114 protein-coding genes and 1 riboswitch (2 of these 115 running past the window's edge) are annotated in these 109,737 nt (G+C 65.0%); of the genes, 61 read left to right on the forward strand and 53 right to left on the reverse strand.

The window, feature by feature from the left end; genetic code table 11:
* The 4 genes from dnaA to mutM form a co-directional block, all read right to left on the reverse strand.
* A protein-coding gene (gene dnaA, locus VGN93_RS05445; RefSeq protein WP_414714025.1) for a chromosomal replication initiator protein DnaA crosses the window boundary here: on the reverse strand, window positions 1-485 show its 5' end (the start). The gene continues 964 nt to the left of window position 1, outside the view; 485 of the gene's 1,449 nt are visible here — the first part of the coding sequence; it begins with the start codon at window positions 483-485; its stop codon lies off the left edge, out of view.
* Between the two features lie 975 nt (window positions 486-1,460).
* Complete coding sequence (rpsT, locus tag VGN93_RS05450; protein WP_319323769.1) at window positions 1,461-1,727, reverse strand: 30S ribosomal protein S20; 267 nt, start codon at window positions 1,725-1,727, stop codon at window positions 1,461-1,463.
* A 294-nt stretch (window positions 1,728-2,021) separates the two neighbouring features.
* Window positions 2,022-2,795 carry an enoyl-CoA hydratase gene (locus VGN93_RS05455; RefSeq protein ID WP_327506645.1) on the reverse strand — a complete coding sequence of 258 codons (774 nt, stop codon included), beginning with the start codon at window positions 2,793-2,795 and terminating at the stop codon, window positions 2,022-2,024.
* 32 nt (window positions 2,796-2,827) lie between these two features.
* A complete protein-coding gene (gene mutM, locus VGN93_RS05460; protein WP_327506646.1) occupies window positions 2,828-3,721 on the reverse strand; it encodes a bifunctional DNA-formamidopyrimidine glycosylase/DNA-(apurinic or apyrimidinic site) lyase in 894 nt (297 codons plus the stop codon).
* A 181-nt stretch (window positions 3,722-3,902) separates the two neighbouring features.
* Here mutM and ubiE point away from each other — a divergent pair, with 181 nt between their 5' ends.
* The 6 genes from ubiE (at window position 3,903) to coaBC (ending at window position 12,584) form a co-directional block, all read left to right on the forward strand.
* On the forward strand, window positions 3,903-4,679 hold the full coding sequence (gene ubiE, locus VGN93_RS05465; RefSeq protein ID WP_327506647.1) for a bifunctional demethylmenaquinone methyltransferase/2-methoxy-6-polyprenyl-1,4-benzoquinol methylase UbiE: 777 nt from the start codon (window positions 3,903-3,905) through the stop codon (window positions 4,677-4,679).
* A 37-nt stretch (window positions 4,680-4,716) separates the two neighbouring features.
* The gene (gene ubiB, locus VGN93_RS05470; protein WP_327506648.1) at window positions 4,717-6,291 is read left to right on the forward strand and encodes a 2-polyprenylphenol 6-hydroxylase; all 1,575 of its coding nucleotides are present in this window, start codon (window positions 4,717-4,719) and stop codon (window positions 6,289-6,291) included.
* Window positions 6,292-6,372: 81 nt separating this feature from the next.
* Complete coding sequence (locus VGN93_RS05475; protein ID WP_327506649.1) at window positions 6,373-9,978, forward strand: TonB-dependent receptor domain-containing protein; 3,606 nt, start codon at window positions 6,373-6,375, stop codon at window positions 9,976-9,978.
* Between the two features lie 45 nt (window positions 9,979-10,023).
* Window positions 10,024-10,827: an ion channel gene (locus VGN93_RS05480; protein WP_327506650.1), complete on the forward strand. Its 804-nt coding sequence runs from the start codon at window positions 10,024-10,026 to the stop codon at window positions 10,825-10,827.
* Between the two features lie 137 nt (window positions 10,828-10,964).
* Window positions 10,965-11,192, forward strand: a complete 228-nt coding sequence (locus VGN93_RS05485; RefSeq protein WP_319323762.1) for a hypothetical protein — start codon at window positions 10,965-10,967, stop codon at window positions 11,190-11,192.
* A 186-nt stretch (window positions 11,193-11,378) separates the two neighbouring features.
* Window positions 11,379-12,584, forward strand: a complete 1,206-nt coding sequence (gene coaBC, locus VGN93_RS05490) for a bifunctional phosphopantothenoylcysteine decarboxylase/phosphopantothenate--cysteine ligase CoaBC (protein ID WP_327506651.1) — start codon at window positions 11,379-11,381, stop codon at window positions 12,582-12,584.
* Here the strand turns inward: coaBC and VGN93_RS05495 are convergent.
* Window positions 12,577-13,398: a class II glutamine amidotransferase gene (locus tag VGN93_RS05495; RefSeq protein ID WP_319323760.1), complete on the reverse strand. Its 822-nt coding sequence runs from the start codon at window positions 13,396-13,398 to the stop codon at window positions 12,577-12,579. The genes coaBC and VGN93_RS05495 overlap by 8 nt on opposite strands.
* A 245-nt stretch (window positions 13,399-13,643) precedes the next feature.
* Here VGN93_RS05495 and VGN93_RS05500 point away from each other — a divergent pair, with 245 nt between their 5' ends.
* The 3 genes from VGN93_RS05500 to VGN93_RS05510 all read left to right on the forward strand — a co-directional run bounded on the left by VGN93_RS05500 (window position 13,644) and on the right by VGN93_RS05510 (window position 15,546).
* Window positions 13,644-14,048 (forward strand): GFA family protein, encoded by a 405-nt coding sequence (locus VGN93_RS05500; RefSeq protein ID WP_319323759.1) that lies wholly within the window; start codon window positions 13,644-13,646, stop codon window positions 14,046-14,048.
* 2 nt (window positions 14,049-14,050) lie between these two features.
* Entirely contained in the window at window positions 14,051-14,857 is an 807-nt protein-coding gene (locus tag VGN93_RS05505) for an AraC family transcriptional regulator (protein ID WP_327506652.1), read from the forward strand.
* Between the two features lie 74 nt (window positions 14,858-14,931).
* Window positions 14,932-15,546 carry a LysE family translocator gene (locus VGN93_RS05510; protein ID WP_327506653.1) on the forward strand — a complete coding sequence of 205 codons (615 nt, stop codon included), beginning with the start codon at window positions 14,932-14,934 and terminating at the stop codon, window positions 15,544-15,546.
* On the opposite strand, the gene thiD is transcribed toward VGN93_RS05510, so the two are convergent.
* Together thiD and VGN93_RS05520 are read right to left on the reverse strand one after the other, a co-directional pair.
* Window positions 15,543-16,352 carry a bifunctional hydroxymethylpyrimidine kinase/phosphomethylpyrimidine kinase gene (thiD, locus tag VGN93_RS05515; protein WP_327506654.1) on the reverse strand — a complete coding sequence of 270 codons (810 nt, stop codon included), beginning with the start codon at window positions 16,350-16,352 and terminating at the stop codon, window positions 15,543-15,545. The two genes, VGN93_RS05510 and thiD, sit on opposite strands and share 4 nt — an antisense overlap.
* A 40-nt stretch (window positions 16,353-16,392) precedes the next feature.
* A riboswitch (TPP riboswitch) is annotated at window positions 16,393-16,487 on the reverse strand.
* A gap of 58 nt (window positions 16,488-16,545) precedes the next feature.
* Window positions 16,546-18,126, reverse strand: coding sequence for a peptide chain release factor 3 (locus VGN93_RS05520; RefSeq protein ID WP_327506655.1), 1,581 nt, complete (start codon window positions 18,124-18,126; stop codon window positions 16,546-16,548).
* 93 nt (window positions 18,127-18,219) lie between these two features.
* Between VGN93_RS05520 and dut the strand changes: the two genes are divergently transcribed.
* The 4 genes from dut to cysK all read left to right on the forward strand — a co-directional run bounded on the left by dut (window position 18,220) and on the right by cysK (window position 21,468).
* Window positions 18,220-18,693 (forward strand): dUTP diphosphatase, encoded by a 474-nt coding sequence (dut, locus tag VGN93_RS05525; protein ID WP_327506656.1) that lies wholly within the window; start codon window positions 18,220-18,222, stop codon window positions 18,691-18,693.
* 4 nt (window positions 18,694-18,697) lie between these two features.
* Entirely contained in the window at window positions 18,698-19,588 is an 891-nt protein-coding gene (locus VGN93_RS05530) for a GNAT family N-acetyltransferase (protein WP_327506658.1), read from the forward strand.
* 140 nt (window positions 19,589-19,728) lie between these two features.
* A complete protein-coding gene (locus VGN93_RS05535; RefSeq protein ID WP_327506659.1) occupies window positions 19,729-20,346 on the forward strand; it encodes a LysE family translocator in 618 nt (205 codons plus the stop codon).
* Between the two features lie 153 nt (window positions 20,347-20,499).
* On the forward strand, window positions 20,500-21,468 hold the full coding sequence (cysK, locus tag VGN93_RS05540; protein WP_327506660.1) for a cysteine synthase A: 969 nt from the start codon (window positions 20,500-20,502) through the stop codon (window positions 21,466-21,468).
* Between the two features lie 81 nt (window positions 21,469-21,549).
* On the opposite strand, the gene VGN93_RS05545 is transcribed toward cysK, so the two are convergent.
* The 8 genes from VGN93_RS05545 to rsmI form a co-directional block, all read right to left on the reverse strand.
* A complete protein-coding gene (locus VGN93_RS05545; RefSeq protein WP_327506661.1) occupies window positions 21,550-23,082 on the reverse strand; it encodes a YifB family Mg chelatase-like AAA ATPase in 1,533 nt (510 codons plus the stop codon).
* Window positions 23,083-23,292: 210 nt separating this feature from the next.
* On the reverse strand, window positions 23,293-24,237 hold the full coding sequence (gshB, locus tag VGN93_RS05550) for a glutathione synthase (protein WP_327506662.1): 945 nt from the start codon (window positions 24,235-24,237) through the stop codon (window positions 23,293-23,295).
* Between the two features lie 190 nt (window positions 24,238-24,427).
* Window positions 24,428-25,537, reverse strand: a complete 1,110-nt coding sequence (locus VGN93_RS05555; RefSeq protein ID WP_327506663.1) for a sn-glycerol-3-phosphate import ATP-binding protein UgpC — start codon at window positions 25,535-25,537, stop codon at window positions 24,428-24,430.
* 12 nt (window positions 25,538-25,549) lie between these two features.
* Window positions 25,550-26,392 (reverse strand): sn-glycerol-3-phosphate ABC transporter permease UgpE, encoded by an 843-nt coding sequence (gene ugpE, locus VGN93_RS05560; protein WP_319322433.1) that lies wholly within the window; start codon window positions 26,390-26,392, stop codon window positions 25,550-25,552.
* A 13-nt stretch (window positions 26,393-26,405) separates the two neighbouring features.
* A complete protein-coding gene (locus VGN93_RS05565; protein WP_327506664.1) occupies window positions 26,406-27,287 on the reverse strand; it encodes an ABC transporter permease subunit in 882 nt (293 codons plus the stop codon).
* 244 nt (window positions 27,288-27,531) lie between these two features.
* Window positions 27,532-28,830 (reverse strand): extracellular solute-binding protein, encoded by a 1,299-nt coding sequence (locus VGN93_RS05570; protein ID WP_327506665.1) that lies wholly within the window; start codon window positions 28,828-28,830, stop codon window positions 27,532-27,534.
* A gap of 102 nt (window positions 28,831-28,932) precedes the next feature.
* Window positions 28,933-29,301: a YraN family protein gene (locus VGN93_RS05575; protein ID WP_327506666.1), complete on the reverse strand. Its 369-nt coding sequence runs from the start codon at window positions 29,299-29,301 to the stop codon at window positions 28,933-28,935.
* A complete protein-coding gene (gene rsmI, locus VGN93_RS05580) occupies window positions 29,291-30,229 on the reverse strand; it encodes a 16S rRNA (cytidine(1402)-2'-O)-methyltransferase (RefSeq protein WP_327506667.1) in 939 nt (312 codons plus the stop codon). Before rsmI ends, VGN93_RS05575 begins: the two co-directional genes overlap by 11 nt.
* 233 nt (window positions 30,230-30,462) lie before the next feature.
* On the opposite strand from rsmI, the gene dnaN reads away from it, so the two are divergent.
* From dnaN to VGN93_RS05615, 7 genes are all read left to right on the forward strand, one after another.
* Complete coding sequence (dnaN, locus tag VGN93_RS05585) at window positions 30,463-31,581, forward strand: DNA polymerase III subunit beta (protein ID WP_256118143.1); 1,119 nt, start codon at window positions 30,463-30,465, stop codon at window positions 31,579-31,581.
* A gap of 274 nt (window positions 31,582-31,855) precedes the next feature.
* Window positions 31,856-32,458, forward strand: a complete 603-nt coding sequence (pmtA, locus tag VGN93_RS05590; RefSeq protein ID WP_256118144.1) for a phospholipid N-methyltransferase PmtA — start codon at window positions 31,856-31,858, stop codon at window positions 32,456-32,458.
* Between the two features lie 9 nt (window positions 32,459-32,467).
* Window positions 32,468-33,049, forward strand: a complete 582-nt coding sequence (locus VGN93_RS05595; protein WP_327506668.1) for a histidine phosphatase family protein — start codon at window positions 32,468-32,470, stop codon at window positions 33,047-33,049.
* A gap of 2 nt (window positions 33,050-33,051) precedes the next feature.
* Window positions 33,052-33,750, forward strand: a complete 699-nt coding sequence (gene pyrF, locus VGN93_RS05600; protein WP_327506669.1) for an orotidine-5'-phosphate decarboxylase — start codon at window positions 33,052-33,054, stop codon at window positions 33,748-33,750.
* 17 nt (window positions 33,751-33,767) lie between these two features.
* A complete protein-coding gene (locus VGN93_RS05605; protein WP_256118149.1) occupies window positions 33,768-34,055 on the forward strand; it encodes a DUF1330 domain-containing protein in 288 nt (95 codons plus the stop codon).
* A 109-nt stretch (window positions 34,056-34,164) separates the two neighbouring features.
* Window positions 34,165-35,145, forward strand: coding sequence for a complex I NDUFA9 subunit family protein (locus VGN93_RS05610; protein WP_327506670.1), 981 nt, complete (start codon window positions 34,165-34,167; stop codon window positions 35,143-35,145).
* A gap of 252 nt (window positions 35,146-35,397) precedes the next feature.
* Window positions 35,398-35,550: a hypothetical protein gene (locus VGN93_RS05615; protein WP_319322400.1), complete on the forward strand. Its 153-nt coding sequence runs from the start codon at window positions 35,398-35,400 to the stop codon at window positions 35,548-35,550.
* Window positions 35,551-35,588: 38 nt separating this feature from the next.
* Here VGN93_RS05615 and VGN93_RS05620 read toward each other — a convergent pair whose 3' ends face one another.
* A complete protein-coding gene (locus VGN93_RS05620) occupies window positions 35,589-36,395 on the reverse strand; it encodes an undecaprenyl-diphosphate phosphatase (protein WP_327506671.1) in 807 nt (268 codons plus the stop codon).
* A gap of 347 nt (window positions 36,396-36,742) precedes the next feature.
* On the opposite strand from VGN93_RS05620, the gene VGN93_RS05625 reads away from it, so the two are divergent.
* The 13 genes from VGN93_RS05625 to guaA all read left to right on the forward strand — a co-directional run bounded on the left by VGN93_RS05625 (window position 36,743) and on the right by guaA (window position 50,430).
* On the forward strand, window positions 36,743-37,435 hold the full coding sequence (locus tag VGN93_RS05625) for a glutathione S-transferase family protein (protein WP_319322394.1): 693 nt from the start codon (window positions 36,743-36,745) through the stop codon (window positions 37,433-37,435).
* 10 nt (window positions 37,436-37,445) lie between these two features.
* A complete protein-coding gene (queG, locus tag VGN93_RS05630; RefSeq protein ID WP_327506672.1) occupies window positions 37,446-38,591 on the forward strand; it encodes a tRNA epoxyqueuosine(34) reductase QueG in 1,146 nt (381 codons plus the stop codon).
* Window positions 38,588-39,463, forward strand: a complete 876-nt coding sequence (locus VGN93_RS05635) for an SDR family NAD(P)-dependent oxidoreductase (protein WP_327506673.1) — start codon at window positions 38,588-38,590, stop codon at window positions 39,461-39,463. Before queG ends, VGN93_RS05635 begins: the two co-directional genes overlap by 4 nt.
* A 360-nt stretch (window positions 39,464-39,823) precedes the next feature.
* Window positions 39,824-40,186: a septal ring lytic transglycosylase RlpA family protein gene (locus VGN93_RS05640; RefSeq protein ID WP_319322384.1), complete on the forward strand. Its 363-nt coding sequence runs from the start codon at window positions 39,824-39,826 to the stop codon at window positions 40,184-40,186.
* Window positions 40,187-40,326: 140 nt separating this feature from the next.
* Window positions 40,327-41,616, forward strand: coding sequence for an RsmB/NOP family class I SAM-dependent RNA methyltransferase (locus VGN93_RS05645; RefSeq protein ID WP_327506674.1), 1,290 nt, complete (start codon window positions 40,327-40,329; stop codon window positions 41,614-41,616).
* A 225-nt stretch (window positions 41,617-41,841) separates the two neighbouring features.
* Entirely contained in the window at window positions 41,842-43,119 is a 1,278-nt protein-coding gene (locus tag VGN93_RS05650) for an imelysin family protein (RefSeq protein ID WP_327506675.1), read from the forward strand.
* A gap of 42 nt (window positions 43,120-43,161) precedes the next feature.
* On the forward strand, window positions 43,162-44,697 hold the full coding sequence (locus VGN93_RS05655; RefSeq protein WP_327506676.1) for a di-heme oxidoredictase family protein: 1,536 nt from the start codon (window positions 43,162-43,164) through the stop codon (window positions 44,695-44,697).
* Between the two features lie 267 nt (window positions 44,698-44,964).
* Window positions 44,965-46,038, forward strand: a complete 1,074-nt coding sequence (locus tag VGN93_RS05660; protein WP_327506677.1) for an imelysin family protein — start codon at window positions 44,965-44,967, stop codon at window positions 46,036-46,038.
* Entirely contained in the window at window positions 46,038-47,135 is a 1,098-nt protein-coding gene (locus VGN93_RS05665; RefSeq protein ID WP_327506678.1) for a DUF1513 domain-containing protein, read from the forward strand. Before VGN93_RS05660 ends, VGN93_RS05665 begins: the two co-directional genes overlap by 1 nt.
* Before the next feature lie 45 nt (window positions 47,136-47,180).
* Window positions 47,181-47,639 carry a TspO/MBR family protein gene (locus tag VGN93_RS05670; RefSeq protein ID WP_327506679.1) on the forward strand — a complete coding sequence of 153 codons (459 nt, stop codon included), beginning with the start codon at window positions 47,181-47,183 and terminating at the stop codon, window positions 47,637-47,639.
* Window positions 47,640-47,722: 83 nt separating this feature from the next.
* The gene (locus VGN93_RS05675) at window positions 47,723-48,172 is read left to right on the forward strand and encodes a PaaI family thioesterase (protein WP_327506680.1); all 450 of its coding nucleotides are present in this window, start codon (window positions 47,723-47,725) and stop codon (window positions 48,170-48,172) included.
* Window positions 48,169-48,813, forward strand: a complete 645-nt coding sequence (locus tag VGN93_RS05680; RefSeq protein WP_327506681.1) for a 5'-methylthioadenosine/S-adenosylhomocysteine nucleosidase — start codon at window positions 48,169-48,171, stop codon at window positions 48,811-48,813. The genes VGN93_RS05675 and VGN93_RS05680 overlap by 4 nt, the downstream gene beginning before the upstream one ends.
* A 54-nt stretch (window positions 48,814-48,867) precedes the next feature.
* Window positions 48,868-50,430, forward strand: coding sequence for a glutamine-hydrolyzing GMP synthase (guaA, locus tag VGN93_RS05685; protein ID WP_319322353.1), 1,563 nt, complete (start codon window positions 48,868-48,870; stop codon window positions 50,428-50,430).
* A gap of 20 nt (window positions 50,431-50,450) precedes the next feature.
* Here the strand turns inward: guaA and VGN93_RS05690 are convergent, their stop codons facing one another.
* The 3 genes from VGN93_RS05690 to VGN93_RS05700 form a co-directional block, all read right to left on the reverse strand.
* The gene (locus VGN93_RS05690) at window positions 50,451-50,945 is read right to left on the reverse strand and encodes a hypothetical protein (RefSeq protein WP_327506847.1); all 495 of its coding nucleotides are present in this window, start codon (window positions 50,943-50,945) and stop codon (window positions 50,451-50,453) included.
* Window positions 50,946-51,055: 110 nt separating this feature from the next.
* Window positions 51,056-51,634, reverse strand: coding sequence for a TetR/AcrR family transcriptional regulator (locus VGN93_RS05695; RefSeq protein WP_327506682.1), 579 nt, complete (start codon window positions 51,632-51,634; stop codon window positions 51,056-51,058).
* Window positions 51,635-51,694: 60 nt separating this feature from the next.
* Window positions 51,695-52,255, reverse strand: a complete 561-nt coding sequence (locus VGN93_RS05700) for a methylated-DNA--[protein]-cysteine S-methyltransferase (protein ID WP_327506683.1) — start codon at window positions 52,253-52,255, stop codon at window positions 51,695-51,697.
* Between the two features lie 137 nt (window positions 52,256-52,392).
* Here VGN93_RS05700 and VGN93_RS05705 point away from each other — a divergent pair, with 137 nt between their 5' ends.
* Together VGN93_RS05705 and VGN93_RS05710 are read left to right on the forward strand one after the other, a co-directional pair.
* Window positions 52,393-53,451 (forward strand): succinylglutamate desuccinylase/aspartoacylase domain-containing protein, encoded by a 1,059-nt coding sequence (locus tag VGN93_RS05705; protein ID WP_327506684.1) that lies wholly within the window; start codon window positions 52,393-52,395, stop codon window positions 53,449-53,451.
* Window positions 53,452-53,558: 107 nt separating this feature from the next.
* Complete coding sequence (locus tag VGN93_RS05710) at window positions 53,559-55,019, forward strand: phosphatidylserine/phosphatidylglycerophosphate/cardiolipin synthase family protein (RefSeq protein ID WP_327506685.1); 1,461 nt, start codon at window positions 53,559-53,561, stop codon at window positions 55,017-55,019.
* On the opposite strand, the gene VGN93_RS05715 is transcribed toward VGN93_RS05710, so the two are convergent.
* Window positions 54,991-55,812: an endonuclease/exonuclease/phosphatase family protein gene (locus VGN93_RS05715; RefSeq protein ID WP_327506848.1), complete on the reverse strand. Its 822-nt coding sequence runs from the start codon at window positions 55,810-55,812 to the stop codon at window positions 54,991-54,993. The genes VGN93_RS05710 and VGN93_RS05715 overlap by 29 nt on opposite strands.
* Window positions 55,813-56,032: 220 nt before the next feature.
* Here VGN93_RS05715 and VGN93_RS05720 point away from each other — a divergent pair, with 220 nt between their 5' ends.
* Window positions 56,033-57,202, forward strand: a complete 1,170-nt coding sequence (locus tag VGN93_RS05720) for an amino acid aminotransferase (RefSeq protein ID WP_327506686.1) — start codon at window positions 56,033-56,035, stop codon at window positions 57,200-57,202.
* Between the two features lie 33 nt (window positions 57,203-57,235).
* On the forward strand, window positions 57,236-57,580 hold the full coding sequence (locus tag VGN93_RS05725; RefSeq protein WP_327506687.1) for an ArsC family reductase: 345 nt from the start codon (window positions 57,236-57,238) through the stop codon (window positions 57,578-57,580).
* A gap of 19 nt (window positions 57,581-57,599) precedes the next feature.
* On the opposite strand, the gene VGN93_RS05730 is transcribed toward VGN93_RS05725, so the two are convergent.
* Window positions 57,600-58,586 (reverse strand): Gfo/Idh/MocA family oxidoreductase, encoded by a 987-nt coding sequence (locus VGN93_RS05730; protein WP_327506688.1) that lies wholly within the window; start codon window positions 58,584-58,586, stop codon window positions 57,600-57,602.
* Between the two features lie 158 nt (window positions 58,587-58,744).
* Between VGN93_RS05730 and VGN93_RS05735 the strand changes: the two genes are divergently transcribed.
* Both VGN93_RS05735 and VGN93_RS05740 read left to right on the forward strand, forming a co-directional pair.
* The gene (locus VGN93_RS05735) at window positions 58,745-59,701 is read left to right on the forward strand and encodes an aldo/keto reductase (protein ID WP_327506689.1); all 957 of its coding nucleotides are present in this window, start codon (window positions 58,745-58,747) and stop codon (window positions 59,699-59,701) included.
* Window positions 59,698-60,141: a GNAT family N-acetyltransferase gene (locus VGN93_RS05740; protein WP_327506690.1), complete on the forward strand. Its 444-nt coding sequence runs from the start codon at window positions 59,698-59,700 to the stop codon at window positions 60,139-60,141. The genes VGN93_RS05735 and VGN93_RS05740 overlap by 4 nt, the downstream gene beginning before the upstream one ends.
* 60 nt (window positions 60,142-60,201) lie before the next feature.
* On the opposite strand, the gene VGN93_RS05745 is transcribed toward VGN93_RS05740, so the two are convergent.
* Window positions 60,202-61,092 carry a LysR family transcriptional regulator gene (locus VGN93_RS05745; protein ID WP_256118186.1) on the reverse strand — a complete coding sequence of 297 codons (891 nt, stop codon included), beginning with the start codon at window positions 61,090-61,092 and terminating at the stop codon, window positions 60,202-60,204.
* A gap of 125 nt (window positions 61,093-61,217) precedes the next feature.
* On the opposite strand from VGN93_RS05745, the gene VGN93_RS05750 reads away from it, so the two are divergent.
* A complete protein-coding gene (locus VGN93_RS05750) occupies window positions 61,218-62,216 on the forward strand; it encodes an aldo/keto reductase (RefSeq protein WP_327506691.1) in 999 nt (332 codons plus the stop codon).
* A 55-nt stretch (window positions 62,217-62,271) separates the two neighbouring features.
* Here the strand turns inward: VGN93_RS05750 and VGN93_RS05755 are convergent, their stop codons facing one another.
* Both VGN93_RS05755 and VGN93_RS05760 read right to left on the reverse strand, forming a co-directional pair.
* On the reverse strand, window positions 62,272-62,880 hold the full coding sequence (locus VGN93_RS05755) for a transglutaminase-like cysteine peptidase (RefSeq protein WP_414714049.1): 609 nt from the start codon (window positions 62,878-62,880) through the stop codon (window positions 62,272-62,274).
* Between the two features lie 125 nt (window positions 62,881-63,005).
* The gene (locus tag VGN93_RS05760) at window positions 63,006-63,824 is read right to left on the reverse strand and encodes an alpha/beta hydrolase (protein ID WP_327506693.1); all 819 of its coding nucleotides are present in this window, start codon (window positions 63,822-63,824) and stop codon (window positions 63,006-63,008) included.
* Window positions 63,825-64,062: 238 nt separating this feature from the next.
* Between VGN93_RS05760 and infC the strand changes: the two genes are divergently transcribed.
* The 5 genes from infC (at window position 64,063) to pheT (ending at window position 69,254) form a co-directional block, all read left to right on the forward strand.
* Window positions 64,063-64,599: a translation initiation factor IF-3 gene (infC, locus tag VGN93_RS05765; RefSeq protein WP_319322494.1), complete on the forward strand. Its 537-nt coding sequence runs from the start codon at window positions 64,063-64,065 to the stop codon at window positions 64,597-64,599.
* A 231-nt stretch (window positions 64,600-64,830) separates the two neighbouring features.
* The gene (gene rpmI / locus VGN93_RS05770; RefSeq protein ID WP_069060326.1) at window positions 64,831-65,034 is read left to right on the forward strand and encodes a 50S ribosomal protein L35; all 204 of its coding nucleotides are present in this window, start codon (window positions 64,831-64,833) and stop codon (window positions 65,032-65,034) included.
* A gap of 41 nt (window positions 65,035-65,075) precedes the next feature.
* Window positions 65,076-65,480, forward strand: coding sequence for a 50S ribosomal protein L20 (gene rplT, locus VGN93_RS05775; protein WP_069060325.1), 405 nt, complete (start codon window positions 65,076-65,078; stop codon window positions 65,478-65,480).
* Window positions 65,481-65,719: 239 nt separating this feature from the next.
* A complete protein-coding gene (gene pheS / locus VGN93_RS05780; protein ID WP_327506694.1) occupies window positions 65,720-66,805 on the forward strand; it encodes a phenylalanine--tRNA ligase subunit alpha in 1,086 nt (361 codons plus the stop codon).
* Window positions 66,806-66,827: 22 nt separating this feature from the next.
* Entirely contained in the window at window positions 66,828-69,254 is a 2,427-nt protein-coding gene (gene pheT / locus VGN93_RS05785; protein WP_327506695.1) for a phenylalanine--tRNA ligase subunit beta, read from the forward strand.
* Window positions 69,255-69,429: 175 nt separating this feature from the next.
* Here pheT and mbfA read toward each other — a convergent pair whose 3' ends face one another.
* The gene (gene mbfA / locus VGN93_RS05790) at window positions 69,430-70,413 is read right to left on the reverse strand and encodes an iron exporter MbfA (protein WP_327506696.1); all 984 of its coding nucleotides are present in this window, start codon (window positions 70,411-70,413) and stop codon (window positions 69,430-69,432) included.
* A 119-nt stretch (window positions 70,414-70,532) separates the two neighbouring features.
* Here mbfA and VGN93_RS05795 point away from each other — a divergent pair, with 119 nt between their 5' ends.
* Together VGN93_RS05795 and VGN93_RS05800 are read left to right on the forward strand one after the other, a co-directional pair.
* Window positions 70,533-71,357, forward strand: a complete 825-nt coding sequence (locus tag VGN93_RS05795) for a lipo-like protein (RefSeq protein ID WP_327506697.1) — start codon at window positions 70,533-70,535, stop codon at window positions 71,355-71,357.
* Between the two features lie 58 nt (window positions 71,358-71,415).
* Window positions 71,416-71,883: a truncated hemoglobin gene (locus VGN93_RS05800; protein ID WP_327506698.1), complete on the forward strand. Its 468-nt coding sequence runs from the start codon at window positions 71,416-71,418 to the stop codon at window positions 71,881-71,883.
* Here VGN93_RS05800 and VGN93_RS05805 read toward each other — a convergent pair.
* From VGN93_RS05805 to VGN93_RS05820, 4 genes are all read right to left on the reverse strand, one after another.
* On the reverse strand, window positions 71,880-72,542 hold the full coding sequence (locus tag VGN93_RS05805; RefSeq protein WP_327506699.1) for an OmpA family protein: 663 nt from the start codon (window positions 72,540-72,542) through the stop codon (window positions 71,880-71,882). The two genes, VGN93_RS05800 and VGN93_RS05805, sit on opposite strands and share 4 nt — an antisense overlap.
* A 78-nt stretch (window positions 72,543-72,620) precedes the next feature.
* Complete coding sequence (locus tag VGN93_RS05810) at window positions 72,621-73,508, reverse strand: EamA family transporter (RefSeq protein ID WP_327506700.1); 888 nt, start codon at window positions 73,506-73,508, stop codon at window positions 72,621-72,623.
* Window positions 73,509-73,605: 97 nt separating this feature from the next.
* Window positions 73,606-74,631: a histone deacetylase family protein gene (locus VGN93_RS05815; protein ID WP_327506701.1), complete on the reverse strand. Its 1,026-nt coding sequence runs from the start codon at window positions 74,629-74,631 to the stop codon at window positions 73,606-73,608.
* 129 nt (window positions 74,632-74,760) lie between these two features.
* On the reverse strand, window positions 74,761-75,171 hold the full coding sequence (locus tag VGN93_RS05820) for a hypothetical protein (protein WP_327506702.1): 411 nt from the start codon (window positions 75,169-75,171) through the stop codon (window positions 74,761-74,763).
* 129 nt (window positions 75,172-75,300) lie between these two features.
* Here VGN93_RS05820 and VGN93_RS05825 point away from each other — a divergent pair, with 129 nt between their 5' ends.
* Window positions 75,301-76,074 carry a helix-turn-helix transcriptional regulator gene (locus tag VGN93_RS05825; RefSeq protein ID WP_327506703.1) on the forward strand — a complete coding sequence of 258 codons (774 nt, stop codon included), beginning with the start codon at window positions 75,301-75,303 and terminating at the stop codon, window positions 76,072-76,074.
* Window positions 76,075-76,076: 2 nt separating this feature from the next.
* Here the strand turns inward: VGN93_RS05825 and VGN93_RS05830 are convergent, their stop codons facing one another.
* From VGN93_RS05830 to VGN93_RS05840, 3 genes are read right to left on the reverse strand one after another with little or no spacing between them, the layout of a single operon-like run.
* Window positions 76,077-76,442, reverse strand: coding sequence for a transporter (locus VGN93_RS05830; RefSeq protein ID WP_327506704.1), 366 nt, complete (start codon window positions 76,440-76,442; stop codon window positions 76,077-76,079).
* Entirely contained in the window at window positions 76,439-77,146 is a 708-nt protein-coding gene (locus tag VGN93_RS05835; RefSeq protein ID WP_327506705.1) for a class I SAM-dependent methyltransferase, read from the reverse strand. The genes VGN93_RS05830 and VGN93_RS05835 overlap by 4 nt, the downstream gene beginning before the upstream one ends.
* A 17-nt stretch (window positions 77,147-77,163) precedes the next feature.
* Complete coding sequence (locus VGN93_RS05840; protein WP_327506706.1) at window positions 77,164-78,153, reverse strand: glycosyltransferase; 990 nt, start codon at window positions 78,151-78,153, stop codon at window positions 77,164-77,166.
* A gap of 116 nt (window positions 78,154-78,269) precedes the next feature.
* Here VGN93_RS05840 and VGN93_RS05845 point away from each other — a divergent pair, with 116 nt between their 5' ends.
* The 3 genes from VGN93_RS05845 to VGN93_RS05855 all read left to right on the forward strand — a co-directional run bounded on the left by VGN93_RS05845 (window position 78,270) and on the right by VGN93_RS05855 (window position 82,351).
* Window positions 78,270-80,099: a hypothetical protein gene (locus VGN93_RS05845; RefSeq protein ID WP_327506707.1), complete on the forward strand. Its 1,830-nt coding sequence runs from the start codon at window positions 78,270-78,272 to the stop codon at window positions 80,097-80,099.
* An 81-nt stretch (window positions 80,100-80,180) separates the two neighbouring features.
* Window positions 80,181-81,761 (forward strand): exodeoxyribonuclease VII large subunit, encoded by a 1,581-nt coding sequence (xseA, locus tag VGN93_RS05850; protein WP_327506708.1) that lies wholly within the window; start codon window positions 80,181-80,183, stop codon window positions 81,759-81,761.
* Window positions 81,761-82,351: an NAD(P)H-dependent oxidoreductase gene (locus VGN93_RS05855; RefSeq protein ID WP_327506709.1), complete on the forward strand. Its 591-nt coding sequence runs from the start codon at window positions 81,761-81,763 to the stop codon at window positions 82,349-82,351. The genes xseA and VGN93_RS05855 overlap by 1 nt, the downstream gene beginning before the upstream one ends.
* A 179-nt stretch (window positions 82,352-82,530) precedes the next feature.
* Here the strand turns inward: VGN93_RS05855 and VGN93_RS05860 are convergent, their stop codons facing one another.
* The 6 genes from VGN93_RS05860 to VGN93_RS05885 form a co-directional block, all read right to left on the reverse strand.
* Window positions 82,531-83,319, reverse strand: coding sequence for a pyrroline-5-carboxylate reductase family protein (locus VGN93_RS05860; RefSeq protein WP_327506710.1), 789 nt, complete (start codon window positions 83,317-83,319; stop codon window positions 82,531-82,533).
* Window positions 83,316-84,569 (reverse strand): aminopeptidase, encoded by a 1,254-nt coding sequence (locus VGN93_RS05865; RefSeq protein ID WP_327506711.1) that lies wholly within the window; start codon window positions 84,567-84,569, stop codon window positions 83,316-83,318. The genes VGN93_RS05860 and VGN93_RS05865 overlap by 4 nt, the downstream gene beginning before the upstream one ends.
* A 70-nt stretch (window positions 84,570-84,639) precedes the next feature.
* Complete coding sequence (gene ybaK / locus VGN93_RS05870) at window positions 84,640-85,113, reverse strand: Cys-tRNA(Pro) deacylase (protein ID WP_327506712.1); 474 nt, start codon at window positions 85,111-85,113, stop codon at window positions 84,640-84,642.
* Between the two features lie 229 nt (window positions 85,114-85,342).
* A complete protein-coding gene (gene pcaF, locus VGN93_RS05875; RefSeq protein WP_327506713.1) occupies window positions 85,343-86,548 on the reverse strand; it encodes a 3-oxoadipyl-CoA thiolase in 1,206 nt (401 codons plus the stop codon).
* Between the two features lie 37 nt (window positions 86,549-86,585).
* The gene (locus tag VGN93_RS05880; protein ID WP_327506714.1) at window positions 86,586-87,275 is read right to left on the reverse strand and encodes a CoA transferase subunit B; all 690 of its coding nucleotides are present in this window, start codon (window positions 87,273-87,275) and stop codon (window positions 86,586-86,588) included.
* Window positions 87,272-87,979 carry a 3-oxoacid CoA-transferase subunit A gene (locus tag VGN93_RS05885; RefSeq protein ID WP_327506715.1) on the reverse strand — a complete coding sequence of 236 codons (708 nt, stop codon included), beginning with the start codon at window positions 87,977-87,979 and terminating at the stop codon, window positions 87,272-87,274. Before VGN93_RS05885 ends, VGN93_RS05880 begins: the two co-directional genes overlap by 4 nt.
* Before the next feature lie 117 nt (window positions 87,980-88,096).
* Here VGN93_RS05885 and VGN93_RS05890 point away from each other — a divergent pair, with 117 nt between their 5' ends.
* On the forward strand, window positions 88,097-88,852 hold the full coding sequence (locus tag VGN93_RS05890) for an IclR family transcriptional regulator (protein ID WP_327506716.1): 756 nt from the start codon (window positions 88,097-88,099) through the stop codon (window positions 88,850-88,852).
* Between the two features lie 60 nt (window positions 88,853-88,912).
* Window positions 88,913-89,566 (forward strand): sulfite oxidase-like oxidoreductase, encoded by a 654-nt coding sequence (locus VGN93_RS05895; protein WP_327506717.1) that lies wholly within the window; start codon window positions 88,913-88,915, stop codon window positions 89,564-89,566.
* Here VGN93_RS05895 and VGN93_RS05900 read toward each other — a convergent pair.
* Window positions 89,551-90,429, reverse strand: coding sequence for a helix-turn-helix domain-containing protein (locus tag VGN93_RS05900; RefSeq protein WP_327506718.1), 879 nt, complete (start codon window positions 90,427-90,429; stop codon window positions 89,551-89,553). The genes VGN93_RS05895 and VGN93_RS05900 overlap by 16 nt on opposite strands.
* Window positions 90,430-90,544: 115 nt before the next feature.
* Here VGN93_RS05900 and pobA point away from each other — a divergent pair, with 115 nt between their 5' ends.
* Complete coding sequence (pobA, locus tag VGN93_RS05905; protein WP_327506719.1) at window positions 90,545-91,717, forward strand: 4-hydroxybenzoate 3-monooxygenase; 1,173 nt, start codon at window positions 90,545-90,547, stop codon at window positions 91,715-91,717.
* On the opposite strand, the gene VGN93_RS05910 is transcribed toward pobA, so the two are convergent.
* Together VGN93_RS05910 and pcaQ are read right to left on the reverse strand one after the other, a co-directional pair.
* Complete coding sequence (locus VGN93_RS05910; RefSeq protein ID WP_327506720.1) at window positions 91,711-92,577, reverse strand: aminoglycoside phosphotransferase family protein; 867 nt, start codon at window positions 92,575-92,577, stop codon at window positions 91,711-91,713. The two genes, pobA and VGN93_RS05910, sit on opposite strands and share 7 nt — an antisense overlap.
* Before the next feature lie 31 nt (window positions 92,578-92,608).
* Complete coding sequence (pcaQ, locus tag VGN93_RS05915) at window positions 92,609-93,535, reverse strand: pca operon transcription factor PcaQ (RefSeq protein WP_327506721.1); 927 nt, start codon at window positions 93,533-93,535, stop codon at window positions 92,609-92,611.
* A gap of 95 nt (window positions 93,536-93,630) precedes the next feature.
* Between pcaQ and pcaD the strand changes: the two genes are divergently transcribed.
* The 4 genes from pcaD to pcaG are packed head-to-tail and all read left to right on the forward strand — an operon-like array spanning window position 93,631 to window position 96,213.
* A complete protein-coding gene (gene pcaD / locus VGN93_RS05920) occupies window positions 93,631-94,443 on the forward strand; it encodes a 3-oxoadipate enol-lactonase (RefSeq protein ID WP_327506722.1) in 813 nt (270 codons plus the stop codon).
* A complete protein-coding gene (gene pcaC, locus VGN93_RS05925) occupies window positions 94,436-94,840 on the forward strand; it encodes a 4-carboxymuconolactone decarboxylase (RefSeq protein ID WP_327506723.1) in 405 nt (134 codons plus the stop codon). Before pcaD ends, pcaC begins: the two co-directional genes overlap by 8 nt.
* A gap of 6 nt (window positions 94,841-94,846) precedes the next feature.
* Window positions 94,847-95,596, forward strand: a complete 750-nt coding sequence (pcaH, locus tag VGN93_RS05930) for a protocatechuate 3,4-dioxygenase subunit beta (protein WP_327506724.1) — start codon at window positions 94,847-94,849, stop codon at window positions 95,594-95,596.
* Window positions 95,596-96,213 (forward strand): protocatechuate 3,4-dioxygenase subunit alpha, encoded by a 618-nt coding sequence (gene pcaG / locus VGN93_RS05935; RefSeq protein ID WP_327506725.1) that lies wholly within the window; start codon window positions 95,596-95,598, stop codon window positions 96,211-96,213. The genes pcaH and pcaG overlap by 1 nt, the downstream gene beginning before the upstream one ends.
* 69 nt (window positions 96,214-96,282) lie before the next feature.
* Here pcaG and VGN93_RS05940 read toward each other — a convergent pair whose 3' ends face one another.
* From VGN93_RS05940 to VGN93_RS05980, 9 genes are all read right to left on the reverse strand, one after another.
* A complete protein-coding gene (locus VGN93_RS05940; RefSeq protein WP_319323869.1) occupies window positions 96,283-96,459 on the reverse strand; it encodes a hypothetical protein in 177 nt (58 codons plus the stop codon).
* Between the two features lie 121 nt (window positions 96,460-96,580).
* Window positions 96,581-97,297 carry an ABC transporter ATP-binding protein gene (locus VGN93_RS05945; RefSeq protein WP_327506726.1) on the reverse strand — a complete coding sequence of 239 codons (717 nt, stop codon included), beginning with the start codon at window positions 97,295-97,297 and terminating at the stop codon, window positions 96,581-96,583.
* A complete protein-coding gene (locus tag VGN93_RS05950) occupies window positions 97,278-98,042 on the reverse strand; it encodes an ABC transporter ATP-binding protein (RefSeq protein ID WP_327506727.1) in 765 nt (254 codons plus the stop codon). The genes VGN93_RS05945 and VGN93_RS05950 overlap by 20 nt, the downstream gene beginning before the upstream one ends.
* Window positions 98,039-99,040: a branched-chain amino acid ABC transporter permease gene (locus VGN93_RS05955; RefSeq protein ID WP_327506728.1), complete on the reverse strand. Its 1,002-nt coding sequence runs from the start codon at window positions 99,038-99,040 to the stop codon at window positions 98,039-98,041. The genes VGN93_RS05950 and VGN93_RS05955 overlap by 4 nt, the downstream gene beginning before the upstream one ends.
* Window positions 99,040-99,903, reverse strand: a complete 864-nt coding sequence (locus tag VGN93_RS05960; RefSeq protein ID WP_327506729.1) for a branched-chain amino acid ABC transporter permease — start codon at window positions 99,901-99,903, stop codon at window positions 99,040-99,042. Before VGN93_RS05960 ends, VGN93_RS05955 begins: the two co-directional genes overlap by 1 nt.
* Before the next feature lie 208 nt (window positions 99,904-100,111).
* A complete protein-coding gene (locus VGN93_RS05965; RefSeq protein WP_327506730.1) occupies window positions 100,112-101,284 on the reverse strand; it encodes an ABC transporter substrate-binding protein in 1,173 nt (390 codons plus the stop codon).
* A 139-nt stretch (window positions 101,285-101,423) separates the two neighbouring features.
* Window positions 101,424-102,479, reverse strand: a complete 1,056-nt coding sequence (locus tag VGN93_RS05970) for a 3-carboxy-cis,cis-muconate cycloisomerase (protein WP_327506731.1) — start codon at window positions 102,477-102,479, stop codon at window positions 101,424-101,426.
* A gap of 47 nt (window positions 102,480-102,526) precedes the next feature.
* Entirely contained in the window at window positions 102,527-103,054 is a 528-nt protein-coding gene (locus VGN93_RS05975; RefSeq protein ID WP_327506732.1) for a GNAT family N-acetyltransferase, read from the reverse strand.
* Window positions 103,055-103,071: 17 nt separating this feature from the next.
* Window positions 103,072-103,650 (reverse strand): XRE family transcriptional regulator, encoded by a 579-nt coding sequence (locus VGN93_RS05980; protein ID WP_327506733.1) that lies wholly within the window; start codon window positions 103,648-103,650, stop codon window positions 103,072-103,074.
* Between the two features lie 141 nt (window positions 103,651-103,791).
* Between VGN93_RS05980 and VGN93_RS05985 the strand changes: the two genes are divergently transcribed.
* Both VGN93_RS05985 and lepA read left to right on the forward strand, forming a co-directional pair.
* Entirely contained in the window at window positions 103,792-105,042 is a 1,251-nt protein-coding gene (locus tag VGN93_RS05985) for an MFS transporter (RefSeq protein ID WP_319322180.1), read from the forward strand.
* Between the two features lie 61 nt (window positions 105,043-105,103).
* Entirely contained in the window at window positions 105,104-106,936 is a 1,833-nt protein-coding gene (lepA, locus tag VGN93_RS05990; RefSeq protein ID WP_327506734.1) for a translation elongation factor 4, read from the forward strand.
* A gap of 34 nt (window positions 106,937-106,970) precedes the next feature.
* Here lepA and VGN93_RS05995 read toward each other — a convergent pair whose 3' ends face one another.
* The 3 genes from VGN93_RS05995 to VGN93_RS06005 form a co-directional block, all read right to left on the reverse strand.
* A complete protein-coding gene (locus tag VGN93_RS05995; protein ID WP_327506735.1) occupies window positions 106,971-107,189 on the reverse strand; it encodes a hypothetical protein in 219 nt (72 codons plus the stop codon).
* Window positions 107,190-107,293: 104 nt separating this feature from the next.
* Complete coding sequence (locus tag VGN93_RS06000) at window positions 107,294-108,040, reverse strand: F0F1 ATP synthase subunit A (RefSeq protein ID WP_327506736.1); 747 nt, start codon at window positions 108,038-108,040, stop codon at window positions 107,294-107,296.
* A 313-nt stretch (window positions 108,041-108,353) separates the two neighbouring features.
* Window positions 108,354-109,076 (reverse strand): pyridoxamine 5'-phosphate oxidase family protein, encoded by a 723-nt coding sequence (locus VGN93_RS06005; RefSeq protein ID WP_327506737.1) that lies wholly within the window; start codon window positions 109,074-109,076, stop codon window positions 108,354-108,356.
* Between the two features lie 118 nt (window positions 109,077-109,194).
* Here VGN93_RS06005 and VGN93_RS06010 point away from each other — a divergent pair, with 118 nt between their 5' ends.
* On the forward strand, window positions 109,195-109,737 hold the 5' end (the start) of the coding sequence (locus VGN93_RS06010) for a PLP-dependent aminotransferase family protein (protein ID WP_327506738.1). The gene runs 810 nt beyond the window's last position; the window shows 543 of its 1,353 coding nt (coding positions 1-543); the start codon lies at window positions 109,195-109,197; the stop codon falls past the right edge of the window.

Below are 109,737 nucleotides of genomic sequence, written 5' to 3' on the forward strand. Positions count from 1 at the left end.
GCGGCAAGGGCGACGCGGTTCGACGTGCCCTCGACGAAGGCATCGAATGTATAACGCTGGTCGAGCGGCGAGCCGAAAAGCGGGCCGGCGTGCTGGCGCGGCTGGGCCGCGGCGGCAACCGACGCGACAGCGCTTGCAACAGGCTGCGGGCCACCGGCCGGACGGCGCGACGATTGCACCTGCGGCGCAGGCTGAACGGCAATGGCCTCGTCAACGGAACCGGGGCGAACGCCGCGGGTCGCGGTGCGCACCAGGATCTCCACCTTGAGGATTTCGGCGTCCTCGTGCTGGAACAGGCTGGTGATGAGATCGAGATAACGATTGTTGATCCAGGACTTCAGGAACGTCGTCGGCACCGAAAGGCGCACCACGCTCTTGGAAACGGAATGGATCTTCAGCCGGCCGAACCAGCTCGCGAAGACGTCCGGACCAACCTGCGCCTTGAGGCGCGCACTGACCCGTTCGAAAATCGCGTCCTGCTTCATATCGGATGGTACCCCCGCCGCTTGCACTCCTTCTGGTGGGAGCGCCTTTAGTGCATTTTCCCCGTTTGCGAATGCACCAGCTGTCCTGGTGGCCGTATTCACCTGCATCTTGCCGCCTTTCATGCTCAATTCGCCACGTCGGCATTCCTGCCGGCGCCTTTCATGTTTGCCATTTCCCGGCCGTGCCGAGCCAATCGCCCGGTCCGGGATCTGGTGCCCCGATCGAACCGGCCCCCTGCTCCGGCACAATCCCGTTTCTCAAACACAATTCAGGTCGTCACGATCCGGTGTCATACCCGATCCCGCCTTCCCGTCTGTGGCCTCGCCGTGCGCCCCCTCGTAGAGCGTCCAGCGGGCATGCCCTCTCCATCGGCGGCCGTCCTCACAGCCACAACCGGCACAACCAAAAGTCACAAAAACTCACTGCCAGAGTGCCAGGGGCACCTGGGGCAAGCTTTGCCGGTTTGATGATTTTACGAAGCGGAGCCGCTCCGTCACAGGGAACAAACAACCACCGCTGCCCTGTCAGACAGTCTTGTCGGCGACCATTTTCAGGCTTGTTTCCGTGCCCCCTGTGGAAAGCATTTAGGCAGGATCAGGTAGCAAGATCAATCACGAATTTTACGCAAAATTAAGGGGCGGGCGTTGACTCGCAGAGGGCTTCCTGACTCGGAATCAGCTTTCCCATGGAGAATCTCTTAGGAATCAATGGCTTTGTTTTCGAGTGGTTTTCGGAAGGGCTCGAAAACGAAAAAAATAAAAATTCGCTTGACTCAAATTGCTGTCAAACTCCCGCAACGAAAGGGTGGCAAGACCGCCCAACCTCCCGCAAGTAACTGAATTTAAAGGAATTTTTTCGTCACTATTTTGACAAGATCGAGCCGTGCACATTAACCATAGCAGGGCCGAAAAAACAAAGAAAAGCCCGGTGCGAGCACCGGGCTTTTCCTAATATTGCATAGCTCGATGGGCTGATCAGGCCGTCATCGTCTTTACGCGGTTCGCCAGGCGCGACACCTTGCGGGATGCCGTGTTGGAATGGAGCACGCCGCGGGTGGCAGCGCGCATCAGTTCCGGCTGGGCTGCCTTGAGGGCGGCGGCGGCCTGAACCTGATCGCCGGAGGCGATTGCCTCCTCGACCTTGCGGATGAAGTTGCGGACGCGCGAGCGGCGCGACTTGTTGACTGCGGTGCGCGCGGCGATCTTGCGGGTCGCCTTCTTTGCCGAGGTTGTATTGGCCATGTATGTCTCTCTTCAGAAATCTGACACAAACCCCGCCCTCGCCGTGCCGGGTCACTGCGACCTGTCATCTAAGCAATTCGGGAGCAATATCGGAAAACCTCAGAATTCGGCTTTCCAAACTGTGGGCGGCGTATAGCTGGAAACCGCGAAGCCGTCAACGCGGATTCTACAAGAAACGCCGCCTGAAGCGTAACGCGATCCTCCGGATTCGCTTTCCACGTTTCAGCTCTTCGATTTTCGCATGTTGTTATCGCAAAACCGCTGCACACTTTTGCGCAACATGCTCCGGCCCGATCAGCGATGCTTGAACGCCGGCTTGCGCTTCTCGATGAAGGCCGCCATGCCCTCCTTCTGGTCCTCGGTAGCGAAGAGCGCATGGAAAAGCCGGCGCTCCGCGCGCATGCCTTCCGACAGCACCGTCTCATAGGCGCGGCTGACGGCCTCCTTGGCGATCATGACCGAGGGCAGCGAGAAGCTGGCGATCTTTTCCGCTGCGGCCCGCGCCTCCTCCAGAAGCTTCTCGGGCGCCACCACGCGCGCGACGAGGCCGGAACGTTCGGCTTCCGCGGCATCCATCAGGCGGCCCGTCAGGCAGAGGTCCATCGCCTTCGCCTTGCCGATCGCGCGGGTCAGCCGCTGCGTGCCGCCCATGCCGGGAATGACGGCGAGCGTGATTTCCGGCTGGCCGAACTTTGCCGTCTCCGAGGCGATGATGAAGTCGCACATCATGGCGAGCTCACAGCCGCCGCCGAGCGCGAAGCCGCTGACGGCCGCGATCATCGGCTTGCGGCAGCCGGCAACATCGTCCCAGCCGGCAGCGAGATCGGCGAGCACCGCTTCGGCAAAGCCGTAGGGCTGCATTTCCTTGATGTCCGCGCCGGCGGCAAAGGCCTTTTCCGAGCCGGTGATGACGATCGCGCCGATGCCTTCATCCGCCTCGAAGACGGCGAGCACGTCCTTCAGCTCGCCGAGCAATTGGCTGTTCAGCGCGTTCAGCGCCTGCGGCCGGTTCAGCGTGATGAGGCCGACGCGCCCGCGCGTCTCCACCAGCAGCGTTTCGTAAGCCATGTCTCTCTCCTCTTATTTTATAATCTTATGATCTATTTCTGGCAGGCGGCGCAGTGGAAGGTCGACCGGCCGCTCTGCACGATGCGGCCGATAGTGCCCGTGCAGCCGGGTGTGCGGCAAGGCTCCTTCTCGCGGTCGTAGACGGAGAAGGAATGCTGGAAATAGCCGAGCGAGCCATCGGCGCGGATATGGTCGCGCAGCGTCGAGCCGCCGGCCGCGATCGCGTCGGCTATCACCTCGCGGATCGCCTGCGTCAGCACGACGAGCTCCTTCTTCGGCTTGCCCGCCGCCGTTACCAGCGAGCCGGCGAGCCGCTCCGGCGAGAGATGCGCGCGCCACAGCGCCTCGCAGACATAGATATTGCCGAGGCCGGCAATGTTCTTCTGGTCGAGCAGCGCCGACTTCAGCGGCGTCTGGCGGCCGCGGAACTTGGCCGCGATGTAGTCGGCGTCGAGCGTATTGCCGGTCGGCTCCTCGCCGAGATCACGGAAGAAGGCGTGGGCGGTGAGGTTCTCCCGGCGGGCGAGGTCCATGAAGCCGAAGCGGCGCGGGTCGTTGTAGACGACGCGGCGCTCGCCCTCCGGCGTTTCCAGATGAAAGACGACATGATCGTGGCGCACGTCCTTGCTGCGCGGCATGTGGAAATCGCCGGGCGCTTCCGTCTCGAGCGCCGGCCCCTCCACCCGGAACGAGCCGGACATGCCGAGATGGGCGATCACCACGTCGCCGCCATCGAGGTCGATCAGCAGATATTTGGCGCGCCGGCCGAGCGAGACGACGCGGCGATCCTTCAGCGCCTCGGAAAAGGCCGGCGGGAAGGGAAAGCGCAGATCCGGACGGCGCAGTTCCGCCTGGCGGATCAGTGCCCCTTCCATGACGGGCGCAAGACCGCGCCTCACCGTTTCCACTTCCGGCAATTCCGGCATATCCGTCTCCTTCGACTTAACCTTGAGCGCATTTGCCGCGGCCCGGCATTTCCCTCTCGGCAATCTATGTCCTATATACCCGGCAAAGCGGCGGACGCGGTGTTCAGATAGCGCGGCCCTTGCCAATTCGCTATGGTCTTTGCGGCAATTCGGCTGCGACAGACGGCCCATGGAGACGACGATGACCGAACAGCGCACATCCGCCGACGGCGGCATGGAAACCTCCTACGGCTTCCGCCAGGTGGCCGAAGGCGAAAAGCAGGCGCTGGTCAACGACGTCTTCCACAAGGTCGCCAAGCGCTACGACATCATGAACGACGTCATGTCCGCCGGCCTGCACCGGGCCTGGAAGGACGCGATGATCGCAAGCCTCAACCCGCGCAAGGACGCCAGCTATAAAGTGCTCGACGTTGCCGGCGGCACGGGCGACATCGCCTTCCGCATCGTCGAGGCCTCCGATCGCCTGGCGCACGCCACCGTGCTCGACATCAACGGCTCGATGCTGTCCGTCGGCGCCGACCGCGCGGCGAAGAAGGGGCTTTCCGCCAATCTCGATTTCGTGGAAGCCAATGCCGAGGAACTGCCCTTCGAAAGCGGCAGTTTCGACGCCTATACGATCGCCTTCGGCATCCGCAACGTGCCGCGCATCGATGTGGCGCTGTCGGAAGCCTACCGCGTGCTGAAGCGCGGCGGCCGGCTGCTGGTGCTGGAATTCTCCGAGGTGGAGATGCCGTTGCTCGACAGGTTCTACGAGACCTGGTCGTTCAAGGCGATCCCGCAATTCGGCAAGATGATCACAGGCGAGGCGGAGCCCTACCAGTATCTCGTGGAATCGATCCGCAAGTTCCCGAACCAGCAGGACTTTGCGGCGATGATCCGCACGGCCGGCTTCTCCCGCGTCAATTTCACCAATTATACCGGCGGCATCGCCGCGCTGCATTCCGGCTGGAAGCTCTGAGCATGGTCCCGGTCTCTTCCAAGAATAGCCTTCCCGCATGAGCGTCGTCAGTGCCTATCTTCGCCTTGCCCGCGTGGGCTGGGTCCTCGTGCGCGAGGGTGTCGTCTCGGCGCTGCCGACGGAAGGCATGCCTCCGCTTGCCCGCACGGCGCACGCCTTTGCCGGCGTCCTCGCCCGCCGCAAGGCGACGAAGGAAGACCGTGGTGACCGCCTCGCCCGCGCCATCGAGCGCCTCGGCCCCTCCTATGTGAAGATGGGCCAGTTCCTGGCGACCCGCCCCGACGTCGTCGGCGCCGAGATCGCCGTGGACCTTTCGGCGTTGCAGGACCGCATGGCGACCTTTCCGCGCGCCGCCGCCGTGGCCACGGTCGAAGGCTCGCTCGGCCGCAAGCTCGATGACCTCTATGTCAGTTTCGACGACTCGATCGCCGCCGCCTCCATCGCCCAGGTCCATCCCGCGACGGTGCGCGATGCGAATGGCGAGCGCCGGGTCGCGGTAAAAGTCATCCGCCCCGGCGTACGCCAGCGTTTTGCCCATGATCTGGAAGCGATGTATGCGGCCGCGCACCTTCAGGAAACGATCCTGCCCAACACGCGCCGGCTGAAGCCGGTCGAGGTGACGCGCACGCTGGAACAGACGACGAAGATCGAGATGGACCTTCGGCTGGAAGCGGCGGCGCTCTCCGAACTCGGCGAGAACACCAAGGACGACCCCGGCTTCCGCGTGCCGACGGTCGACTGGGAGCGCACCGGCCGCGACGTCGTCACCATGGAGTGGATCGACGGCATCAAGATGTCGGATGTCGACGGCCTGCGCGCCGCCGGCCACGACCTGAACAAGCTGGCCGACACGCTCATCCAATCCTTCCTGCGCCACACGCTGCGCGACGGCTTCTTCCATGCCGACATGCACCAGGGCAATCTCTTCGTCGACCCGCAAGGCGTCATCGTCGCGGTCGACATGGGCATCGTCGGGCGGCTCGGCAAGAAGGAACGCCGTTTCCTCGCCGAAATCCTCTACGGCTTCATCACCCGCGACTACCAGCGCGTCGCCAACGTGCATTTCGAGGCCGGCTACGTGCCCTCGCACCACGACACAGCGAGCTTCGCCCAGGCGATCCGCGCCATCGGCGAGCCGATCCACGGCCAGCCGGCCGAGACCATTTCGATGGCGAAGCTCCTGACGCTGCTCTTCGAGGTGACGGAACTCTTCGACATGGAAACCCGCACCGAACTCGTCATGCTGCAGAAGACCATGGTGGTGGTGGAGGGCGTGTCGCGCACGCTGAACCCGCGCTTCAACATGTGGAAGGCCTCCGAGGGCGTGGTCGGCGACTGGATTCGGGACAATTTGGGGCCGAAACGCCTGCTGACCGACCTGCGCGACGGCGCACATGCCGCCCTTCGACTTGCCGAAGCCGCTCCGGAAATCGCCGCCAAGGCGGAGAAATTTTCGCAGGATCTCACGGCCATGACCGAAAAAGGCCTGCGTTTCGATGCGGAAACCGCCGAAGCGATCGGCCGCGCCGAAGCCCGCCACAGCCGATCCGGCCGGCTGGCGCTCTGGGTCATCGCCGCGACGCTCGTCTACATCGCCTGGCAGATCAGCTGATGCGGTTGCTCCGGCCTCGTTGACAGCACCAGGAAATTGCATCCATAACGTCGCCTCCGAGGGTGGACGAAACTAAAACACATGCGTGCGTTGAAGCTGGGCGTTAGCGCCCTGGCGATCGTTGGAAGCTTTTTGCCGGCGTCCGCCGAGGTATTTCCGCGCGGCTCCGTGGCCGATGGTGCCGTCGTCGACCGCAAATCCGGCGAGGAGGTCCGTTTCGTCGACATCGAGGCCTGGCGCGGTGTCGAAGTCGACCAGGACCTCATTGCCGGCGATACGCTGCGCACCAATGCCGTCGGCAACCTCGCCATCCGCTTTTCCGACAATACGCTGGTGCGCATGGCGCGCGAGACGGTGCTGCGCGTGCGCAAGATCGACGGCGCTTCCGACAGCCAACTCAACCTCGAAGGCGGCACGATCTGGGGCCGCGCGGAACGCGGCGGCAGCGGCCTGACCGTCGACACGCCGGCAGCCGCGGCCGCCATCCGAGGCACGGACTGGACGCTGCGCGCCGAAGGCGACCGCACGGTGCTGACGGTGCTCGAAGGCGTAGTCGAGCTTTCCAACGCGCAAGGCACGGTGACGGTCGGCCAGGGCGAAGGCGCCGTGGCGACGATCGGTCAGGCACCACGCAAATATATCCTCGTCAATCTGGAAGAGCGCGAGCAGGTCCTGCTCTATGGCGAGATCCGCGGCGTCTTCAACGGCCTGCCGATCAGCGGCGAAGGCACGCGTGACGCGCGCAGCGAGCGGCTTGGCATCCTTGCGAAGCCGGAAACCGGGCGCAGCCGCGAGGACTGGCTGAAGCTCGCGGAAACCGCGCTCGCCTATGACGGACGGGCAGCGGCGACGGCAGCCCTCGCGCACCTGCCCCGCCCGCTGCCGGCAGCGATGGAAGCGCGCGCGACGCTGGTCGAGGCGATGATCGCCGGCCAGACCACGCAGTATGACGCGGCGATCCGGCTGTTCCGCAAGGCCCTGCCGCAGCTTTCCGGCGAACGGCGCACCATGGCGCGCTATGGCGAGTGGATCGCGATCTCGCTGAAGGACCCCGACGCGCGGGTGAAGACCCCTTCGCTGAACCGCACGCCGGCAACCGTCGGCGAGGCGATCGCGCAGGCGACCGTCGTCGCGCATATGCAGGGCCAGGTCGAGGCGATCGAGATCCTCAAGAGAGCCGAACGGCGTTTTCCCGACGAGGCCAGCCTGCCGGCGATGCGCGCCAGCCTCGCCTACGAAGTCGACCGGCGCGACGAGGTGCGCGAGGCGCTGGCGCGCGCCCGGTCGCTCGATCCGAGCGACCCGTCCCATCTGCTGGTCAGCGCCCGCTTCCGCGCCACCGTTTCGAGCGATCTCGACGGCGCGCTGGCCGATCTCACGCGGGCCGTGGAGGCGGCACCGGGCGACGACGCGGTCTGGAACGAGATCGGCATCATCCAGAGCGACCGTAACGCCATCGTCGAGGCGGATGCGGCGCACCGGCGCGCGATCGGCCTCAACCCGGAAAACGCCGTGCTGCATGCCAACCATGCGCGCTTCCTGATGGATCACGACCAGATGGCCGCCGCAAAGCGGGCGATCGATGCCGGCGAGGCGCTCGACCCGACCTCGTACGCCGTGCTCGCCGCAAAGGGCCGCTACCTCCTGCGCATGGGCAAGACGGCCGAGGGCGAAAAGGTCCTGCAGGAGGCCGCCGCCGTCAACCCGACCGCCGGCGACGCGCTGATCGGCCTTGCCATTGCCAACTATCAGAGCGGCGCCAGCGCGGAGACCGCCCAGGCACTCGACAATGCCGACCGCTTCGACCGCGACAATCCGAGCATCTCGCTGATACGCGCAGGCGTCGCACTCGACCAATTCCGCGCCGACGACGCCATCGTCAACGCCCGCGAGGCGTTGCGCCGCCGGCAGGCTCGCGGCGCCTATTATACCGGCTACGATGCCAACCGGCAGGTTTCGTCCGTGCTCGGCGCGACGCTGGACAATCTCGGGCTCAACGAATGGAGCCAGTACTACAAGGACCGCGCCTTCGACCCATTCCTGGCGACGAGTTATGACGACGAGCAGAGGGCCGGCCAGCTCAGTCCCTTCATCAGCGTTCCGCCCCTGGGACTTTCCCGCTACCCGGCAGGCTCGGTCTACCTGTCGACGAACCTGCAAAGTCTGATGCTCGACCCGCTGGCTGTCGCTTCCGAGGAGCGCACCAGTCCCCTCGAACGCCGCAGCTTCATCGAGACGACGCTGACCGCCGGTCTTTCCTCCGAAGGAGCGGAACCGGGCTGGAACGGCGATATCAACGTCAAGGGCACCAGCTACGGCGCCATTCCGCTGAGTTACAACCTCCAGGGCCAGATCGCCCGACCGGAAGGCGAGCGCGACAACGACACGAACGATTTTGAGGGCGGGGTCTTCGAACTGGGCCTGCGGCCGACCCTCGTCGACAATATATACCTGTTCGGCAGCTCTTCCCGTTCCGTGACAGGCTATCCCGGCCCCCTATGGTCTCCCACGCCGGCAGACCAAAGCACCGGCAGAAGCACGATGTTGGGCGGGGCCTGGAGCCACACGATCTCGGACAAGAACGTCATACAGGCCTTCGGCATGTTCGAGCATTCCAACACGACGGACTATTTCGAAACGGCCGACGACATCGGTGCCTATAGTGTTGAAAGCCCTGCGCGCAGCGACACGAAGAGTTTTGGCCTCAGCCATCTCTTCGGCATCGGATCGCTCACCGTGCGTTATGGCGCGGAGGCGGTCGACTATAAGTCACGCAACGCCCAGATCTTTACCGACCTGACCAACGGCGAGATCTTCCGTCGGGACGACTATGCATCCGATGGCAAGGCGGCTCGCCTCTACGCCGATGCGACCTATGACTTCTCTCCCGACCTGCAAGTGCAGGGCGGCGCCTATTATTCGTGGTTCGATTCCGCCAGCGGCGTCTTCGAAACGGTGGATCCCCGCATCGGCATCGCCTGGGCGCCCGTCGAAAACCACTGGCTGCGCGCCTATTACCGGCGGGATACGCAATATCCGGTGACGCAGACCCTCTCTCCGGTCTCGACCGTGGGGCTCGTGCCGCTGCAACTGCCGTCCTTCTACCAGGGGCAGGCGCGCACCGCGGCCGTACGATGGGATGCGGAATGGAGCGAGCGATTCTTCACGTCGCTCGAATACCAGAACGTCCACTTCGACGGCGTTTCGATCGGCATTCCCGGCTTCTTCAACTGGTTCGAGACGAGCGAAGGCGAGATCAACAGGACAAGCCTCGGCGCGAACTACTGGTTCGGCAACGGCCTCGGTCTTTTCGGCTCCTTCACCTGGAACGACAACAAGGATACGACACCGGGCATTGGCGGCGACAACACGCTGCCGCTGGTGCCCGACTATGTCAGCCAGGTCGGGCTCACCTATGTCCACCCGTCGCGCTTCACGCTCAGCGTCGCGCAGACATTCGTCGGCGAACGGCTCGGCGGCCAGTTCAGGGACGATGCGGGAACCCTCTACTTGGCTAACCTCGACAGCTACTCGACGACGGACGCCGCCGTGACGTGGAAATCGGAGAGCGGCCATCTCGAAGTCGCCCTCCAACTGCTCAATGCCTTCGATACCGATATCGACATGGCCTACGATACGCCCGCTCCCGGCCGCACCTTCCTCGCCACGATGAAGGCGCGGTTCTGATCTGCGCCGCTTGACCGGGACCGGCGGGGCGCTAGTCTTTCAACCATGACCGATGAGCCGCTGAGCGTGACCGAGCCGCCGCCCTTTCTCGAACGGGTACGCCGGCAATTGCGGGGGCTTTATTTCGGGCGGGACCGGGAGGCGATCCGCTTCCAGGTCATGATGCTGCTGATCGATATCGCGGTGCTGTGTTTCTTCATCGCCGGCCCCTATCTGCGCAAGACACCGGCTTTTATCATCGTCGACTATGCCATTGCGCTGGTCATCGCCTTCGAACTCGGCGCGCGGGCGCTGATCGCGCCGAACCTGCGCTACTTCGCGACGCGGCCGATGACCTGGGTGGATATCATCGTGCTCGGCACGCTGCTCTTTCCCTACCAGCTGCACAATTTCGCCTTTCTGCGCGTGCTGCGCATCTGGGCGATCAGCCAGAGCAAGCTCGTGACGCTGCTGCTGCGCCGCTTCGGTTATGGCGACCTGGAGGACATCATCCAGGCCTGCGTCAATTTCCTGGTCTTCCTCTTCCTCGTCACCGGCTTCGTCTACAGCAATTTCTTCTATGGCGCGGACGGGTTCGAGGGCTTCGTCGATGCGCTCTATTTCTCGGTCGCGACCGTCACGACGACGGGCTTCGGCGATATCGTGCTGCCCGGCACGCTCGGCAAGCTCACCTCCATCGTCACGATGATCATCGGCATCTCGCTCTTCGTGCGGCTCGCGCAGGCGATCTTCCGGCCCTTCAAGGTGAACTTCCCCTGCCCGCAATGCGGCCTGTCGCGCCATGATGCGGATGCCGTGCACTGCAAGGCCTGCGGCCATGTGCTGAACATTCCCGACGAAGGCGCCTGAAAACCGGAAAACCACCCCGTCTTGGCCCATTGCAGGCAGTTCACCTCCTGCCGTTAAGATGGTAATTTAGAAAAGCCGGAATAAGCGGCGCAGTGCAGTGCAGACCGAATTCTCCAAGGGCCAGAGGGGAACGTCCCATGCGCAATATCATTCTATCCGCAGCCATCGCAGCCTTGTCCTTCGGCGCTTTCGCCGCACCGTCGCTCGCCGGCATCATGCCGGACGCGGCAGGCTTGCGGTCGACGAGCCTCGTCGAACCCGTGACGCACTATTACGGCCACAAGCCGAAGTGCTTCTGGAAGAAGATCAAGAAGTACGACTACTACGGCAATCTCGTCATCAAGAAGGTGAAAGTCTGCCATTAAGCCACGTCCCTTGACGTGGTAAGCCGCGTCTCTTGACGCGGTAAGCCACGTCCCTTGACGTGGCAAGGCGGTATCCGGGGGGATCCGCCGCCGGGGACAGACTTGGAAATGCCGCTGCAACGGGGTAGGACGGGATGACCGTTCTCGTCGGGGATGGTCGTGCGCTTTAAAAGCCCGGGACCCGCCATGCCGCTTGCAGGAAAACGCATCCTCCTCGTCATTTCCGGCGGCATCGCCGCCTATAAGAGCCTCGACCTGATCCGCCGGCTGCGCGAGCGCGGCGCGGAGGTGAGCCCGGTCATGACCGCGGGCGCGCGCGAATTCGTGACGCCGCTTGCCGTCGGCGCGCTTTCGGCCGGCCATGTCTATACGGACCTCTTTTCGCGCGAGGACGAACAGGATGTCGGGCATATAAGGCTGGCGCGCGACTGCGACCTCATCGTCATTGCCCCCGCCACGGCCGACCTGATGGCCAAGATGGCGAACGGCCTTGCCGACGACCTCGCCTCCACCGTGCTGCTCGCCACCGATCGCCCGGTGCTGCTGGCGCCCGCCATGAACCCGAAGATGTGGGCGCATCCGGCAACCCGGCGCAATGTCGAGACGCTGCGCAAGGACGGGCTATCCTTCATCGGCCCCAATGCCGGCGAGATGGCGGAGGGCGGCGAGGCCGGCTTCGGCCGTATGGCGGAGCCGCTGGAAATCGTTGCCGCGGTGGAAACCCTGCTCGACGATGGGAAGAAGCCGCTTGCCGGCCGCACCGCCATCGTCACCTCCGGCCCGACGCACGAGCCGATCGACCCGGTGCGCTACATCGCCAACCGCTCCTCCGGCCGGCAGGGCCATGCCATTGCCGCAGCACTCGCCCGCCTCGGCGCAAAGGTGACGCTCGTCTCCGGCCCCGTCACGCTGCCCGATCCGGCTGGTGTCACCGTCGTCAAGGTGGAGCGGGCGGACGATATGTTGCAGGCCGTGCTGGGCGCTCTCCCGGCGGATATCGCGGTGATGGTCGCGGCCGTCGCCGACTGGCGCGTCGCGACGCCGAATGCGGAGAAGATCAAGAAGCAGCCGGGCGAAGGCCCGCCGCCGCTGATGCTCACGGAAAACCCGGATATTCTGAAAACCGTCGGCCATCATGCCAAGCGGCCGAAAGTCGTCGTCGGCTTTGCCGCGGAGACGCAGGACGTCGAGGACAACGGCCGGGTGAAACTTCAGAAGAAGGGCGCCGACCTCATCGTCGCCAATGACGTTTCGCCGGAAACCGGCATCATGGGCGGCACTAGCAACAGCGTGAAGCTGATCACCGCCGCCGGCGTCGAGGAATGGCCGGAGCTTTCGAAGGAAGACGTCGCCGGCCGTCTGGCCGATTGGATCGCCGAAAAGCTCACTTGACGAGGGCGAGCTTCGTTTCCATGCCGCTCGCCGGGCGCCCGACGGGCGAAAAGATGCGCACGTCGACGCCGTTTTCGCCCAGCACGACGGCGCTGCCGTCCGGGATTTCCACCCAGGCTTCCGTGTCGTCGTTCAGCGGCTCGGAGACGAGGCAGTAGCCTCCGGTGGCGCCCATCGGTGCCGCATAGAGCGTTGGAGCCGCGTAGTCCGTCGCGTAGCGCACGGCATAAAGCTGGTCGCCATCGGTGAAGGCCGCCGTGAAGCGCACGAGCACGCGGCGCTCCAGATGCGCCGCCAGCCGTTCGACGAAGGCGATGGTCTCGGCCATGGCGCCGAGCGGATCGCGCGCCAGGCCGAATTGCAGGGCGAGCAGGAAGAGCAGCTCCGAATCCGTCGAGCCGGTGCGGGCATTGTAGAGATCGTTGTCGAGCATGGTTTCGAGCGGCCGGCGCAGGTGCTCGAAATCGGCGATCTGGCCATTGTGCATGAAGGACCAGATGCCATTGACGAAGGGATGGCAATTGTCGCGCCGCGTACCGCCGCCGGTGGCGGCCCGCACATGGGCGAGGAAGAGCGGCGAGCGCACCTGGCGGGCGATGCTGCGCAGATTGCAATCCGACCAGGCGGGCAGGATATCGCGGTAGCGGCCGGGCTCCGGGCGCTCGCCATACCAGGCGATGCCGAAACCGTCGCCATTGGTCGCCGTCTTGGCGCGGGTGGCGCAGTGGGATTGTTCGATCAGCGAGTGGGCGGGCGAGGACACCAGTTCCTCGAGGTAAAGCGGTTCTCCGCGATAGGCTGCCCAACGGCACATGACGCTATTCCCGCTTTCGAAGACCGGCGACGAACCGGTGTTTGATCAGACGCATTAACCATGGCACTGCCCTGATTTTCAACGCAAATGGGTAAAAATGCGTTAACGAATGTAAACGGGCCGAAACCATGCGTGTCATTCTGATGACAGGATGCGGGGTTGGCAGTTTCTTACGGAACAGGATGCCCCTGCCGTTGACGCCGCGGCATCGGGGCCTATCCTTTCCGGTAAGAGAAGGATGCAGCATGAAAATCGACGGGCAGTGCCATTGCGGCTTCGTGACCTATGAGGCGGAGATCGACCCGGACAATGTCGCGATCTGCCATTGTACGGATTGCCAGCGGCTGACGGGCTCGCCCTACCGCGTCACCGTACGCGTCCCGCAGGCCGCGCTTCGCCTCACCGGCAACCCGCCGAAGCTCTACAACAAGATCGCCGAAAGCGGCCGAAAGCGCCTGCTCTACTTCTGCCCCGAATGCGGTGCGCCGCTCTTTTCGACAGGAACCGGCGACGCTGCCGAGAACTGGGGCATCCGCTGGGGCAGCATCAACCAACGCGCCAGCCTGAAACCGACCAGCCAGATCTGGTGCTCCTCCGCCACCGACTGGTTCGGCGAGACGGCCGCCCTTCCCGGCACGCCGCGGGATTGATCATGGCAGCCGGGCGCTTCCAGATCTTCAGGACGGGCATCGACGGCATCGAGGCCGTCATTGCCGACAGTCGCCTGAGTTTCGCGCGCCACACCCATGAGACCTACGGCATCGGCGTGGTCGAACGCGGCGCGCAGAAATCGGCAAGCGGGCGCGGCATGGTCGAGGCCGAAGCCGAAGCCGGCAATACCATTACCGTCAATCCCGGCGAGGTGCATGACGGCGCGCCGCTGGGTGACGCCCCGCGTGCCTGGCGCATGCTCTACATGCAGCCGGCGATCGTCGCGGTCGCGGCGGAGGATATTTTCGAGGGCCGGCCGCGCGAAGAATTCCATGCGCCGGTGCTGGAGGATGGCCGCATTGCCGGGCTCGTCTCGGCGCTGCTCGCCGCCCTGCTCGACGATCACGCCGCCGCTCTCGCCCGGGACGAACGCCTCCTCCTGCTGCTCGCCGCCGCGTTGCAGGAGCGGGCGCCGCAGCGGGAAACCATCGCCTCCTCGGCCATTGCGCAAGCGCGCAACCGGCTCGACGACGACCCGGCCGCCGCCGTCACGCTCGACGCGCTTGCGGCCGATTGCGGGCTCGGCCGCTTCCGGCTGGTGCGCGATTTTGCCCGCAGCACCGGCCTGACGCCGCATGCCCATCTGCTCCAGCGCCGGACCGAGCTTGCCCGGCGGCTGATCGCTGCGGGCACCTCGCTTGCCGAAGCCGCCATCGCGGCGGGTTTTGCCGACCAGAGTCACATGACGCGCAATTTCACGCGCCGCTACGGCTATACGCCGGGTGCCTATCTCACTGCGCGCGCCTGAGTCTGCAATTTCGTTCAAGACCCGACCGTCCTTCCGGTGTTCCCTGCCGCCTCCCAACCGCATGGAAACTGGACATGACCACAGAATTCCTCATCACCTCGCTCGTCGTCATCCTTCTGCCGGGCACCGGCGTGATCTACACGCTGGCGCTCGGCATCAGCGGCGGCTTTCGCGCCGGCCTGCTCGCCGCCTTCGGCTGCACGCTCGGCATCATTCCGCATATCGTCGCCTCCGTCGTCGGCCTCGCCGCGGTGCTGCACGCGAGCGCGCTGGCCTTCGAGGTGCTGCGCTATGTCGGCGTCGCCTATCTGCTCTTCATCGCCTGGAGCATGCTGAAGGACAGCAATGCGCTGGATCTCGGGCCGGACCAGGCGCCTGGCGGCAATGCATTGCGCGTCGTGCGCAAGGGCATCCTCACCAATATCTTCAATCCGAAACTCTCGCTGTTCTTCCTGGCCTTCCTGCCGCAATTCGTGCCGGCTGAGGCGCCCGATGCGACGACGCAGATGCTCTTTCTCGGCGGCATCTTCATGCTGCTCACCTTCCTCGTCTTCGCCGTCTATGGTGCGCTCGCCGCGGGCCTGCGTCGGCAGGTGCTGAGCCGGCCAAGGATCATGGTGTGGACGCAGCGCAGTTTCGCCGCAGCGCTCGGCCTGATGGGCCTGCGGCTGGCGCTGGCCGACCGCTAGTTCCAGAGCGCGTGGAAGTGATGCAACGGCCCATGGCCGGAGCCCACGGTCAGCGCGTCGGAACTGCGCACGGCGCCCGCGATGAAACTCTTCGCCGCCGCCGTGGCATCAACAAGCGTGCGCCCCTTGCCGAGTTCCGCAGCGATCGCGCTCGACAGCGAGCAGCCGGTACCATGGGTGTTGCGGGTGAGGAGACGCACGCCTTCGAACCAGTGCAGCCGGTCCGCCGTCGCCAGCACATCCGGGCTCTGCGTCCCCGGCAGGTGCCCACCCTTGAGCAGCACCGCCTTCGGCCCGAGCGTAAGGAGCCGCTGCGCCTGGTCCTCCATGCCGGCCCGGTCGGGGGCCTCGGGCTCTCCCAGGAGGGCGGCCGCTTCCGGCAGGTTCGGCGTCAGCACGGTGGCGAGCGGCAGCAGCCGACGCGTCAGAGCCTCGACCGCCTCCTGCGCGAGCAAGGACGCGCCGCCCTTGGCGACCATCACCGGATCAAGCACGATCGGCAGGCTGCGGCGCGGCGACAGGCTGTTGGCCACAGCCTCGGCGATCTCACCGGAAGCGATCATGCCGATCTTCACCGCATCGACGCGAACGTCTTCAAAAATGGCTTCGATCTGCGCCGCGACGAAAGCCGGCGGCACGAGATGCACACCGGAGACGCCTCGCGTGTTCTGCGCCGTCAGCGCCGTCAGCACCGCCATGCCATAGGTCCGGCGGGCTGCAAAGGTCTTGAGATCGGCCTGGACGCCTGCCCCGCCCGAAGGGTCGGAACCGGCAATCGAAAGGATGTTTGCAATCGTGTCGGCCATCTCGCCTCCCTATGACAGAGGCGGCCAACGGGCGCAGCAGGGCCGCACCCGTTCGACTCCCTCCGCCGGCATGATCCGGTTCAGGTTCAAAGGGTGCTTCTCAGCCCGCCTGCGCGGACGCCCCCGTCTCGGGGGCGGTTTTCGCAAATGATGCGGCGCCTGTCACGCCGAAAGTGACAGGTGCGCGATCCGATCACGCCTTGGTGACGTGGTACTCCTTGATGGCGACCATCTTGATGGCCGGGTAACGCTCCGATTCGTAGCGCAACGAGAAGGAATCCTGCGCCAGGAACACCGGATCGCCATCGAGGTCGCGGGCGATATCGCCGCGGCGCTGGGTGACGAACTTTTCCAGTTCCGCCGGGCTATCGGACGAAATCCAGCGGCAGACGGAAAAGCGCGACATTTCGAAGGAGACCGGCAGGCCGTATTCCCCCTGGAGCCGCTCCTTCAAGACGTCGAGCTGCAGCGCGCCGACGACGCCGACGATGGCGGGCGAGCCGTCCTCCGGCGAGAAGAGCTGCACGACGCCCTCCTCCGCCATCTGCTGAAGCGCTTCCTTCAGCTTCTTGGCCTTCATCGCGTCTTCCAGCCGCACGCGGCGCAGAATTTCCGGCGCGAAGTTCGGCACGCCTTCGAAGACCAGCGCTTCGCCTTCCGTCAGCGTATCGCCGATACGCAACGTGCCGTGGTTCGGGATGCCCACCACGTCGCCGGCATAGGCCGTATCGGCGAGCTGGCGCTGCGAGGCAAAGAAGAACTGCGGCGCGGAAAGGCCGATCTGCTTGCCGGTGCGGGCGAGCCGCACCTTCATGCCGCGCTCCAGCATGCCGGAGCAGACGCGGGCAAAGGCGATGCGGTCGCGGTGGTTCGGGTCCATGTTCGCCTGGATCTTGAAGACGAAGGCCGTCATCTTGTCCTCGGACGCATGGACCTTGCGCACATCCGCCACCTGGTCGCGCGGCGGCGGCGCGACGGCGCCGAGCGCGTTGATGAGATCGCGCACGCCGAAATTGCGCAGCGCCGAGCCGAAGAAGACCGGCGTCAGGTGGCCCTCGAGGAAAGCCTCGCGATCGAACGGCCGGCAGGCCTCGCGGGCGAGCTCGAGCTCCTCGATGAAGGCGGTGCGTTCGTTTTCCGGCAGGTTTTTCGCCACCACCGCCGCATCGTCTATCTTGGTCGGCTGCACCTGCGTATCCGAGCCGCGGAAGGTGCGGTCGGCGAGATGATAGGAGCCGCAGAACGACTTGGAACGGCCGACGGGCCAGGTGATCGGCGCCGTATCGAGCGCCAGCTTCTCTTCCACCTCGTCCAAAATCTCGAACGGGTCGCGGCTCTCGCGGTCCATCTTGTTGACGAAGGTGATGATCGGGATATCGCGCAGGCGGCAGACTTCGAACAGTTTCAGCGTCCGCGGCTCGATGCCCTTGGCGGCGTCGATGACCATGACGGCCGCATCCACCGCCGTCAGCGTGCGGTAGGTGTCGTCGGCGAAGTCTTCGTGGCCGGGCGTGTCGAGAATGTTGAAGACGTTGCCGTCATATTCGAAGGTCATCACGGATGTGACGACCGAGATGCCGCGTTCGCGCTCGATCTTCATCCAGTCCGAACGGGTCTGGATGCGGTCCTTCTTCGCCTTCACCTCGCCGGCGAGCTGGATGGCGCCGCCGAACAGAAGCAGCTTTTCGGTGAGGGTGGTTTTACCGGCGTCCGGGTGCGCGATGATCGCGAAGGTGCGGCGGCGGGAGACCGCCTTGGCAAGGGTTTCGGCCATTTTCTGCAATATCCTGTGAGTTGCCGCGGTCTTTACAGGCTCCGCCCGGAAGATGCAATTGACGGCGCAAAGTGCTGGCGGGCTTATGGGCGCATGAACGCGCACGCCCCCACCCAGCCCACCCTTTCGCTCATCCGCCTGCCGCATGGCGAGGGCATCGAGCTTCCCGCCTATGAGACATCGGGCGCCGCCGGCATGGATCTGCGCGCCGGTGTAGAGGCGGATGCGCCGCTGACGCTGGCCCCGGGAAAACGCGCGCTCGTGCCGACCGGTTTCGTCTTCGAAATCCCGCACGGCTATGAGGGGCAGATCCGCCCCCGCTCGGGCCTCGCCTTCAAGCACGGCATCACGTGCCTCAACACGCCCGGCACCGTCGACAGCGATTACCGCGGCGAGGTGAAGGTGCTGCTCGCCAATCTCGGCGAAGAACCCTTCGTCATCGAACGCGGCATGCGCATCGCCCAGATGGTGATCGCGCCCGTCACGCAGGTCGGGGTTCGCGAAACGACCGAGGCCAGCGAAACCACCCGCGGTGCCGGCGGTTTCGGCTCCACGGGCGTGCGCTAGAACCATGCCTGCCGACCGGCCGGGGCTGGTCTTCCGCTCCGACTATCTTGGCGACACCAATGCCTGGCAAGCGCTCGCCGATCTGCTCGGCGACACGTTCGGCATCGATATCACCACGCTCGACCGGCTGGGCGGGCCGGACCCGACCAGCGTGGCCTTCGCCTGGTTCGATGCGAACGGCACCTGCATCGCCAATATCAGTGCCTTCTCGCTGCCGCTCGTCATCAACGGCACCTTCGTGCGCGCAGCCGGCCTGCAATCCGGCGCCGTGCGGCCGAGCCATCGCGGCCAGGGGCTTTTTCGCGACGTGATGGAGGCGGCGCTCGACCATTGCGATGCGGAAGGGTTCGAAGCCGTCGCACTGTTGACCGACAAGCCGGACCTCTACACGCGCCACGGTTTTCGCACGCTGGCGCAGCATCGCTTTTCCGGCGTGGCGCCGACGGGTGGGCGCGCGGAGGCGGTTCGGCGGCTCGCCATCGGGAACGAAGCCGACATGGCCTTGCTTAGCCGGCTACTGGATGGACGCCGCCCCGTGTCCGACCGTTTCGCACCGCTTCGGCAAAGGGAAATGTTCCTCTTCAACGCATCGCTGATGCCGGACCTGCGGCTCGACCTGATGGAAGAGCACGATGCCGTCATCGCCTGGCGGGCGGGCGAAGACGGCAGCCTGGACCTGCTGGATATCGTCGGCGCCCGTCTTCCTCGCCTTGCGGATATCGTGGCGAGCCTGCCGGTCTCGCCGTTCCGGGTCACCGTGCACTTTGCGCCCGATCATCTGGAGTGGGACGGCGAGGCCTTTCCGGATGGCGGCGATATGGCGCTCATGCTTCGCTCCACGCGCGATTTACGGCCCGAGCGGCCCTTCGCATTGTCGCCGATGGCGGAGTTCTGATCCGCAGCGGGCTTCCATCGCCATGCGCAGCGCGGGCCTGGCGAACACCGTGCCCATCAGTCAAGGCAAGGCGCTGACCGCAAAACCATTGCCGCGAGATATCGGCAGCGTTAAAAGGGCGTGAGCCCAAGGAGCCTGCCATGACCATTGCCGTGCTGATCGCCTATTGCGGTGCGCTGTTCATCGCCGCCGTCATTCCCGGCCCCGGCATCACGGCGATCGTCGCCCGCGCGCTCGGCTCCGGCTTCCGGCCGACCTTCTTCATGGGGCTCGGCCTCATCCTCGGCGACATGATTTATCTCACCGCGGTGATCCTCGGCCTCGCCTTCATCGCGCAGACCTTCACCACGACCTTCATGCTGATCAAGATCGCAGGCGCCCTCTATCTCGGCTATATCGCCTGGAAGCTCTGGACGAGCGGCCTGCTGCCGCAGAATATCGAGGCGCGGCGCTCGACCAGCGTGACCATGTCCTTCCTTTCCGGCCTGTTCGTGACGCTCGGCAATCCGAAGACCATGCTTTTCTATGTGGCGCTGGTGCCGACGCTGGTCGACCTCCAGGCGATCGGTCTCGAGGAATACGGCGTGCTGCTCGCCGCCACCTTCGTCGTACTACTCATCGTGCTCGTGCCCTATATCGCGCTCGCCTCGCGCGCCCGGCTTCTGCTGAAGCAGCCGAAGGCGCTGCAACGGATGAACCGGGTGGCCGCGGGCATTCTCGCCGGCACTGCTGCGTATATCGCAACCCGCGCGGCCTGAGGTGCCCGGGCCTTCCTGAAAATGAACGATCCGGCTTTTGCGGGATCGGTATCCGAATATTCCGCTTCTTGCGCGTTTGTCGCGAAATCCGGACTCGTCTCCGGCGGCATTCGCTCCTATCTTCTCCAGTAACGAGAACCGAGGGAGCACCAGATGACTGATACCCGCAAACCCGGCCGCGGCCGAATCTACGCCTCCATCACCGAGACGGTCGGCGACACGCCGATCGTGCGGCTCGACAAATTCGCCAAGGAGAAGGGCGTCGTCGCCAACCTTCTCGCGAAGCTCGAATTCTTCAACCCGATTGCCTCCGTCAAGGACCGCATCGGTGTCGCTATGATCGAGGCGCTGGAAGCGCAGGGCAAGATCACGCCCGGCCAGTCGACGCTGGTCGAGCCGACCTCGGGCAACACCGGCATCGCGCTCGCCTTCGCCGCCGCCGCCAAGGGCTATCGCCTCATCCTCACCATGCCGGAAACCATGTCGGTCGAGCGTCGCAAGATGCTGGCGCTGCTTGGCGCCGAACTGGTGCTGACCGAGGGGCCGAAGGGCATGAAGGGCGCGATCGCGAAAGCCGAGGAACTGGCCGCCACCATTCCGGGCGCCGTCATTCCCCAGCAGTTCGAAAACCCGGCCAACCCGGAAATCCACCGCAAGACGACCGCGGAAGAGATCTGGAACGACACCGAGGGCGCGGTCGACATCCTCGTTTCCGGCATCGGCACCGGCGGCACGATCACTGGCGCCGGCCAGGTCCTGAAGGCGAAGAAACCCGGCTTCAAGGTCATTGCGGTGGAACCGGCCGACAGCCCGGTCCTTTCCGGCGGCACTCCCGGCCCGCACAAGATCCAGGGCATCGGCGCCGGTTTTGCCCCGGCGATCCTGGATACCTCGGTCTATGACGAGGTCGTGCCGGTCACCAACGACGAGGCCTTCGAAAATGCCCGCCTCGTCGCGCGGCTCGAAGGCGTGCCGGTCGGCATCTCGTCGGGTGCGGCACTGGCGGCAGCCGTCAAAGTCGGTAGCCGTCCGGAAAATGCCGGCAAGACCATCGTCGTCATCATCCCCTCCTTCGCCGAGCGCTATCTTTCGACCGCGCTTTTCGAAGGCCTCGGTGGCTGAGACAAGGCGGCCCGCTGCGCCAGCGCGCGGCGGGTCGTTCACGACGGCGGCGTGATCGCTGCCTTTGCTGTCACAGCGCAGTCACGCCATTGCCGCCACTCGATCGCCGACGATGCGATAGGAAATCGCCTCCGCCAGATGAATGCGACCGACGATCGCGGCCTCGTCGAGATCGGCCAGCGTGCGAGCGACCTTGAGGATGCGGTGGTAGCCGCGGGCGGAAAAGCGCATCTTTTCCGCGGCGTCGCGCAGGAGCTGGAGGCCGCCGGGATCGGGTTCGGCGACCTTTTCGACGAGCGCCGTCGAGGCGCGCGCATTGCTCGTCACCCCGCCCATGCCGAGACGGGCGAAACGATCGATCTGCAGGGCGCGGGCGCGGGCGACGCGGCGGGCGACGGTTGCGCTCGCCTCGGCCGCCATCGGGCGGATGAGGTCCGTGGCGGAGACGGCAGGCACGTCGATGCGGATATCGATGCGGTCCATCAGCGGGCCGGAGATGCGGGCCTGGTAGTCGCTCATGCAGCGCGGGCCGCGGGCGCATTGGCGGCCGGGTTCGCCCGCCATGCCGCAGCGGCAGGGGTTCATGGCGGCGACGAGCTGGACGGCGGCGGGGTAGCTGACGCGATGATTGGCGCGCGCGATGATGCATGCACCGGTTTCAAGCGGCTGGCGCAGCGCATCGAGCGCCTGCGGCGAGAATTCCGGCAATTCGTCGAGGAAAAGCACACCATTGTGGGCGAGCGAGGCCTCGCCGGGTCTCGCCCGGGCGCCGCCGCCGACAAGGGCGGCCATGGTGGCGGAGTGGTGCGGCGTGCGGAAGGGCCGGCGGTCCGACAGGCGGCCGCCGGACAGTTGGCCGGCGATGGAATGGATCATCGAGACTTCGAGCAGCTCTGCCGGCGAGAGCGGCGGAAGAATGGCGGCGAGGCGGGCGGCGAGCATGGATTTTCCCGAACCGGGCGGGCCGACCATCAGAAGATTGTGGTTGCCGGCGGCCGCCACTTCCAGCGCCCGCTTGGCGCTTTCCTGGCCGCGGATATCGGCGAGATCCGGCAAATCGCCGGCCGGCGCCCGGATGGCCGGCGCGGGACGGGACAGCACCTGCGTGCCCTTGAAATGGTTGACCAGGGCGATCAGGCTGCGCGGCGCCAGGATATCGAGGCCGCCGCCGGCCCAGGCGGCTTCCGCGCCGTTTTCCGCCGGGCAGATCACGCCCTTGCCGAGTGCATTGGCCCCCATGGCGGCGGGCAGCGCGCCCGCAACCGCGGCAATCGTGCCGTCGAGATTGAGTTCGCCGATGACGACATAGTCGTCCAGCGCATCGCCCGGCAGAGCGCCGAGCGCCACCATCAAGCCGAGCGCGATGGCGAGATCGTAGTGGCTGCCTTCCTTCGGGAGATCCGCGGGCGCAAGATTGACCGTCACCCGCTTCGGCGGCAGCGACAGGCCGGAGGCGTGGAGTGCTGCCTGCACCCGTTCACGGCTTTCGGCGACCGCCTTGTCCGCCAGGCCGACGATCTGCATGCCGACCTTGCCGGGCGCCACCATGACCTGGACATCGACGGGCACGCCCTCGATGCCCTGAAACGCAATCGTACTGACCCGCGCCACCATGATGGACTCCGCCCGCCCCGGCCGAAAACGGCCCTCGCAACCGCCCCTGGGTTGCAGCTGGAAATCTGGCACGGAATTCGGAATGAAACAAGAACAATTATAGAACTTGCGCGAAGATTTTCCACGTGCTGGTTGTGCACGGTTGTATTTGCGGAACGAAGGCGGGACGTTCGTGAACGGAACGTCCCGCCAATACAATTCCAGGCACTGTCAGCGCTTCTTTTCGATGGCGTCCCAGAGCAGGGCGGCGATGTCGGCGCCACCGAATTTCTTCACCTCGCGGATGCCGGTGGGCGAGGTGACGTTGATCTCGGTCATGTAGTCGCCGATGACGTCGATGCCGACCAGCAGGAAGCCGCGCTCGCGCAGCGAAGGCCCGATGCGGGCGCAGATTTCCTTTTCGCGCGCCGTCAGCTCCGTCGGCTCGGGGCGGCCGCCGGCATGCATGTTCGAGCGGGCATCGTGTTCGGCGGGTACACGGTTGATCGCGCCGACGGGCTCGCCATCGACGAGGATGATGCGCTTGTCGCCCTTGCGCACGTCCGGCAGATATTGCTGGGCGATGAAGGGCTCGCGGAACATCTGGCCGAACATTTCGAGCAGCGACGAAAGGTTGCGGTCGTCCTTCGTCGAGTGGAAGACACCGGCGCCGCCATTGCCATAGAGCGGCTTCAGGATCATGTCGCCCATCTCGTCGCGGAAGCGGCGGATTTCAGCCGGGTCACGCGTGATCAGCGTTGCCGGCATGAGGTCTGCGAATTCGGTGACGAAAATCTTTTCCGGCGAGTTGCGCACCCAGGCCGGGTCGTTGACGACGAGCGTCCTGGGGTGGATGCGCTCCAGCAGGTGCGTCGAGGTGATGTAGGACATGTCGAAGGGCGGATCCTGGCGCAGCAGCACCACGTCCATGGTCGACAGGTCGACGCGCTCTGGGGTGCCGAGCGTGTAGTGGTCGCCCTTGGTGTCGCGCAGCTCCATCGGCTCGACGGTGGCGTAGACCGTGCCGTCGCGCAGGCTCAGGCGGTCCGGCGTGTAGTGGAAGAGCTTATAGCCGCGGCTTTGCGCCTCGATGCTCATGGCGAAGGTGGAATCGCCGGCGATATTGATGGTCGACACATGGTCCATCTGGACCGCGACGTTCTTGATCTTTGCCATGAAAAGTCCCCTCAGGAATGCCGGACACATTTAAGGTGCCCGAGGGGCGAGCGCAACGGGCGCGCGTCGCTCAGACGAAACCGTCGATGCGGCAGGTGATGAGGTCATGGTCGGAGAGCGGCCGGCGGGCGGGCAATGGCGGCGCGCTCCACCGTGGTGGGGGCGGGCAGCCGGCCGACGGTTTCGCCGATCATGATGCGGCGGCCTCCATGGCGGGGACGTTGGCAGCAATGGCGGCCTCGCCAACCCAGTCGATGCGGCGGCCGGTCGCGGTGTCGAAGAAGTGCAGTTTTGCGGGGGCGATCGAGAGCGATGCGGTCTCGGGCAACGGGATTTCGGAGGGGATTGCCGCGACGAGCGGCTGGTCGCCGACGACGCCGTGCACGAGGCGCTGCGCGCCGAGCTCCTCGACGTAATCGATGCGGAACGGCAGGACGCCTTGCGATCCGGCGTGCAGGCGCAGGTCTTCGGCGCGCAGACCCACGGTCACAGCACCCTGCGTCGGCACCGTTGCACCGAGATCGATGAGGGCAGGGCCGAGGGCGAGCTTGCTGCCGTGCAGCTCGCCGTCGACGAGGTTCATGGCGGGCGAGCCGATGAAGCTCGCGACGAAGGTGGTGGCGGGGCGGTGGTAGACGTCGAGCGGACGGCCGATCTGCTCGATCTTTCCGCCGGAGAGCACGACGAGGCGGTCGGCGAGCGTCATGGCTTCGAGCTGGTCGTGGGTGACGTAAATCGAGGTGGTGCCGACACGGCGTTGCAGGCGCTTGATCTCGCCGCGCATCGAGACGCGCAGCTTGGCGTCAAGATTTGAAAGCGGCTCGTCGAAGAGGAATGCGGAGGGCTTGCGCACGATGGCGCGGCCCATGGCGACGCGCTGGCGCTGGCCGCCGGAAAGCGCGCGGGGCTTGCGCTCCAGATAGGGCTGGAGTTCGAGCATGCGGGCGGCTTCCGCCACGCGCGCGTCGATCTCGGCCTTGGGCGTGCGGCGGTTTTTCAGGCCGTAGGCGAGGTTTTCGTAGACCGACATGTGCGGGTAGAGCGCGTAGTTCTGGAAGACCATGGCGATGTCGCGATCTGCCGGATCGATCTCGTTGACGACGCGGTCGCCAATCGTCACGCTGCCCTCGCTGATCGCCTCCAGCCCGGCGACCATGCGCAGCAGCGTCGACTTTCCGCAGCCCGACGGGCCGACGAGCACGATGAACTCGCCGTCGGCGATGTCGATCGAGACGGAGCTGACCGCGGTGACGCCGCCATTGTAGATCTTCGATACGTCCTTGATACCGATCGATGCCATGGGACAGGCTCCTTATTTGTCGCTTTCGGTGAGGCCCTTGATGAACCACCGCTGGAAGATCATCACGATCATCACCGGCGGCAGCATGGCGAGGATCGCCAGCGCAAAGGCCTCGTTATAGTCGGGAATGTTGGAGCCCACCCAGACGAGCAGGATCTGCTTGATGCCGCGCACCAGCGTGAAGAAGCGCTCGTCGGTGGTCATCAGCGTCGGCCAGAGATACTGATTCCAGCCATAGACGAACATGATGATGAAGATCGCCGCGATCATGGTGCGCGACAGCGGCACGAGAATATCGATGAAGAACTTGAACGGCCCGGCGCCGTCGATGCGCGCGGCCTCCAGCAGTTCCTCCGGCACGGACTTGAAGAACTGGCGGAAGTAGAAAGTGCCGGTGGCCGACGCCAGGAGCGGCACGATGAGGCCGGTATAGGTGTTCGTCAGCCCGAGCTTCGTCATCACCTCGTAGGACGGCAGGATGCGCACTTCGAGCGGCAGCAGCAGCGTGGTGAAAATCATCCAGAAGAACAGCGTGCCGAGCTTGAAGCGGAAATAGACGATGGCATAGGCGGCGAGCATCGACAGCACGATCTTGCCGGCGGCAAAGCCGATGCCGAGGATCAGCGAGTTCAGCATCATGCGCGCGCCGGTGATCTCGCCGGTAAAGCCGCCCTTGCGTGTCAGCACGGTGTTGTAGGTCTCGGTGAAATAGCCGCCCCAGGTGAGAGACAGGCCGTTGCGGTGGATGTCGACCGCCTCGTGGGTGGAGGTCATGAAAGCGACCACCACGGGGGCGACCATGATGAAGACGCCGATCAGGAGGACGACGTGGTCGAGGAAACGGGTGCGGTACATGACGGGCGCCCTCTCAATTGTAATGGACGCGCCGCTCGATGAAGCGGAACTGGAAGATAGTGAGCACGAAGACGACGATCATCAGGATGACCGACTGGGCCGAGGAGCCGCCGAGGTCGTTGCCGCGGAAGCCGTCCATATAGACCTTGTAGACGAGCGTGATCGGGTTGTTGGCCGCCTTGTCCTTCACCATCACGTCGATGACGCCGAACGTGTCGAACAGCGAATAGGTCATGTTGATGATGAGCAGGAAGAAGGCCGTCGGCGCGAGCAGCGGCAGCGTCATCGTCCAGAAGCGGCGCATGCCGGAGCGGCAATCGATGGTGGCCGCTTCACGGATGGAAACCGGGATGCCCTGGAGACCCGAGAGGATGAAGATGAAATTGTAGGGGATTTGCTTCCACACCGACACGATGATCATGGCGATTGCCGTGTCGTTATAGTTGAGGCCGACCTTCATGTCCCAGCCGAAGAAGGCCGCGAGTTTGACGAGCGGGCCGATATGCTGGTCGAAGAACATCATGCCCATGAGGCCCGCGACCGGCGGGGCGATGGCATAGACCCAGATCAGCAGCGTCTTGTAGGTCGAGCTACCCTTCAGCACCGCATCCGCCTTCACCGCAAGCAGCATGCCGATGCCGAGCGACAGGAAGGTGACGAGCACCGTAAAGAGCACGGTGAAGCGGGCGATCGACTGGTACTGCACGGAGCCCAGCGCATCGGAATAGTTGGAAAGGCCCACGAAGGTGGAGCCGAAGCCGAACGGGTCTTCGAGGTAGAAGGACGACTGGATCGCCTGCACGGACGGCCAGTAGAAGAACACGAAGATGATCGCCATCTGCGGCGCGAGGAAGAGATAGGGCAGATAGGGCGACGAGAACTGGACGCGCTTCATGTCATGGCCTTTTGAAAGAACGGAGAGGCTAAAGCCCCTCACCCCCAACCCTCTCCATGCAACGGCAGGGCATCACATTGGGCGTGAACGGTGCAACTCGCCCCTTCTCCCCACCGGGGAGAAGGTCGCGGCAGCGGGATGAGGGGTGGCGCAGACGGTAAACGTCGTGCGAGCCCCCTCATCCGACCCTTCGGGCCACCTTCTCCCCCGTGGGGAGAAGGGGAAATCGACGGCGAAAGCCCCGTCAGCCGGCGGTCTTGGCGAAGCGGGCGAGCAGGTCGTTCGCTTCGGTCTCGATCGTCTTCAGGGCGTCCTCGACCGTGGTTTCACCGGCGAAGATGCGGCCGTATTCACGCTCCATGATCTCGCGGATCTGCGGGTAGAAGCCGAGGCGGTAGCCCTTCGACCATTCGCCCGACGGCAGCATGAGCTGCTGGATGCCGACTTCGGCAGCCGGCTTTTCCTTGTAGTAGCCTTCGGACTTGGTGAGTTCGTAGGCAGCCGTGGTGATGGCGACGTAGCCGGTTGCCTCGTGGTAGAACTTCTGGATTTCCGGCGAGGTCAGGAACTGGAAGAAGTCGGCCGTGCACTTGTTTTCGGCTTCCGGCTTGCCGGACATCGCGAAGAGGGCAGCGCCGCCGATGAAGGTGTTGGTGCCGGCACCCTGGATGCTGTTCCAATAGGGCAGGAAGGTTGCCGAGAACGGCTTCTGCGCGGTCTTCTGGAGGCCGCCGAACGAACCCGAAGAGCCGATCCAGAAGGCGGCCTTGCCTTCTTCGAAGAGCTTCTGGTTGTCGTTCCAGCCGGCGCCGTAATAGCCGAAATAGCCTTCGTCAGCCCAGGCCTTGAGCTTGGTGAACATCATGACGAGGTTCGGGTCCGTCATGTTGATCCTGGTGTCGACGACCGTGTCGTAACCGTTGTTGTTCGTCGCGAACTGGATGTTGTGGCGCGAGAAGAAGTTTTCCGTGAACTGCCAGGTCAGCTGCGACTGGACGAGCGGCAGGTAGCCGGCTTCCTTGAGCTTCGGCGCGATCGCCTCGAACTCTTCCCAGGTCTTCGGGGCTTCGACGCCGACCTTTTCGAGCGCTTCGGTGTTGACATACATGATCGGCGCCGAGGAGTTGAACGGCATGCCGACGAACTTGCCATCTGGTGCTGCGTAGAAGTAGCGCACGCCCTCGATGAAGGCTTCGCGGTCGAACGTGTAGCCTGCCTGGGTGATCAGGTCTTCCGCCGGAATGACGGCGCCGGGCGCGTTGATGATCGTCGCCGCGCCGGCGTCGAAGACCTGGAGGATGTTGGGCTGTTCGCCCGAACGGAAGGCGGCGATGCCGGAAGCCAGCGCTTCTTCGTACGTCCCCTTGGAAACCGGCGTCAGCGCGCAGGCGGACTGCGCGGCGTTGAACTTCTGGGCGACTTCGTTGATGACTTCGCCATTGCGGCCGGCCATGCCGTGCCACCAGGTGATGTTGGTGGCGGCCATCGAGGCCGAGGCGGACACGGCGAGTGCGAAACCTGCGAGGGAAAGCGGCTTGAACATGGGTTGCTCCTCTTCACCGGATTGGTGTGAGGGGTGCACTAAGGAGCGACCGTGACGGGCGCGTTACGGTTTCGTGTCAGTTTCGTTACATTTTCCTTTTGCTCAGAACGCATCGACAAGGTGTTTGGGGAAACGCCAGGGCCGCACGGCGACGATGTCATAGCGCAAGGAGAGGCGATGGGCGTCCGGCTGGCGGGAACGCCAGACTTCGCTCGCCGCGCGGATGCGGTTCTGGGTGGTTGCGGTGACGGCGAAGACGGCGCTGTCGACATCGCGGCGGGCTTTCACTTCGACGCAGACGACGAGATCGCCGCGCCGCGCGATGATGTCGATCTCGCCGAGTTTCGTGCGGTAGCGGATGGCACGGATGCGATAGCCCTTGGCGATCAGGTAGAGCGCGGCGAAATATTCGGAGACATGTCCGCGGCGGAAGGCTTGTCGCCGGTTCGGATCCGTCGCCCTACCCCGCATCGCCGCCCTTCAGGTCGATGAGGCGCTGGTAGAGATCACGGCGCGGCAGGCCAGTCTGGCGGGCCGCTTCCGTCGCCGCCTTGCCGGCGGACATGTCCTTGACCAGCATCGAAAGCAGCCGGTCGACGTCGGCAGCCTCGGGTGCGGCCGCCTCGCCCGGCGGGGCGATGACGAAGACGATCTCGCCCTTGACGGTGTGGCCGTCGCCATAAAATGCGGCGAGGTCGCCGAGCGGGCCGCGGCGGAATTCCTCGAAGGTCTTGGTCAGTTCGCGGCACACGCAGGCCAGCCGCCCCTCGCCCAGCACGTCGGCCGCAGCGGTGACCGTTGCCGCGATGCGGTGCGGTGATTCAAAGAAGAGCAGCGTTGCAGGCACACTTGCCAGCTCGGCAAGACGGTCGCGCCGCGCCTTGTCCTTGGAGGGCAGGAATCCGGCGAAGAAGAAGGCATCGTTCGGCAGGCCGGAGCCGACGAGGGCGGCGAGCGGCGCGGAAGCGCCAGGGATCGGCACGACGCGGTGGCCGGCCTCGATGGCGAGCAGCGCGAGGCGATAACCGGGATCGGAGACCAGCGGCGTGCCGGCGTCGGAGACCAGAGCCACGGATTTGCCGGCTTCGAGCGCCGCGATCAGGCGCGGGCCTGCCTCGTCCGCATTGTGCTCGTGATAGGCATAGGGCCGGTTGACGATGCCGTAGCGATCCAGCAGCACGCGGGTGACGCGGGTGTCTTCGCAGGCGAGCACATCGGCGCCGGCAAGCGTTTCGAGCGCGCGAAGCGTGATGTCCGAGAGATTGCCGATGGGGGTGGCGACCAGATAGAGCGCCGGCTCCTGCGGCCGGGCCGGGATCACGGCATTGTGCAGGCGAAAGGTTTTCGCACTTGTACTTTCACCGGCACCCGCCCCGCTTGCTGCTCCCTCGTCCCGCATCGTCCGTCACCTTTCCAGCCGCTGGACGGCCGCATTTCCCCTCCTTATGGGCGAGCGCCGGTGCCGTCGCAAGGTCCGGCGGTTGACTATCCTGTGTCCGGCGCCGTTAGCACTTGCAATCGTCCGGCAGTTTCTGCCATTTTGCCCGTCCACATCCATCCGGCGCCTGCCGGAATTCCAAGGCAATGCCGCGCCGGTGCTCCGGCGTGCAAGCGGTCGAAAGCGATACATCCATGCGCATTACTCTCGAGCGGTCCAATCTCCTGAAGTCGCTGAACCACGTTCACCGCGTGGTCGAGCGCCGCAACACGATCCCGATCCTCTCGAACGTGCTTCTGCGCTCTGACGGCGCCAGCCTCGACATGAAGGCGACCGACCTCGACCTCGAGATCACCGAGGCGACGCCGGCACAGGTCGAGCAGGCGGGTGCCACGACCGTTCCCGCGCACCTGCTCTACGACATCGTGCGCAAACTTTCCGACGGTTCGGAAGTGGCGCTCGCCACCAACGCCGACGGCTCCTCGATGACGGTCACCTCCGGCCGCTCGAAATTCTCGCTGCAATGCCTGCCGCAATCCGACTTCCCGGACCTTACCGCCGGCAGCTTTTCCCATACGTTCCGCCTGAAGGCGACGGACCTGAAGATGTTGATCGATCGCACGCAGTTCGCGATCTCGACGGAAGAGACCCGCTATTACCTGAACGGCATCTTCATCCACACGATCGAGAGCAACGGCGCGCTGAAGCTGCGGGCCGTTGCCACCGACGGCCACCGCCTCGCCCGCGCCGATGTCGAAGCGCCGTCGGGCTCGGAAGGCATGCCGGGCATCATCATTCCGCGCAAGACGGTCGGCGAGTTGCAGAAGCTGGTCGACAATCCGGAACTCGTCGTCACGGTGGAAGTGTCCGACGCGAAGATCCGCTTCACCATCGGCTCGATCGTGCTGACCTCCAAGCTGATCGACGGCACCTTCCCGGATTACCAGCGCGTGATCCCGACCAACAACGACAAGGAACTGAAGATCGACTGCCAGTCCTTCGCGCAGGCCGTCGACCGCGTGTCCACCATTTCCTCCGAGCGCGGCCGCGCCGTGAAGCTGGCGCTTGGCGAAGGCCAGCTGACGCTCACCGTCAACAACCCGGATTCGGGTAGTGCGACGGAAGAACTGGCCGTCGGCTACGACAACGATCCGCTGGAAATCGGCTTCAACGCCAAATACCTGCTCGACATCACCTCGCAGCTTTCCGGCACGGAAGCCGTGTTCATGCTGGCCGATCCGGGCTCGCCGACGCTGGTGCGCGATCTCGCCGGCGACGACGCGCTCTATGTGCTCATGCCGATGCGCGTATAGGCCGCCGGCAGCATCCGGAAACCGTTCACGGAACCCGCCGGCATCCGGCGGGTTCTTTTTTTAAGGTAGCAACGCTGCCTTCTTTGTTTTTACGCAATTCCGGACGCAAAACCGCTTCGCACTTTTGCTGGAACTGCTCTAGAAACTTGCGGGCGACGGCGCAATCAGACTTGTTTTTGACGCAAACCGCGTCACATATTCGCCATGGTCGAATGCGCGGACGGGAATGACGCCCGCCGCCGGCCGGAAAAGCGATACCATGAAGGGGGACGGCATGACGCTGCGTGTGAAGGTCAAGGAACGGCTCGGCAAGAAATTCGACGACGAGATCCGCTTCTTCAAGGGCTGGATGAGCAATACGCGGGCGGTCGGCTCGATCATCCCAACCTCCTCCATCACCGCGCGCCGCATGGCGAGTGTCGTCAATCCCGCCTCCGGCCTTCCCGTGCTGGAACTCGGTCCCGGCACCGGCGTCATCACCAAGGCGATCCTCGGCACCGGCCTTGCGCCGGAAAAACTGACGTCGGTCGAATTTTCCACGGATTTCTACAATCACCTCGTCGAGCGTTTTCACGGCGTCAACTTCATCAACGGCGATGCCTTCGATCTCGACAAGACGCTCGGCGATCTGCGCGAGACGACCTTCGACAGCGTCGTTTCCGCCGTGCCGCTGCTGAATTTCCCGATGCACAAGCGCGTCTCGATGATCGAGGATCTGCTGACGCGCATTCCCGTCGGCCGCCCCGTCGTGCAGATTTCCTACGGTCCGCTCTCCCCCGTCATCGCCATGCCGGACCGCTACCAGATCAGCCATCTCGACTTCGTCGTGCGCAACATACCGCCGGCGCAGCTGTGGACCTACCGCCGCACGCACTGAGCGGCGGCGATGTTCGCGCTCTACATTACCCATCCGCAGGTGCTGATCGACCCGGCCGTGCCCGTGCCCGACTGGGGTCTTTCCGAGCGCGGCCGCGCGCGGGCCTTGCTTGCCGCTGGAGCCGGCTGGGCGCGGCAGATCGGCCGCTTCGTCGCGAGCACGGAGCGCAAGGCGATCGAGACGGCGGACATTCTTGCCGGCGGCCGGATCCCGGTCGAGACCGACCATGCCATGGGCGAGAACGACCGCTCCGCCACGGGTTTTCTGCCGCCTCCTGCTTTCGAGGCGGCAGCGGATGAATTCTTCGCCCATCCGGAGATAAGTTTTCGCGGCTGGGAGCGGGCGGTGGACGCGCAGGCGCGCATCGTTGCCGCCGTCGAGCGGGTGCTGGCCGGCCACGACCCGACCGTCCCCATCGCCTTCGTCGGCCATGGCGGCGTCGGTACGCTGCTGAAGTGCCATCTCAAGGGCACGCCGATCCGTCGCGACGGCGATCAGCCGGGCGGTGGCGGCAATCTTTTCGCTTTCCGGCTTGCAGACCGCGCTGTCACATGCGACTGGACGCCAATGGAGTTTTGGAAAGGGATTTGACCATGTCCTCGCGCGACCGCCTGATCGTTGGCCTCGATGTTCCCACCATCGCGGAGGCGGAAAAGGTGGTCCGGTCGCTTGGCAGCACGGCCCTCTTCTACAAGATCGGCTATCAGCTGGTCTTTGCCGGCGGCCTCGAATTCGCCCGCGACCTTGCCAAGGACGGCAAGAAGGTCTTTCTCGACATGAAGCTGCTCGACATCGACAACACGGTGGCAAAGGGCGTGGAAAACATCGTCAAGATGGGCATGTCCATGCTCACCCTGCATGCCTATCCGAAGACGATGGCCGCCGCGGTCTCCGCCGCCAGGGGGTCCGACCTCTGCCTGCTCGGCGTCACGGTCCTCACCTCCATGGATGCCAAGGACGTCATCGACGCCGGCTATGAATATGACCCCCACACGCTGGTGCTGCGCCGCGCCGAACAGGCGCGCATCGCCGGCATGGGCGGCGTCGTCTGCTCCGCCGAAGAGGCGAATGCCGTGCGCAAGATCGTCGGCGCCGACATGGCGATCGTCACGCCCGGCATCCGCCCCGCCGGTGCCGAGCTCGGCGACCAGAAGCGCGTGATGACGCCGGCCGATGCGCTGAAGGCCGGCTCCAGCCACCTCGTGGTCGCCCGGCCCATCGTCAACGCCGCCGACCCGCTTGCCGCCACCACGGCGATCCTCGCCGAGATGGACGGCGCGCTGAACGCCTGAAACCAAGGGAGAGAGACATGCCGAAGGGCTACTGGATTGCACGGGTCGATGTGCGCGATACCGAGCGCTACAAGGACTATGTCGCCGCCGCCAAGCCGGCCTTCGAGAAGTACGGCGCGAATTTCATCGCCCGCGGCGGTGCGTTCGAGCGTCTCGAAGGCGATGTTCGCGCCCGCAACGTGATCATCGAGTTCCCCTCGCTGCAAGCCGCCGTCGACTGTTACAACTCGCCGGAATACCAGATCGCCGCCGCCATCCGCCAGGAAGTGGCGGATGCGGAAATGGTGGTCGTCGAAGGCATCTGAGCCACCGCGAAAACCCCGGCAGGAGAGACGCTTCGCCGCGCTTCACCTTGCCGGCGCTTTGGGCTATGTAGGCCCTACCCACCTTTCCTACTCTTCAGGAGCTGCCCGCATGACCTTGTCCAACCTTCCGCCGCTCGTCACCGTCTTCGGCGGCTCGGGCTTCGTCGGGCGTCATGTGGTGCGCGCGCTGGCGCGCCGCGGCTACCGTATCCGCGTCGCCGTGCGCCGGCCGGATCTCGCCGGTTTCCTCCAGCCGATCGGCGGCGTCGGCCAGATTTCCTTCGTCCAGGCGAACCTGCGCTATCGCCAGTCCGTCGACCGCGCCGTCGAAGGCTCCGACCACGTCGTCAACTGCGTCGGCGTGCTCTTCGAGGCCGGCCGCAACACCTTCGACGCCGTCCAGGATTTTGGCGCCCGCGCGGTCGCCGAGGCAGCGCGTGCTGCCGGGGCCAAGCTCACCCATATTTCCGCGATCGGCGCCAACGAAAAGTCCGAATCGTCCTATGGCCGCACCAAGGGCCGTGGTGAAGCCGCGGTGCTGCGTACCGTGCCGGATGCCGTGATCCTGCGTCCCTCCATCATCTTCGGCCCGGAGGACGGCTTCTTCAACAAGTTCGCCACCATGGCGCGTTATGCGCCGGTCCTGCCGCTGATCGGCGGCGGCCACACGAAGTTCCAGCCGGTCTATGTCGCCGACGTCGCCGAAGCGGTCGCCCGCTCGGTGGACGGCACGATCGAACGCGGCCGCATCTACGAACTCGGCGGCCCGGAAGTTTTGACCTTCCGCCAGTGTCTGGAATTGATGCTGCGCGTCGTCGACCGCAAGAACCCGCTCGTGTCGCTGCCCTTCGGCATCGCCTCGCTGATCGGCTCCATCGCCTCGCTGGTGCCCTTCATCGCGCCGCCGCTGACCTCCGACCAGGTGACGCTGCTGCGCTCGGACACCGTGGTCTCCGAGGCGGCCCGCAACGAAGGCCGCACCCTCGAGGCAATCGGCATCCAGCCGACCCTCGTCGAGGCGATCCTGCCGAGCTATCTCGTGCGCTACCGCCAGCAGGGCCAGTTCACCAAGATCGACAAGACGGCCTGACCCATCCATTGCCGCAGTGAAAACCGGCCGTCGCGAGGGAAAACCCCGCGGCGGCCGGTTCGTTTTCGAAAGCGCTTTGAGCACTCTGTTGCACTTATGCAGCGGTTAAAAAAAGCTGCGTGGCATTTACCCGTGATTCAGCATGACGCGATATTGATTGTCGTCGGACCAGCGAATAAACACCGCCCCCGTCGCGTCGTACTGATGACAGTTCTGCGGCGTATTTTCAGGACTTTGAGAGGCTCCCGGCCCATGGGCAAGGCAATTGCAATCTTCTTCGGATTTTCGGCTCTGATCATCGTGGCCGGATCCTTTGCCGCGCCCGGAACGGTGTCTGCCGGCAAGCACGGCTGTTCGCCGGCTTACGGCGTCGACCCCTGCACGACCGCATCGGTCGCCAAGTAAGCTTCGGCCGATCCTGAGACCGGCCGAGACCAAAATCTTCAACCGAAGATCAGCAGGCCGATCAGGCCGAGCGTGCCCACGACGATGCGCCAGATGGCAAACAGCGTGAAGCCGCGGCGCGACACATAGTCGAGCAGCTTGCGAACGACGAAGAGGCCCGCGACGAAGGCGGCCGCAAAGCCGACGCCGATCATCAGCAGATCATCCGAGGACAGCGCATCGCGGTTCTTGTAGAGGTCGAGCGTGAAGGCGCCGACCATGGTCGGCATGGCGAGGAAGAACGAAAACTCCGCCGCCGAACGCTTGTCCGTGCCGAGCAGCAGGGCGCCGGCGATCGTCGCACCCGAGCGCGAGGTGCCGGGGATCATCGCCAGGCACTGGCAGAGGCCGATCTTGAAGGCGAGCGACGGCGGATAGGTCATCGCATCCGTGTAACGGGGCGTCAGCGGCAGGCGATCGACCACATACAGGATGACGCCGCCGACGATCAGCACGATGCAGATCAGCATCGGCGTCTCGAAGAGCACCGTCTTGATGAAATCATGCGCGATGGCGCCGATGATGGCGGCCGGCAGGAAGGCCAAGAGCACGCTGAGGACGAAGCGGCGCGCCTCCGGGCGCGATGGCAGGTCGAAGGCGATGCGCAGCAGCTTGGCCGCATAGACGGACAGGATCGCCAGAATGGCGCCGAGCTGGATGAGGACGGCAAAGCTGTTGCCCGGCGACTTGAAACCGAGAAAGTGCCCGGCAAGCAGGATATGGGCGGTGGAGGACACCGGGATGAATTCGGTCAGGCCCTCGATGAGACCGAGAATGAGGGCGCTGACAATCGATTGGTCTGCCATGAAAGTTCCTTGATGCTGGGAAAGGAAAGCATGAAAACGAAGCGGACTGAGAGCCCCCAACAAAACCTCCGGGTCGGCTTTCCGGTGCTTTTCGTCTCTCCCTTCGTCGCCGATCCTCGCCGATGCTGCACATCGACTGCGGTCGGCTCCTCGCGAGCGACGAAAATCCCTCGGCAATCCTCCGCCGGAGATTTTGTTAGGGGCTCTAACGGCAAAAAGCCCGATTCGCTTGTGTTTGTACCACCAAATTTCTATAGGTTCGTCAAATCAGCCGTCGCCAAATCAGGTCCGCGTCAAGCGGCAGGCCCGGCATCGCCCCTTCCGCAAGACGAGTAAAAGCAGCGTTCATGCCCACACTCTATCATCACCCGATGTCTTCCGCTTCGCGCTTCGTCCGCTTGATACTGGCGGAATATGGCTTCCAGACGGAGCTTGCCGAAGAAGCGCCGTGGGAAAACCGACGCGATTTCCTGGCCCTCAACCCGGCCGGAACCCTGCCTGTCTATGTCGACGACAGCATGCGGGCGCTCTGTGGCGCGAGCATCATTTCCGAATATCTCGACGAGACCCACGGCGTGCTGAAGCGCGATCGCCGGCTGCTTGCCGAAGACCCTTTTCAACGCGCGGAAATCCGCCGGCTGACAGAGTGGTTCCTGCAGAAGATGGAGCAGGACGTGACACGCCCGCTGGTGCGTGAACGGATCTTCAAGCTGCAGATGACCTCGGATCAGGGCGGCGGCCCGCCGGACAGCAAGATCTTGCGCAATTCGCGCGCCAACATCCGCCAGCACATGAAATATCTCTCCTGGCTTGCGGGTTCACGCACCTATCTCGCCGGCGACCGCCTCAGCTATGCCGACCTTGCCGCCGCTGCGATGATCTCGGTGCTCGACTATATGGGCGAGATCAACTGGGCGGACGCGCCGCAGGCCAAGGACTGGTACCAGCGGCTGAAATCCCGCCCCTCCTTCCGCCCGCTGCTCGCCGAGCGCGTGCGCGGCGTCACCCCGGTCTCGCATTACGCGGACCTCGACTTCTGAGGACGGACACATGTCGGGCGACGAGAGGATCCGGCGCCGCCTGACCGACTTCGTCAAGGCGGAGGCCGCCGACAAGGGCTTCGATCTCTGTCGCATCACCGGCCCCGATTCCATTCCGCAGGCGCCCGCCCGGCTCGCCGATTTTCTCGCCGCCGGCTATCACGGCACCATGGAGTGGATGGCAGAGACGGAAGCCCGCCGCGCCGATCCGCGCGTGCTGTGGAGCGACGTGCGCTCCGTCATCCTGTTCGGCATGAACTACGGCCCGGAGCACGATCCGCGCGACGTGCTCGACAAGCCGGACCGGGCGGCGATCTCGGTTTACGCACAGAACCGCGACTATCACGACATCATCAAGGGCAAGCTCAAGGAAGTGGCGACGCGGTTTGCGGCGCGCGGCGGGGCGGATGTCAAAGTCTTCGTCGACACGGCGCCGGTGATGGAAAAGCCGCTGGCGGCCGCTGCCGGGCTTGGCTGGCAGGGCAAACACACCAATCTCGTCAGCCGCACGCACGGCTCCTGGCTCTTTCTCGGCAGCCTGTTCACCACCGCCGACCTCTTCCGCGACGAGCCGGAGCGCGACCATTGCGGTTCCTGCCGTGCCTGCCTCGACGCCTGCCCGACGGATGCCTTTCCGGCCCCCTACAAGATCGATGCGCGGCGCTGCATCTCCTACCTCACCATCGAGCACAAGGGGCCGATCGAGCCGGAATTCCGGGAAAAAATCGGCAACCGCATTTATGGCTGCGACGATTGCCTGGCCGCCTGCCCCTGGAACAAGTTCGCCGCCAGCGCTTCCGAAATGAAGCTCAAGGCGCGCGAGGAGCTGAAGGCGCCGGCGATTGCCGACCTGCTGGCATTGGACGATCCCGGCTTCCGCGTGCATTTCTCCGGTTCGCCCGTCAAGCGCATCGGCCGCGACCGCTTCGTGCGCAATGTGCTGATCGCCGCCGGCAATTCCGGCGACCGCAGCCTGATCGACCGATGTGTCCTGCTTGCCGACGATGCCGCGCCGGTGGTGCGGGGCATGGCCGCATGGGCGCTCTCGCGCCTCATGACCGCTGGTGAATTCGAAGAATTTGCGGCAGGAAGGGCGTACGACGCGGACGCGGATGTGCGCGCGGAATATGAAAGAGCGAAGGCGGACTGTCGATGACGCATCTCCTGATCCTTGGCGCCGGTTTTTCCGGCAAGGCCATCGGCGACGTTTTCAGGGAGGCCGGCTTTTCCGTTTCCGGCACGACGCGCTCCGCCGAAAAAGCAGAGGGTCTGCGCACCCTTGGCATTGAGCCTATACTCTATGACGGTGGCACGATCTCGGAAGCGCTTGCCGCCGACATGGCGCGCGCCAGCCATGTCGTGCAGTCGATCGCACCCGGCAAGGATGGCGATCCGCTGTTTCGCGCCGGCAGCCCCGCGCTGTCCGTCCTGATGCCGAAGCTCGAATGGGCCGGCTATCTCTCCACCGTCGGCGTCTATGGCGATCACAAGGGCGCCTGGGTCACCGAGGACACGGAACTGAACCCCGTGTCCGCCCGCTCGGTCGAGCGGGTCGAGGCGGAGAACCATTGGCTCGACTTCGGCAAGGCCTCCGGCCTGCCCGTCGCCGTGCTGCGCCTTGCCGGCATCTACGGGCCGGGACGCAATGCGTTGCGCAACATGGAGGACGGCACCGCCCGCCGCCTCATCAAGCCGGACCAGGTGTTCAATCGCATCCGTGTGGAAGATATCGGCCGCTCGGCGCTGTTCCTTGCGGGCAAGCGCCTGGGCGGCGTCTGGAACATCACCGACCACGAGCCCGGCCCGCCGCAGGACGTGGTTGCCGAGGCCGCCCGGCTGATGGGCCTGCCGGTGCCGCCGGATATTCCGTTCGAGACGGCGGAACTTTCCCCCATGGCGCGGTCTTTCTATGGAGAGAACAAGCGCGTTTCGAACGCAAAGCTGCGTGCTGCCGGCTTCGAATTCCGCTTCCCGAACTATCGCCAATCGCTCGCCGACCTCTGGTCCTCCGGGCGCTGGCGCGGCTGAGGGAGGCGTGCCGGCAGCCCCGACTTTTGCGCTTTTATACAACCATAAATTTACTTGCCCCAATTTTGCCGCCGGATTCATGCGCAGCGATAGCTAATATTGAAAGTTTTTTCCGAAAATTTGCACGATCCCCGCACAAGCATTCCAGCTTTACAGTCGATCCAGTTTAGCGACTGATTCGGAAGCATTTTTCTTGTCACGTTAACGAAGATGAAAAATCCATCGTGGGCGATGGACTGTATATCCTGATGGCCTTTGACAGAATTGCGGCCGGTTGAGGCACGTTTTCGCCACTTTTGCTTCCTCATAGGGCGAGCATAGCAGCGGAAATTCACAACTTGCCCGGAAGGTCATCCGAACATGGTGCTCAAACTCTCCAGTGTGGCTCTTGCCTCCCTCGTCGCCGCCTCCTCCACCTTCGTTACCTTCACGGATGCTCAGGCGGCCGGTTGCGGTCGCGCTTCCTGGTATGCGCTGCACTCGCGCACCGCCTCCGGCGAGCGCATGAACCCGAACCTCATGACGGCCGCCCATCGCAGCCTGCGCTTCGGCACCAAGGTGAAGGTCACCAACGCCAACAACGGCAAGAGCGTCGTGGTGCGCATCAACGATCGCGGCCCATTCATCCGCGGCCGCGTGCTCGATCTGTCCAAGGCCGCCGCCTCCAACATCGGAATGATCCGCTCCGGCCACGCCAAGATCTGTTTCGAGGTCATCGGCTAAGTCAGCCTCCAGGTTTCTTTGTTTCGTTTGTCTTTCCGGGAAAACCGGTTCCCACTTTTCCCTGACAAACTCTAATCTGACCGCGCCGGCTTGCTCTCGGCGCGTTCCGCCGCTACCACGACGCAAAACGGAGTAAACCTATGCGATTGGGTGGGCGGCTTTCGGGAGCCATCGAGGTTCTGACGGATATCGAGACGCGGCGGCGCCCCGTCGCCGATGCGCTCAAGGACTGGGGTCTCTCCCATCGCTTCGCCGGCTCCGGCGACCGCGCCGCGATCGGCAACATCGTCTATGACGCGCTGCGCATGAAACTATCGCACGCCTATCTGATGGACGACGACAGCCCCACGGCCCTCGGTTACGCCGTGCTGCTGCGCCAATGGGGCCTGACGCCCGAGGCGATCGCCGCCGAACTCGACGGCGACCGGTTTGCCCCGGAACTGTTGTCCGAAGACAAGCTTGCCGCCTTCCGCGCCCGCAACCTCGATGAGGCGGCGCCGCATGTGCAGGGCGACATCCCGGAATGGATCCAGCCGTCCTTCGAGCAAAACTTTTCCGACAAATGGCTGGACGAGGCCAAGGCGCTGGCCGGCCGCCCGACGCTGGACCTGCGCGCCAACACGCTGAAGGCGGGCCGCGACAAGGTGCTGAAGGCGCTGGAGCGCAGCGCCGCCGTCGCCTCCCCCATTGCCCGCCAGGGCATCCGCATTCCCGCCGGCGAAGGTCCGTCGCGCCTGCCGAACGTCACCGCCGACCTCGCCTTCCAGAAGGGCTGGTTCGAGGTGCAGGACGAAGGCTCGCAGATCGTCGCCGATCTCGTGCTGCCGCAGGAGGGCGAGCAGGTGCTCGATTTCTGTGCCGGCGGCGGCGGCAAGACGCTCGCCATGGCGGCCGCGATGAACAACAAGGGCCAGGTGCACGCCTACGACACCGACCGCAAGCGCCTCGCCCCGATCATCGAGCGGCTGAAGCGCGCCGGCACCCGCAACGTCCAGGTGCACCAGGACATCACGAGCCTCGCCGCCCTTACGGGCCGCTTCGACCGCGTGCTGGTCGACGCGCCCTGCACCGGCACCGGCACCTGGCGCCGGCGGCCGGACACCAAGTGGCGCCTCACGGAAAAGAACCTGGAAGAACGCCTTGGCCAGCAGCAGGAGGCACTTGCCAATGCGAGCGTGTTCGTGCGTCCCGGCGGCTCGCTGCTCTACGTCACCTGTTCGATCCTGCCGCAGGAAAACGAAAACCAGGTCCATGCTTTCTGCGAGAACAACCCGGAATTCGAGATCCTTTCGGCCGCCAAGGCCTGGCAGGACCTGTTCGGCACCGACAAGCCGCAGCCATGGTCGACGGATAAGAAGACGGTGACGCTGACGCCAGCCTCCACCGATACGGACGGCTTCTTCTTCTGCGTGATGGGCCGCCGGGCCTGACGGCTGCGGCGTCCCCACTGTTGCGCTCTGTCAAATGTGTGGAACAGCTTGAAACCGTTCTAAACTATACACTTTGACACCAGTTTTTATTTGGTCCATGACAATAACGCCTGAATAAACCCGGGTCCGGCCTGCCTGCCGGTCCATCCGGGCGACGGACGCCAGGGAGGCGTGCCGCCACGTCCGGTGTCGGGGGACACATCGAACAGGACACCAGGAGACGTCATGACCACATCCTTCCTTCGCGCGGCTGCCTTTGTGCTTGCTGCCGCGACGTCGAGCCTTGCCATCGGCACCGCCCATGCGGCGGCCGATCCGGCTGCGATCGTCAAGCACTATGCTGACATTGCCCATGCCAAATATTCCGACTCGCTGGCGGCCGCCAAGGCGCTCGACGCGGCGGTCGACGCGCTTGTCGCCACGCCGAGCGACGAGACGCTGAAGGCCGCGCGTGAAGCGTGGCTGAAGTCCCGCGTGCCCTACCAGCAGACGGAAGCCTACCGCTTCGGCAACCCGCTCGTCGACGACTGGGAAGGCAAGGTCAATGCCTGGCCGCTCGACGAAGGCCTGATCGACTATGTCGACCCGAGCTACGGCACGGAAAGCGACGAGAACGCGCTGTTCGTCGGCAATGTCATCGCCAATCCGAAGCTGGAAATCGGCGGCAAGACGATCGACGCCACCACGATCACGCCGGCCGTGCTGCAGGAACTGCACGAGGCGGGCGAAGTCGAGGCGAACGTCGCGACCGGCTACCACGCCATCGAATTCCTGCTGTGGGGCCAGGACCTGAACGGCACCGGCAAGGGCGCGGGCAACCGCCAGGCCTCGGACTATGACAAGGCCAATTGCACCAACGGCAATTGCGACCGCCGCGGCGCCTACCTGAAGGCCGCCTCGTCGCTGCTCGTCACCGACCTCGAAGAGATGGTCGCCGCCTGGGCGCCAGAAGGCGACGCCACCAAGAACGTGACCGCCGATCCAAAGGCCGGCATCACGGCCATGCTGACCGGCATGGGCTCGCTCTCCTATGGCGAACTGGCCGGCGAGCGCATGAAGCTCGGCCTGCTGCTGCACGATCCGGAAGAAGAGCACGATTGCTTCTCCGACAACACGCACAACTCGCATTACTACGACGTCGTCGGCATCCAGACCGTCTATACGGGCGAATATACCCGGGCCGACGGCTCGAAACTGACCGGCCCGTCGCTTTCGGAACTGGTCGCGGAAAAGGACGCCGCGATCGACACCGAGATGAAGGCGAAGCTCGATGCGAGCCATGCGGCCTTCAAGGCATTGGTGGATCGTGCCGAAGGCGGCGAGGCCTATGACCAGATGATCGGCGAAGGCAATGTCGAGGGCAACAAGGTCGTCCAGACCGCCATCGACACCCTGATCGACCAGACGAAGACGATCGAGCGCGTCATTGCGTCGCTCGATATCGGCAAGATCGAGCTTGAAGGCTCCGACAGCCTGGATAATCCTAACGCTGTCTTCCAATGATAGAAGGCGGGCCGCGTCTTTAGCATGCGGCCCGATTTCGCAATGACAGAACGCCCCGCCCGTCGTCTGCTCGCGGTTTTCGCCGCGGTCTCCGTCGTGGCGGGCGTTTTTGTCCTGGGGAAGGCCTATTCCGCCGACCAGGGTCGTGACGACCTCTCGGAGACGGATCGGAAACGCGTCGCTGCCGTGACGCGGCTCACCACGGATTTTTCGGCGGCCGAACAGTACGAGGCAATGTCCGGGGGCGCGGCAACCTCGCTTGCCTCGGTCAACCTGAACAGCTTTTCGCATTTTTCGGAAAATATCAGCTTTGCCGAGGAAGAGACCTTCAAGCTCGGCAATGCGCTGTTCCAGAAACTCTGGGTGTCTTCACCCTCCTCCACGCAGGCCTCCGACGGCCTTGGGCCGCTCTACAACGCGCGTTCCTGCCAATCCTGTCACATCAAGGACGGCCGGGGACATCCGCCGGAGGGTACCGCCGAGGCGACCTCGATGTTCCTGCGCCTGGCGCGCGCCGCCGTGACGCCCGAGGAAGAAGCGGCGCTCGAAAATTTCAGCGAGATGAGCCTGCCGGACCCGATCTACGGCCGCCAGTTGCAGGACCTCGCCGTCCCCGGCCTGAAGGCCGAGGGGCGCATGGTGATCGATTATACCGAGGAAGCCGTGACGCTTGCCGGCGGCGAGGTCGTGATGCTGCGCCGGCCGATCTATTCCGTCGCCGACCTCGCCTATGGCGACCTCGACAGGACGACGACGCTCTCGCCGCGCGTCACCCAGCCGATGCTCGGCCTCGGCCTCGTCCAGGCGATCCACGAGGCGGACATTCTGGCCCTTGCCGACCCGGAGGATGCGGACGGCGACGGCATCAGCGGCAAGGCGGCCGTGGCGATCGATCCCAAGACCGGCAAAAAGACGCTCGGCCGCTTCGGCTGGAAAGCGCAATCCGCCTCCGTGCGCCGGCAGAGCGCCGATGCCTTCGCCCACGATATCGGCATTTCGACGCCGGAAGTGCCGCTGCATCAGGGTGATTGCATGCCGGCCCAGACCGCCTGCCTGGAGCGCCCGAATGGCGTGCAGGCGCGGCTTGGCGACGTGGAAGCGCCGCCGCCGATCATGGATCTCGTCACCTTCTACGCGGAAAACCTTGCCGTGCCGGCGCGGCGCAAGGCGAGTTTTGCCGAGACGCTTGCGGGAAAACGCGTCTTCTACGAGACCGGCTGCACCAGCTGTCACCAGCCGAAATTCGTGACCCGGCGCGATGCCGGAAACAAGGCCCATGCCTTCCAACTCATCTGGCCCTATTCCGATTTCCTGCTGCACGACATGGGCGAAGGCCTTGCCGACGGGCAGGCGGTCGGGGTTGCGAGCGGCCAGGAATGGCGCACGCCGCCGCTCTGGGGCATAGGCCTTACAAAAACCGTCAACGGCCATACGTTCTTCCTGCATGACGGGCGCGCCCGCAACCTCACCGAGGCCATTCTCTGGCACGGCGGCGAGGCAAAGACGGCGCGCGACCGCTTCGCCACGCTGGAAAAACAAGACCGCGACGCCCTTCTGACCTTCCTGGAGAGCCTTTAGATGATCCGGCGTCCCTCTTTCCATCGCTTGGCTTCGCTTTTCGAAAGAATCGTGACCGCCTTTGGCGAAGTGCACCCCCCTCTGCCCTGCCGGGCATCTCCCCCTCAAGGGGGGAGATCGGCAAGGGGCAGGAACGTCGCTCGGACGGCACTGTCGAGAATGGGTGCAACGATGCTCCGTCCAATCTCCCCCCTTGAGGGGGAGATGCCCGGCAGGGCAGAGGGGGGATCGCGACGACTGCATACTTTGCTTCTGACCACCGGTCTGATGCTCTCCGTAACTTTCCCGGCCTTCGCCCAGGAGAGCAGCACGCCCGTGCCGCCGGAGCTGACGGAACAGATCGTTACCGGCATCATGACGCGCGCCGTCGACGACGTCATCCGCCCCGGCTACCGGACCTTCCAGGCCTCTGCCGGCAAGCTGGCGGAGGCGACCGGCGCCTTCTGCAAGGCGCCGTCCGACGCCAGCCGCAAGGCCGTCGACGATGCGTTCCGCCAGGCGGTCACCGACTGGGGGCATATCGAGATCGTGCGCATCGGCCCCGTGATCGACGACAACCGCTTCGAGCGCATCCTGTTCTACCCCGACCGCAAGGGCACCGGCCTGAAACAGGTGCAGGCGGCTCTCCGGAAGCAGGAGGAGAAGGACACCGACGCCGCGACGATGGGCGGCAAGAGCGTCGCGATCCAGGGTTTTGGCGCCATCGAATTCGCGCTCTACGGTACGGGCGCCGAGACGCTGATGGACAAGCCGGACGGCTTCCGCTGCCGCTATGCCGCCGCCGTCGCCACCCATATCGAGACGACGGCCGGTGAGCTCGTGGCGGCCTGGGACGCGCCGGATGGCGTGCAGAACGACTGGAAACATCCCGGTCCGCAAAATCCCGTTTTCCGCACCGGCCGCGAGGCGATCACCGCGCTGCTCGGCATTCTTGTGCACGGCGCGGAGGCGGTGCGCGACCAGCGCATCGAAACCTTCTATCGCAATGGTGGCATCGCGCGGCCGAAATCGGCGGTGTTCTGGCGCTCCGGCAACACCTGGACGTCGATTTCCGCCAATATCGAAGGCCTGAAAGTGCTGTTCGACACGTCCGGCATGCGGGAGCTCGTCGATCCGAATTTCGCATCGATCAACGACAATATCGACTTCGTGCTGAAATCGCTCGGCCACATCGCCCCGATGGTCGATCCGGACGTGGAAAAGGCCGTCTCGACGCCGGAAGAGCAGCAGAAGATCAATTTCCTCCTCGTCAACACGCGCGACCTGATCCTGCGCCTCGACGCCGGCTATGGCGGCGCCATCGGGCTCGGCTCCGGCTTCTCCTTCTCGGACGGCGACTGATGCGGGGCGCCGGCGTCCATAGCGCACTTCTCGACCGGCGCAGCTTCCTGCGCATGGCGGGGGCTGCCTGGATCGCGTCGCTCGATGCCCGCCAATCCTTCGCGCTGTCGCGCACCGACGCCGTCTTCGCCTCGGGCTACCGGGATCGCGACGGCAGCTTCGGTATCGCCGTGCTTGCGGAAGATGGCGCGGTCATCGACAGGACGCCGCTACCCGCCCGCAGCCACGGCATGGCCTTTTCGCCCGCGACCGGTCATCTCGTCGCCTTCGCAAGGCGGCCGGGCACTTTTGCGCTGGTGATCGACCGAACCGGCAAGGCAGCCCCCGTGACGATCGCCGCCGCCGAGGACCGGCATTTCTTCGGCCATGGCTGCTTTTCGCCGGACGGCCGGCTGCTCTATGCCAGCGAGAACGATTTCGACGCCAATCGCGGCGTGATCGGCCTCTACGATGCGCGCGAAAACTATCGCCGCATCGGCGAATATGCGACCTACGGCATCGGCACGCACGATCTTTCGGTCAGCGATGACGGCCGGATGCTGATCGCCGCCAATGGCGGTATCGAGACCCATCCGGATTTCGGCCGCACCAAGCTCAATCTCGACCATATGGAGCCGTCGCTGGCGCTCATCGATGCCGCGACCGGCGCGCTCATCGAGCGCCACACGCTGCCGGAAAAACTCCGCCAGCTTTCCACCCGCCATATCGACCTCGACGACAAGGGCCGCATCTGGTTCGCCTGCCAATATGAAGGCCCGCGCAACGACCTGCCGCCGCTCGTCGGCTCTTTCGGCAAGGGCGAGGACCTGCATTTCGTGTCTCTCCCCGAAGAAACCATCATCGGCCTTGCCAACTATGTCGGCGCCATCGCCGTCAACCGCCGCGAAAACCTCGTCGGCCTCACCTCGCCGAACGGCGGGCGCTTCGTCGTGCTCGATGCGAAGACCGGCCGCGTGTTGCGCGAAGAGACCGTCACGGATGCCGCCGGCATCGCGGCCGGACCGCACGGTTTTGCCGTCTCCTCCTATGACGGCCGCTTTGCCGGACGCCGCGCGGATATCGCCTGGGACCAGCATATCGCCAGCCTGCGCCGATGACCGCACCCTCTGGACGGCAGCACACGGCGCGCTAGTTCCAGGCGCATGAACAACAAGCCCCTCGTCTATCTCGCCTTCATCATCCTCGTCCTCGGCGGCGGCCTCATTATCGGCGCCAACAACGTGCCCGGCGACTGGTATCAGTCGCTGGCAAAACCCTCGTTCAATCCGCCGAACTGGGTTTTCGCACCCGTCTGGAGCATCCTCTACGTCATCATCGGCGTGGTCGGTGCCCGCATCTGGCTGTCGCCGCTGCGCCGCTCGATCGCGATGCGCCTGTGGTTTGCGCAACTGGTCTTCAACTTCGCCTGGTCGCCCGCCTTCTTCGGCCTGCAGGACCCGATGTCGGCGATGATCATCATCCTCGGGCTGCTGGTCTGCGTCGTGGGCTTCATCCTGGTCTCCTGGCGGCAGGATCGGACGGCGGCGCTGCTCTTCCTGCCCTATCTCGCCTGGGTCGCCTTCGCGACGGCGCTGAACGCGGCAATTCTCGCGCTGAACTGAAAGACGCTTGCAGTGCAGCAAGCGCCATGCAAACGTCGGCGACTTTCGCTCCAGGCCGGCGTACCGGCAGACATGTGTGCACCATGACCGATTTCCAGCCGGCCGATTTCGCCGGCCGCATCACCCGAAGTTTCGCGCGCCAGCCCGCGATGGCGCTGATCGGCGCCGAGCTGACCCGCGTCGAGCACGGCACAGTGGAGATCGAGCTGCCCTTCGACGAGAAGCTGACGCAGCAGCACGGTTTCCTCCATGCCGGCATCATTTCCGCCGCCCTCGACGCCGCCTGCGGCTATGCCGCCTATTCGGTGATCGATGCCGATGCCTCGATCCTGACGATCGAGTTCAAAGTCAACCTGATGTCGCCGGGGCGCGGCGAGCGTTTCCTGTTCCGCGGCGAGGTCACCAAGCCCGGCTCCAACATCATCGTTGCCGACGGGCGCGGCTATGCCATTTCCGACGGGCCGGCAAAGCTCGTCGCCTCCATGACGGGCACGATGATGGTGGTGCGCGGCCGGCAGGACATCGCCGAATGAGCGTCACCCTCAAGACCGTCGGCAGCCACCGCATCCTCTATGTCATGGCCGTCGACGCCGAATACGGCCCGCACCTCAAGGCCCGCATCACACCCTTCATGACCGGCGTCGGCCCCGTGGAGGCCGCCGTGCAACTGACGCTGGCGCTCAGCCACCTGGAATCCGAGGCGCAGCTGCCCGATTTCGTCGTCTCGCTCGGCTCCGCCGGATCGGCGACGCTGGAACAGACCGGCGTCTACCAGGCGATATCGGTCTCCTACCGCGACATGGACGCCTCGCCGCTCGGCTTCACCAGGGGCGCCACGCCCTTCCTCGACCTGCCGGTGGAGGTAAAACTGCCCGTCCGCATTCCCGGCATCCCGGAAGCCCGGCTCTCGACCGGCGCGAACATCGTCTCCGGCCCGGCCTATGCCGATATCGACGCGGACATGGTGGAGATGGAAACCTTTGCCGAACTGCGCGCCTGCCAGGCTTTCGGCGTGCGGCTGATCGGGCTGCGCGGCATTTCCGACGGCAAGGCCGAGCTCACCCATATCGGCGACTGGACGGAATACCTGCATGTGATCGACGAGAAGCTCGCCGCCGCCGTCGACACCTTGGAAGCAGCCATCGCCAGCGGCACGATCGTGCGCAACGGCTGAAAATCCGGCCGTCCCCCGGTTGCGCGCCGCGAGGTTTTTCATTAAAGGCTCGCCATGACCCAGACAGCTCATCCCGACAGCGTTCTCATCATCGATTTCGGCAGCCAGGTGACCCAGCTCATCGGGCGGCGCGTGCGCGAAGCAGGCGTCTATTGCGAGATCATCCCCTTCCAGTCGGCGGAAGAAGCCTTCCACCGTATGCAGCCGAAGGCGATCATCTTCTCCGGCGGCCCCGCCTCGGTTCTGGACCACGGCAGCCCCCGCGCACCGCAGATCGCCTTCGATTCCGGCCTCCCGATCCTCGGCATCTGCTACGGCCAGCAGACGCTGGCAACCCAGCTCGGCGGCACCGTCGAAGGCGGCCATGCCCGCGAATTCGGTCGCGCCGATGTCGAGATCCTTAAAAGCAGCCCGCTGTTCGACGGTTTCTGGGAGGTCGGCCAAAAATATCCGGTCTGGATGAGCCACGGCGACCGCGTCACCGTCGCGCCCGAAGGCTTCGAGATCATCGGCACCTCGGAAAACGCCCCCTTCGCCATCTGCGTCAACGAGGCGAAGCGCTACTACACGACCATGTTCCACCCGGAAGTGGTGCACACGCCCGATGGCGCCAAGCTGCTCTCCAACTTCGTGCACAAGATCGCCGGCATCAAGGGCGACTGGTCGATGTCGGCCTATCGTGCCCGCGCCGTGGAAGCCATCCGTGAGCAGGTCGGCGACAAGCGCGTCATCTGCGCCCTTTCGGGCGGCGTCGACAGTTCCGTTGCCGCGCTCCTCATCCATGAGGCGGTCGGCGCGCAGCTCACCTGCATCCTCGTCGACCATGGCCTGATGCGCAAGAACGAAGCGGCCGATGTTGTCGCCATGTTCCGCGAGCACTACAACCTGCACCTCATCCATGTCGACGCCGTCGATCGTTTTGTCGGCGAGCTGGAAGGCGTCTCCGACCCGGAAACCAAGCGCAAGATCATTGGCCGCCTGTTCATCGAGGTGTTCGAGGACGAGGCCAAAAAACTCGGCGGCGCGGAATTCCTCGCCCAGGGTACGCTCTATCCGGACGTCATCGAAAGCGTGTCGTTTACCGGCGGCCCCTCGGTCACCATCAAGTCGCACCACAATGTCGGCGGCCTGCCGGACCGCATGAACATGAAGCTGGTGGAGCCGCTGCGCGAGCTCTTCAAGGACGAGGTGCGCGTGCTCGGCCGCGAACTCGGCCTGCCCGACTCATTCATCGGCCGCCACCCTTTCCCGGGTCCGGGCCTCGCTATCCGCTGCCCGGGCGGCATCACCCGCGACAAGCTGGAGATTCTGCGCGAAGCAGACGCCATCTATCTCGACGAGATCCGCAAGGCCGGCCTCTACGACAAGATCTGGCAGGCCTTCGCCGTGCTGCTCCCCGTCCAGACCGTCGGCGTCATGGGCGACGGCCGCACCTACGAATTCGTCTGCGCGCTGCGCGCCGTCACCTCCGTCGACGGCATGACCGCAGACTTCTACCACTACGACATGAACTTCCTCGGCCGCGCCGCGACCCGCATCATCAACGAAGTCCGCGGCATCAACCGCGTCGTGTATGACGTGACGAGCAAGCCGCCGGGCACAATCGAGTGGGAATGATTTTGGCAGGCCGCGCGATACTATGACCGTTTGGCGCGGCCTTGCCCTGCCCTGCGCAGATAGAGAATCTGGGCGGTCAAGCCGACGATGAGAAGCGCCAGCAGCGTGCCCTGAGCTCCGAGAAGCAGCGGTGATTTCAGATCGGTGACCAGCGGGTGGCCGTCCGGGACGCGGCGCAGGATTTCCGTGACGGTCGGCAGCATCAGAAGAAAGACGCTGAGCGTCAGACAGATGATTTCAATATACCTGGCTGCGGGTGACGGCCGCAGAACGCGTTCGGCGCCATAACCTGCCAGCAGCAGCAGGATCGTCGCGATGCCGATGCCGTAGCTGACCGGCTGATGCGCGACCAGGAACACGGTCGCGGCACCGATCAGCATGGACACAAGATAGAGAGCGCCCAATCCGGACCTCGGAACGATACGGCCATGCCGTGCGATCATGTAAAGGGCGGCAGGGATGGCTGGCAGGCTGCCGATCGTGTGGACCCAGCCAAGGGTGGAAATTCCGAACATGGACATGACCTTTCTCGTCAAATGGACGATGTGAGCTTTGCGAAAGAGAAGCTATCTACTAGTTGATAGGCTGCGAGGGCGTATAGGCGTCCGTCGGCGGAGCTCCGGTTTCAGGCAGCGATGCGGTCCAGCAACGGCTTTGTTATCACGCCAAAAATGGTGGCGTCGCCATAGGCGCGCGCCGAAAGCATCGCGCCGTGCACGGTCGCCATGAGCATTTCGGCGTTTTCCCTGGCGGTCCCGGGCGGAGCGAAACGGCCTTCTGCAATGCCGCGCTCCAGGACGGATGTGAGCCACTCCGAGAGCGTTCGAAAATGCCCGCGCACTTCGAGCGCGACATCTTCGGGAAGGACCTGGATCTCACTGGCCAGCAGGGCGCAGACGCAGAATGGGTGTGAAGCGTCAGTAATACACGCCTCCCAATATCCGATGTAGGCACGAAGTTGATCGAGCGGATCGGGAACATTGCGTTCCAGTGCGGCGATCCCCGCTTCTCCCTCCTCCCGGTACTGCCTGACGACGGTGCGGACGAGATCCGATTTGGCGGGAAAATGATGATGGATGCTGGCCTTGCGAAGGCCGACGACGCTGGAAATATCGGCATAACTGAAGCTGTTGTAGCCACCCTTGATAATCAGGGCGCGGGCGCAGCTGACAATGTCTTCGGCTTTGGTCGATACGTTTCCCATATCGAAAAACTACCAACTAGTAGGCAGATAGTCAAGGCGGATGATTTCGAACAGCCGTGCTCAAAACCCGAAAGAGTGTTGCGCCGGTTCGGGCGGCGCGAAGGAAATCCCTTCCAGCGCCAGCATCTTCAGCTTGGATGAGGCGCCGCCCGGGGCGGAGAAGCCGCCGACCTTGCCGCCAGCGGCGAGCACACGGTGGCAGGGAATGATGAGGGCGACGGGGTTCTTTGCCATGGCCTGACCCACCTCGCGCGCCATTTCGGGGCCTGCACCGAGGTCGCGGGCGATCGTGCCGTAGGTCGTCGTCTCGCCCCAGGAGACACGGCGCGCGGCATCGTAGATCGCGCGGAAGAACGCGCTCTGGCCGGCAAGGTCGAGCGGGACTTTCGAAAAATCCGCCTGCTCGCCGGCGAAGTAGCGTTTGACGGCCTCGACCGTCTCGGCGATCGCTGGCGGCGGGTCGTCGGCCTCCGCCTCGGGCAGGTGGCGCAGCAGGAGGTGGCGCGTGGTGGCGGCATCGTCACCCGGCAGTTGGAAGCGCACGACGCCAGCGGCCGTCCAGGCGATGCCGCAGGGACCGCCGTCGGTGTCGAAGATTAGAAAATGGGTCTTGCCGGGCATGATCGGCTCCTCCGTTCCCGTTTCGTCACAAGATCGGGCTTTGCCCGCCCGCTTTCAACCCGTTTCTTGCCGGGACTTGCGTCATCCGCCGGCAATTCGCATAAACCGTCGCAAAAACCTTTTAGCGAGGAAACGACGTGGAGCATTCGGAGATCATCATCGGCGGCGATACCACAGGCATCGAATGGCGCCTGCCCGTCTTCCGCTTCAAGGGCAGCGATGCGAAGGCGCCGTCCGTCTATATCCAGGCGGCGCTGCACGCCAACGAGCTGCCGGGTACGGCGCTCACGCACTTTCTGCTGGAAATGCTGCGAAAGGCGGAAGCCGACGGTGCGATCCGCGGCGACATTACCGTGATCCCGCAGGCCAACCCGATCGGGCTTGCGCAATCGCATTTCGGCGAGATGCAGGGCCGGTTCGAGCTTGGCTCGCGCACCAATTTCAACCGCGACTTCCCGCTGATCGCGCTCGCCGAGCGCGAGACGCTTTTGGAAAATCTCGACCGCCGCAGCGCTGCCGACCGGTTGAAGCGCACGCTCCTGCACACGGCACTCGGCGCCGATCTCGTGATCGACCTGCACTGCGACGACGAATCCCTGCAATATGCCTATATCGATGATGCCTTCTGGCCTGAGGCGGCCGACCTTGCTTGCGCGCTCGACATGCAGGCCGTGTTTCTCTCCGATGGCGAAAGCAGCGCTTTCGAGGAGGCCGTCGGCCATGCCTTCAAGCACCAGGGCGGCGACAAGCTGAAAACTGTGCCTGGCCGTCTCGCGGTGACCGTCGAACTGCGCGGCCGGCGCGATGTCTATCCGGACATAGCGAAGGCGGATGCGGCGGGCCTGTGGCAGTTCCTCGCCGGCCGCGGCGTCGTGTCCGATCCAAGTTACCGGGCTAAGGACTATGCCGGCCCGGCCATCCCGCTCGACAATATTGAGATGGTACGCGCGCCGGAACCGGGCACGGTGCTCTTCCACCGCGACATCGGCGAAACGGTGAAGGCCGGCGACCTGCTGGCGACACTGATCACCCGGCCCGGGCAGCCGGACGGCACGCTTTCGGTGAAGGCGGGCCATGACGGGCTGATCGCCACTCGCACCTCTGCCCGTTATGCCCGACGCGGCGAGGACCTGATGAAGATCGCCTGCCACGAGGCGACCCGAAAGGACCGCAAGCCGGGCACGCTGGAGGACTGAGCGAGAATCTTCCGAATGGGTGCCGTTACCTCTCGCATTCGCATCGCCCAACGCAATATATAGTGGCGGCAGAATAGGTTGCCGCCTTTGCATGGTCCGCACGCAGCATGTTTGAGACGTTTTCCACCTACTGGCCGCATATCCTCGTCGCGCTCTCGATCATCCTCGGCGTGCCGGCCGCCATTCACGCCACCATGACGAAGGAAGAGGTGCGCGCGGCGATCGGCTGGGTCGGCGTCATCATGCTGTCGCCGGTCGTCGGCCCGCTCATCTATGCCATCGGCGGGGTGAACCGCATCCGCCGCAAGACGCTGAACCTCAGCCGTGAGGGGCTGCTGGCCAGCGGCTGGAACCACAGGGCGGAATACGACGTCTCGAACGAGCATATGCAGGTGACCTATGGCGGGGCGCTTGCCGCCATGCAGCGGCTCGGCGACACAGTCGGGCGCTGCAAGCTCACCTCCGGTAACCGCATCAGGATTCTCTCGACCGGCGACGAGGCCTATGCGGCGATGCTCGCCGCCATCGATGCCGCGCAACACTCGATCCTGCTCGAAACCTATATTTTCGACCGCGACCAGGCCGGTGAGCGCTTCGTGGCTGCACTCTCGGCGGCGGTGCGCCGTGGCGTCGAGGTGCGCGTGCTGATCGACGCCGTCGGCGCACGCTATTCCATCCCCTCGATCGTTTCCGAGCTGCAACGCGCGAACGTGCCGACGGATGTGTTCAACGGCAACATCGTCATGGGCCTGCGCCTGCCCTATGCGAACCTGCGCACCCACCGCAAGATCATCATCGTCGATGGCAGCATCGCGTTTACCGGCGGGCTCAACATCCGCGCCGGCTTCTGCGCCGAATTTTCCGGCGATGCGGCGGCGCTGGACACGCATTTCCGCATCACCGGCCCCATTGTCAGCGATCTTTTCCGCATCGCCTATGAGGACTGGCGCTTTTCCGGCGGCGAGGAGCTCGCGGGCGAGGCCTGGCAGATCGCCGCGCCGCCGGATGCGCCGGACAGCGGCATGCTCGCCCGCGTCGTGCCCTCCGGCCCGGACAAGAGCCTGGAAACCAACCACCGCATGCTGATGGGCGCCGTCTCGGTCGCCAAGAAGCATATCCGCATCATGTCGCCCTATTTCCTGCCCGACCGCGAACTGATCAGCGCGATCGTCACGGCGGCGCGGCGCGGGGTGGAAATCGACATCGTCGTGCCGTCCGCCAACAACCTGAAGCTCGTCGACCTCGCCATGACCGCGCAGTTCGACCAGATGCTGAAATATGGCTGCCGCATCTGGCGGGCATCCGGCGCCTTCAACCATTCCAAGCTGGCGGTCATCGACGGCGCCTGGTCCTATATCGGCTCGTCGAACATCGATCCGCGCTCGCTGCGGCTCAATTTCGAGGTGGATATCGAGGTGATCGACCCGGATTTCGCCGATCTCATCGGCGAGCGCATCGCTACAGCCCTGTCGGAGGCCGTGGAGGTGAAGCTTGACGCGTTGAGGGCGCGGCCCTTTGCGCAGCGCCTCGTCGAGCGCGTCACATGGCTTGGTTCGCCGTATCTGTGACGCCGAGCGAACGCTCCCAGACGACCTTCAGGTCGATATGCGCCTTGATCGGCAGGTGATCGGAAGCGATGCGGGCAAGCGGCGTATCGTGCACCTCGACGGAGGTGACGAGATCGTGCGGATGGCCGAGTGCCCGGTCGAGCGCCAGCACCGGGAACCGTGACGGAAAGCTCGGCACCGCGCCGGAGGCCGGATCGAATGTCGGCTGGAGGCGAGAAAGCGACGAGCGGCGGCCGACGCGCCATTCGTTAAGGTCGCCGACAAGCAAGGTCGGCATCTGCTCCTCCTCCGCGACCGAAGCGAGGATCGCCATGGCCTGCTGCTCGCGCGAGCGCTTCAGCAGGCCGAAATGCGCGGCGACGAGGCGGAGCTTGCCCATCGGCAAGTCGAGCGTCACGACCAGCGCGCCGCGCGGCTCGATACCGGGCAGCTTCAACTGGCGAACGGCACCGACGGCCCCCTTGCGCATCATGATCATGTTGCCGTGCCAGCCATGGCCGGTGGAGGACAGAGACGTGATCGGCACCGGCACGAGACCGCAATCGCGCTCCAGGATTTCGAGATTGAGCAGACCCGAGCGCTCGCCAAAACGCTTGTCCGCCTCCTGGATCGCGATGATGTCCGCGTCGATCTCGGCGATGACGCTCGCCGTGCGTTCCGGATCGAAGCGGCGGTCGACGCCCACGCATTTGTGCACGTTGTAGGACGCGATAACGGTATCGCCGGGGCGATTGTCTTCCGGCGGCCGGTGGCCGCGGCGGTTGCGGATGGCCGACAGCAGCGCGGCCGACATGAGCTTGTCGTTCAGCTTTCTGTCCACTCGTCCTTCCTTCGCGGCATATCGCATCATATGGGCGCTTTCTCCCGGTCGGCAACCTCTGTCGGCCGAGAAGGTTCCGCGAAGAGTGTCAGGGCAACGCGCTTATCTTCATCTGTCTCCGCAATATCATGGTCGATTTTGCCAAAGCTTTGGCCTAAACCGGACTGATCTTCACGCCACCAAGGAACCGGCCATGTTCGACGCCCTCACCCGCCAGCCCGATGATCCGTTGCTCGCCCTGATCGGCCTTTACCGGGCAGATGAACGCGCCGGCAAGGTGGACCTCGGCGTCGGCGTCTACCGCGACGAGACGGGGGCGACACCGATCTTCCGCGCGGTGAAGGAGGCGGAGCGCCGCCTCGTCGAGACGCAGCCGACCAAGGCCTATGTCGGCCCGGAAGGCGACCCGGTCTTTCTCGATCGCCTCTGGGCGCTGACGACCGGCGAGGCGGGCCGCGGCCGCGCCACCGCCGCGCTCCAGACGCCGGGCGGCTCCGGCGCGCTGCGCCTTGCCGCCGACCTGATGGCGCGCATGGGCACCAAGGGCATCTGGCTCGGCCTGCCGAGCTGGCCGAACCATGCCAGCATCTTCAAGGCCGCCGGCCTCGAAGTCGTTGCCTATCCGTTCTTCGACATCCCGTCGCAGAGCGTACAGTTCGACCGCATGATGGAGGCGCTTGCGGGTGCCGCCCCGGGCGATGCCGTGCTGCTGCATGCAAGCTGCCACAACCCGACGGGTGCCGGCCTCACCGCCGAACAATGGCGTGCCGTCTCCGACCTCATCGCCGCGCGCGGCCTGCTGCCGCTCGTCGACATCGCCTACCAGGGTTATGGCCGCGGCCTCGACGAGGATGCCGCGGGGTTGCGCACGCTGCTGACCGCCGTGCCGGAAGCGCTTGTCGCCGTCTCCTGCTCGAAGTCCTTCGGCCTCTACCGCGAGCGCACCGGCGCGATCTATGCCGCCTGCAGCACGCCTGAGACCGCGCTTTCCGTGCGCACCAATCTCGCGTCCCTCGCCCGCACCAGCTATTCCATGCCGCCGGACCACGGCGCCGCCATCGTCAGCACGATCCTGGGTGACGCGGCGCTGACGGCCGACTGGATGGAAGAGATCGAGGCCATGCGGCTGCGCATCACCGCGATCCGCGAGCGGCTCGCCGCCGGCCTTTCCCGCCGCTGGCAGGTGCTGACGGCGGTGCGCGAACAGGAAGGCATGTTCTCGCTGCTGCCGCTGGAAGAAGCGGACGTGCTGAAGCTGCGCGCTGAACACGCGATCTACATGCCGACCTCCGGCCGCATCAACATCGCCGGCCTCAAGACTGCGGAGGTCGATGCCGTCATCGAAAAATTCCTGAGCCTCTAGAAAAGCGCCGCAAGACAAATCGAGGAGAGACGCGTGACCGTCACGATCTACGGCATCAAGAACTGCGACACGATGAAGAAGGCCCGTACCTGGCTCGACACCAAGGGCGTCGCCTATCGCTTCCACGACTACAAGGCGGAGGGCATCGACGAGGCGAGCCTGAAGCGCTGGGTCGAGGCGCTCGGCTGGGAGACCGTGCTGAACCGCGCCGGCACCACTTTTCGCGCGCTATCGGATGCCGACAAGCAGGATATCGATGCGAAGAAGGCGATCGCGCTGATGCTCGCCCAGCCCTCGATGATCAAGCGCCCGATGCTCGACCGCGACGGTGCGCTGACGTCCGGCTTCAAGCCGGACATCTACGAAACCCTGTTCTGACCTTGGCGATCGGCCGGTTTTACACCGGCTCCCAGCCGTCCTTCTCGCTGGCGCGGTAGATGGCGTCGATGAGCTTCTGGTTGTTGACGGAGCTTTCCAGCGGCACCACCTCCTCGTTCTCGCCAAGTGCGGCCTTGGTGAAGGCTTCCACTTCGCAGCGATACTGGCGGGCGTCCTGGAAGCGGAAGTGCTGGCTTTCGCTGTGGTTCTGGTTGGTGAGTTCGATTTCCTCCGCGCCGTAGCGGTCGGCGTTGAAGGGGGACTTCACCTCGATGAAGCCCTTGTCGCCGTGGAAGACCATGATCTGGCGCTGGGCGAGCTGCGTGGAGACATAAAAGGACAGTTCGAAGTCGCCGAAATCGGCGCGCACGCTGGAATATATGTCGGTGCCGAAATCCGCATCACGATCGGTGCTCGCCTGCACGCGGACCGGCTCCTTGCCGGTGACGAAACGCGTGGTGATCGTCGGGTAGACGCCGATATCCGGCAGGCCGCCGCCGCCGAGCGCCGGCACGTTGCGCATGTTGCCGGGGTCGCGGTTGAAATAGGTGAAGGCGCCCTGCACGTGGCGGAGCCTGCCGATCGCGCCTTCCGCCAGCAGCGAGCGCACCTTGCGCCAGACGGGGCTGTAGGTGACCATGAAGGCTTCCGAGATCAGCACCTTGTTGCGCTCTCGTGCGTCGATCAGCGTGGCGATCTCGCCGGCATTGAGCGCGATCGGTTTTTCGCAGAGCACGTGTTTGCCGGCATCCGCCGCCTTGATCGACCATTCCACATGCTGCGAGGTCGGCAGCGGGATGTAGACGGCGTCGATGACATCGGAGGCGAGCATCTCCTCGTAGGAGCCGAAGGCATGCGGCACGGAGAAACGGTCCGCCATGGCGCGGGCCTTGGCGAGGTCGCGGCTGGCGATGGCGGTGACGACGCAGTTTTCCGCATCCTGGATGGCCGGCACGACGAGCTCGCGACCGATCTTGGCCGTCGACAGAATTCCGAAACGCAACATTGTGATCTCTCCCTGATTGCGACGAGAGACTAGTCGCGAGGTCCATTGCTCGCAAGCGCGTGGAGCGGCAAAAAATCGACGGCATGGCGTGCAAAGCGCATTGCCGAGGCCTATGTTCGCTTGGACAGTTTTCAGCACGAACCCTTTGGAGGATCCCCATGCAGCTTCGTCCCCTCGGCAAGACCGGCCTTTCGATCGCGCCGCTCGTCTTCGGCGGCAATGTCTTCGGTTGGACGGCCGACGAAAAGACCTCCTTCGATCTGCTCGACGCCTTCACCGGCGCCGGCTTCAACGCCATCGACACGGCGGACGTCTATTCGCGCTGGGTGCCGGGCAATGAAGGCGGCGAGTCCGAGGCGATCATCGGCAAGTGGCTGAAGCGCTCCGGCATTGCGCGCGACAAGGTGGTGGTCATCACCAAGGTCGGCTCCGACATGGGCCAGGGGCGGCGGGATCTGCGGAAATCCTGGATCGTCGAGGCGGTCGAGAATTCGCTGAAGCGGCTCCAGACGGACCATATCGACCTCTACCTGTCGCACTGGCCGGATCCGGAAACGCCCTATGAGGAAACGCTGGAAGCCCATGCGGCCCTGGTGAAATCAGGCAAGGTGCGCGCTTTCGGCGCCTCGAACCTCGATGCCGGCCAGTTGCAGGCTTCCTTCGACGCCGCCGACAAGGCGGGGCTGCCGCGTTACGGCGCCCTCCAGCCGGAATACAATCTCTACGACCGCGCCGGCTTCGAAGGGGCGCTTGCGGACCTTTGCCGGAAGGAAGAGATCGGCGTCATTACCTATTACAGTCTCGCCTCCGGCTTCCTGACGGGCAAATACCGCTCGGCAGAAGATACCAAGGGCAAGGCGCGCGGCGAGGGTGTCGTGCATTATCTGGATGAGAAGGGCCTTCGCATTCTCGCGGCGCTCGACCAGGTCGCCACCGAGACCGACGCCAAGCCGGCGGAGATCGCGCTTGCCTGGTTGATGGCGAAACCGGCCGTCACCGCGCCGATCGCCAGCGCCACCAGCCTTGCCCAGCTTGCCAGCCTGACGAAGGCGGCATCGCTGTCGCTGTCCCCGGAACAGATGGCCGCGCTCGACGCGGCGGGAGCCTCAACATGACCGTGACGATCCGCGATGCCGTCGAGCGCGACGAGGCGGCCTGGAGGAAACTCTGGGCCGGCTACCTCGCCTTCTACAAGACCGAGCTTTCGGACGAAGTGACGGCCTTCACCTGGGCGCGCATCCTCGATGCAGGCTCGCGCGTAACGATGCGCGTTGCCGTGGAGGACGGGGAGATGCTCGGCTTCGCCATCCACCACTATCACGACTCCACCTGGGACATCGCGCCGGAAGGCTATCTCGAAGACCTGTTCGTCGACGAGACGATCCGCGGCAAGGGCGTCGGGCGGGCGCTGATCGACGACCTCGTCACGATCTCCAAGCGCAATGGCTGGCGCGGCATCTACTGGCATACCAACGAGGACAACGAGCGCGCGCGCAAACTCTACGACCGCTACATCAAGCCGGACGGGCACATCCGTTACCGGCTCAAAACCTAGTGTATGTCTGTTTTCGTTGTCTTTTCAGGAGAACCGGTTTCCACTTTTCCCTGACAAACTCTAGCCTCTGTACCGGAAGAAATCCACGAAGGCGCGCAGTGCCGGGCGCATCTGCCGGCGCGAGGGATAGTAGATCGAAAAGCCGTCGAAGGCCGGGCACCAGTCTTCCAGCACCGGAATGAGCCGGCCGGCGCGAATATCCTCGTCGACCCGCTGGTCGAAGACATAGGCGAGGCCGGCGCCGTCCATCGCCGCGGCGCGCATCAGCCGCTGGTCCGAGACGATCAGCGGACCCGTGACATCCACCGTCACCAGCCGGCCGTCCTTTTCCAGCTCCCAACGATAGAGCCGGCCGCTTGAAAATCGCCGGCGGATGCAGCGATGCTGCATGAGATCGCGCGGCTGCATCGGCTTGGGATGCGCCTCGAAATAGGCGGGCGCGCCGACGATGAGGCCGCGCCAGGGGCCGCTTGCCCTCACCGCGATCATGTCGGCCTCCAGGTGTTCTCCGAGCCGGAGCCCGGCATCAAACCCCTTTTCGACAATATCCTCGAAGCGGTCGTCCGTTCTCAGTTCCAGTTCGATATCCGGGTAAGCAAGCAGGAAGGCGCCGAGGCGCGGCATGACGATGTCTTCCGCGGCAATCAGCGGCATGGTGATACGCAGCGGCCCGGCTGGGCGGCCCTGCCGGTCGGAAAGCGCCTCCATGACGGAGCCGATATCGGCAAGCGCCGGCGCCAGCGTGTCGAGCAGCAGGCGGCCCTCCTCCGTCGGCGCGACGCTGCGGGTGGTGCGGGCGATGAGGCGCACGCCGAGGCTCGCCTCCAGCGCCGAGACCGCATGGCTGACGGCGGAAGGCGCGATGCCGAGTTCAGCGGCGGCCTTGCGGAAACTGCGCGCCTCCGCGACGATGGCGAGCACGGCGAGTTGGGAAAGCTGGGTCCGGTTCATTGTTCTAACAGATAGAACAACCCATTGGCTTTTGCAGCAATTTTCAGATGAGGCGCCGCGCCCTAGATTGGCCTTGTCCGGATGACGGCGAATTGCTGCCCGGACCCAAGATAAAGGATCTTGCCATGCATCACAGAAAACTCGGCAGCCTCGATGTTTCCGCCCTCGGCCTCGGCTGCATGGGCATGAGCCACGCCTATGGCCCCGCGCACGACGAAACGGCGGCGATCGATACGCTGCACCGCGCTGTCGATCTCGGCATCACGCTGTTCGACACGGCTGAGGTCTACGGCCCCTATAAGAACGAGACCCTCGTCGGCAAGGCGCTGAAGCCGGTGCGCGACAGGGTGGTGATCGCCACCAAGTTCGGCTTCCGCATCGATCCGACACGCCCGTCGGCCGAGATGATCACCGGCACCGACGGCCGGCCGGAAAACGTCAAGGCCGCCGCCGAAGCCTCGCTGAAGCGGCTCGGCATCGAGGTCATCGACCTGTTCTACCAGCACCGCGTCGATCCCAACGTACCGATCGAGGAGACGGTGGGCGCCATGGCGGAGCTGGTCAGCGCGGGCAAGGTGAAGGCGCTTGGCCTTTCAGAGGCGGGCGCCGAGACCATCCGCCGGGCGCATGCCGTACATCCGATCGCCGCCCTCCAGAGCGAATATTCGCTGTGGACCCGCGACGTCGAGGAAAACGGCGTGCTCGACACCTGCCGGGAGCTCGGCATCGGCTTCGTGCCCTTCAGCCCGCTTGGCCGGGGCGTATTGACCGGCGCGCTGAAGAAGCTCGACGGCCTTTCCGCCGACGACTTCCGCCGCTCGCTGCCGCGTTTTGCAGCGGAGAATTTCGACGCCAACCTGGCGCTGGTGGCGGCGCTTGAAGAGATGGCAACAGAAAAGAGCGTCGCACCCGCCCAGCTGGCACTGGCCTGGGTCCTGGCGCAGGGCGATTTCATCGTGCCAATCCCCGGTGCCAGCAAGGTGCCGCACCTAGAGCAGAATGCCGCTGCGGCCGATGTGGCGCTGACTGCCGAAGAGGCGGCGCGCCTCGGCGACCTGCTGTCCCCGGCGAAGGTTGCCGGCGGGCGCTATTCGCAGCGCATGGCCTCGATGGCCAACCGTTAAAACAGAAAGGCCGCGGATTGCTCCGCGGCCTTTTCAAATCCGGTCTGTGGCGAACTTACTGGCCGACCGACGACACCATGACGGCATCGCCGTTTTCGATCGAGACCCAGCGGCCGGCGTGGAACGAGGCCTGACGCTTCAGGTAGCGGTAGGGCGTCGCCGTCCAGGGCTTCACTTCGGTGTTGAGGTTGTCGAGGATGAAATCGCCCTGGGTGGTGCGCACGGTCAGCACGGCATGGCCTTCGCCATCCGGCTTGCGCACCACGGTGATCAGGAGGTCACCCGCGGCAAAACCTCTTTCCATCAGCTTTTTGCGCTTGAGGAGGACGAAATCCTCGCAGTCGCCTGCACCGTCGGGATAGGACCAGTATTCGTCCCTGCCGTGCAGTTCCTTGTCGGTCATCGGCGTAATGTCGCGGTTGACGCTGGCATTGATCTCGCGAACCACCGACCAGCCGAACTCCGTGACCTTGGCGGGTGCCTGGTTGCGCACGCCGGCGCGGCATTCGGACTTGTAGGTCTGACAGAATTCGTAGTGGCCGATCGGCTGGGACGTGACGCCGCCTGTCTGCATGGAAAGCGCCGATGCCGGTGCCGTGAAAGCCGAGGAAGAAGAAACGAGGAGTGCGAAAAACGCCGCAGCCCCAGCCTTCGCACCAATCATTCGTGCCATGAAACGTCCCCTAATCGTTAATAAAGAGTTAACGGTCAGGAGGGCATCTCGTCAATCATCAGAATTGGCGATGCAATAATATGGTTAAAATGCGACCCCGGCGACACAGCCGGGCCTCATTCCGCCCGGGCGAAAACCTCCGCGGCTTCAAGGATCTTGGCGATATCCTGCGGCCGCGACAGGCGGTGATCGCCGTCGCGGATCATCGTTAACACCACGTCGTCGCCGGACAGATGCTCCATGAGACGGATGGCGTGGCCGTAGGGCACGTCAGGATCCGCCATGCCCTGCAGGATATGCACGGGGCAGCCGGTCTCGATGGCGCCGGTGAGCACGCGGTTGTCACGGCCGTCCTCGACGAGTTTCAGCGTGTAGATGTTCGGATCGGGACCATAGGGCGTCGGCTCTTCGAACTGGCCCCGCTCGGCAAGGGCCGCGCGTTCGGCGTCGGTGAGGTTCGGCTCGATCAGCTCCGAGGTGAAATCGGGTGCGGGGGCGATCAGCACGAGGCCGACAATCGCGATGTCCTTGCGCCCGGCAAGTTCCGCGACGGCGCGCAGTGCGATCCAGCCACCCATGGACGAGCCGACGAGCACCATGCGGCGCGTGCCGAGCACCCTGGCCGCATGGTCGATCACGGCCAGCGTCTCTTCCAGCCAGCGCGAGATCGTGCCGTCGGTGAAGGCGCCGCCGGAGGCGCCGTGGCCGGAATAGTCGAAGCGCACGCAGCCGGTGCCGAGTCTCGCGGCAAGGGCCGCCAGCTCCACCGCCTTGGTGCCCGTCATGTCCGAACGATAGCCGCCGAGCCAGACGAAATGGGCGAGGCCATTGCCGGCGGCTTCCGGCTGGAGCGCGATCGCGATCTGCCTTGCATCCTCGCCGGCCCCGACCGTGATGAAATCCGTGGCCCACCCATTGCCGTTCGTCGCCGCCATACCTATCTCCCTGATCTGCACGGTCCAGCCGCGAAAAGCCGCCCGCCAGCCGGTCTTTGGCCGAGAGCTAGACCAGATTCGCGCCCGCAAGGACAGGTGGTGATTTTTTCCACGCGTCGTGCTATTGACTTCGCAAGCTCGATCAACACATTGCCGGAAAACGCCGCGAGGCGGGCAAACGGCCCGATCGACGCACCAAATTCATACCCTGTCGAAACAGTTCGAGGAGAACACGACCATTCGCAGACCCTTCAAAGCGGAAGCACCCGTCAAGGACGGCCCGCGCTCCAACAAGGAAATCCGGATTCCCCGGGTTCAGCTTATCGATGCCGAAGGCACCAACCACGGCACCGTTCCGACCGATCAGGCACTCCGCATGGCCGAGGAAGCCGGCCTCGATCTCGTGGAGATTTCGCCGAACTCCGAACCTCCCGTCTGCAAGATTCTTGACCTGGGCAAGCTGAAATACGCCAACCAGAAGAAGGCGGCCGAAGCGCGCAAGAAGCAGAAGATCGTCGAGATCAAGGAAATCAAGATGCGCCCGAACATCGACACGCATGATTATGACGTGAAGATGAAGGCGATGAACCGCTTCTTTGAAGAAGGCGACAAGGTCAAGGTGACGCTGAAGTTCCGCGGCCGTGAAATGGCCCACCAGGAACTCGGCATGAAGCTCCTGATGCAGGTCAAGGAAGACACCGTGACCATCGCCAAGGTCGAAGCCGAGCCGAAGCTCGAAGGCCGCCAGATGATGATGGTGCTCGCCCCGCGGTGAGCCCGTCTCCCACGCGCCTTTGATGGCTGCAAGGATCGAAGCCGCCTTTCGGGGCGGCTTTTCCTTTTCTGCGCCGGAAATCCCCGACTTCGAGGAATCAGGTTGCGCTTTCAGGGGACATCGGTTACAAGCCGCCGTCCGAACGGTCCGGCAGGGCATGCCGTGGCCGTTCTTTACGCTGGAGCCGTGCATCGTCACGCGGCTCGAATTCAAGAAGAATGGAGTAGCAAAATGCCCAAGATGAAGACGAAATCGTCTGCCAAGAAGCGGTTCAAGATCACCGCGACCGGCAAGGTCGTAGCGGCCGCCGCCGGCAAGCGCCATGGCATGATCAAGCGTAGCAACAAGTTCATTCGCGACGCGCGCGGCACCATGGTGCTGGCCGAAGCCGATGGCAAGAAAGTCATCAAGAACTACCTGCCCAACGGTCTCTGAGACTTATCCGGCACTTTTGATACGTTTAAGGAGATCATGAAATGGCACGTGTAAAACGCGGCGTTACTTCGCACGCCAAGCACAAGAAGACGCTGAAGGCAGCCAAGGGTTTCTACGGCCGCCGCAAGAACACCATCCGCGCCGCCAAGGCCGCGGTTGACCGTTCGAAGCAGTTCGCCTACCGCGACCGCAAGGTCAACAAGCGCAACTTCCGCGCGCTCTGGATCCAGCGCATCAACGCTGCCGTCCGCGAGCATGGCCTGACCTATGGCCGCTTCATCGACGGCCTGAACAAGGCCGGCATCGAAGTGGATCGCAAGGTGCTGTCCGACATGGCAATCCATGAGACCGAAGCTTTCGGCGCGCTGGTCGCTGCCTCCAAGAAGGCTCTCGAATACCTCAAGGACGCTGGTACGAAGAACGAGTTTGAAGCCGCCGTAAACTAACCGGCGCTTCCACAACCAAAACTTCGTTTCGTTGTGAAACCCGCGCCGGGGAACCGGTGCGGGTTTTTGCTTGATGGACATCGCCTTCCCGTGGCGGTCCTCGCCAAGTTTTTATGGCCCACCCGATTGATCGGGCGCGTGCACATGGGTAGTGATCTGCGGCGCTTCCTCGCCGCAACCGGCTATCCGTCCGAGGGCTCCTGGCCCCCGCCCGGCCGACGCAAGCAAAGCAGGTAAAGATGACTGAACTCGACACTTTGGAACTTGGGCTCCTCGCCGATGTTGCCGCGGCCTCCGATGAAGCGGCGATCGAGGCCGTGCGCGTTGGCGCGCTCGGCAAGAAGGGTTCCGTCTCGGAGCTGCTCAAGACGCTCGGCACCATGTCGCCGGAAGAGCGCCAGACGCGCGGCGCGGCGATCAACGCGCTGAAGACCCGCGTGACGGATGCGATCACCGAGCGCAAGACGGCGCTGCGCGATGCCGCGATCGAGGCGCGCCTAGCGGCCGAGACCGTCGATGTCAGCCTGCCGGTGCGCTCCTCGCCGGCGGAGCGCGGCCGCATCCATCCGATCAGCCAGATCGTCGACGAAATCACCGCGATCTTCGGCGACATGGGCTTTTCCATCGCCGAAGGTCCGGACGTCGAGACCGATTATTATAACTTCACGGCGCTGAACTTCCCCGAGGGTCACCCGGCCCGCGAGATGCACGACACGTTCTTCTTCCCCGCGGACGAGAACGGCGAGCGCAAGGTGCTGCGCACGCACACCTCGCCCGTGCAGATCCGCACCATGGAAGCGCAAAAGCCGCCGATCCGCATCATCATTCCGGGAAAAACCTACCGCCAGGACAGTGACGCGACCCATTCGCCGATGTTCCACCAGGTCGAAGGCCTCGTGGTCGACAAGAAGGCCAACGTCGCCAACATGCGCTGGGTGCTGGAAGAGTTCTGCAAGGCCTTCTTCGAGGTCGACAGCGTCACCATGCGCTTCCGCCCGTCCTACTTCCCGTTCACGGAACCGTCCTTCGAGGTCGATATCCAGTGCGACCGCTCGTCCGGCCCGATCGTCAAGTTCGGCGAAGGCACCGACTGGATGGAAATCCTCGGCTGCGGCATGGTTCACCCGAACGTGCTGCGCGCCGGCGGTCTCGATCCGGACGAGTACCAGGGCTTTGCCTGGGGCATGGGCCTCGACCGCATCGCCATGCTGAAATACGGCATGCCGGACCTGCGCGACTTCTTCAACGCCGACGTCCGCTGGCTGAGCCATTACGGCTTCCGCCCGCTCGACATGCCGACCCTGTTCGGCGGCCTCAGCGCATAACCGGCACCCAAGGAGAAACATCATGAAGTTCACACTCTCCTGGCTGAAGGACCATCTCGATACCGACGCCTCGCTGGAAGACATCTGCGCGAAGCTGACGGCGATCGGCCTCGAAGTGGAAGACGTCGACGACAAGGCGGCGTTCAAGCCCTTCGTCATCGCCAAGGTCGTCTCCGCCGAACAGCACCCCAACGCCGACAAGCTGCGCGTGCTGATGGTCGATACCGGCAAGGGCGACCCGATCCAGGTCGTCTGCGGCGCGCCGAATGCCCGCACCGGCCTCGTCGGCGCCTTCGCGGCGCCCGGCACCTATGTGCCCGGCATCGACGTGACGCTCGCCGTAGGCACCATCCGCGGCGTCGAGAGCCGCGGCATGATGTGTTCGGAGAAGGAACTGGAAATCTCCGACAACCATGACGGCATCATCGATCTGCCGGCCGATGCGCCGGTCGGCCAGAGCTATGCCGCCTATGCCGGCCTCGACGACCCGGTCATCGAGATCAACCTGACGCCGAACCGCCCGGACTGCACGAGCATTTTCGGCATCGCCCGCGACCTCGCCGCCGCCGGCCTCGGCACGCTGAAGACGCCGAAGGCACCGTCCTTTGCCGTCGAAGGCGAGACGCCGGTCAAGGTGAAGCTCGACCTCGGCGGCGACGATCATCTCTGCCCCGGCTTCGCACTCCGCCTCGTGCGCGGCGTCAGGAACGGCCCGAGCCCGCGCTGGATGCAGCAGCGGCTGCTGGCGATCGGCCTGCGCCCGATCAATGCGCTGGTCGACATCACCAACTACATGACCTTCGACCAGGGCCGCCCGCTGCACGTCTTCGACGCGGCCAAGGTGAAGGGCAATCTCGTCGTGCGCCGTGCGGCGGAAGGCGAGACGGTGCTGGCGCTCGATACGCGCGAATACACGCTGAACCCGTCGAACGTCGTCATTGCCGATGACAATGGCGTGGAATCGATCGGCGGCATCATGGGCGGCGAGCACTCCGGCTGCGATGCGGACACCACCGACGTGCTGATCGAATCCGCACTCTGGGATCCGATGAACGTCGCCAAGACGGGCCGTTCGCATGGGATCATCACCGATGCGCGCTACCGCTTCGAGCGTGGCGTCGATCCGGAATATATGGTGCCGGGCCTTGAACGCGCCACCGAACTGGTGGTGGAGCTCTGCGGCGGCACGGCGGCGAAGACCGACGTGGTCGGCTACAAGGGCTATGACGCCAAGGTCGTCGATTTCCCGTTTGCCGAAGTCAAACGCCTCACCGGCCTCGATGTCTCGTCGGAAGAGAGCGTCGATATCCTGACCCGCCTTGGCTTCACGGTTTCGGGCTCGGGCGAGCGCGTCTCCGTCGCGGTCCCCTCCTGGCGGCCGGATGTCGATGGCAAGGCGGATCTCGTGGAAGAGGTCATGCGCATCCACGGCGTCGACAACATCAAGCCGGCGCCACTGGAAAGCCACGGCGCGGTCAACGGCCGCATCCTGACGACGCTGCAGATCCGCTCGCGCCTTGCCAAGCGGGCGCTTGCCGCGCGCGGCATGCTGGAGGCCGTCACCTGGTCCTTCATCCCGAAGGCCCATGCCGAGCTGTTCGGCGGCGGCGCGCCGTCGCTCGCGCTGTCGAACCCGATCGCCGCTGATATGTCCGACATGCGGCCCTCGCTGCTGCCGGGCCTGCTCGCGGCCGCGCAGCGCAATGCCGACAAGGGTTATGGCGACGTCGCGCTGTTCGAAGTCTCCGGCACCTACGAGAACGACAGGCCGGAAGGCCAGCGCCGCGTTGCCGGCGGCGTGCGCCGCGGCACGGCCTCGCTCGCCGGCGCCGGCCGTCTCTGGTCGAATGCGACCAAGGGCGGCGGCAAGCCGGTCGACATCTATGACGCCAAGGCCGATGCGCTCGCCGTGATCGAGGCCTGCGGCCTGCCGATGGGCAATGTGCAGATCGAGTCCGGCGCGCCGGCCTGGTATCATCCGGGCCGCTCCGGCACGATCAAGATGGGTCCGAAGATCGTTCTGGGCTATTTCGGCGAGTTTCATCCGAAGGCGCTCGGCGCGCTCGACGTGTCCGGCGCGCTTGCCGGCTTCGAGATCTATGTCGATGCCATGCCGGAGCCGAAGAAGAAGGCGACGCGCACCAAGCCGGCGCTCGACCTGTCGCCCTTCCAGGCCGTCAAGCGCGACTTCGCCTTCGTCGTCGACAAGACGGTGGATGCCGGCGCCATCGTGCGCGCCGCCACCGGCGCCGACCGCAAGCTGATCGCAGGTGTGACCGTCTTCGACGTCTTCGAGGGCGCCTCGCTCGGCGAAGGCAAGAAGTCGATCGCCATCGAAGTCGTCATCCAGCCGACCGACAAGACGCTGACCGACGAGGACTTCGAGGCGCTGACCGCCAAGATCGTCGGCAACGTCGTCAAGACGACCGGCGGCGCGCTGCGCGCCTGATAAGGCCAAGGCGGGGCTGCGAGGCCCCGCTCAAGCCTGTTGAAGACCCACCGACCTCTCCTCCGTCATCCTCGGGCTTGACCCGAGGATCCACCAGTCCGCATCGCCCTGCCTGTGGTATGGATCCTCGGGTCAAGCGCGAGGATGACGGAGAGGTGGTGTGGATTTTCCCGCCTTACGCATTGCCAATCAGCACCCCCGCCGCCAGCACGAGGCTGCCGCCGAGCACGACCTGCATGGCGGCGCGCAGGAATGGCGTTTCCATGTAGCGGTTCTGGATGAAGGCGATGGCCCAGAGTTCGATGAACACCACGACAACCGCGATGCTTGTCGCCAGCAGGAAATTCGGGATGAGGTAGGGCAGCGCGTGGCCGAGGCCGCCGAGCGCCGTCATGATGCCGGAGGCAAGGCCGCGCTTGACGGGCGAGCCGCGGCCGGAGAGCTTGCCGTCGTCATGGGCCGCCTCCGTGAAGCCCATGGAGATGCCGGCGCCGACGGAGGCGGAGAGGCCGACGAGAAAGGTCTGCCAGGTATCCTGCGTGGCAAAGGCTGCGGCGAAGATCGGCGCCAGCGTCGAGACCGAACCGTCCATCAGCCCGGCGAGGCCCGGCTGCACATAGGTCAGCACGAACTGCCGCCTCGACGTCTGGTCCTCCTCTGCCTTCACATCCACCGGGGTGTGCTCCTCGCCGAGCCTGCGGGCGAGCGACTCATGCGCCTTTTCCGCCAGCGCCAGGTCACCCAACAGTTTTCGCGTCGCGGCGTCCTGCGTGCGCGCGGCGGCTTCGAGATAGAAGCGGTGCGCCGCATCCTCCATGGCTTCCGCCTGCTCGCGGATCTTCTCGACCGACATGTTGGCGATCAGCCAGTCGGGCTTTCGCTCCGGGAAGTCGCGCACATATTCGCGCCTGACCAGCGGGATGCGGTCGCCGAAGCGGGCGATATGACGGTCGATCAGCATCTGACGGTGATGGTTCTCCTCCTCCGCCATTTCCTCGAAGACGCGGGCGGAATGCGGATAGGCATCGCGCAGCGCATCGGCATAGGCGAGATAGATGCGGCCGTCGTCCTCTTCGGAAGATATGGCGAGCGCCAGGATTTCCTGTTCGCTCAAGGATTCGAGGCTGCGTTTGCCGGGGCGGAGAAGGCGGGAGAACATCTGCGGCGATCCAGTTTAGAATTATTCTAAGTATAGGATGCCGCACGCTGCGGTCAACCTCGACAGAGTGTCGCGGCCAACGCTAGAGTAGCGGCAACAGAGACTGTAAAGGACGCAATGTGACCGCCGCACTGAAGCCGCTTTCCGCAAGCCGCGACACATTGCTGGACCGCCTCGGCCGCCGCCTCGCAGACCGCCTGCAAAGCCAGGCTTCCGGCTACGAGCCCTACACGCCCTCCGACCCCGAAACCCTGGCGCGCACGCTTCGCCCCGGCGACGTGCTGCTGGTCGAGGGCAACCAGAAGGTTTCGGCGGCAATCAAATACCTGACGCAATCGACCTGGTCGCATGCCGCCCTCTTCGTCGGCGACGAGATCCCGCTGACGCTCGACCAGGCGGCCCTTCGCTCGATCGAGCGGCCGCAGCTCATCGAGGTCAATCTCGGCGAGGGCTGCGTGGCCGTGCCGCTCACCAAGTACCGCACCTACAACACGCGCATCTGCCGGCCCGTCGGGCTGACGCCGGAGGACCGCGACACGCTCGTCGCCTTCATGGTTTCGCGCCTCGGCCTCAAATACGACCTGAAGAACATCACCGACATGCTGCGCTTCTTCCTGCCGGCCCCGCCCGTGCCGGTGCGCTGGCGCCGCCGCATGCTGGCCTTCGGCTCGGGCGATCCGACGCGGGCGATCTGCTCGACGCTGATCGCCGAAGCCTTCGAGCGGATCCGCTACCCGATCCTGCCGGATATCGTCCGCTCGCCGGGCCATGCCGCCGCGACCTCGACCTATTCGCGCGAAGAAATCCTGCACATCCGCCATCACTCGCTCTACACGCCGCGCGATTTCGACCTCTCGCCCTATTTCGAGGTGGTCAAGCCGACGCTGAAATACGGGTTTGATTACAAGCGGCTGGAATGGGCGCTGGATCGCGAGGGGCCTTGACCTCCCTGCGGCGATCGGCCGGATTGTATACGGCCGGCCGGCATCCTATCTTCGGCCCATGACCGAAGATGCTCCCAACCGCCTCTCCCATTTCGCCGCCATCCGTGCCCGCGCGGAGGCGGAGATGCAGGCGATCGGTGTTACCGCCGACTTCATTCCGCTGCTGGTGGAGACGTTTTACGGCCGCGTGCGGGCGCATCCGGAGCTAGGCCCGGTCTTCGACGGCCGGCTTCAAGGCCGCTGGCCGGAGCATATGGCGAAGATGAACCGCTTCTGGTCCGCCGTCGCCTTCAAGGACGGCGGCTATGGCGGCAAGCCCGTGATGGCGCATCAGGGTGTGGCGGGCATGAACCCGCCGCTGTTCCAGACCTGGCTCGGCCTGTTTTCCGCGACACTGGACGACATCGCGCCCTCGCCGGAGGCGAAGGCGTGGTTCATGGCAACGGCCGAGCGGATCGCGAAGAGCCTGGTGCTCTCGCTCTTCTACAATCCGGCCGACGACGACCCGGCGTTGACGCGGGCTTAATTCTTCAGCGGCGAGATCGCGATTTCGACGCGACGGTTCTGCGCGCGGCCCATTTCCGACGCGTTGGAGGCGATCGGACGCTCCAGGCCGTACCCCATCGCCGACATGCGGCGCGGATCGACACCGCGCGAGGCGAGGTAGTTCGCGACCGAATTGGCGCGGCGGTTGGAGAGATCCATGTTGTAGCCGGCATTGCCGACCGAATCGGTGTGGCCGTCGACGTCGATCAGCGTCTTGTTGAACTTGCGCAACACGATCGCCACCGAATCGAGCGTCGGGTAGAACGGCGGAATGACCTGGTCCTGGTCCGTCGAGAAGGTGACGTTCGACGGCATGTTGAGGACGATGCGGTCACCCACGCGGGTGACCGAGACGCCGGTGCCCTGGAGCTGCGCGCGCAGTTCGGATTCCTGCGTATCCATGTAATTGCCGATCGCACCGCCGGCCAGCGCGCCGACACCGGCGCCGATCAGCGCGGCATTGCGGCGCTGCACCGGGTTGTTGCCGATCAGCAGGCCGGCAACCGCGCCCATACCGGCGCCGATCGCGGCACCGCCGGCCGTGTTCGAGACCTTCTGTTCGCCCGTATAGGGATCGGTCGTCGTGCAGGCAGAGAGATAGACCGCGGCAACCGCGATAACAGCGCATTTCTTGTACATCTAGGCGTCCCCGAGAATTCGATTCACTGCTTCAACCTAGCGATTGCGGCAGGAACATGAAAGAGGCGGCAGTTTTGCCTAGGCGTCGCCATTTCCGCCCGAAGTGACGCCGGCGCTTGCCGCGACGACCAGCCCGGTGCCCAGCATCTGCCAGGGCGTCATCGGCTGGCTGAGCACGAGAAAGCCGGCCAGCGCGCCGAGCGCCGGTTCGAGGCTCATCAGGATACCGAAGGCGGACATCGGCATGCGGCGCAGCGCGATCATTTCCAGCGCATAGGGGACGAGCGGCACGAGGAGGGCGAGGCCGAGCATCATGCCGAGGCCTTCGGGGCTCATCGCCTCGTGCGCGCGGGCGAGGCCGAAGGGTGCGGCGGCGGTCGCCGCCACGATCAGCGACATGGAGAGCCCTTCCAGCCCCTTGAAGAGTTTTCCTGATTTCTTCATGAGCACGATATAGGTGCCCCAGCCGACACCGGCGCCGCAGGCGAAGAGCACGCCGACGGGATCGCCGACCCAGCCCTCGCCATCATGAGAGAGCAGAACGACGCCGATGAAGGCCGCGAGCGGCCAGACCAGCCGCCAGCCGCCGAGCCCCCAGGTGGCGACGGCGAGCGGCCCGAGAAACTCGATGGCGACGACCAGGCCGAGGGGAACGCGGTCGATCGCCGCGAAGAAGCAGAGCGTCATCGCCGCCATGGTGACGCCAAGCGCCAGCGCGCTCTTCCACTGTTCGCGGCTGTAGGAGCGCATGGGCGGGCGCACGATGAGCGCCAGCACGGCGGCCGCCATGACCAAGCGGAGAAACGTCGTGGTGGACGGTCCGTAGGCGTCGATCGCGGTGGCGGAAAACGCCGCGCCGAACTGGATGCTCGACATGGAGGCGAGGCAGAGCAGCACGCCCATGAACAGCCCCGCATTGCCGGAGCCGGAAAGCTTGCCGCCCGTTGCCACCTGTTGATCCGCCATGTGAGGTCTCCTCTAGGCGCACAGTCCTAGAGGAGGGTCTGCCAGCCGACAAATGGATAATCGTGACGCCTTGCTTCAGGAAAATTGATGCAAGCCGTCAGCCGGTGATGCCTTTCAGTGTGTTGGCGACGTTGGGGCCGATTTCCGGTACGCCATAGCCGCCTTCCATGACGACGAGCACGGGCACGCCGGATGCCGCGACCGCGCGTCCCATCGTGATGTAGTCCGGCGAGACGAGCTTGAAGAAGGAGATCGGGTCCTTCTCGAACGTGTCAACGCCGAGCGATAGCACGATCACTTCTGCGCCGAAGGCGGCGATGCGCTTCAGCGCGTCGTTAAGGGCAGCCTCCCAGATGGAATAGGGCGTGCCGGGCGGCAGCGGGTAGTTCTGCGTGGTGCCTTCGCCGGCACCCTTGCCGGTCTCTTCCGCATAGCCGAGGAAGTGCGGGAAGGCTTCGGCCGGATCGCCGTGCAGCGAGGCGAAATAGACGTCGCCGCGCTCGTAGAAAATATCCTGCGTGCCGTTGCCGTGGTGGAAATCGACGTCGAGCACCGCGACCTTCCTGGCGCCCTTGTCGAGGAAGCGCTGGGCGGCGACGGCGGCATTGTTGATGAAGCAATAGCCGCCGAAACTGTCGATGCCGGCATGGTGGCCGGGCGGGCGGCAGAGCGCGAAGGCGGCCTTGTCGCCGCCGGCCACGATATCGGCCGCCGTCACGGCGGTCTGCATGGAGGAGACGGCCGCTTCCCAGGTGCCGGGGGTAATCGCGGTTTCCGTGGCGTTGCAATAGTAGCCGAGCAGGCCATCGATCTGGGTGGGAATGCGCGGCGAGGTGCGGCGCACGGGGAAGGACGTGGCGATCGCCTCGCCGCGATAGCCGGCAGCCTTCCACTTTTCCCAGGCCACTTCCAGGAAGGCGAGGTAGCCGGCGTCATGGACCTTCAGCGCGGTTTCGAGCCCGTGGCGTTCCGGCGCGGCAATGTCGGTGAAACCGGCATCCTTGACCGCCGCCAGGATCCACTCCGCCCGGAACGGCGCCTCGAAGGGCGGTACGAGCTCGCCGCCGTAAAGCTCGGTGCGAGCGTTCCTGAGCTTGTGGTCCTCGGAAAAGATAACGCGCATGAAGGGCTCCCCGTTTTCATTCGGGCGCGACGGTAGTGCATTTTCCAGGCAAGGGGAATCTCTCCCGCGGGGTAGGCCAACGCTTTCTGAACGGCAATCGCCCCCGCTTTCGCGGAGGCGATCCGATGCTCAGGCGAGGGCCGCGCGCTGCTGCCGGCCGAGGCCGATCTGCTTGACGAGAAGGATATCGGCAACCGCCACGGCCACCACCGCGATGAAGCCGATGCCGGTGAGCGTCAGCCCGCTGCGGGCGAAGAGGAGGACCGCAATGCTGCCGAGGACCCAGAGCCCATCCCCGGCAATGGCGACGCGGACCGCGGCGGGCGACGGCCGCGCCTGCCGGCCGACGGCGAGGTGGAAGGCGCCCCAGACGAGGAAGAAGGCGGCGAAGCCATTGAGGACAGCCGGCGTGGCGAGCGGGCCGACGAGGCTACCGATCGTACCCGACAGGGCGAAGAGACCGGCGGCGGCGGCAAGCGAGAAGACGCCGTCGGCGAGCATGATGGACTTCAGCAGATTGCGGTTGAGGGTGGCGAACATGATGGGCTCCTTTCGTTTCGATGGGCTGATCCTGCCGGGAGCGATGCGGCAAACCAATTACCTTGGAGGTAATGGAAATGATGTCGTGGCTGCTGTTTAGTGCGCGGGACAGCATGAAGGGAGGCAGGCATGGAATTCGGCGAACACCTCAAGGAATGGCGCGGCCACCGGCGCATGAGCCAGCTGGAATTGGCGACCGAGGCCGGCATCTCCTCCCGCCATCTCTCCTTCCTGGAGACCGGCCGCTCACGGCCCTCCGAAGGCATGATCCTCCGGCTTTCGTCGGTGCTCGATATCCCGGCACGTGACCAGGGCATACTGTTTTCCGCGGCTGGTTTTCGCCCGCGTTTCGCGACGTCGCCCGCCGCGAGCCTTTCGGCTTTCCCACCGGCCGTCGAGCAGGCGATCGGCCTCATCCTCGCCCGGCACGATCCCTATCCGGGCGTCGTCTTCGATCACGAATACAATGTGCTGACCGCCAACCCGGCTTTTCTCGGCCTTGCCGGCATGGCGGGCATCGCGGTGTCGCCGGGCGACAATTTCCTCGACGCCTATCTCGGGCCGACGCCGCTGCGCGGGATCGTCGTCAACTGGGCGCAGTCCGCCGCCGACCTGGTGCACCGCATCCGGGCCGAGGCCTGGCTGCAGGGGCCGCGCAGTCCGCTTTTGAAGCGCATCGAGCGGCTGGCGGCGGCAGACGACATTCAGGCGGCGCTGCAGGCCTTTCCGGAAACGGACAGGCTTCCGATCCTGCCGATCGAGATGGCGATCGGCGCGAAACGCTTCAACTGGATCACCACGCTGACCTCCTTCGGCTCGACACAGGATGCGCTGGTGCAGGGCGTGCTGATCGAGAGCTTCTTCCCGGCGGATGCCGAGACGCGGGCGCATTTCGAAGGGTGAGTTCAGCCGTTGATGACGAGCATGCCGCCGACGATGAGGACGGCGCCGAGCGCGTAGCGCAGGGTCAGCGCCTCGCCGAGGAAGAGGCTGGCGAGCAGCGGCACGAAACAGAAGGTCAGCGCCATGAAGGAATAGCCGATCGTCAGCGGCACCGCCTTCAGCACGAAGATCCAGACGATCGTGCCGGCGCCATAGATCGCAAGCGCCAGCAGCAGCAGCGGATTGAGCGCCAGGGCGACGAGGCCCTTCACGCCGAATTCGCCGGTCGTGCCGCTTGTCAGCTTGAACAGCACCTGCCCCGCCGCAATCAGGAGCGGCGTGCCGAGCAGGCCGGCCCATATGGTGGGGCTATAGCCGCCTGTCGTCACGCGTCGGGCTCCGCGCGGTCTTCCATGTAGAAAATGTCGCGGCCGATATCGACGCAGACATGGCGCGGCGGCACCGGATGCACGGCGCGCAGGAAGGAATGCGTGTAGGGGAAGAAGTTGAAATGCGGGTTGAAGCTGTAGCGGTATTCCCGCTCGCGCGGCACGACGATGATCAGCCGGCGGCGGGCGATGCGGCGCAGCTCGGCGATGGCCTGGCGGTATTCCAGCACATGTTCGATGACATGGGTGCAGACGACCGTATCGAACTCGCCATCGGCAAAGGGCAGCTGCTCGATCATGGCGGCGACATATTCGACGCCCGTGATACTCGCCGCATCGTCGACGACGAAATCGACGCCGGTCAACCGCTCGAGGCCGGGATTGCCCGCCTTGATGAAGTTCAAGAGCGCGCCGGTGCCGCAGCCGACATCGCAGACGCTCTCGCCGACGATGGAGGCGACGATGCGGTCGATGCAGGCCTGCGAATTGTCCGTGCCGGCATGGACGCGCGGATGCTCGCGGTAGAGATCCTCATACTCCGCGGCGGTGAGGAAGGGCGCGCGCTCGCGGAATTTCGCGAGCTTGCCGATATGCTTGCCCCAGACCAGGCTCGCCGCCTGCTTGAACAGCGCGGAATCGCGCAGGATCGGCGGCAGCACATCTTCGATCACGAAGCGGATGCGGTTGGTGGTTTCCCTATTCATGGTCGTCTTCCGTTCGATCAGGCCGCGAGATGCCGTGTCGTCTTGTCCGCCTTGCGGGCGGTGCGCGCATGCCGGCCGGCGGATTGGTTCATGTAGTGGATGCGCAGCTGCTCGGCGCGGGCGCGCGCCAGCGAATCGAGGATCATGCCGGCGGAGAAGACAAGGAACGAGATCATCATCAGTGCCAGCGAGAAGACCCAGGTCGGCATGCGCTCGACGAGGCCCGTGCGGAAATATTCGCCCAGCACCGGCGCCATGAAGCTGAGGCTCAGGATCATGAAGAAGCCGCTGATCGCGCCGAAGAACACGAAGGGCCGCGTTTCCTTCATCAGCATGGCGAACATCCAGAGGATTTTCGCGCCGTCCTTGAAGGTGGAGAGTTTCGAGTGCGACCCCTCAGGCCGGCGGCCGTAATCGAGCTCCAGCTCGGCGATCGGCATGCGCAGGCGTGAGGCATGCACCGACATTTCCGTCTCGATCTCGAAGCCGCCCGACACCGCCGGAAAACTTTTCGCGAAGCGGCGGGAGAAGGCGCGGTAGCCGGAGAAGATATCGGAGAAATCGTTGCCGAACAGCGAGCGGAACAGCGTGTTGAAGATGCGGTTGCCGAAGGCGTGGCCCTGGCGTCCGGCATCGGCATGCACACCGCGCCGCGTGCCGACGACCATGTCGGCGCCCTCGGTGATCAGCGTGCGGATGAGTTCCGGCGCGTCGGAGGCCGCATAGGTGCCGTCGCCATCGGCCATGATGTAGATGTCCGCCTCGATGTCGGAGAACATGCGGCGCACCACATTGCCCTTGCCCTGGCGGCGCTCGCGCACGACGGTCGCGCCCGCCAGCGCTGCGCGCAACGCGGTCGAGTCGGTGGAATTGTTGTCGTAGACATAAACGCGGGCGGAGGGCAGCGCTGTGCGGAAATTCGTCACGACATCGCCGATCGTCTGCGCCTCGTTATAGCAGGGCAACAGGACGGCAATCTCAAGGTCTTCCAGCAAGGCTTCCGTCATGGCGGAGCGTTCTCCCGTCGCCGGCCGCCTCATGCGACCCACGGGTTTTACTATTTCTTGAGAAGGTTAAGGCTAGGTTTTCGCCAGAGTTGAATGGGCAGACAAAGAGGCGAAACGTGTCGAAATCCATGCCTGCAGCCCTGCCGATCGCAGCGCCGGAGACGTTCGCCCCGCGCACCGGGATGACCTGGCGCGTGCTCGCCTTCTATTCCGCCATCACCATCGCCCTGCTGCTGGCCTTGTCCTTGCCCCTCGCCACCGATTATGTCGGCTCCGACAATGACGATGCGATGCGGCTCGTCATGGTGCGCGACCTGCTCGCCGGCCAGGGCTGGTTCGACACGACGCAATATCGCCTGGGGCTTTCGGGCGGCACGCCGATGCACTGGTCGCGCTTCATCGACCTGCCGATCGCCAACCTGATCAGCTTCTTCTCGCTCTTTGCCGGCCCGCACCAGGCCGAGGCGCTGGCGCTTGCCGTCTGGCCGTCCATTCTCGTCGTCGCGGTGCTCTTCAGCGCCGGCGTCGCCAGCTATCGGCTGGGCGGCACGATGGCGATGCATGCGACGCTGATCCTGACCGGCATCCTCATCCTGTCGCTGAACCGCTTCCAGCCCGGCTCGATCGATCACCACAACGTGCAGATCCTGCTGGTGACCGCCATCACCGCCATGCTGCTTTCGCCCACCGGGCGGCCCCGCGACCACGCGATCGCCGGCGTGCTGGCGGGCTTTGCCATCGCCATCGGCGTGGAGACGACGCCGCTGATCGGCGCGGTCTGCCTGATCGTCGCCCTGCGCTGGGCATGGCATGGCAGCAGCTTCCGCGATGCCGCCACCGCCTACGGCCTTGCGCTGGCGCTGACGACGACCGGCGCCTTCTTCGCCACCGTGGCGCCGTCGCATTACAGCCAGGTCACCTGCGACAGCCTGTCCTACGGCTTCTATGCGCTCGCCACGCTCGGCGGCGGCACGCTTTTCCTGACGGCATCGCTCGCCAGCACCTGGTCGTTCCGCGGCCGGCTGGTTGCGCTCGCCGGTGCCGGTGCCGTGCTTGCGGCCGCCGTGCTGCTGATCGCGCCCGGCTGTCTGTCGAACCCGCTCGATGCGCTCGATCCGCTGCTGAAAATCTTCTGGCTCGACATGGTCATCGAGGCGCAATCGGCAATCGCCCAGTTCCGGCTTGACCCCACGTCGATCGCCAGCTTCTACGCCACCGGCCTGATCGCGATCGTCGCCTGCCTGCGCAGCGTCTATCGCCGCGAGGCGACGGAACAGCACCTGATCCTGGTCGCGCTGCTGACGGTCGCCTTCGCGATCTCCATCCTCCAGGTCCGCGGCTCGATCTTCGTCTACGTGCTTGCCGCCATACCGCTCGGCAGGATGGTCGCCGGCCTGCGCCAGGCGTCCAACGCCGCGCCGAAGAATTTGAAGCTCGGCGCCGCCTTCGCCGGGCTGACGCTTGCCTCGACGCCTGCGAGCTGGGCCCTCGCCGGCGCCTTGTGGCCCGGCCAGTCCGGCAATCTGCTGCGCGCCGAGCTTTCGACCAGGGCGAAGCCGCCCACCTGCAAGGACCAGTCCGTGCTGGCGCCGCTTGCCCACGAGCCGGTCGGCGTGGTCGCCGCCGTTTCGGATCTCGGCGCGCCGATCCTGCGCTTCACCGGCCACCGCGTGCTGTCCGCGCCGTACCACCGCAACCAGGGCGGCATGCTGACGGAGCTGCATATCGGCCTTTCCAACCCGCACCAGGCGGAAGCATTCCTGCGCGGAGCGAAGGTGACGCTGCTGGCCTTCTGCCCGGGCAATTCTGAGATCGCGGTGATCGCCGATGCCGAGCCGGACGGGCTTTATGCCAACCTGCTGAAAGGCAAGGTGCCGGCCTATCTCGAACCCGTCGAAGGCGCGCAGGGGCCGGTGTTGCAGCTCTACCGGGTGAAACCCGAATAGGCCCTGTTTTGAGGTGCGACAGCTGGGGATGCCGGCCGCGGCACCCTGTCATCCGCCGCCAAACGCACTACACTTTGTCGCATGAGCTTCTTTTCCGACAGTGATTCGCCCAGCAACCTCGCCGAATATTCGGTGTCGGAACTTTCCGGCTCCATCAAGCGCACCGTCGAGCAGGCCTTCGACCAGGTGCGGGTGCGCGGCGAGATTTCCGGCTATCGCGGCCCGCATTCCTCCGGCCACGCCTATTTCTCGCTGAAGGACGACCGGGCGCGCATCGACGCGGTGATCTGGAAGGGCAGCTTCTCGAAGCTGCGCTTCAAGCCGGAAGAGGGCATGGAGGTGATCGCCACCGGCAAGGTCACGACCTTCCCGGGCTCCTCGAAATACCAGATCGTCATCGAGACGCTGGAGCCCGCCGGGGCGGGCGCGCTGATGGCGCTGCTGGAGGAACGCCGCCGCAAGCTCGCCGCCGAAGGGCTGTTCGATACGGAGCGCAAGAAGCCGCTCCCCTTCCTGCCGAGGGTGATCGGCGTCGTCACCTCGCCGACAGGTGCCGTCATCCGCGATATCCTGCACCGCATCGCCGACCGGTTTCCTGTCCATGTCATCGTCTGGCCGGTCAAGGTGCAGGGCGAAGGGTCCGGCCAGGAGGTGGCGGCGGCGATCGATGGTTTCAATGCGTTTCAACCCGGCGGGCCGATGCCGCGGCCGGACGTGCTGATCGTCGCGCGCGGCGGCGGCAGTCTGGAGGACCTCTGGAGTTTCAACGACGAGATCGTCGTGCGCGCCACCGCCGCCTCGAAAATCCCGCTGATCTCCGCCGTCGGCCACGAGACGGACTGGACGCTGATAGACCATGCGGCCGACCGGCGCGCGCCGACGCCGACGGGCGCCGCCGAAATGGCCGTGCCCGTCAAAGCCGACCTCGACGCCGAGATCGCCTCGCTCACAGCCCGCCTTCGCGGCGCCGTCGCCCGCCAGATGGACAATCGCCGCCAGGGGGTGCGCGCACTCGCCCGCGCGCTGCCCTCGCTCGACCAGCTTCTCGCGCTCCCCCGCCGCCGTTTCGACGAGGCGGCGACCGGGCTTGGCCGCGGCCTGCAGATGAACACGGTCAACAAGCGCCGCGCCTTCGAGCGCACGGCGGCGCATCTTCGGCCGGACGTGCTTTTGACCCGCATCGCCGAGCGCCGCCAGCGCGTCACCGACCGCGTGCAACGCGCCGAGCGCATCGTCGAGCGCCGGCTCGACCAGTTCCGCGCCCGGCTCTCCGCCTTCGACGTGTCGCTGCGCGCGACACCGGCCCGCATCGCTGCGCAGACCGGCCGGGCGCGCGACCGGCTGACGGGACTGGCGTTGCGCGCCGAAAGCGCGCTCGCCGGCAATCTCGCCCGCCGCCGCGCGCTGCTTCAGGCGCAGGACCGCATGCTGCAATCGCTCTCCTATCGCAACGTGCTGAAGCGCGGTTATGCGCTGGTGCGCGACGAGGAGGGTGCGCCCATCAACGCCGCAGCGGAACTGGGGCCGGGCCGGGCGATCGCCATCGAATTCGCCGATGGCACGGTCGATGCCGTCACGGGTTCGGGCGGCGGCACGCCGCGCAAGAAGGGTGCGAAGGCGGAGCCGGAAAAACCCGCGCCGCGCCAGGGCTCGCTGTTCTGATGCGCATCCTGCTGGTGCTCGCCCATCCGCTGGAAGAGAGTTTCGCCGCAAGCGTCGCCGAGACGGTCCGGCGGAAGCTCACGGCAAACGGCCATGCGGTCGATCTTCTCGACCTCTACCGCGAGGATTTCGATCCGCGGCTCACACCCTCCGAACGCGCCCGCTTTTTCCAGCCGGGTTACGACCCGTCGGAGGCGGAGCCGTTCGTTTCGCGGCTGAAGGCGGCGGACGGGCTCGTGCTGGTCTTTCCACAGTGGTGGTTCAATTTCCCGGCCATCCTGAAGGGATTCTTCGACCGGGTGTTTGCCCCCGGCGTCGCCTATGAAAACGATCCGGCCGGCGGGCGCATTCAGCCGCGCCTCGACAATATCCACCTGTTCTGGGCCTTCACCACGACCGGCTCGCCCTGGTGGATCGTGCATCTCTACATGGGCAACCCGGTAAAACGACTGCTGAAGCGCGGCATCGCCGCCTTCTGCGCCAAGGGCCTCGATTTCAAGCTGGTCAATCTCTACGACATGGACCGCATCGGCGACGCCAAGCGCAAGACGCATCTCGCGAGGGTCGAAAAGCTCACCGACCGCATCTGACTATTCGAATTCGGCCAGGAACTTTCGCAGCAAGCCATCCAGCGCCCCGCGCTCGCCGTCATCCAGGCCTTCCAGCAGCCGGTGCTGTGTCCATGGCCTTCTGCAGATCGCCGGCATGATCGTGGTGCTGGGAAGTGTCTGGCTGAGCCAGTGGGCGCAGGCGCAAGGTGCCGCGCGGATCAGTCCGCGCCCTGCACCGCCCGCCGGCGTGCGGCCGTCAGCCCCATGAAGACGGCATGCGCCAGGTCGGCGTCGATCATCGCGGACAGGCCGGCAGCCGTGGTGCCGCGATATTCCATGAAGAGTTCCACGATATCGGCCGGCGTCTCCGTCAGCCGCGCCATCTGGGTCGCAGCACCGAGGAAGAGCTGGCGAACGGCGAGATCCGCCGTCTCGGGATCGATTCCCGCCTCGATCGCATGGCGGATCATCGCATCGGCCATCAGCGCCGGAAAGGCGGCGCCCGAACCGGTGAGCGCGGTGAAATAGTCGAGCTCATGCTCGTTGGTGATGAAATGCGCCCGCCCCGAGGCGGAAAAGAAGCTTTGCGCGAACTCCGCCTCGGACTTGCGCACGTCATCCGTCGCAAACCACGGCGTGAAGGACAGCCGCTGCTCGGCGCAGGCATTGGGCATCGCCCGGACGATACGCCGTGCGCCAAACCGGTCGGTGATCTCCTCCACCGAGACGCTCGCCATGACGGAGATGACGAAACGGCCGCGAAGATCGAGGTCGATATCGTCGAGATCCGACGAGCGGACGGAGAAGACGATGACGTCGGACGCATCCACCAGGATGGAATTGTCCGTCGTCATATGCACGCCCGGCCAGGCTTCGAAGCCGGAAATATTGCCGGAGCGCGAGGACAGCACGAGATCGGCCGGCTTGACGATGCGGTCGGCAAGCACTGGCCGGAGCAGAGCCCCGGCCAGCCAGCCGCCCCCGCCGATCACGCCGATATGGGTCATGCCCACTCGCCGCTGCGCATGACGGGAATGCTGCTGCCATCGGCACGGATGCCGTCGATATCGACCTTGTCGGAACCGATCATCCAGTCGATGTGGATGAGGCTTTCATTGCCGCCCTGGGCACGAATCTGCTCGGGCGAAAGGTTTGCGCCGTCGAGGAAGCACTTCGAATAGCACTGGCCGAGCGCGATGTGGCAGGAGGCGTTCTCGTCGAACAGCGTGTTGTAGAACAGGATGCCGCTCGCCGAAATCGGCGAGGAATGCGGCACAAGCGCCACTTCGCCGAGCCGGCGCGCGCCCTCGTCGGTGTCCAGCACCTTGTTCAGCACGGCCTCGCCCTTCGAGGCCTTCGCCTCGACGATGCGGCCGCCCTCGAAGCGCACCTGGATATCGTCGATCAGCGTGCCCTGGTGGGAGAGCGGCTTGGTGGAGGAGACATGGCCCTCGACGCGCAGCGCGTGCGGCGTGGTGAACACCTCTTCCGTCGGGATGTTCGGGTTGCAGGTGATGCCGTTCTTCGCCGTCGTGGCACCGCCATGCCATTCATGGCCATCGGCCAAGCCGACCGTCAGGTCCGTGCCCGGCCCCGTGAAATGCAGCGCGGAAAAGCGCTCGCCGTTGAGCCAGGCCGAACGGCGGGCGAGATTGGCATTGTGCTCCCGCCAGGCGCCGACCGGATCGGCGACATCGACGCGCGACGCCGCAAAGATGGCGTTGGCGAGCTTTTCGACCGCCACGACCTCCGGGTCGTTCGGGAAGACCTGCTTTGCCCAGGAGGGGTTCGGGTAGGAGACGATGTTCCAGTTGATGTCGAAATTGGCGATCTTCTCCAGCGCCGGCTTGTAGGCGGTGGAGTTCGCCTTGTTGGCGCGGGCGACCTTGGCCGGGTCCTCGCCGGAGAGCAGCATCGGGTTGTCGCCGGAAATCGCAAGGCGTGCCGCGCCATTGGCATAGGCCTTCGCCATGCCCTCGTAGAGCCAGTCGGTCGCACGGTCGAAGCTCTCGTCCGGCGCGTGATGATAGCGGGCGAGCGTCGTCTCTTCGTCGGAATAGAAGGTGCTGACGAGGCCAGCGCCGGCCATATAGGCGTGTTTGGTGATGAGGCGGGCGAGCGGCAGGGCCGCAACCGGTGCCGTCACCACGAGATCCTGCCCCTTCTGGAGCTGAAGGCCGACGCGCACCGCGACTTCGGCGAGCTTGTCGAGCTTTTGCGGATCGACGGCGGGGGCGGAATTTTCGGGATAGGTCATGGCATGCCTGTCTGTTCTCAAAATGGATGAAAGAAACTTAGTGTGCTTATTGCCGGAAGAGAAGGCGCAATCAGGCGATGACCGGCGCCGAAATCGCCTTCAGCGCGGTAAGCGCATCGCGGGGCGCCAGCCGCACCTGCAAACCGCGCTGCCCGCCGTTGATATAGACCGCCTCATGCACGAGTGCGGCCTCCTCGATTGCCGTCGGCACCTGCTTCTTCTGGCCGAACGGGCTGATGCCGCCGACCACGAAACCGGTGAGCCGCTCGGCATCCGCCGGCTTCATCATGTTCGCCGCCTTGCCCTTGAAGGCGCTCGCCAGCTTCTTCATGCTGACCTCGCAATCCGACGGCACGATGACACAGACCGGCTTGCCATCCACCTCCGCCATCAGCGTCTTCAGCACGCGTGACGGATCCTCCCCCAGCGCCTCGGCGGCCTGAATGCCGACGCGGTCGGCCGTCGGATCGTAGTCGTAGGTATGGACGGTGAAGGACGTGCCGGACTTGGCAAGGGCCTGGGTGGCGCGGGTGGTTTTAGACATGGCGGGCCGTCATCGAAGCGGAAGGATCGGTCCGCATGGGTGCCGGAGCGGCGGGGCCGTGTCAATTGTCGTTGGCGAAGCAGCCTCTCATCCGGCTGCCGCCACCTTCTCCCCGCAAGCGGGGCGAAGGGATATGCCGCATCGTTTTCCTAATTCTCTGCCGTAGAGTTGGGCACGTCCCCTCTCCCCGCTTGCGGGGAGAGGGTTAGGGTGAGGGGCTACCGCAGCCTCAAGCCCGCTCCAGCGCCACGGCAATACCCTGCCCCACGCCGATGCACATGGTCGAAAGCGAACGCGACTTGCCGGTCAGTTGCAGCTCCAACGCCGCCGTGCCGGTGATGCGGGCACCGGACATGCCGAGCGGGTGGCCGAGCGCGATGGCGCCGCCGTTCGGGTTGACGTGGTCCGCATCGTCGGCGATGCCGAGTTCGCGGAGCGTCGCCAGGCCCTGCGAGGCAAACGCCTCGTTGAGTTCGACGACGTCGAAATCGGACGGTTTCAGGCCGAGGCGGGCGCAGAGACGCTGCGTCGCATAGACCGGGCCGATGCCCATGATGCGCGGCGGCACGCCCGCCATGGCACCGCCGAGAATGCGGGCGATCGGCGTCAGGCCGTATTTCCTGATCGCCGCCTCCGAGGCGATGATCAGTGCCGCGGCGCCGTCGTTGACGCCGGAGGCATTGCCGGCCGTCACCGTGCCGCCCTCCTTCTTGAAGGGCGTGCCGAGCTTGGCGAGCGCTTCCATCGTGGTCGCGCGCGGATGTTCGTCCTTCTCGACGACGACCGGATCACCCTTGCGCTGCGGGATGGTGACGGGGGTGATTTCCTTCGCCAGCCGCCCGTTCGCCTGTGCTTCGGCGGCCTTGGCCTGCGAGCGCACGGCGAAGGCGTCCTGGTCCTCGCGCGACACCTTGAAATCCTCGGCGACGTTCTCGCCGGTTTCCGGCATGGAATCGACGCCGTACTGCTTCTTCATCAGCGGGTTGACGAAGCGCCAGCCGATCGTCGTGTCGTAGATTTCCGCATTGCGCGAAAAGGCCGTCTCGGCCTTGGGCATCACGAAGGGCGCACGGCTCATGCTTTCGACACCGCCGGCGACGATCAACTCCGCCTCACCCGCCTTGATGGCGCGGGCGGCGGCGATGACGGCATCCATGCCGGAGCCGCACAGCCGGTTGATCGTCGTGCCGGAGACCGAAACGGGCAGGCCGGCAAGCAGCGAGGACATGCGCGCGACGTTGCGGTTGTCCTCGCCCGCCTGGTTGGCGCAGCCGAAGATGACGTCGTCGACGGCCTCCCAGTCGATGCCGGCATTCTTCGCCATCAGCGCCTTCAGCGGGATGGCGCCGAGATCGTCGGCACGCACCGCAGAGAGCGAGCCGCCGAAGCGGCCGATGGGCGTGCGGATATAGTCGCAGATATAGGCTTCGCTCATGGTCTTTCCTTAGATTTCCGGCCTCAGATTTCCGGTCTCAGATTTCCGGCACGACGAGATCGGCGACGGGGCCGTCGACATGGAGTTTCGCGCCCGTCATAGCCTGCAATTCTTCGAACGTCATGCCCGCCAGCTTTTCGCGCAGCACGAAGCGGCCGCCGGAGACGTCTATCACCGCATGGCTCGTATAGATGCGGGTGATGCAGCCGACGCCGGTGAGCGGGAAGGTGCATTTTTCGACGAGTTTCGGTTCGCCATTCTTGGTGACGTGCTCGGTGATGACGACGACCGATTTGGCGCCGTGCACCAGGTCCATCGCGCCGCCGACGGCCGGCACGCCCTTGGAGCCGACACGCCAGTTGGCGAGGTCGCCGTTCTCCGCCACCTGGTAGGCGCCGAGGATCGCGACGTCGAGATGGCCGCCGCGCACCATGGCAAAGCTGTCGGCATGATGGAAGAAGGCGGAGCCGGGCTTCAGCGTGACGGCCTTCTTGCCGGCATTGATCAGGTCCCAGTCCTCCTCGCCGGCCGGCGGCGCCTCGCCGAAGTCCAAAAGGCCGTTTTCCGTATGAAAAATCGCCTCGCGGCCCGCCGGCTGGTAGCGCGCCACCATTTCGGGAAAGCCGATGCCGAGGTTCACATAGGCGCCATCGGCAATGTCCTGCGCCGCGCGCCAGGCGATCTGGGCGTTGGAAAGCTTGATGTCTTCACGCGTATCGACAGTCATGCGTAGGTCACTCCTGCGCGGATGAGATCTTCTTCCTGCCGGGCATCCGTAACTTCCACGATGCCGTCGACGAAGATGCCGGGGGTGACGACGTGTTCCGGTTCGATGCCGCCCGGCTTCACCAGTTGCCCGACCTGCACGATGGTCTTTGCCGCCGCCATGCACATCAGCGGGCCGAAATTGCGGGCTGCCTTGTTGTAGGTGAGGTTGCCGTGCGTATCGCCGACATGCGCCTTCACCAGCGCGAAATCCGCCTTCAGCCAGCGCTCCTGCACATACATGCGGCCATCGAATTCGGCGGTCGGCTTGCCCTTGGCGAGTTCGGTTCCGTAGCTGGTCGGCGTGTAGAAGGCCGGAATGCCGGCGCCGCCGGCGCGGATGCGCTCGGCGAGCGTGCCCTGCGGCACCAGTTCCAGCTCGATCTCGCCGGCCAGATAGCGATCGGTGAAGGCGCGCGGATCGGTCGAGCGCGGGAAGGAGCAGATCATCTTGCGGACCATCCCGGCATCGATCATCGCGGCGATGCCGATACGGCCGTTTCCGGCATTGTTGTTGATGACGGTCAGGTCCTTCGCGCCCTTGTCGATCAGCGCGTGGATCAGCTCGATCGGCGCGCCTGACCCACCGAAACCGCCGATCATGATCGTGGCGCCATCGCCGATCCCGGCCACCGCCTCCGCCAGACTTTTGATGGTCTTGTCCATGCAAAATCTCCCTTTGTTGCAGCAGAGGTAAATCCGAAGGGGAAAAGCGGCAAGGTATTTTGTGCGTTATTTGACTTTTGTTCAATTATCGCACAAACCGCAGAAAAGCGAGGGACAATGCGCGAGACGGATTTCATCGGCGGGTTTGCCAAGGGGCTCACGGTCATCGAGGCCTTCGGCGAGACAAAACCGCGGCTCACCATCACCGACGTCTCGAAGGAAACCGGACTCGACCGGGCGACGGCGCGGCGCTGCCTGCTGACGCTCGCCGAACTCGGCTATGCCGCCTATGACGGTAAGTTCTTCGAGCTCACGCCAAAGATCCTGCGGCTCGGCCATGCCTATCTTTCCGCGACGCCGCTGCCGCGGCTCGTGCAGCCCTATCTCGATCAGCTCTCCGAAAAGGTCGGCCAGAGCGCATCGGCCTCGGTGCTCGATGGCACGGAGATCGTCTATGTGGCGCGCGCGGCGCAAAAACGCGTCATGTCGATCAACCTGATGCCGGGCTCGCGGCTGCCCGCCTATTGCGCCTCGATGGGCCGCGTGCTGCTTGCAGCGCTGCCCGAGGCGGAGGCACGGGCGATCGTGGAGGCGTCCGACCGGCCGGCGAACACGCCGTTCACGAAGACCGACACGGACGACCTGATGGCGGAATTTGCCCGCGTGCGCCGGCAGGGCTATGCGGTGATCGACCAGGAACTGGAAATCGGCCTCTGCTCCATCGCCGTGCCGCTGGAAAACGCCCGTGGCCGGGTCGTCGCGGCGCTCAATATCGGCGCGCCAGCAGCACTTGCGACCGCCGGCGAGATGGTCGAGCGCTACCTGCCGGCGATGCGCGAGGTGCAGGCGGCGCTCCGGCAGGTGCTCGCCTGAGCCGGCCTTGACAGAGGTCAGGGGACGACCCCACCTGTTGCAGTGCAGCAGGAGACCGCCATGCGCGACGACGACGACAGCAAGCTCACCCGCACCAAACGCAAATGGGCGGACGAGGGAAAATTCCTGACAGGCCACATCACACGGCCGGAGACCGACCGCCTGCCGCCGGGCCAGCATCTGGTGAAAAACTGGCCGGTGCTCGATCTCGGCCAGCAGCCGGTGATCCGCCCGGAAAGCTGGCGGCTCGACGTGAAGGGCGGCGCGGAAAACCCGACATCCTTCAACTGGACGGATTTCCTGGCACTGCCGCAAAGCCAAAAACTCTCGGACATCCATTGCGTGACGACGTGGTCGCGCTACGACAATCGCTGGGAAGGCGTTTCCACCCGCGACCTGCTCGACCTCGTCATGCCGCGGCCGGAGGCGGATTTCGTGATGCTGACGAGTTATGACGGCTACACGACCAACCTGCCGCTCGCCGATTTCGCGGCGGAAGACGCCATTCTCGCCACCCATTGGGAAGGCACGCCTCTCTCCGTAGAACATGGCGGCCCAATGCGCCTCGTCGTGCCGCATCTCTATTTCTGGAAAAGCGCCAAGTGGCTGACGCGCGTGGATTTCCTGCCCGGCGACCAGGCCGGTTTCTGGGAGCGCAACGGCTATCACATGCGCGGCGACCCGTGGCGCGAGGAGCGTTATTCCGACGACTGAGTGGCCAGCCGCACCCGTTCGCGAAGCCGCCAGGCGCGCGGCGTCTCGCCGGTCTCGCGCAGGAAATAGCGCGAGAAATAGGCGGGGTCGGCAAAGCCGAGGCGCAGGCCGATCTCCTGCGCCGGCATGTCGGTGAAGACGAGTTCGCGCTTCGCCTCGTCGATCATCTTGCGGCCGATATAGGCATGCGCGGAAAGCCCCGTCGCCACTTTCACGATGCGGTTGAGATGCGTCGGCGAAATACCGAGTTTTTCCGCATAGAAACCGGCCGGCCGCTGCGCGCGAAAATGCTGGTGGATCAGGCCGTTCAGATGCTCCATGCGCCGCGCTGCCGCGCCCTCCGGCGCATCGTCACGACCTGAAAACCGCGCCGTCAGCATCAGCACCGAGGCCAGATAGGCTTCCATCAGGTCGGTGCGGCCGCTGCGCCGGGCCGTCCATTCGGCGGCGAGCCGTTCCAGCGTCGCGATGACGAAGGCGCCGTCCGGATCGCCGGCATCGAGCGGCGTGACATGGGGCTTCGCGACGAAGCGCCCCATCTCGCCGGCCAGGCGCAGATGCGAGGCGAGCATGGTGAAGACGTGGCCGTCCACGTCGCGCGAGAAGCGAAAACCGTGGTTGACGGCGGGCGGCACGGTGACAATGGCCGGCGGCGTCAGCGTCGCCCGCTCTGGCCCGAACAGGGCATCTCCCGATCCTGCCGAAATGTACAGGATCTGGAAAAAGCTCTCGTGCCGGTGCAGGCCGATCTCATAACGGTGCAGGCTGCTGCGCGACGGGATCGTCTCGCAGTGCAACCAGAAATCCGGCGCATTGCCGGCCCGTTCGCCATAGAGATCATAGGTCGGGACGTGTCTGGTCATGCCGGCACCGTCGGTTTACGATGTTCGATTTGTACAATTTCTGGGCCGATCCGTCCATTGCCCACGCCCGCCCTTCTCGCCGACAATTTGCGCAATGCCAGGTCGGGAGGATGTCATGCGTGTTCAGGTCGCCATTATCGGCTCGGGTCCATCGGGGCTGCTGCTCGGGCAGTTGCTCGGCAATGCCGGCATCGAGACCGTCATCCTCGACCGCTCCAGCAAGGCGCATATTCTGAGCCGCGTGCGCGCCGGCGTGCTGGAGGAAGGCACGGTCGGGCTGATGGAAAAGGCGGGCGTCGGCAGCCGCATGCGGGCCGAGGGCCTGCCGCATAACGGGTTTTCGCTGGCTTTCGACGGCCGCGACCACCGCATCGACCTGTTCGATCTCACCGGCGGCAGGCAAGTGATGGTCTATGGCCAGACGGAGCTGACGCGCGACCTGATCGAACAGCGCGAAGCCGATAGCCGGCTCACGATCTACGAGGCGGTGAATGTCACGCCGCACGATTTCGACGGTGCCGCGCCCTATGTGACCTATGAGAAGGATGGCATCACCCATCGCATCGACTGCGACTTCATCGCCGGCTGCGACGGCTTTCACGGCGCGAGCCGCAAGGCGGTGCCGGAGACGGCGATCCGCACCTTCGAAAAGGTCTATCCCTTCGGCTGGCTCGGCATTCTCGCCGAGGTGCCGCCGGTGAGCGAGGAGTTGATCTACGCCAACCATCCACGCGGCTTCGCGCTCTGTTCCATGCGGTCCGAGACCCGCAGCCGCTACTATATCCAGGCGGCGCTGGACGAGAAGATCGAGGCATGGTCCGACAGCCGCTTCTGGGACGAACTGCGCCGCCGGCTGCCCGCCCATCATGCTGAGGCGATGATCACCGGTCCGAGTTTCGAGAAATCGATCGCGCCACTCCGTTCCTTCGTCGCCGAGCCCATGCGTTTCGGCCGGTTGTTCCTCGTCGGCGACGCCGCGCATATCGTGCCGCCCACCGGCGCCAAGGGGCTGAACCTTGCCGCGAGCGACGTGCACTACCTGTTTTCCGGCCTGATCGAGCACTATCAGGACCGCTCGAACACCGGCATCGACGCCTATTCGGCGCGCGCGCTCGCCCGCGTCTGGAAAGCCGTCCGCTTCTCCTGGTGGATGACCACCATGCTGCACCGCTTTCCCGAGGCCGGCGATTTCGACCAGAAGATCCAGGAAGCCGAACTCGACTACCTTACCCATTCACGCGCGGCGGAAACCGTGCTGGCGGAAAACTACGTCGGCCTGCCCTACTGACGGGCGGCCCAGGCGGCGACCGAGGCGATCATCGTTGCGTGGTGTTCCGGCGCGTCCGCAAGGGCTGCCAGTTCCCACAGGCGATGCACGCCGGTGAGGAGATGGATGCGGGCGCGGTCGAGCATGCGGCCGGTCAGATGCTCGTAGCCGTCGACGATGCGGGCGGTCAGGTCCGGGCTGATGAAGTTCGAATAGATGAAATCCTGGTGCAGCGGGCCGAAGCCGGAATCGGCGAAATCGTAGATTCCGTTCAGCCGGCCGGTGGCGTGGTCGAAGGCCATGTTCCAGCCGTGGCCGTCGAAGAAGCCGTAGGTTTCGCCATGAGGGTCTGGCGGCAGGGCGCGCCAGCCGGCGATCGTTTTCTCGGCGAAGCCGTGCAGTTCGTCCGGTAGGAGCGGCAGGGCGCCGGCGGCAATCGCATCGGCATCGAGCCAGCGCTCGACAGGCAATGCGCCGGCCGCCGCCATCACGCCGCGATCGAGCGAATGGAGCTCGGCATAGAAGCGGGCGAGCGTGTCGCCCAGCTGTTGCCGCGCGGACTCCGGCAGCGCCTCATATTGCGCCGTCTCGAGGTGTTCGCCGGGAATGATCGCGTGTTCGGAGAAGAGCGGTTCACCCTCATGCAGGCGAAGGTTTGGAACGCGCGTCGTCACATGCGGGCGGACGGATGCCAGGATCGAGGCCTCGCGGCGCAGCGCCCGTTCCGCCTCTTCGCCCTGCGGGAACTTGAAGACGAGGCGGTCGTCCACCGCCACGGCACGCGAATGCCAGCCGCCGGGGAGCGGCCGGAAAGTGGTCGCCGCCAGATCCGGATGAACGGCAATGATCGCGGCGCGAGAGGTATCGAGTTCGTCTGTCATGCCCCTGCCATAACGGAGGCGCGACGGCGGCTCAACCCGCCGGCGACACCGTGCCCGCCACCTCGCGGATCGTCTGCATGAGGATGACGAGCGGCAGGGAGGGCACGGCGTCGGTGCGCATGGTGAGGCCGACGGGGCCCTTCGTGCCGCTGGTATCGATCGGCAGCGCGGCAAGCATGCCCTCCGCGATATCCGCCGCGACGACCCCTTCGGAGATGATCCAGATCGCATCGCTCTCGCGCACGAAGGCGCGGCCGAAGGCGTCGGAGACGGTCTCGATCTGATTCGCCAGGCCGGCAATGCCGTGGGTAATGAGAAAACTTTCGACGAAGGGGCGGATGATCGAGGCGCGCGTCGGCATCAGCACCGGATAGGCGTCGAGCCCGGCAAAGACGGCGCTGCTCGCGGCAAGCAGCGGATGGCCGGCGCGCACGCAGAAGACCACCTGTTCCGAATAGAGATGCTCGAAGGAAAAGCCCGCCATCTTCTCGGGCGCCGCGAGCCGGCCGACGACGAGGTCGAGATCGCCGACGCGCAGCTGTTCGAGCAGCACGGCATTTTCCCCCGTGACGATCTTGATGCGCGCGCCGGTGCCTTCCTCGAGGAAAAGCCGCATCGCCTTCGGCATGATGCGCGTGGAAACCGTCGGCAATGCGCCGATGCGGATCGGCGGGGCATCACCGGAGAGCGCCTGTGACACGGAATCGAACCCTTGGCGCAGCGCCGTCAACGCCGCGCCGGCGTGTTTCAGAAAGACCTCGCCGTAGCGGGTGATCTTGATGCCGCGGCCGTCGCGCTCGACGACGGCGACGCCGAGAACCTCCTCCAGCTCGCGGATCGTCTTGGTCACGGCGGGCTGGCTGACATGCAGAAGTTCGGCCGCCTTCATCACGCTCTTCTGGCGCGCCACCTCGACAAAGGTTTGCAGATGGCGGAACTTGATACGGCTGTCGACCACGGTTTCCATAACCCTCAAGTTAATGAAACGGCATGAAATATCATTTTACCTAACCAGATCAAGGGATCAATCTGGAACGACCGGAGGAGAGAGACGTGCAATTCGCAACCGTCAACGACGTCATCCTGCACCATCAGCTGATCGGCGGCCCCGCCGGGCGGCCGGTGATCGTCTTTGCCAATTCGCTCGGCACCGATTTCCGCATCTGGCGCGACGTCGTGGTGCGGCTCGCCGGCGATTTCCCGATCATCACCTATGACAAGCGCGGCCACGGCCTCTCCGATCTCGGCCAGGTGCCCTATTCGATCGACGACCACGTGCTCGATCTCGCCGCCCTGCTCGACCGGCTCGCCGTGAAAGGCGCGATCATCTGCGGCCTTTCCGTCGGCGGCCTGATCGCGCAGGCGCTTCAAGCGAAACGGCCGGATCTCGTCAAGGCGCTGGTGCTCTGCGACACGGCGCACAAGATCGGCACCGCGGACATGTGGAATGCCCGCATCGAGAGCGTCGAGACGAAGGGCATCGAGAGCCTTGCCGACCAGGTCATGGAGCGCTGGTTCACGCCCGCCTTCCGCCGCCCGGAAAATGCCGCCTATCATGGCTACCGCAATATGCTGATCCGCCAGTCGGCCGTCGGTTACGCCGCCACCTGCGCTTCGGTGCGCGATGCCGATCTTACCGAAACCGCCAAGCGCATCTCCGTGCCGACGCTCTGCGTCGTCGGCGACCAGGACGGCTCGACGCCGCCGGATCTCGTGCTTTCCATGGCAAAGCTCATTCCGGGCGCCCGTTACGAGGTCATCAAGGATGCCGGGCATATTCCCTGCGTGGAGCAGCCGGAAATGCTGACCGAGATGATCCGCGCCTTCATCGCCACCCTACCCGCCGGAGACGCGCCAAATGGCTGATGCCCACACCTTTTCCGATCGCTACCGCCAGGGCATGGTGACCCGTCGCGCGGTGCTCGGCGACCACCATGTCGACCGCGCCTCGTCAGCGGCAACGGCCTTCGACCAGCCCTTCCAGGAGCTGATCACCGAGGGCGCCTGGGGCACGGTCTGGTCGCGGCCGGGCTGGACGAAACGCGAGCGCTCCATGGTGACGATCGCGCTGCTGGCAGCGCTTGGCCATGACGAGGAGGTGGCGATGCATGTGCGCGCGACCGTCAACACCGGGGCGAGCCGCGAGGACATCGGCGAGGCGCTCTTGCATGTCGCGATCTATGCCGGCGTGCCGGCGGCGAACCGGGCGATCAAGATCGCCAAACATGTCTTCGAGGAACTGGACGCGGAACAGGCGGCCTGAGGCAACATGACAGACCTTTCCAACAAAAAACCCGAAACGGGCGCCTTCTTCTCCCGCGATCGCCAATGGCATCCGCCGGGGCTGACGCCGGGCTACAAGACCTCCGTGCTGCGCTCGCCGCAGAAGGCGCTGCTGTCGCTCGACGGCACGGTGTCGGAAATCACCGGCCCGGTCTTCGGCCATTCGATCCTCGGCGAGCTCGACAACGACCTGATCCACAATTTCGCCAAAGCCGGCGAAAGCGCCATCGGCGAGCGCATCATCGTGCATGGCCGCGTGCTCGACGAGCGGGCGCGGCCGGTGCCGGGGGCGCTACTCGAATTCTGGCAGGCGAACGCCGGCGGGCGCTACCGCCACAAGAAGGAAACCTATCTCGCGCCGCTCGATCCGAATTTCGGGGGCTGCGGGCGCACCATCACCGATGAAGACGGCCATTACGCCTTCCGCACCATCAAGCCCGGCCCCTATCCCTGGCCGAACGGCGTCAACGACTGGCGCCCGGCCCATATCCATTTTTCCGTCTTCGGCCACGGTTTTGCACAGCGGCTGATCACGCAGATGTATTTCGAGGGCGACCCGATGATCTGGAAGTGTCCCATCGTGCAGACCATTCCGGACAAGGCGGCGATCGAGCAGCTCGTCGCGGCCCTCGACTGGGGCAACACGATCCCGATGGATGCACGCGCCTACAAGTTCGACATCGTGCTGCGCGGCCGCCGCTCGACGCTCTTCGAAAACCGGATGGAGGGCAACTGATGGTCCAGACCCTCGGCACCCTCAAGGAAAGTGCCTCCCAGACGGCGGGGCCTTATGTGCATATCGGCCTGACGCCGAACTTTTCCGGCATCGGCGGCGTCTACGACAGCGATCTCGGCGCCACCATGGTCAACGAGAAAACGCTCGGCCGGCGCATCACCATCACCGGCCGCGTGCTGGACGGTACCGGCACGCCGCTGCGCGACGCGCTGATCGAGATCTGGCAGGCGGATGCCGCCGGCCTCTACAACAGCCCGTCGGAACTGCGCGGCAGCGCCGACCCCAACTTTTCCGGCTGGGGGCGCTGCGCGACGAACGGCGAGACCGGCGAATACCGCTTCGAGACGATCAAGCCCGGCCGTGTTCCCTTCAGGGACGGCCGCCCGATGGCGCCGCACATCTCGTTCTGGATCGTTGCCCGCGGCATCAATCTCGGCCTCAACACCCGCCTGTATTTCGGCGACGAGGAAACGGCCAATGGTGAGGACCCCGTACTCGCCCGCATCGAACACCGGGTGCGCGTGCCGACGCTGATCGCCGCCGTGGCGGAGGGCGACAGCTACCGGTTCGACATCCATCTGCAGGGTGAGAAGGAAACAGTGTTCTTCGATATCTGACGTTAACGTCAAAAGACCCGGATGCAGGGGAACATCCGGGCCTTCGGGGAGGTGTCAGTGGGGCGACGCTTACTTGCAGATCTTGATCTTCTTGACGACCAGATTGCCGTAGTAGTCGTAGGAGTGAATCTTCTTGACGAAGCAATGCGGCTGGTAGCCGTAGCTGTAGTAACCGGCCTGCGACGGGGCGGCGAAGGAAACGGCGGCGACGATTGCGACGGTGGCGGAAACGATGATCTTGCGCATGGGGGTCTCTCCTGATTGGTTGGCCTGATCTCTGTGATGGATGAGCCTCTCTCATCCAGTGATCAGACTTTCCCACATCGCTTGGCTGCCCGCTGTTCCGTGTGGAACAGGGACCTGCGGCTCAGTGCAGGCCGCCGACGCCGAGCAGGGTTTCGACCGTGTACTGGTCTGCGGCGAGGGCCGCCGGTGTGCCGGTCCAGGCGATGCGGCCACGTTCGAGAATGATGACCGCGTCGGCGAAATCGAGCGCGCTCTGGATGCGCTGTTCGACCAGCAGGATGGTCATTTCGCCGGAAGCCGCGAGCGTGCCGAAGGCCGCCATCAGTTCTTCGCAGATGACGGGGGCGAGGCCCTCCAGCGGTTCGTCGAGCAGCAGCACGGAGGGCTGGCCGAGGATGGTGCGCGCCGTCGTCAGCATCTGCTGTTCACCGCCGGAAAGCTGCGAGCCGAGGTTTTTGCGCCGCTCCCTCAGGCGCGGAAACATGGCGTAGGCCTCCTCGATCGCCGTCCGCGGCCGTGCCTTCAGGCCGACGAAGAGGTTCTCCTCCACGGTCAGCGTCGGGAAGACGTCGCGCGATTGCGGCACGTAGCCGAGGCCCTTCAGGGCGCGCGAAGCGCTGTCGATGCCTTCGATCGGCTGGCCGTCGAGGCGAATCTCGCCGCCGTAGCGTTTCGTCTGGCCGGCGAGCGTCGCGAAAAGGGTGGATTTGCCCATGCCGTTGCGGCCGAGCACGGCGAGTTTTCCCCCAGCGCCGGCGGAGAAGGAAATGTCCTCCAGCACCCGCGTCGGGCCGTAGCCGGCGGAAAGGCCGGCGATTTCAAGCGACGCTGCGGGCATCGGCATAACTCCCGAGATAGGCCTGGCGGACGCGGGCGTCCTTCGTCACCGCATCCGGCGATCCGTCGAAGATGATCTCGCCCGCCGCCAGCACGATGACGCGCTTGGCGAAGCGGAAGACGAGGTCCATGTCGTGTTCGATCATCAGCACGGCGAGGTCGGCCGGCAGGTCGGCGATCGCCTGCTCGATGCGCGCCGTATCGCTCTGCGGCACGCCGGCGGCGGGCTCGTCGAGCAGGAGGACCTTCGGCTTCAGCGCCAGCGCCAGTGCAAGCTCCAGCAAGCGCTGCTGGCCGTAGGCGATCTCGCTGACGCGGTGGCCGGCCAGGTGCGCAATGCCGAGCTTGGCGAGCAGGGCGTGGGCCTCGTCCATCACATCGGGCATGGCGCGGTGGCTGGCAAACATTTTTCCCGCACGACCTTCGCGCTGGAGGATGGCCAGCGACACATGCTCCTCCGGCGTCATCTCGGAAAAGAGGCGCGTGACCTGGAAAGAGCGCACGAGGCCGCGGCGCACGCGCTGGGTCGGGCCCAGGCGCGTGACGTCCTCGCCGCCCAGCGTCACGGTGCCGGAATTCGGCAGGATATTGCCCGTAACGAGATTGACGAAGGTCGTCTTGCCGGCACCGTTCGGGCCGATCAGCGCGACCCGGTCGCCCGGCGCCATCGACAGCGAGACATCGTTGGTGACGGCAAGGCCGCCGAACATCTTTTTCAGGTTGCGGACGTCGAAGATCGTGCTCATCGGCCCTTCCTCCCGCGGCGTTCGAAATAGGCGGCGACGGAGCCGTACAGGCCCTTCGGCGCGAAGAGCACCACGGCGATCAGGAGCGCGCCGACGATGGTGAGCCAGTGGAACGGGTTTGCGGCGGAGACGACGTCCTCGAACCACATAAAAGTTATGGTGCCGATCAGCGCGCCGTAGAGCGAGCCGGTGCCGCCGAGCACGAGCATGACGAGGGCTTCAGCCGAGAGCGTGAAGGACAGGCTGTCGAGGCCGACGACCTGCGTGGAGATGGCGTTGAGCGCGCCGCCGGCACCGGCGACCGCGCCGGAAATGGCGTACATTTTGATCAGCGTGCCATGCACCGAGGCGCCCATGGCGCGCACGCGCAGCGGATCCTGCCGGATGCCGCGGCAGAGCATGCCGAAGGGCGAGCGCACGATCTGGCGCAGGATGACGAAGGCGGCGACGAGCAGCACGATGCCGAAGACATAGGCCGTGCGGCCCCAGAGATCGAACTGCCACAGGCCGAAGACGGCATCGGGCATGATGCCGGCGAGGCCATCGCTGCCGCCGGTCCAGCCGGACGCCTTGTTGGCGGCCTCATGCGCGAGATGGATGATGGCGATGGAGAGCACGAGCTGCGGCAGGCCATGCGCCCGGAGCACCACCACGCCGGAGACGAGTCCCGCAAGTGCGCCGGCGACAATGCCGACAGCAAGCATGGCGATCGGGTCGGTGATGCCGAAATGCGCGGCCGCGATGCCCGCGCCATAGGCGCCGGCGCCGAAGAGCGCGGCATGGCCGAGCGTCGCGACGCCGCAATAGCCGGTGACGAGATCGAGCGAGAGGACCAGCATCGCGATCGCGGTGATGCGGGTGAGCAGCGCCAGATTGTTCGGGAAGAGGAAGTAGCCGACGACGGCGAAGGCGGCGATGACGAGAACGCCGATCGCGTCGCGCGTCAGCCGGGCGCGGGGGTCGCCGGTGGTGGAAAGGGACGTCGTCAGGAGCGCCATCACTTCGCCCTCCCCGCAAGGCCGCGTGGAAAGATCCAGACGATGGCGATGACCGCGAGGTAGAAGAAGAACTCGCCGAATTCCGGCATGAGGTAACGCCCCGTCGTGTCGATGGCGCCGAGCAGCAGGCAGGCGGCGAGCGCGCCGGGAATGGAGCCCGCGCCGCCGACCGAGACGACGACGAGGAAGGTCACCATGTAGCGCAGCGCATAATAGGGCTCGATCGGCAGAAGCTCCGCGCCGACCACGCCGCCGAACGCGGCCAGGCCGACGGCGACCGCGAAGCTGACGGCATACACGACCTGCGTCTTGACGCCGAGCGCCGCGGCCATCGCCGCATTGTCGACGGCGGCGCGCAGTTTGACGCCGAAGGCCGTGCGCTCGATGAAGTACCAGAGGCCGAGCGCCACCGCGAGGCCGCAGGCGATGACGAAGAGGCGGTGCGCCGAGACGGTGCGGAAACCGAGGCTGACGGACTGGCGCAGCGCCTCCGGCGTCGGGATGGTTTTCAGCGTCGGGCCGAAGACATAGTTGGCGATGCCGATGATGCAGAAGGTGATGCCGATCGTCATCAGCACCTGCGTCAACTCCGGCTGGCCATAGATGCGGCGGTAGAGCAGGCGCTCGATGGGGATGGCGATGAGGATGCTGCCGACGACGGCGATGAGGACGGCGAAGGCATAAGCGAGACCAAGGTCGCGCGCAGCATAGGAAGCGATGTAGCCGCCGATCATCGCGAAGGCGCCATGCGCCAGGTTGACGACGCGCATCAGGCCCATGGTGACCGAAAGCCCGATGGAGATGACGAAGAGCACCATGCCATAGGCAAGGGCATCGACACCGATGCTGAAGACCGTTTGCATTTTTCCGTCCTGGTGTTGCGTACAAGGCTCGGTGTTGCCGGCCCCTCATCCGGCCTGCCGGCCACCTTCTCCCCGCAAGCGGGGCGAAGGGATATGCCGCTCAGTCTCGCCAAGCCACTACCGTCTCGCAGGGCACGTCCCCTCTCCCCGCTTGCGGGGAGAGGGTTAGGGTGAGGGTGAGGGTGAGGGTGAGGGGCGAATCCCCAGCCTACTTCGCAGCCGCCAGTCCCGGATCGCCCTGCTTTTCAAACGTCTGGATTTCCTTGTTGTAATAGATCCCATCCTCAGCCTTCGCCACTTCGCGCAGATAGATGTTCTGCGTGATGTGCCGGCTTTCCGGGTCGATCGTCACTGGCCCGCGCGGGCTTTCCCAGGAGAGGCCCTTCACGGCCTCGACGGCCTTGGCCGCGTCCTGCTCGCCGCCGGTCGCCTCGATCATCTTGTAGATGACATGCATGCCATCATAGGCGCCGACCGCGGGGAAGGAGAGTTCGGCGGGGTTGCCGATCGCCTTGACGGCGGCTTCGACGAATGTCTTGTTTTCCGTGGAATCGTGCGAGACGGCGTAGTGGAACGTCGTCTGCAGGCCGAGGGCCGCCTCGCCCAGCGCCGGCAGGTCGGATTCCTGGGTCAGGTCGCCGGGCGCGAAGAATTTGATGCCGGCATCCTTGAGGCCGTTTTCGTTGAAGGCTTTTACGAAGCCGAGCGTCGTCGGGCCGGAGGGCAGGAAGGCGAAGACGCCCTCGGCGCCCGAATCCTTGATGCGCTGCATGATCGGCGAAAAATCGTTGGTCTGGAGCGGCATGCGGATCGCCTCGACGACCGCGCCACCGGCCGCCTCGAACCCGGCCTTGAAGGCGGCTTCGGCGTCGACGCCCGGGCCATAGTCGCTGACGACGGAAATGACCTTCTTCGTGCCGCCGTCGACAGCGACCTTGGCGATCGGCGTGGAGGTCTGCCAGGTGGTGAACGAGGTGCGCACCACGAGGGGGCTTTTCGTGACGATGGCCGAGGTCGCGGCGTTCATCACCACCATCGGCACGTTCGCCTGTTCGAGCAGCGGCGTGGCGGCCATGGCATCCGGCGTGAAATAGAAGCCGGCCAAGTACTGCACGCCCTCCTTGACGACGAGCTCCTGCGACAGCGCCTTGGACTGGGCCGGATCGGCGGTCGGGATGTCGCGGTAGATGATCTCGATCGTATCGTCGCCGACCGTGTTGCCGTTCAGCGCCATATAGGCGTCGATGCCGGCCTTGAAATTCTTGCCCTGGAGCGCGAAGGGGCCGGAAAACGGCCCGACGACGCCGACCTTGATCGTATCGGCCTGGGCGACGCCGCCCATCAGTGCCGCCGCCAGCGCGGCGATCGCAAATTTCTTCATGTTTTCCTCCCTGAGGGCCAGCCTCCCAGCCAGTGCCCGGTCCAGTCGCAAAAGAGCGTTTTGCCAGATTGCCAGATGAAACGGTGATGTAAAATGAAAATATCCGTCAAATTCATAACTCATAAATTATGAATTTGCCCTATACCGCGCCCAGTCGCTTGACGGAGGCGATGAGGTCGCCGGCCAGGCGAAGAGACACGCCGGCAGCGGCGACCATCTGCGGCAGGATCAGCCATTCGAGCGTCCAGGCCGCCCCCGAGCGCTCCTGCTCGTGCACCGCGGCCTGGGCGAGCCCGCCGAGCTGGGCGGCATTGAAGCGCGCGAGCGTGACGAGCACTTCAGCGCCGACCGGGTTCTGCTTGTGCGGCATGGCGGAGGACCCGCCGCCGCCGGCAAGCGCGATCTCGTCGCCGCGGTCCGCCATCAGCGCCACGTCCTGGCCGAGCTTGCCGAGGCTGCCGGTCATGGCCGCGAGGAGGGCGGCGAGATCGCCGATCCGGTCGCGCTGGCTGTGCCACTGGGGGGCATCGGCGAGGCCGAGTTCGCGGGCGAGCGCCGCGCGCACCGCCGGCCCCTTGGCGCCCAGCTTTTCCAGCGTGCCGGCCGCGCCGCCGAATTGCACCGCGAGGCCGTCCTTGGCGAAGCCCTTTAGCCGACCGGCATGGCGCGCGAGCGGTGACCGCCACGATTCGATACGGTCCTTGACCGTGATCTCGATTGCCGCCTGCATGCGGGTGCGGCCCATCAGAGGGCGATCGCCGAAATCGGCGGCGAGGCCATCGAGGTTTGCAGCAAGCGCCTCCAGCCGGTTTTCGAGGATCGGCAGCACGCGCGAGAGCCGCAGCATCAGCCCGCTGTCGATGACGTCCTGGCTGGTGGCGCCGACATGGACGTGTTTGCCGTGCGGCTCGCCGACCGCCGCGCGCAACTGGCGCACCAGGTCCGGCACGACGACGCCGTCGCGGGCGGTTGCCGTCCGCAGGCTCGCGACGTCAGGGGAGAAGCGGTGCGCCGTCTCCGCAATCGCCAGAGCGGCGTCCTGCGTGATGATTCCCTCTCCGGCTTCAGCTTTCGCCAGGGCCACCTCGAAGGCGAGCATGGCTTCCAGTTCGGCGGCGGCCGAAAACAGCGCGGCGATCTCGCCGTCACCCAGGAGGCCGAACAGATAGGGGTGGTCGAAGGGAGAGAAGGTCATGGGTCCCGTGTCCATAAAAGAGGTGGACCGGGGTTTGGCACTGAAGCCTAAGCGCCCTCCCCGATCCGCTTGTAGAAAAACGTCGTCGCACAATAGCGGCCGTCGGGGTAGAGCGCATAGTCCGGAATGACGCCGGCGCGTTGCCAGCCGAGCTTCTCGTAGACGGTTTCGGCGGGACTGCCGGTGGCGGTGTCGAGCACGAGCACCGTCTTGCCACGCCGGGCGGCCTCGGTTTCGGCGGCTGTCATGAGGGCGCGGGCGAGGCCGCGCCCGCGCTCGCTCTCCATTACCAGCAGCTTCTTCACATCCGCCCGGTGCGGCTGATTCGGCATCTGGCGAATGCCGACCTGCACGGTGCCGACGATGCGACCCTCGCGCTCGGCGGCAAAGAGCAAGGTCGCATCCTCGCCAACCGCGGCGGCCACACCGTCCCAGAAGGGCAATGCATCCGCCGGGCCATAGGGCGCCATGAAACCGACGGAGGCGCCGCCGGTGACGCAATCCGACAGCACTTCGGCAAGTTCACCCAGCCGGGCGCGGGTTTCCTCATGATCGAGCAGCTTTATGTCGCTCATCTTTTTCCTCGACTATCTCAGTTGCGGCCGCGGTCCAGCACCACGGCATAATGGGCCGGCTCGGTGCCGGGGTTTTCGAAGACATGGCCCTCGGTGATGCTCATGTAGAGGCAATCCCCGGGTTCAAGGTCGTGCACGGTCCCGGCGATCGTCATGCGCAGAAGCCCGGAAAACAGCCAGACATGCTGCGTCATGCCCGCCTTCGCCGTCTCCGGCGGATAGGCGATGCGGGCACCGGCCGGAAAGTCCACGTCGATCACCTCGACGCGGGACGCCGTGTCCGGCGGCGAGACGGCACGGCGCTGGTAACCCGTCTCCGGATCGCGCCAGACGGTCTGTTTCTCGCGCCGCGACAGCGGATCGCCGTCTCCTTGCGAAAAGGCGAAGAAGGCGGAGAGCGTCAGGTCCAACGCGGCGCAGAGCCGTGAGAGCAGCTGCGCCGTCGGGCTCGCCTCGCCGCGCTCGATGCGCGAGATCATCGCACGGCTGACGCCCGAGGCGGTCGCGAGGTCGTCGAGCGTCTGGTTGCGCGCAGTGCGCAGCAGCCGCAGCCGCTCGCCGATGGCGCTTTCCAGGGGGTCGGTTTCGTTTTCCATTATTATGGAATAATTCTCTCTTATAGTGGAGTCAACCGGCATGACCCGATCTGAAAATAAATTCCGCTCATGCCGCTCCGGCGACAATGCGACATCGGCCGGGCGGATAAGGTGGCGCGGCAGAATCGGGAGGACGGACAGATGACAGGTGAGACGCAACGGGCATCGTCGCTCTTCTCCATCACCGCCATCGTCGTTTCGATGACCTTCGTGGCCGTTGGCAACGGCATCATGCTGGCCTATGTGCCCTATGTGCTGTCGCGCGCCGTCGCACCCGCGTGGGCGCCAGGCGCTGCGGTCACGGCCATCGCCTTCGGCGGGCTCGTCGGCTGCGTCATCGCCGGCCCGGTCATCCGGCGCGTCGGCCATGCCCGGGCCTTTTCCTGCTCGCTGGCCCTCGTCATCATCGCCGCCTTCCTCGTGGCGCTTGGCGTCAACCCGCTCCTCTGGATCCTGGCGCGCTGCATCTATGGCATGGCGGGCAATTCCAACTTCATCATCACGCAGAGCTGGCTGAACCATGCGGCCGACAACCGCTGGCGCGGCAAGGCCATGTCGTTCTTCTACATGGCCTATGTGCTCGGCCTCGGCGTCGGCGCCTGGCTGTTCGGGCAGATGCCGGCGGACGGAAACCTCGCGCCGCTCGTCACCATCTTCGTCACCACCATCGCGCTGCTGCCGATCGGCCTGACCCGTCTGCCCACCCCGCCGGCACCCGCCCGCGTCAGCGTCGATTTCGCCATGACGTGGCGCAATTCACCGGTGGCGCTGATCGGCGTCCTTGCCGCCGGCGGGCTGTCCATGGTCGTGCAGGGCTTTACGCCGATCTATGCCGCCACCAACAATGTCGGCCAGACGGACGTCGCGCTCCTGATGTTCGTCATGCAGTTCGGCCTGATCTTCGTGCAATATCCGCTCGGCACGCTGTCCGACCGCATCGACCGGCGCATCGTGCTGATCTTCACCTGCCTTCTGATCGCCGGCACGGCGGTCGTGGCCCTCTTCGTCTCCTTCCAGGCCTTCTTCATCCTGATGCTGGTCTTCGCGCTATGGGCCGGTGCGGTCGAAAGCGTCTATTCGATCGCCAATGCGCATGCCAACGACCGCACGGACCCAGAGGATTTCGTGCCGCTCGCCTCCACCCTGCTCGTCGCCTGGTCGGCGTCTGCGACGCTGGTTCCGCTGGCGGTCACGGCGCTCACCCCCATCTACGGCCCGAAGACGTTCATCTATGCCGCCATGGCCGTCGCACTCCTCTACGCCGCCTTCGTCGCCCATCGGCTGCGCCGTCGTGAGACCGTGCCGGTGGCGGCGCGGGAAAGCTTCGAAATCAGAAGTGCGCAGGTGCCGAATGCCGGTGCGCTCGTCGAAGGTGAAAACGCCCGGGAATAGCGGACATTCCGGTCATACAACGGTTCATTTACCGCTTTGCGGGAATCTCGGCCGCTGCTATATGGCGCGCATGAGCACCAATTCTTCGACGCCCCTCGACCATATCCGCAATTTCTCGATCGTGGCCCATATCGACCACGGCAAGTCGACGCTCGCCGACCGTCTGATCCAGACGACCGGTGGCCTTGCCGCGCGCGAGATGTCGGAACAGGTTCTCGATAACATGGATATCGAGAAGGAACGCGGCATCACCATCAAGGCACAGACCGTGCGCCTGCATTATCTCGCCAACAATGGCGAGACCTACATCCTCAACCTCATCGACACGCCCGGCCATGTCGACTTCGCCTATGAAGTGTCGCGCTCGCTGTCGGCCTGCGAGGGTTCGCTTCTCGTGGTGGATGCGTCGCAGGGCGTCGAGGCGCAGACGCTCGCCAACGTCTACCAGGCGATCGACAACAACCACGAGATCGTCACGGTGCTCAACAAGATCGACCTGCCGGCGGCCGAGCCCGACCGCATCCGCGAGCAGATCGAGGAAGTCATCGGCATCGACGCATCGCAGGCCGTGCTGATTTCGGCCAAGACCGGCCTCGGCATTCCCGACGTGCTGGAAGCCATCGTCCACCAGTTGCCCGCGCCGAAGAGCGAGGGCGGCGAGACGGCGCCGCTGAAGGCGCTTCTCGTCGATAGCTGGTACGACACCTATCTCGGCGTCATCGTGCTCGTGCGCATTCTCGATGGCGTGCTGAAAAAGGGCCAGACCATCCGCATGATGGGCACGGACGCAAAGTACCAGGTGGAACGCGTCGGCGTCATCACGCCGAAGATGGTGACCGTCGAGGCGCTCGGCCCGGGCGAAATCGGCTTCATTACCGCCTCCATCAAGGAAGTGGCCGATACCCGCGTCGGCGATACGATCACCGAGGACAAGCGCCCGACCGCCCACATGCTGCCGGGCTTCAAGCCGGCGCAGCCGGTGGTGTTCTGCGGCCTGTTCCCGGTCGACGCCGCCGACTTCGAGGACCTGCGCGCCGCCATGGGCAAGCTGCGCCTCAACGATGCGTCCTTCTCCTTCGAAATGGAATCCTCCGCCGCGCTCGGCTTCGGTTTCCGCTGCGGCTTCCTCGGCCTCCTGCATCTCGAAATCGTCCAGGAACGCCTCGAGCGTGAATTCGATCTCGACCTGATCGCGACCGCGCCTTCGGTCGTCTACAAGCTGTTCATGAACGACGGCTCGGAGCGAGAGCTGCACAACCCGGCCGACATGCCGGATGTCGTGCGGATCAAGGAAATTCACGAGCCCTGGATCCGCGCCACCATCCTGACGCCGGACGATTATCTCGGCGGCATCTTGAAACTCTGCCAGGACCGTCGCGGCATACAGGTGGAACTCACCTATGTCGGCACCCGCGCGATGCTGACCTATGACCTGCCGCTCAACGAAGTCGTCTTCGATTTCTACGACCGGCTGAAGTCGATCTCCAAGGGCTACGCCTCGTTCGACTACCAGATCACCAGCCATCAGGAAGGCAATCTGGTGAAGATGTCGATCCTGGTGAACGGCGAGCCGGTCGATGCCTTGTCGATGATGGTGCACCGGATGGCGGCGGAGAAGCGCGGCCGCGACATGTGCGAGAAGCTCAAGGAGCTGATCCCGAAGCACATGTTCAAGATTCCGATCCAGGCCGCCATCGGCGGCAACGTGATCGCCCGCGAGACCATCTCGGCGCTGCGCAAGGACGTGACCGCCAAGTGCTACGGCGGCGACGCCACCCGCAAGCGCAAGCTGCTCGACAAGCAGAAGGCCGGCAAGAAGCGCATGCGCCAGTTCGGCAAGGTGGAAATCCCGCAGGAAGCCTTCATCGCGGCCCTCAAGATGGGCGACGAATAACAAAGGGAGGCTCTGGCCTCCCTTTTTCTTTGCGCTAATCCCGCTTGATGGTTGCGAGGACCTGCCAGAGGTCCGCGCCCGTCTCGAAGACGGCGGCGTTGGCGCGGAAGCCGATTTCGGCGGAGACCAGATCGAGCATATCCATTGCCGGATCGCCTGTGCCGCCGGCGATGTTGCGGGCTGCCGTTCCGGCGCGCGCCGTTTCCGTCGCCATGCCCTGGCGGGCCGTGTTCATGATGCCGGTGATCTGCATTGCGGGGGCCTCGTTGATCGAGTGCCTTTCTACGGCATCGGCCTTTCCATCGCGTGAACCGGAAAAACCCGACCCTGTGCCGTTTCGGCACGGCCGGGTCTGTCTCAGTGACCCGGATGCAGGGCGTCGTTCAGGTACATGCAGGTGAGCATGGTGAAGACGTAGGCCTGGATGATCGCCATCAGCAGTTCCAGCGCCGTCAGCGCCACGGTCATGGCGAGCGGCAGCACCGCGCCCGGCATGCCGAGCGTGCCAAGGCTGCCCATCGAGACGACGAAGCCGGCAAAGACTTTCAGCGTGATATGGCCGGCCAGCATGACGGCAAAGAGGCGCACGGAATGGCTGACGGGGCGGGAGAGATAGGAAATCATCTCGATCGGCACGATGATCGGCGTCAGGATCAGCGGCACGCCCTCCGGCACGAACAGTTTCAGGAAACCGGCACCGTGCGTGAACAGGCCGTAGAGGGTGACCGTGGCAAAGACCAGCATGGCGAGTGCGAAGGTGACGATCAGATGGCTCGTCACCGTGAAGGCATAGGGGAACATGCCGACGAGGTTGGCGACGAGGACGAACAGGAAGAGCGAGAACACCAGCGGGAAGAAACGCATGCCCTGCTCGCCCGCATTGGCCCGAAGCGTCGCCGCGACGAATTCGTAGACCATCTCCGCGCTCGATTGCCCGCGTCCCGGCACCAAGGCGCGCCGGCGCGTGGCGAACAGCAGGAAGCCGCTGGCTGCCACGACGGTCAGCACCATGTAGGCGGAAGAATTGGTGAAGCTCAGGTCGAGCCCGCCGATCTGGAAGGGCACAAGCGGCTTGATCTCGAATTGCTCAATGGGTCCGGCCATCGGATTTCCTTGGAAAGACATCAGGGCACACACGAACGCGCACCGTGATCGCGGCGCGGCGATGCACGGCACGCGACAGGCGCGCGGCTGATTTTGGAACGGTAGGGAGTGAAGAGTTCACGCGGCGCCATCCTATCTCGACTGCGAGATAAGGGGCCGTCCCCGGAACGTACAAAGGCGCTGGTCGTCCAGCGCGCGGGTTCTCTAGCCGCTGCGCGCGCCGGTGGCAAGCCGTCCTGCCACCGGCCGCGATCACGCCTGCGTCATCCCTGCCGAAACGACGCCGGTCCTACCGCCGTCTCTTGGTAGCCGGCTAAGCATTTTCGTAGGCGTCCTGGCCGGCGAGGAGTGACGTGTCCAGCCGTCCTCCCGGCGGGAAAAGGCCGAGCATCGCGGGCGGTTCGACGCCCTCCACCAGCCGGGGACAGGTTTCGACGGCGCCGAGCACGGTCGTCACGGGAATGACGCCGGCCCAGATCGGCAGGGCGAAATCCGCCTCGTCGTCGCCCACGCCCTTGGCGCGCACCTTCGCGGCGGCCTCGTCGATCGGCATGGCGATGATCGTCGTGGCCTTGGCCTCCTGCGGCGTGATGGGGCGCAAGAGCGCGCTGCGGCCGGGATAGAAGCGGTCGACGACGTCGCGCATCGCCTCGATCTTTTCGTCGGAATCCTCGACGAGGCGCGCGGTGCCGAAACACATGGCGGAGCGGTAGTTGGCCGAATGGTTGAAGCCGGAGCGCGCCAGCACCAGCCCGTCGAGATGGGCGACCGTGAGGCAGGCGGGCGTGCCGGCCTTCAGATGACGCAGCATGCGGCTGGCCGACGAGCCGTGCCAGTAGAGCGTATCGCCCTTGCGCCAGAACAGCGTGGGTGTCGCATAGGGCTGGCCGTCGATGACATAGGCGACGTTGCAGAGCATGGCCGCATCTAGGATGGCGTAGACGCTGTCGCAGTCGTAGCTGCCGCGTTCATGCATGCGCTTGACGCGGTTGCGGGGGGTGATGGGATAGGTGGCGGTGTCGGTTTCTGCACGCATGCGATCTTGCCTTTCAAACAGGGTGCCGCCATGGTGCGCCATGCCATTGGATCGAAAAAGTACCAATCCTGGTCAAAAAATCCGAACCAATCTGCCAGATTGGTCGTCGCTCATCCCCGTGCTGCCGGCGGCGGGCAAACGCACGCCGGCGCTTTACCGGGAGCTGCGCCGGCTGATCGAGGTGGGGACCATTCCGGCAGGCAGCAAGCTGCCGCCGTCGCGCGATCTGGCGGCGCGGCTGAAGATCGCGCGCGGCAGCGTGGTCGCCGCCTTCGAAACGCTGATCGCCGAAGGTTATGCCGTGGCGCGCACGGGCGCCGGCACCTTCGTCGCCGACCGGGTGCCCGTCGTGAAGTCCGCGTTGCCAGTGGAAACGGAAAACACCGAGGCGAAAATGCCGCTGCCCGGCACGCTCGGCGTGGCAATGGCCGATGCGCGCACGCTGAACCTGTTTCGCACGCTGCTGGCGCGCCATCTCGCCCGCCCCGGCCCGGAACATTTCTACTATGGCGATCCGCGCGGCGGCGCGGCGCTGCGCCAGGCGGTCGCGGCCTATCTCCGGCAGGCACGCGGCGTGCGCTGCGAGGCGCGGTCGATCGTCATCACGACCGGCACACAGCAGGGCATAGACCTCGTTATCCGCAGCGCGCTTCAGCCGGGC

It is taken from the genome of Shinella sp. (assembly GCF_035998705.1).
GTDB lineage: Bacteria > Pseudomonadota > Alphaproteobacteria > Rhizobiales > Rhizobiaceae > Shinella.

Excerpts from the sequence above, each read along its gene's own strand:
- cysK (WP_327506660.1), top strand. The coding sequence starts at position 20,500 with ATGACTGATACCCGCAAACCCGGCCGCGGCCGAATCTACGCCTCCATC.
- rpsT (WP_319323769.1), bottom strand. The coding sequence starts at position 1,727 with ATGGCCAATACAACCTCGGCAAAGAAGGCGACCCGCAAGATCGCCGCG.
- VGN93_RS05945 (WP_327506726.1), bottom strand. The coding sequence starts at position 97,297 with ATGCCCGCAGCGTCGCTTGAAATCGCCGGCCTTTCCGCCGGCTACGGC.
- VGN93_RS05865 (WP_327506711.1), bottom strand. The coding sequence starts at position 84,569 with ATGACCTATCCCGAAAATTCCGCCCCCGCCGTCGATCCGCAAAAGCTC.
- VGN93_RS05670 (WP_327506679.1), top strand. The coding sequence starts at position 47,181 with ATGAACAACAAGCCCCTCGTCTATCTCGCCTTCATCATCCTCGTCCTC.
- VGN93_RS05900 (WP_327506718.1), bottom strand. The coding sequence starts at position 90,429 with ATGACCAGACACGTCCCGACCTATGATCTCTATGGCGAACGGGCCGGC.
- VGN93_RS05500 (WP_319323759.1), top strand. The coding sequence starts at position 13,644 with ATGAAAATCGACGGGCAGTGCCATTGCGGCTTCGTGACCTATGAGGCG.
- coaBC (WP_327506651.1), top strand. The coding sequence starts at position 11,379 with ATGCCGCTTGCAGGAAAACGCATCCTCCTCGTCATTTCCGGCGGCATC.
- VGN93_RS05995 (WP_327506735.1), bottom strand. The coding sequence starts at position 107,189 with ATGCAGATCACCGGCATCATGAACACGGCCCGCCAGGGCATGGCGACG.
- VGN93_RS05820 (WP_327506702.1), bottom strand. The coding sequence starts at position 75,171 with ATGTTCGCCACCCTCAACCGCAATCTGCTGAAGTCCATCATGCTCGCC.
- VGN93_RS05625 (WP_319322394.1), top strand. The coding sequence starts at position 36,743 with ATGCCCACACTCTATCATCACCCGATGTCTTCCGCTTCGCGCTTCGTC.
- VGN93_RS05695 (WP_327506682.1), bottom strand. The coding sequence starts at position 51,634 with ATGGGAAACGTATCGACCAAAGCCGAAGACATTGTCAGCTGCGCCCGC.
- rsmI (WP_327506667.1), bottom strand. The coding sequence starts at position 30,229 with ATGCGGGACGAGGGAGCAGCAAGCGGGGCGGGTGCCGGTGAAAGTACA.
- VGN93_RS05700 (WP_327506683.1), bottom strand. The coding sequence starts at position 52,255 with ATGCCCGGCAAGACCCATTTTCTAATCTTCGACACCGACGGCGGTCCC.
- ugpE (WP_319322433.1), bottom strand. The coding sequence starts at position 26,392 with ATGTACCGCACCCGTTTCCTCGACCACGTCGTCCTCCTGATCGGCGTC.
- VGN93_RS05660 (WP_327506677.1), top strand. The coding sequence starts at position 44,965 with ATGCTCTCCGTAACTTTCCCGGCCTTCGCCCAGGAGAGCAGCACGCCC.
- VGN93_RS05485 (WP_319323762.1), top strand. The coding sequence starts at position 10,965 with ATGCGCAATATCATTCTATCCGCAGCCATCGCAGCCTTGTCCTTCGGC.
- mbfA (WP_327506696.1), bottom strand. The coding sequence starts at position 70,413 with ATGTTCTCCCGCCTTCTCCGCCCCGGCAAACGCAGCCTCGAATCCTTG.
- VGN93_RS05960 (WP_327506729.1), bottom strand. The coding sequence starts at position 99,903 with ATGCAAACGGTCTTCAGCATCGGTGTCGATGCCCTTGCCTATGGCATG.
- pheT (WP_327506695.1), top strand. The coding sequence starts at position 66,828 with ATGAAGTTCACACTCTCCTGGCTGAAGGACCATCTCGATACCGACGCC.
- VGN93_RS05750 (WP_327506691.1), top strand. The coding sequence starts at position 61,218 with ATGCATCACAGAAAACTCGGCAGCCTCGATGTTTCCGCCCTCGGCCTC.
- VGN93_RS05575 (WP_327506666.1), bottom strand. The coding sequence starts at position 29,301 with ATGCGGGGTAGGGCGACGGATCCGAACCGGCGACAAGCCTTCCGCCGC.
- rplT (WP_069060325.1), top strand. The coding sequence starts at position 65,076 with ATGGCACGTGTAAAACGCGGCGTTACTTCGCACGCCAAGCACAAGAAG.
- guaA (WP_319322353.1), top strand. The coding sequence starts at position 48,868 with ATGACCCAGACAGCTCATCCCGACAGCGTTCTCATCATCGATTTCGGC.
- VGN93_RS05950 (WP_327506727.1), bottom strand. The coding sequence starts at position 98,042 with ATGAGCACGATCTTCGACGTCCGCAACCTGAAAAAGATGTTCGGCGGC.
- mutM (WP_327506646.1), bottom strand. The coding sequence starts at position 3,721 with ATGCCGGAATTGCCGGAAGTGGAAACGGTGAGGCGCGGTCTTGCGCCC.
- VGN93_RS05755 (WP_414714049.1), bottom strand. The coding sequence starts at position 62,880 with ATGATTGGTGCGAAGGCTGGGGCTGCGGCGTTTTTCGCACTCCTCGTT.
- VGN93_RS05675 (WP_327506680.1), top strand. The coding sequence starts at position 47,723 with ATGACCGATTTCCAGCCGGCCGATTTCGCCGGCCGCATCACCCGAAGT.
- rpmI (WP_069060326.1), top strand. The coding sequence starts at position 64,831 with ATGCCCAAGATGAAGACGAAATCGTCTGCCAAGAAGCGGTTCAAGATC.
- pcaF (WP_327506713.1), bottom strand. The coding sequence starts at position 86,548 with ATGAGCGAAGCCTATATCTGCGACTATATCCGCACGCCCATCGGCCGC.
- thiD (WP_327506654.1), bottom strand. The coding sequence starts at position 16,352 with ATGGCCGACACGATTGCAAACATCCTTTCGATTGCCGGTTCCGACCCT.
- pheS (WP_327506694.1), top strand. The coding sequence starts at position 65,720 with ATGACTGAACTCGACACTTTGGAACTTGGGCTCCTCGCCGATGTTGCC.
- pobA (WP_327506719.1), top strand. The coding sequence starts at position 90,545 with ATGCGTGTTCAGGTCGCCATTATCGGCTCGGGTCCATCGGGGCTGCTG.
- VGN93_RS05825 (WP_327506703.1), top strand. The coding sequence starts at position 75,301 with ATGGAATTCGGCGAACACCTCAAGGAATGGCGCGGCCACCGGCGCATG.
- pcaG (WP_327506725.1), top strand. The coding sequence starts at position 95,596 with ATGGTCCAGACCCTCGGCACCCTCAAGGAAAGTGCCTCCCAGACGGCG.
- pcaH (WP_327506724.1), top strand. The coding sequence starts at position 94,847 with ATGACAGACCTTTCCAACAAAAAACCCGAAACGGGCGCCTTCTTCTCC.
- VGN93_RS05615 (WP_319322400.1), top strand. The coding sequence starts at position 35,398 with ATGGGCAAGGCAATTGCAATCTTCTTCGGATTTTCGGCTCTGATCATC.
- pcaC (WP_327506723.1), top strand. The coding sequence starts at position 94,436 with ATGGCTGATGCCCACACCTTTTCCGATCGCTACCGCCAGGGCATGGTG.
- VGN93_RS05555 (WP_327506663.1), bottom strand. The coding sequence starts at position 25,537 with ATGGCATCGATCGGTATCAAGGACGTATCGAAGATCTACAATGGCGGC.
- VGN93_RS05455 (WP_327506645.1), bottom strand. The coding sequence starts at position 2,795 with ATGGCTTACGAAACGCTGCTGGTGGAGACGCGCGGGCGCGTCGGCCTC.
- VGN93_RS05910 (WP_327506720.1), bottom strand. The coding sequence starts at position 92,577 with ATGACAGACGAACTCGATACCTCTCGCGCCGCGATCATTGCCGTTCAT.
- VGN93_RS05565 (WP_327506664.1), bottom strand. The coding sequence starts at position 27,287 with ATGAAGCGCGTCCAGTTCTCGTCGCCCTATCTGCCCTATCTCTTCCTC.
- VGN93_RS05475 (WP_327506649.1), top strand. The coding sequence starts at position 6,373 with ATGCGTGCGTTGAAGCTGGGCGTTAGCGCCCTGGCGATCGTTGGAAGC.
- VGN93_RS05665 (WP_327506678.1), top strand. The coding sequence starts at position 46,038 with ATGCGGGGCGCCGGCGTCCATAGCGCACTTCTCGACCGGCGCAGCTTC.
- VGN93_RS05690 (WP_327506847.1), bottom strand. The coding sequence starts at position 50,945 with ATGTTCGGAATTTCCACCCTTGGCTGGGTCCACACGATCGGCAGCCTG.
- ubiB (WP_327506648.1), top strand. The coding sequence starts at position 4,717 with ATGAGCGTCGTCAGTGCCTATCTTCGCCTTGCCCGCGTGGGCTGGGTC.
- VGN93_RS05505 (WP_327506652.1), top strand. The coding sequence starts at position 14,051 with ATGGCAGCCGGGCGCTTCCAGATCTTCAGGACGGGCATCGACGGCATC.
- VGN93_RS06005 (WP_327506737.1), bottom strand. The coding sequence starts at position 109,076 with ATGCGTGCAGAAACCGACACCGCCACCTATCCCATCACCCCCCGCAAC.
- VGN93_RS05570 (WP_327506665.1), bottom strand. The coding sequence starts at position 28,830 with ATGTTCAAGCCGCTTTCCCTCGCAGGTTTCGCACTCGCCGTGTCCGCC.
- VGN93_RS05650 (WP_327506675.1), top strand. The coding sequence starts at position 41,842 with ATGACCACATCCTTCCTTCGCGCGGCTGCCTTTGTGCTTGCTGCCGCG.
- VGN93_RS05800 (WP_327506698.1), top strand. The coding sequence starts at position 71,416 with ATGACCGAAGATGCTCCCAACCGCCTCTCCCATTTCGCCGCCATCCGT.
- VGN93_RS05855 (WP_327506709.1), top strand. The coding sequence starts at position 81,761 with ATGCGCATCCTGCTGGTGCTCGCCCATCCGCTGGAAGAGAGTTTCGCC.
- VGN93_RS05860 (WP_327506710.1), bottom strand. The coding sequence starts at position 83,319 with ATGACCCATATCGGCGTGATCGGCGGGGGCGGCTGGCTGGCCGGGGCT.
- VGN93_RS05530 (WP_327506658.1), top strand. The coding sequence starts at position 18,698 with ATGCCTGCCGACCGGCCGGGGCTGGTCTTCCGCTCCGACTATCTTGGC.
- VGN93_RS05880 (WP_327506714.1), bottom strand. The coding sequence starts at position 87,275 with ATGACTGTCGATACGCGTGAAGACATCAAGCTTTCCAACGCCCAGATC.
- VGN93_RS05810 (WP_327506700.1), bottom strand. The coding sequence starts at position 73,508 with ATGGCGGATCAACAGGTGGCAACGGGCGGCAAGCTTTCCGGCTCCGGC.
- queG (WP_327506672.1), top strand. The coding sequence starts at position 37,446 with ATGTCGGGCGACGAGAGGATCCGGCGCCGCCTGACCGACTTCGTCAAG.
- VGN93_RS05720 (WP_327506686.1), top strand. The coding sequence starts at position 56,033 with ATGTTCGACGCCCTCACCCGCCAGCCCGATGATCCGTTGCTCGCCCTG.
- VGN93_RS05985 (WP_319322180.1), top strand. The coding sequence starts at position 103,792 with ATGACAGGTGAGACGCAACGGGCATCGTCGCTCTTCTCCATCACCGCC.
- VGN93_RS05890 (WP_327506716.1), top strand. The coding sequence starts at position 88,097 with ATGCGCGAGACGGATTTCATCGGCGGGTTTGCCAAGGGGCTCACGGTC.
- VGN93_RS05635 (WP_327506673.1), top strand. The coding sequence starts at position 38,588 with ATGACGCATCTCCTGATCCTTGGCGCCGGTTTTTCCGGCAAGGCCATC.
- VGN93_RS05715 (WP_327506848.1), bottom strand. The coding sequence starts at position 55,812 with ATGTCGGCCGCGCTGCTGTCGGCCATCCGCAACCGCCGCGGCCACCGG.
- VGN93_RS05730 (WP_327506688.1), bottom strand. The coding sequence starts at position 58,586 with ATGTTGCGTTTCGGAATTCTGTCGACGGCCAAGATCGGTCGCGAGCTC.
- VGN93_RS05610 (WP_327506670.1), top strand. The coding sequence starts at position 34,165 with ATGACCTTGTCCAACCTTCCGCCGCTCGTCACCGTCTTCGGCGGCTCG.
- VGN93_RS06000 (WP_327506736.1), bottom strand. The coding sequence starts at position 108,040 with ATGGCCGGACCCATTGAGCAATTCGAGATCAAGCCGCTTGTGCCCTTC.
- VGN93_RS05495 (WP_319323760.1), bottom strand. The coding sequence starts at position 13,398 with ATGTGCCGTTGGGCAGCCTATCGCGGAGAACCGCTTTACCTCGAGGAA.
- VGN93_RS05815 (WP_327506701.1), bottom strand. The coding sequence starts at position 74,631 with ATGCGCGTTATCTTTTCCGAGGACCACAAGCTCAGGAACGCTCGCACC.
- VGN93_RS05535 (WP_327506659.1), top strand. The coding sequence starts at position 19,729 with ATGACCATTGCCGTGCTGATCGCCTATTGCGGTGCGCTGTTCATCGCC.
- VGN93_RS05640 (WP_319322384.1), top strand. The coding sequence starts at position 39,824 with ATGGTGCTCAAACTCTCCAGTGTGGCTCTTGCCTCCCTCGTCGCCGCC.
- VGN93_RS05655 (WP_327506676.1), top strand. The coding sequence starts at position 43,162 with ATGACAGAACGCCCCGCCCGTCGTCTGCTCGCGGTTTTCGCCGCGGTC.
- VGN93_RS05970 (WP_327506731.1), bottom strand. The coding sequence starts at position 102,479 with ATGACCTTCTCTCCCTTCGACCACCCCTATCTGTTCGGCCTCCTGGGT.
- VGN93_RS05840 (WP_327506706.1), bottom strand. The coding sequence starts at position 78,153 with ATGACGGAAGCCTTGCTGGAAGACCTTGAGATTGCCGTCCTGTTGCCC.
- dut (WP_327506656.1), top strand. The coding sequence starts at position 18,220 with ATGAACGCGCACGCCCCCACCCAGCCCACCCTTTCGCTCATCCGCCTG.
- VGN93_RS05835 (WP_327506705.1), bottom strand. The coding sequence starts at position 77,146 with ATGAATAGGGAAACCACCAACCGCATCCGCTTCGTGATCGAAGATGTG.
- VGN93_RS05760 (WP_327506693.1), bottom strand. The coding sequence starts at position 63,824 with ATGGCGGCGACGAACGGCAATGGGTGGGCCACGGATTTCATCACGGTC.
- ybaK (WP_327506712.1), bottom strand. The coding sequence starts at position 85,113 with ATGTCTAAAACCACCCGCGCCACCCAGGCCCTTGCCAAGTCCGGCACG.
- VGN93_RS05645 (WP_327506674.1), top strand. The coding sequence starts at position 40,327 with ATGCGATTGGGTGGGCGGCTTTCGGGAGCCATCGAGGTTCTGACGGAT.
- VGN93_RS05955 (WP_327506728.1), bottom strand. The coding sequence starts at position 99,040 with ATGGCGCTCCTGACGACGTCCCTTTCCACCACCGGCGACCCCCGCGCC.
- VGN93_RS05620 (WP_327506671.1), bottom strand. The coding sequence starts at position 36,395 with ATGGCAGACCAATCGATTGTCAGCGCCCTCATTCTCGGTCTCATCGAG.
- VGN93_RS05940 (WP_319323869.1), bottom strand. The coding sequence starts at position 96,459 with ATGCGCAAGATCATCGTTTCCGCCACCGTCGCAATCGTCGCCGCCGTT.
- VGN93_RS05520 (WP_327506655.1), bottom strand. The coding sequence starts at position 18,126 with ATGGCCGAAACCCTTGCCAAGGCGGTCTCCCGCCGCCGCACCTTCGCG.
- VGN93_RS05965 (WP_327506730.1), bottom strand. The coding sequence starts at position 101,284 with ATGAAGAAATTTGCGATCGCCGCGCTGGCGGCGGCACTGATGGGCGGC.
- VGN93_RS05740 (WP_327506690.1), top strand. The coding sequence starts at position 59,698 with ATGACCGTGACGATCCGCGATGCCGTCGAGCGCGACGAGGCGGCCTGG.
- VGN93_RS05480 (WP_327506650.1), top strand. The coding sequence starts at position 10,024 with ATGACCGATGAGCCGCTGAGCGTGACCGAGCCGCCGCCCTTTCTCGAA.
- VGN93_RS05745 (WP_256118186.1), bottom strand. The coding sequence starts at position 61,092 with ATGAACCGGACCCAGCTTTCCCAACTCGCCGTGCTCGCCATCGTCGCG.
- VGN93_RS05975 (WP_327506732.1), bottom strand. The coding sequence starts at position 103,054 with ATGAGCGACATAAAGCTGCTCGATCATGAGGAAACCCGCGCCCGGCTG.
- lepA (WP_327506734.1), top strand. The coding sequence starts at position 105,104 with ATGGCGCGCATGAGCACCAATTCTTCGACGCCCCTCGACCATATCCGC.
- pmtA (WP_256118144.1), top strand. The coding sequence starts at position 31,856 with ATGACGCTGCGTGTGAAGGTCAAGGAACGGCTCGGCAAGAAATTCGAC.
- ubiE (WP_327506647.1), top strand. The coding sequence starts at position 3,903 with ATGACCGAACAGCGCACATCCGCCGACGGCGGCATGGAAACCTCCTAC.
- VGN93_RS05545 (WP_327506661.1), bottom strand. The coding sequence starts at position 23,082 with ATGGTGGCGCGGGTCAGTACGATTGCGTTTCAGGGCATCGAGGGCGTG.
- pyrF (WP_327506669.1), top strand. The coding sequence starts at position 33,052 with ATGTCCTCGCGCGACCGCCTGATCGTTGGCCTCGATGTTCCCACCATC.
- VGN93_RS05805 (WP_327506699.1), bottom strand. The coding sequence starts at position 72,542 with ATGTACAAGAAATGCGCTGTTATCGCGGTTGCCGCGGTCTATCTCTCT.
- VGN93_RS05710 (WP_327506685.1), top strand. The coding sequence starts at position 53,559 with ATGTTTGAGACGTTTTCCACCTACTGGCCGCATATCCTCGTCGCGCTC.
- xseA (WP_327506708.1), top strand. The coding sequence starts at position 80,181 with ATGAGCTTCTTTTCCGACAGTGATTCGCCCAGCAACCTCGCCGAATAT.
- VGN93_RS05680 (WP_327506681.1), top strand. The coding sequence starts at position 48,169 with ATGAGCGTCACCCTCAAGACCGTCGGCAGCCACCGCATCCTCTATGTC.
- VGN93_RS05980 (WP_327506733.1), bottom strand. The coding sequence starts at position 103,650 with ATGGAAAACGAAACCGACCCCCTGGAAAGCGCCATCGGCGAGCGGCTG.
- VGN93_RS05885 (WP_327506715.1), bottom strand. The coding sequence starts at position 87,979 with ATGGACAAGACCATCAAAAGTCTGGCGGAGGCGGTGGCCGGGATCGGC.
- VGN93_RS05735 (WP_327506689.1), top strand. The coding sequence starts at position 58,745 with ATGCAGCTTCGTCCCCTCGGCAAGACCGGCCTTTCGATCGCGCCGCTC.
- VGN93_RS05595 (WP_327506668.1), top strand. The coding sequence starts at position 32,468 with ATGTTCGCGCTCTACATTACCCATCCGCAGGTGCTGATCGACCCGGCC.
- VGN93_RS05510 (WP_327506653.1), top strand. The coding sequence starts at position 14,932 with ATGACCACAGAATTCCTCATCACCTCGCTCGTCGTCATCCTTCTGCCG.
- dnaN (WP_256118143.1), top strand. The coding sequence starts at position 30,463 with ATGCGCATTACTCTCGAGCGGTCCAATCTCCTGAAGTCGCTGAACCAC.
- VGN93_RS05605 (WP_256118149.1), top strand. The coding sequence starts at position 33,768 with ATGCCGAAGGGCTACTGGATTGCACGGGTCGATGTGCGCGATACCGAG.
- gshB (WP_327506662.1), bottom strand. The coding sequence starts at position 24,237 with ATGGCAAAGATCAAGAACGTCGCGGTCCAGATGGACCATGTGTCGACC.
- VGN93_RS05895 (WP_327506717.1), top strand. The coding sequence starts at position 88,913 with ATGCGCGACGACGACGACAGCAAGCTCACCCGCACCAAACGCAAATGG.